A 97,041-nucleotide genomic window follows, 5' to 3' on the forward strand; every position below is an offset into this window, starting at 1 on the left:
ATCATCATTCGGTAATGCTATTTCTTGCTCATGTACACGTAAGGCTGCAAGGGTGTCGTTATTATCAACTTCACTCGGGCAAATAAATATGCCCATTTTACGTAATTTAACCCCTAAGCCTATGCTACTTGAATATCGTACAATTGGGGCTGCTAAGATCAATCCAACTAAAATCGGCGATAACCACCAAAAGAATACAGGCGTAAAGTAATAAGCAATACCGCCCCAAGCTAAGGCGATTAAGGTTGATAGTAATGTGTAACCTATCGCTTCTTGCCACGGAACCATGCGGCCTGAGCGAGGCTGGGCGTCCCACGTTACTTTTTTACCTAAAAATACACACACCACAAAGTAGCTATGAAAAACCATCATCAGCGGGGCGATAATAATGGCAAACACGGTTTCAATGATTGAGCCTAAAATTAATTTAAATGAGCCGCCAAATTGTTTATTACGATGGATCAGTGTGACAATAATCCCCATTAATTTCGGTAATAATAACAACACAATTGTGACAAAAAGCAACGAGTTAATTAATTCTGTTTTTGCTATTTGCCAAGTCGGAAATAATTGATATGCCTGATTAAAATAGACATTACTGTTTAGTGCGCGGGTGACCGCATCTATGGTACTTAGCACTAACATTGATAACCAAATTAATGATGAAATATATGCCGTTGCACCTAATAAAAAGTGCAGCTTGCTCATTATTTTTAAACCCGACGCAGGTAACAAACCTAAATGTTGAATGTTGCCTTGCACCCAACGCCTGTCGCGAATAGCGTAATCTAAAATATTACTCGGTACTTCTTCGTAGCTACCTTGTATATCACTGAGTAATAATACATCCCAGCCAGAACGATGCAGTAATGATGCTTCGACAAAGTCATGACTTAAAATTTCGCCGCCGAAAGGGGCATTACCTTTGAGCACCGGTAAACCGCAGCAATCAATAAACGCTTTAACCCGAATGACGGCATTGTGGCCCCAGTAATTAGCGTGATTAGTCTGCCAAAAAGCTGAACCGGTTGCTAGCATTGGACTATAAAGTACTGACGCAAACTGTAGAAAGCGACCAAAGAAGGTATCTTGCCTAACAGGGATCGGAATCGTTTGAATAAGCCCAGCTTGTGGATTGTTGATCATGCTGCTGGTGAGCTCAAGCATACACTGACCCGTCATGATGCTATCTGCATCAAGTACAATCATGTGCTCGTATTTACTGCCCCAACGCTCGCAAAAGTCAGTTAAGTTACCTACTTTACGGTGTTTGTTATCTTCACGGCGGCGGTAAAAAGTTTGTTTGGCAAAATCACCTAGGCGTTCGGTCAAGGCATGCCACGCTTTTAGCTCATTGTTAGCTATTTCTTTATCTTGTGTATCACTTAATAAGTAGAAATCAAAATGCGCAAATTGGCCTGTTTTTATCAGTGAACGTAAGCTCACTTCAAAACCTGCGATAACTCGCTGCGTATCTTCATTGTAGATAGGCATAACGACAGCAGTTCTGGTTTTACTCAATGCTTGCTGATCAATTTCGATTGCTTTTTGGCGCGTCAGTGTCAGCGGGTCAATTCTAAATAATTGTAAAATAAATCCCATACAGCCACTGCAAAATGCGGTCACAATCCAAGTGAAGGTAATTGAAAACAGCGCAAGTAATGCATACTCAAGCGGGGTCATGCCATTTGAATTTAAAATATCAAACATGATCCACATACCATAAGCTGAGATGGCTAACACTAACAGTGAAAAAAGCCATACACGAGTCTTTTTAAAAGGCATTGTACTGTTACTCGACGTCATTTGGATACCAGACATAACTCCATACCTCGCTAACTTCTTTGTCACGTAGTGTTAATGATAAGCGCATGTCTACAGGCTTACCGCCCTCTGGCGCGACTTTAAAAGCAACACGCCATCCTTCATTATTTGGTAATTGTTGAACTGTTTTATCGCTTATTTCACCTGAATTTAGGGTCAAATTAGCAAGCAATTTTAGTTTGGCTGACAAGTTGTTAATATTGTCACCAGTGAAGTCAACCGTAAATTGGCGATGACTTTTTGGTGGTGGATTTTCTTCACCGGGTAATGCAGCACTTCCAATGCGAGTGCGTAAAACTCGGGCTTTATCTTGGCTTGCAAGCGCCGCGTTAAATGTTGACAATTTATAACTAAAACTAAGTGTTTCACCTGCTTTAAGTGGTTGCTCTGGTACCCAATAGCTAACGATATTGTCATTGGTCTCGGTATCAGTCGGTATTTCTACTAACTCAACTCGACCATTTCCCCATTGTCCTTGTGGTTCAATCCACAGGCTTGGGCGGGCATGATAATGTGCCTCAGTATCGAGATAGTTATTAAACTCACGGTCGCGCTGTGCTAGTCCAAAACCTTTTGGATTGTCATAACCAAATGACGTTACACTAAGCTGTTTAGGGTTATTTAGCGGACGCCACACCCATTTATTGTCTTGTGATTGCATTAGTAAACCATCAGAGTCATGTACTTCTGGTCGGTAATCATCAAAGAATTTAGTGCTATTTTCGCCGTGGTAAAACATGCTTGTAAGCGGTGCTATACCTAGTTTTTTGATATCTTTTCGGGCGAATATTTGCATTTTAGTTGTTACTTCAGTTGCTGTTGATGGACTGATCTCAAAACGATATGCGCCAGTAACAGAAGGACTATCAAGTAATGCATATAGCACAATATGTGTGTCTTCAGGTTTTGGCTTAACTAACCAAAACTCTTTAAATACTGGAAACTCTTCACCAGAGCTGAGTGCTGTATCAATCGCTAGGCCACGTGCTGAAATACCATACACTTGATCAGGGCCCACTATGCGAAAATATGAAGCGCCTTGAAATACAGCAACTTCATCTTTGTAGTCGTTATTGTTTAGAGGAAAGTGTAATCTAAAACCGGCATGCCCCAACTGAGTGGTGCCTAAAGCCGCGGTAATTTCCTGCTCAAGTGGTGCTGCGGTGCCATCATAGCGGTAGTAATCAGTTTTAAATGGTAGATTTTTTACCTTTGCATCAGCATCAACTGTGTTAATCGCGATAGGGTTTTTATAGAGAAAACCTGGATGGAATAACTGTACCTCATATAAACTTTCATCTTTCCAGATCGCATGATCTTGACGAAAACGAATCGCTCGATAGTCCTGATAATTAATATTATTTAACGCATCAACAGCAATTACGGGAGCTGCTACGTAGTCTTTGGCAGCCAGTTGTTTGGCTCTAGCTGTTACCACCGCAAATAATTTTTCAGAAGGGATTGTAAGCAAAGTTGGCTGTGTAGTTGGTACAGCATCAGCAGTATCCGCATCAGATTTTGTTATTGGTTGTTCTGCCGCACTGACATTACATGCACACAAGGCTAATAATGCACCTAATAATACCCTCGTTTTAAATGATGGATACAGAGCTGCCCGCGTTATCGTTTCCATGAGGTTTTTTCCTTTAGCCGTTATCTGGTTAATTTTAAAATGCTTTAGTTAGTTGAATTCAAGTTTGCAAAAAACGAACCTAAAATAAACTTATATATTTCAATGACTTTATATTTACTAGTATCGTAGAGGGTGTACTTTCTTTGTATAAACTGAAAATAATTACACGCAATGTATGACTACTTATTACTAATGTCAGTAGATATTACTAGAGTAAACCTTGCTATAAGGTGAATGGCAGAAAAATCACGATGGTTGGATGTAGAAAGTTTGCCTAAAGTAGGCGCTGGGAGGGAGGAAACTTGCCAATCATGATAATTGGCAAGTTAACATTAGTTATTGCACATTACCTAATGCTTGGGCATTTGCTTTGCATTGGTTATAGGCTTCAATACATTTAGTATTACATACTTTATATACCATGCCTTCGCCGGTGCTTTGCTGTTCGCAGTTCACTTCACATTGATAATTCTGTTGTGCGCATTGCTGCATTTCTGGATTTTCTATTTGGTTTTGACACCCAGCTAATATGCCTATACACAGCGAAATGCTTGATAATTTTAATAATGAATTCATGCTTATCCCAATTATTGTTATGTAATATCAACGAGCAGATTGTCTATTAGCCTTACTGGCCCTAAGAAGGCTGCCGCCAAAATCACTAGTTGACTATCATTGAGTGTAGCTTTTTTTAAGGTATCGCGCTGAGCTATTTCAAAGTAGTCAATTTTGAGCCCTGCTTGCTCTAGTTGCTGCTTTGCTTGTCGGCATATGTCGTCAAAATCACGCAGCCCCGAGTTTAACTGTTCTGCGCTCCAATTAAGGGTTTTAAATAGCACTGTCGCTGTTTCTTTTTGAGCTTCTGATAAGTAGCCATTGCGAGAGCTCATAGCTAACCCAGACACTTCACGGCTGGTTGCAACGCCAATAATTTCTACTGGAATTGACAGGTCATGAGCCATGGTTTTAATCACTTGCAACTGTTGATAGTCTTTTTCACCAAAGCACGCATAGTCAGGTTGTACTAAGTTAAATAATTTAGTAACCACCGTTGCTACACCGCGAAAATGACCTGGACGTGATCCGCCGCAATAACCCATTGATATATTTGGCACATCGACAAAGCTTTGCGCATCTAAACCGTTAGGGTAAATGGCTTCCACACTTGGGGTAAATACAATATCAGTACCAAGCTCTGCCAGTCCTTGTTTATCCGCAATGAGGGTGCGCGGGTAGTTATCAAGATCTTCGTTGACACCAAATTGCATTGGGTTTACAAAAATACTAACCACGACTTTATCAGCCATGTTTTTGGCTTTCTCAACGAGTGAAAAATGCCCTTGATGTAGATTACCCATAGTTGGCACTAGTGCTACACTAAGCCCTGCTTGGCGCCATGCTTTAATTTGACTACGTAATGATTTTATTTCAGTGATCGACTGCATTATTTAAACTCATGTTCCGTGCTTGGAAAAGCACCACTTTTAACGTCGCTACAATATTTTTTAACCGCATCCGGCATATTGCCTGTTTCGAGTAAAAAGTTTTTAGAAAATTTAGGGATGTAACCTGCTGAAATGCCAACTAAGTCATGCATGACTAGAATTTGGCCATCAGTTTGATTACCTGCACCAATACCAATGGTAGGAATATTAACCGCGTCAGTAATTAATTTGGCAAGTTCAGATGGAATACATTCAAGAACCAGCATTTGTGCGCCTGCCGCGGCAAGCGCCTGAGCATCGCTAATCATTTTTTGTGCTTGTTGTTCACTACGGCCTTGGATTTTAAAACCACCAAACACATGTACTGATTGCGGTGTTAAGCCTAAATGTCCACATACCGGTATACCTTGTTGAGTCAGCGCAACAACTGAGTCATACAGCCATTCGCCCCCCTCAAGTTTGACCATGTTAGCGCCAGCTCGCATTAATTCTGCTGCATTTTTACAGCTCTCGGCTGGGTTTGAGTAGGTCATAAATGGCATATCTGCAATGACGAATAAATCACGGCTCCCGGCGCGTACGCTGCGAGTATGATATGCAATATCTTGATTGGTGACAGCCAGTGTATCGTCGCCACCTTGTAACACCATGCCTAACGAATCACCGACTAAAATAACGTCTACGCCGTTATCATGAAATAACTTTGCAAAGCTGGCATCGTAGGCCGTTAATGCCGTGATTTTTTGTTGGTCTGCTTTCATTTTATTAAGCGTAGAAACGGTTATTTTAGACATAGTATCCTCGTAGGCAACGGCCTGAAATTAATTACAGAGGTAATTGTTGTAATTCGTTTAGTGCCAAATTAGTGCTAATACTGTGAAGTAATATACCATTTGGCAGCGTAATATTTGGGGCTATTTCAAGTAGCGGGTAAACCACAAACTCGCGTTCAGTTAGACCATAATGTGGCACAATTAAACGCTCGCTATTAATGACTTGATCACCAAATAATAAAATATCAATATCTAAGGTGCGCGGCCCCCAGCGCTGTGCTTTTCGTACTCGACCGTGTTCAAGTTCTATCTGTTGTGTTAAATCAAGCAACTGCTCAGGTAATAGCGTGGTTTTTAGCGCCGCAACAGCGTTAACGTAGTCAGGTTGATCTTGCGGGCCCATCGGTTTACTAGCGTAATAATGCGATACACCAATAAACTCGCAATCAGCCAATGCACGCAGTGCTGCAACAGCATGATCTAGCTGAGTACGAGGGGCGTTTAAATTAGCCCCTAAACCAAGGTAGACGGTTTCCATGATCATTCAGCCGCTGGTTTTGGGCTGCGGCGGCGAGTACGACGACGGCCTTTTGTTGCGCCTTGCGTACCTAACGCTTTAACTAGCTCTTTTTGACCATTGATGTCTTGTTTTAAATAGTCAGTCCACCAGTTAACTAATTGCTGATGCTGTTTTTCACCGGCCTGTACGCGCAAAAGTAAAAAGTCATACGCAGCTTTAAAGCGTGGTTGCTGTGTCAGGCGATATGCACGTTGTCCTGAGCGTTTATCTAAGCGGTGTTGAATATGCCAGATATCACGAGCGCCAAGGGTAAAGCGTTTTGGTACGGCGATATGTTGGGCATTATCACTGAGTACTTTGTTCATACCTTGAGCGAAAGCATCGTATTCAGATAGTTGCTCTTGTTCTTGCAGTGCTTTAGTGATCTGCAATAATGGGAACCATAACAATGCAGCAAAAATAAATGCTGGAGTTACTTTTTTCTCCGCATTAATACGCTCATCTGTATTACGGAACATCTGTTGAATTAAAGCGAATTCTAAGCCATCAGGATTACTATCTAAAATACTATCAAGGGCTGGAAATAATGATTTGTAAAGGCCATATTTACGTAGCATTAAAAAGTTTGCTTCGGCCTTGCCATTTAAAAACAGTTTCAGTGTTTCTTCAAATAACCGCGCTGCAGGTATATTATCTAACAGGCTTGCTAATTCATTTAATGGTTGCTCGGTTGCCGGTGCAATCGACATATCGAGTTTGGTTGCAAAGCGAACTGCGCGCAGCATACGTACAGGATCTTCGCGGTAACGGGTTGCTGGATCACCAATCATCTCGATTTGTCGAGCGTTAATAGCTGCTAAGCCATTAGCATAATCATGGATTGAAAAATCATTAATTGAATAATATAACGCATTGATTGAAAAATCGCGGCGTTCAGCATCTTCTTCAATACTACCAAAAACATTATCGCGCAGCAGTTGTCCTTGGTCACTCGATTGGCTAATTTGGTTTTTATCTTCAGGCGCTTCGTGATGACCACGCATGGTGGCCACTTCGATTATTTCACGACCAAAAACAATGTGTGCTAAACGAAAGCGACGGCCAATTAAGCGGCAATTACGAAATAGCTTTTTAACCTGATCAGGAGTGGCATTGGTGACCACATCAAAATCTTTTGGTTGTTGACCTAACAAAATATCACGAATGCAACCACCAACAAGGTAGGCATCAAAGCCTCCGTCTTTCAGGCGATATAATACCTTGATTGCATTTGGGCTAAATTGTTTGCGAGAAATACCATGCTCATTGCGTCCAACTATTAAAGGCTGCGCAGAGACTTGTGTATGTTCGGCTGTTACAGAGGCGGTTGGGCCAATAATTTGCCGACAAAATTGAAAAAGCTTGGAAATAATAATCTGTCTCCTACAGAATTCGGTTATTTGATGGACGCCATCAAAATCAAACCAAGTATAGCTTCACTTTGCTATTAACTGCACATGTGTTGCGTTTACTTGGTAATACCTATGGTATTAGAGTCTTGTTCATTCTAGTCAGTTAAACAGTCATTGCTAGGGTTAAAATTTTCTAGCATAACGATGCTGGAAATTATTATCCTGTTATTGAGCTACTTGACTGTTGCTATAATAGTGTACAACCTTAACGCAATTGGTATTAATTAAATGAATTGCACATTTAAGGTGGGCTATCATATACCAGCACAGCTTAAAAATTAAGTTGAAGGCCTTAAAATTAGCCCTTTTTAGTGAATTTTTATTTGTTTAAATGCGTAAAGGCGGTTGTATGACTGTGCGGGTTTTGCGAAATTTGAATTTGTGTCATTTTAGGGACGTTTTGCAAGCTGTAATTGTCGACTCCCCAAGCTAGCATTTGCTCGATATTTAGTTCAAGTAATTCATCTTTGGGCGCCAACCCTAAAAATTCGAATGCACTCAGCAAAGCCGGTTTGGGGTTACTTTTGCTAATAGCTGGGGCATAGTTTTGTTTTGATAATTTAAACCCAGGTTTAGCGACTGCTAATGGTAAATGTGCGTAATGGGGGGCCGTGGCAGCTAATTGTTTAAATAAACTCAATTGGCGTGCGGTTGGTTCAAGCAAGTCTGCGCCGCGTACGACATGAGTGATACCTTGGGCAATATCGTCTGCGACCACCACTAGTTGATAAGCAAATAGCCCATCACTGCGCTTTATTAAGTAATCTTCGTGGGCGAGATCATGAGCTACATTTATCTCACCTTGAATGAGATCATGGTATTGGCATGTAGCATGTTGCTGAATTAAACGCAGTGCGCTGCTGTTCTGACTATGCTTTAAATGACGACAATGGCCTTGATAAATACCGCCAAGCGCTTTAATTTCTTTGCGCGAGCAGTGGCAAGCATAAATTAGGTGCTGGTTATTTAGATTATTAATGGTATGCGCATACAAGTCATGGCGTTGAGTTTGATAGGCTACGTCTTCATCCCAGTACAAACCATAGGCTTCTAAGGTATTGAGAATATCTTTAGCGGCGCCGTCTACAACACGTGTGGTGTCGATATCTTCAATACGGACTAACCAAGTGCCTTGGTTGCTTTTCGCGTCAAGGTAGCTGCCCACAGCCGCCACAAGAGAACCAAAATGAAGTGGTCCAGAAGGTGACGGCGCAAAGCGACCGCGATAGTTGCGCATAGGCGCAGTAACGGCTGTGGTAGACATTGATTAATTACTAGTAATTAACCACGTCCAGATTGTTTTTCTTTGATTTCCGCAAGCGTTTTACAGTCTACACACAAGTCAGCTGTAGGACGTGCTTCTAAACGGCGGATACCAATTTCAATCCCGCACGAATCGCAAAAACCAAAATCATCTTCTTTGATTAATTGGATCGTTTTTTCAATTTTTTTGATCAGTTTACGTTCACGGTCACGAGTACGAAGTTCTAAAGAGAACTCTTCTTCTTGTGCTGCGCGGTCAACTGGATCAGGGAAGTTAGCAGCTTCGTCTTGCATATGCGATTTAGTTCGGTCAACTTCATTGCGTAAATCGTTGCGCCATGCTTCCAAAATAGTTTTGAAATGAGTGCGTTGTGCATCATTCATATACTCTTCGCCCGGCTTTTCCTGGTATGGTTCTAATCCGGCCTGAGCCAATAACCCTAATTTTTTTTGGTCTGGCATAACTTTCTCCTAAATCCTTAATATAATGCCCAGCATGAGCCGGCGGCTATAAATAACAGAATCCTATGGCCTAGGCAAATTTATTTTTCATTAATTAGTCCTACTTAAACCGCATCAATAAAATTAAAAAAGGTACGATAAGTGGTTTTTACACCCATTACTTATAGATAAGTGCTTAAAAACTTGCCTTGTTATATGGGCGAAAACCTTAAAAACAAGTCGCTTTTAATTAAAAGTGAGCTTTTCTATTAGTGTAATTTCAGCGCTCGAAATATCTGCTTTATAAGCAACTACTTCTACACCTTTAGTAATTGCCAAATCAACTAGTTGGGCGTACTTTTCGTCAATATGGCGCGCCGCACTAACTTGCTTAATCCCTTGATGTAATACTGCAAACAGCAGCACTGCACGATGGCCTTGTGCAACCATTTCAATTAATTCACGAATATGCTTTTGACCGCGAAGAGTTTCGGCATCAGGGAAGTAACCTTGGCCACTTTGTGGGGCATTTTGACTGAGTAAAGTGACAGATTTTACTTCTACATAGCAGTCTGGGCGTTGGGGAGCTGTAAGTAAAAAATCGATACGGCTATTTTCATCACCATATTTAACCTCTGGCTGTATTTTAGTGTAGCCGTTAAGCTCGCTGATTAGCGCTGCATGAAGTGCTTCTGCAACGATTTTATTCGCGATTGCCGTATTTACACAGATCAGATGGCCAAACTGGTTTTGCGTCAATTCTAATGAGTGAGGATATTTTCTTTTTTGATTGCTACTGGTGGAATAAAAGGCTGCAAAGTCAGGCTCCGCGCAACCAGTCATTTTACCTGTGTTGGCACAATGGGCGGTAAACTCTGAGCCATCGCTAAGGCGTAAATCGGCTAAAAAACGTTTGTAGCGTTTGATTAAAGTAGCGTGTTGGAGTGGCGTTGTATATTTCATTATTTTAGTTATTTGGTCTCAAGCAGTTGGGAAGTTGTTGTGGCTATAGTAAACTCATTGTCACTATTTTAGCGCAAAGAGTATTCTAACATGTCTGAAAAATTTGTTGTTCAATTAAGCGAGCAGGGTGCTGCATCGCATTGGGGCGAAACCGCCACGTTATCTTTTAATGAGCACGGTGCAACGGTTCATTTATCTGAACAAGAAACATTAGTAAATGTACAAAAAGCCGCGCGCAGTATTGCCAATCAAGGCGTTAAAAATGTCGTGCTAGCTGGTGATTGCTGGTGTACAGAAACACAGTGGGCTTTTTATCAAGGGTTTGTATCGCCTAAGTCATTACACGGTGTTGAATTTGCTGAAAATGCTAAAACAGATAGCCAAGAGCTTGCTTCATTACTTCGTTCTGCTACTTGGGCGCGTGAAATGATCAATGGCACGGCGGATGATATCTTCCCTGAAAGTTTAGCTGGTAAAGCTGCTGAATTTATTCAATCACTAGCTCCTGAACACGTGAGCTATCAAATCATCAAAGGTGATGCGCTACTTGAGCAGCAGTGGATTGGTATCCATGCTGTTGGTCGCGGTAGTGAGCGCCCGCCTGTATTACTTGCACTTGATTACAATCCAACTGGCGATGAAAATGCGCCTGTAGATGCAGCGCTTGTTGGTAAGGGGATTACTTTTGACTCTGGCGGTTATTCAATTAAAGCCAGCGAAGGTATGTTAGGTATGAAGTGCGACATGGGCGGTGCTGCAACGGTTACCGCAGGTTTGGCATTGGCTATTAGTCGCGGTATTAATAAACGAATTAAACTGTTTTTATGCTGTGCTGAGAACCTTATTTCAGGCCATGCATATAAGCTGGGTGATATCCTTACCTATAAAAACGGCACGACAGTTGAGATTGTTAACACTGACGCTGAAGGACGCTTAGTACTTGCTGATGGCTTAATGGCTGCAGCTGAAACCGGTGCACCTTTAATTATTGATGCGGCGACACTAACAGGCGCTGCGCTAGTTGCTGTTGGTCAAGAGTACAATGCCTTATTTGGACTTGATAAAGAGTTTGTACGTGAAGTTGAAGGCTTTGCTGGGCAAGAAATGGAAGGCGCGTGGCCACTTCCACTTGAAAAGTGGCATCAACAAAACTGTCCTTCACCATACGCTGATACAGCTAACAGCCGTGCCCAAAAAGGCGGTGGTTATGGTGGCGCATCAAATGCTGCTGGTTTCTTGTCACGTTTTGTACCAAACGACGGCAAAGGCTGGGTGCATATGGATTTAGCGGCAGCGTTTAATATGGGTAGCACGAGTCAATGGGCTGCGGGCGCGACAACAGTCGGGATGCGCACGGTTGCACGTACTTTACTAGAAAAAGCGTAATCTTAAATATGTTTAAAAAAGCGCCGTTTTAGGCGCTTTTTTGTTGGCTATAAAAATGTAATTACAAACAGAAACAAGCTTTTTTAGTTTATTTGCGCTAAAATCTCGCCCCACTTTTGCATTTCAAGTGATTAAGGTTTGAAGTTATATTTCTTATATTAAAAGCGCTGCTTTTATTTAAGTCGTATTCATAAACTATACTTGAATGATCAACTCACACTGGGAATTCTAATTATGTCAGATAAGTGCTACATCACAGCGCAACAATTGCTTGAAGATTCATTTCGCGTTGCGGCGCAAGTATACCAAGATGGTTTTCGTCCTGATTTTATTATTGGTATTTGGCGTGGGGGTGCCCCAATTGGGATTGCAGTGCAAGAGTATTATGATTATAAGGGCATAGAGACAGATCATATCGCGGTGCGAACTTCATCGTATTACGGTATTAATAAGCAATCTAAAGAAATTAAAGTACATGGCCTACACTACATTATTGAAAATGCTAACGCAGGTGACTCGTTATTGATTGTTGATGATGTATTTGATTCAGGGCGTAGTATTTTTGCGCTGAAAGAAAAGCTTTCGGAATTGATGCGTTTAAACTTACCTAAAGATATCCGCATTGCATGCCCGTATTACAAACCAAAAAATTCTAAAGTTGATATGAAGCCTGACTACTACATTCATGAATCAGAAGAGTGGTTAGTATTCCCGCATGAACTATCGGGTTTAACACCTGATGAGATCATCGCTGGTAAAACAGATTTAGTAAAAATACACGATATTTTATTAGCAAAATAAATCTATTGAGTAAAAATAAAAAAGGCCTTAATTAGGGTCTGTTGACCTTTGTGGATTGAAATTTGTTCAATCTAGGGGCGATTTAATCGCGGCGCGAGATTTGTAACCTAGTGGGCTAAGTAAAAATCGAGCAAAGCTTCCGCGTCCTGCTCACGCCCCTTACTTACATCCATGTAAGTAACAAAGAGTTAATCGTCCCTAGGCCTTTTTATCTTTTATAATCAGAAGATATTGCAGTGATGCTAAATTGCTTAAATTAGCAACTATAGCTGCGAAAAACTATCCACGTAATCGCTAAGTTTATCTAAATCAACCGCTTTGAGTCCATCATTTGAGCGTGCAACTAAACCTCTTTCTACCAGTTCCGATACTACGCGGCGATAGGCTCGCTCTGTGGTGGCAAAACGCTCAGCTTCAGCATTTACCGTTGGGTATGCGCGCAGCAGGGTTGGGTTATTATTTTCGGCACGTAATAAACAGTCTTTGGCGATATTGTAACCCAATGGCAACAATAGTTTATCTAAATTAATTTTTTGGTTTTCTTGAAACTTAGCGGCAATAGTTTGTGCTGTGTATAAGCTCAGCTCTGGCTTTTCAAGTAACAGGGCACGCCAGTGCTTTAGTTCTATTAGGTTGTAGCTAACGTCACTGAAGCAGGTGACTGTATAAATGCAGGGGTTATTGTTTAGCGCTTCAATTTCACCAATTAAGGTGTTGTTGCAATCAAGTTGGCCCAGCAGTAAGCGGCGGCCATTACCGACATCATAACTAAACGATACGGTGCCGCTTCTGACTAACACTAATTTTGTAAGAGGTTGATCTTGGTGGATCAGTACTTCTTTTTTAGATTGTTGATAACGGCTGCCAGCAAAGGTTAGTAGCTGGTCGACGAGATAACTAGAAAAATGATATTGAAACATCAACAATGCCCTTCGGACAATTGTCCTATTTATTACATCTTAATGACGTTAGCATTAAGATTCTAAGAATTTACGCTAACTTACTAGCTTAGTTAACTCGGTTAATTAAGCTTAATACCTGATATCCCGTGTAATGATTATTAAAGTGTGCTTTTAGCAGCTTTGGGTTTTTAGTAAGTTAGCTTTTTTATACTATTGCTATATTGTGGAATAACTTTGCCTAAACTACAACATTTGCAATGCTAACCTAAAGTACCGGAGAGAACAAATGAGTTGGGAATATTTGGGGTATTTTGCCTCAGCTTTACTTATTGCCTCTTTAACTATGAGTGATGTGAGCAAACTTCGTTGGTTTAACCTTGCCGGTTGTATTGCTTTCACAGCCTACGGTATTGCGATTGCTGCATGGCCTGTGGCTATCACTAATGGTTTGCTAACCTTCGTAAATATTTATCATTTAATTAAGCTCAAACGTCAACAACAAAAACCGCAATAATAGCGTGGTTTATTGCGCCTTACTCTGGTTATCAATTTGCGCTTTTTGGTAGCGTAATTCACCGCCAATCCATGTTTGATTTACGACAATGGTAAAAATTTCTTGTACTGGCACTTTAAAATAGTCTTTGTCGATTAAAATAAAGTCAGCCCACTTTCCTTGCTCTAAACTACCTAATTTAAATTCTTGATGTGCGGCATACGCAGCACCTAACGTGAATGCTCTGAGTGCATCTTCTCTGCTCAGTGCTTCAGTGACTCGCCAGCCATTAGCGGGTAATTGATTGTGATCTTGGCGAGTAATTGCTGAATACAAACCGTCAAAGGGGTTGGCCAGTTCAACTGGATAATCTGAGCCTGCAGCTACTACTGAGCCTTGCTTTAAAAACGTTTGCCATGCATATGCACCTTGTAATTGTGTATCGCTAAGGCGCTGCTCTGCCATATGCATATCAGAAGTTGCATGCACCGGTTGCATTGATGGAATGATTTTAAGTGCTTTGAAGCGAGGAATATCTGCTGGATCAACTATCTGTGCGTGCTCTATTCGGTTACGTAGTAAAATCCCGCCGGTTTTTTTAAATACATTTTGATAGGCATCTAACACAATATGATTTGCTTTATCACCGATGGCATGGGTATTGGCGCTAAAACCATGGTTAAAGCTCAATGTGTACAGCTGCTCTAATTTTTGTTGAGTTTCGAGCATTAAACCTTGGTGATTCTTTCTATCTGCATAATCGGCCAGTAGTGCGGCGCCACGGCTTCCTAACGCACCATCAGCATATATTTTTACACTACGAATAGACATGAAATCGTTAAGATCTTTATAGCGACCGGCTCTGAGCATATCTTCAAGGGACGGATCTGTTGCACTTAGCATTGCAACAATGCGCAGCGGTAAGGTGCCTTGTTCAGCTCTTTGCTTGTAAACTTGCCATGTTTGTTTATCAATCCCAGCATCGTGGGTTGAGGTTATACCTAAGCTGAGCAGATGTTGACCAGCTTGATTTAAGGCATTATTTACGTCTTGATCAGATGGCGTTGGAATATGTGCAGTAATTAAACTTTCGGCTTTATCGACAAAAATACCGCTAGGTTGACCTGCTTGGTTGCGAATAATTTCCCCACCTACTGGTGACTGTACTGTGGGTGTTAATTTGGCTAACTCCATCGCTTTGCTATTAACCCAAATCGCGTGGCTATCGACACGAGAAAGCACCACCGGAACATCTTTGACAACTTTATCTAAGTCAGCAGCAGTAGGAAATTGCTTATCAGGCCACAGTTCTTGATTCCAACCGCGGCCAATAATCCAGCCCTGGTTATTTTTAGCAAATACAGCAAGCTTTTTTTGTATTTCTGCAATCGACGTACTGCCACGTAAATCGAGTTGCGCTAAATTATTACCAAGTCCTATCACATGACCGTGGGCGTCAATTAAACCAGGTAATAAGGTTTGTTGCTCGGCATCAAATACTGCAGCATTAGGGAAACTCGCTTTTAGTTTATCGTCTCCTACTTTTACTACTTTGCCATCTTTAATAACCAGTGTAGAAAATTGCTGTAATTGGCCACTGTAAGTTGGAGTGTAACCGTTAGCATTGTAGATCACCGTGGTATCAGCTAGCACAGGTAAAGATAAAGTGATTAAACAGGCGAGTAAGCATTTCATTGTTAGAATTCTTTTTCTGCTTTTGTTAGTTAAACAGTAACAGAGAATACTGAGTCTGCAAATTAAATATAATAAATTATTTATCGTTGTGCATTTCAACTATGCTGATGAATTAGCTATTCATTTATTCGCATATAGAGTAAATTCAGACAGTGATAATCTACCATCTTTATCGCTGTCATAGTTTTTAAAGCGAGACCACAGGGCAGGATCTTTTGCTGACTCTGAACGCGTGATAAAACCGTCGTTATCGCGGTCTAAGTTTTTGAATTGTTCTGCTATATTATCAGTTGTTGCAAAACTGCAACAGCTACTGACAAATAACCAACTTAGTCCCAGTTGTGTACAAAATTTCATTGGGGAAACTCGTTAATCTAGGTTATTAGTTAAAAAACGCTTAAATTCAGATAGGGAAATTTTATTGTCTTGGTTTTTGTCCCAGCGTTGAAAGTTACTCAACAATTGTGGTTGTGGTTCAAGCTCATTATGCGTTAAATAGCCATCTTTATTGCTATCTAAATGATCAAAACGTTGTTTTACATCCAGTGCCATTGCGCTAAAACTGGTGGCTAGCGACACACTTAATATTATTAATATGCTTTTCATTATTTACATCCTACCAATAAAAAGAATAAAGCATTTGCCATAATTTAAATCCCAACATTAAATCCGTTTACACATTCCCTCCGGGATTATGGCAAATACTTTAAAGCCTTTTAAAATTTAAACTTTGCGAACTCTTGCTCAGATAATTGCTCGTCGTTATTATCATCAAGATCAGTAAACTGCTTTAATAGCGTGTTGTTTTGCTTGGCTTCAAGCAATGAAATTTGTCCGTCAGAGTCGGTATCTAATTGCGCAAACTTAACGTTTAATTGTGATGCTAAAACAGTGGCGCTAATGACTAAAAACATCAGTGAAAAAGCGGTGATAAGTTGTTTCATAGCAGTGTTTCCTTTGGGAAATTTATTGCAAAAATTGTTTAAACTCAGCAAATGAAATTTGACCATTTTGATCTTTGTCAATTTGCTCAAAACTTTCGTGTAATACCGCATCTTCAGATGCTTCTGCTTCACTCAATGTGCCATTACTGTCTTTATCAAGTTCTGCGAAGGTGGCCTCGACATCAATGGCAAAGCTGTTAAAGCTAAGCAGTAGGCTGATGCATAAGCACAGCGGTGTTAATATTTTCATATTATTTCCTTATAAACAGTCGTTGATACGGATATTACAAGAACGATGCCAATTTTTTTATTGTATAAATATCAGTGGTTTAATTTTTTGGCATTATAATAAGTGGGAAAAAATGACCGAGCAGTGTGTCTTTTTTGCAACAACTTTTAACGGGTATTCATTAAGTTTTAAAAAAAACAGTTGGTTAAGTTGTTTCAATTTAGCGTCAGTCGCTTTATATAGCGCTACACAGTTCGCCTTATTCATTATTCTTATTGATTCAGCTAGTGTATAAGTAACACCTTCCATAATCAGACTTTTAACTAAAGGAGTGGCGATAGTGGCCTCATTCGCTAAAAAGTACAGTGCATTACTTAGTTGGCGACCCAATTTAATAGGCCAGTTTTTGTTTAGTACTTTGTTATCGCTGCTGCCATTATCACTGGTAGTGATTGTATTTTTAAATGCGCTGAATAAACAGCTAGCAGTAACTCAACAAATCGTCAGTGAAAATTATCAAATTACCAAGTCATTTAATAATCTTAAGCAAGACCTCAATAGCTTAGAGCGCGCAACGCGACAAAACTGGGTGCTGAAAAGCGAATCACTCGATGAATTGATTGTTGATAAGTGGCAATCATCACTACAAAGCATTGATGAACTAACTTTTATAAGTTCTACGGGGGAGTATATTAAGCAATGGCAGCAACTCGCACAGGTATTGCAATTAGCGCATACTCAACTCGTTACTGAAGGACAACAAGATGCGCAATTGTTTATTCCTGTGAGTGAATTAATTGCGCGTCAAACGGTGTGGCTAAGAGATCAAAATGAGCTGCAAATAACTAAAAATCAGCAACAGTTAAAAGCTTTGCAAAGCTCATTTATCAATTGGTTAATAGCACTTATCCCATTAACTTTACTAGTAGGTGGTGGTTTTTTATGGCGTATAAGTGGTCGCTTAAAAGGATTAACGTCGGTTATTGATAAGCTTGGGCAAGGTCATTGGCAACAAAAAATAGCTGTACAAGGCTCTGCTGAGTTGGTTGAACTAGGAAATAAATTACAATGGGTGCAAGAGCAGTTGCATCAATTAGAGCAACAAAAAGATACTTTTTTACGCCATGTTACCCATGAATTGAAAACTCCATTAGCGTCAATGGTTGAGGGCACTGACTTACTTGCCGATGAAATCGTTGGGCCAATTAACAAAGAGCAGCAAGCGGTGTTGGCGTTAATTACCCAGAGCATGGTGCGTTTGCGCGCTATGATCGATAGTTTACTTAGTTACAATGCGATTCGCAGCAGCAAAGAAGACTTAAGTGAGCTGGAATTCTCGCAATTAATAACCAAGATAAACAGCCATTTTGAACATCGTTTAGTGGCGCGTAAGCAAAGCTTATGTTGGCATTGTGAGTTACCCGAGCAACCACTGGAAATTGCTGCAGAGCTTGTTGAAATGATCTTAATTCAGTTGATCTCTAATGGCTTAAAGTTTTCACCAGCAGGACAGGCGGTCAATATTGCTCTGTCATTAGCTGGTCGTACTTTGACTATGAGCGTGAGCGATCAAGGCACCGGTATTAAAGAGCAAGAGAAATCACATATATTCAGTGCCTTTTATCAAGGTAAGAATGCTAAAGATGTAACCGCTCAAGGTAGTGGTTTAGGGCTTACCATTGTAAAAGAGTCTGTTGAGCAATTGATGGGTACTTTACACGTTGAGCATAATGAGCCACAAGGCTGTCGTTTTATAATTCAAATCCCAATCATCCCTCAAACCAATAAAAACCAAGGAGTTAATTAGCATGGGCGTGCGTTTAAATGCCATTTTAGTGGTTTGCATTACAACCTTAGGGCTCGCAGGGTGTGAGTTAACTGAGCAGCCAGTAAATAAAAGCAACCCTGAAGCTGAACAAGCGGGTAAGGTGACTACGCCACAAGGGGATAGTTTACCGAATCCGAAACCTAGGCCGAAAACCGATCCTATGTATGCACCTGCCGAAACGGTCATTGGTTGGCATGCAAAGTCGTGCGGTGGTTTTCAAGTGGCAGCGAGTAAAACGGTTTATATTGGTGCTAAAGAGCTTCAGAATTATTTTGATTTTAGTTGCAAAAATAATGTATTAGCACCGGAAAAAGTATTAACGCAGCTGCTAAAACTGGATCAAGCTTATTATTGGCCAGATGATATAAAACAGTATTTATGGCTGCAAAAACAACAAATAAAACAGCAGATCAACGCTAAAAAACAGCAGCAAGCGCTGAATAATAAAATGCAAGAAACCCTGTCATCACTGGCAGCCATCGAGCAGCAACTATTACTACGCGAAGAAACTAAGGAGCAGTAATTATGTCAACAGAGCAAAACCAAGGCGCGCGAATTTTACTGGTCGATGATGATGCAAGTTTATTAAAACTATTGGCTATTCGCATAGAATCTAAAGGCTATCAAGTGACTACCTGCGAAAGCGGTATCGCTGCGCTTCAGTTATTAAAAAATAATGTATTTGATGCTGTGGTTACAGACTTACGCATGGATGAAATGGATGGTATGGCATTACACCGTCAGTTACAAAATCGCTACCCAGCGCTGCCAGTGTTGATGATGACAGCTCATGGGTCTATTCCTGATGCTGTTGAAGCGACGAAGCAAGGTATTTTTGCCTTTATTACTAAACCGGTAGATAAAGATGAGTTATTTGATAGTTTAGCAAAAGCGATTGAAATTCATGGTCTCAGTGCCGATGAAAGCGCATCAAACAGCAATATCGTGACCCGCAGTGGTGCTATGCTGCATTTACTTGAGCAAGTTAAATTATTAGGTCCGACTCAGGTCAATGTGCTGATCTCGGGGGCCAGTGGTACAGGTAAAGAGTTACTAGCTAATGCTATTCATCAACATAGCCATGTTAGTGAAGGTCCGTTTGTCGCAATAAACTGTGGTGCGGTACCGGGTGAATTACTCGAATCAGAACTATTTGGTCACAAAAAAGGGGCTTTTACGGGCGCGATTAAAGACCACCAAGGGTTATTTCAGCAAGCGCAAGGCGGTACTTTATTTTTAGATGAAATCGGTGATATGCCACTTAATTTACAAGTTAAGTTACTGCGCGTATTACAAGAAAAAACTATTCGCCCTGTGGGCTTTGAAGAAGAAATTCCAATTGATGTGCGGATTGTATCAGCAACTCATAAAAACTTGCCTGATGCGATTGCTAATCAGCAATTTCGCGAAGATTTATACTATCGCTTAAATGTTGTGAATCTTAAATTACCACCACTGTGTGAGCGCAGAGAAGACGTTAGTTTATTAGCGCAGTATTTTAGCGCTACCATTGCTAAACGTATGGATCAAAAAGAAAAGCGTTTCGCCAATGATGCAATGCATGCATTAGTACGTCACGATTGGCCGGGTAATATTCGCCAGTTACAAAATGTAGTAGAGCAGGTTGTCGCACTTACCCCAGGTGAAGTAATATCAGCACAGCTGGTTGAAAGTGCGCTTAATAGTAATACCAACAATGTTGAGCCGCTTTCACTTAACGATGCTAAAAAAGAATTTGAGCGAGATTATGTGATTAATGCTTTAAAGATGGCTGGCGGTAACGTGGCTGAAGGGGCAAAACTAGCTAAGCGTAATCGCTCAGATTTTTATAAGTTGATCAAAAAACACAACATTGACGTTGATACTATTTGTTAGGAGAGAAAATGCAGTTATTTATGGTGTATTTAGGTGGGCGTATTCAGGGCTGCCATATTGAAATGCATGATGTTCGTTTTGTTGTTGGGGAATCGATTGAACAAACTTACTCAAAATTAAAAGCGCAGTGGGTCGGTGATAAAAGTAGCGTGCACATGGACAGCTATATGGCGGTAAATCACATTGATGGCTTTGCAGTAACCGTGGTTGATGAACCCGTGGCCCAATCGCAGCAGTTATACTTTGTAAATTTAGGAGCGTATCGTGCTGATAGCTTAGCTGAGCAGCATGACTTTGCGTTATATGTAGCAAGTAGTAGCGACGAAGCTAAACAAAGAGCAAAAGAGGATTTACTAGCAGGTTTAAGTCATATTCATAAAGATGACTTACATGATGTAGATGATTGCTTTGCAATTGACTTGCTCGACAGTCAATTACATATCAAGCTAACCCCGAGCGAGCAATCTCAAGCGATTAAGCCCGATTGGTTTGGTTACCATTTATTATAAATAATCAAGAGAGTGTGTGGTACAAGCGTTAGCCGTTATCACTTTGTTCTGCACGCTCTTTGTCTTCACTGTTACTGGCAATTTTAAAAGCGATAATCACTAAGCCAAACATAGCAAAAGGTAACGCAGCAAGCATATACTCGGTAACATTGCTATCTTGGAAGCTGGCTTGTAGTAAAAAATGCCCAGCAATACACAGTAAAATAACAATTAGTAAGATCGGTAATAAAATAAGTTCTTTTTTAGCAGAATGAGTTTTCATTATTAGGCAGTACTTTTACAAGGTGCGCCATTGTAATGAGCAAACCGCTTTTAGGTCAAACAACTAGGCTGATAAATTACTTTTGATTGTGTTATGTCATGTTTTTCAGTATCAGAGTTAGGTTCGCTACTGTTTAACTCATCACTATCTTCATAGCTGTATAAATCAAAAATAAAATCAATTTCTTCACGTTTCAGTATCGCTTGCATATTGCCTCCTATCTTATCAACTTAGTTAAGTAGTAAGCATATGTCTGCGCGACTGAATTGTAAGTGAACATTAACCGTACAAAATGTGTATAAATGTAATCCTTAATTATTATTAATAGGTAGTCGAACGGTAAAAGTCACACCATCGGCTTGTTGATTATTAGCCGCGCTAACTGTGCCTTTATGGTATTCACACACCAAACGTACTATATAAAGCCCTAAACCCAAGTGTGGTTGCTGCTGCAGTTGTTGACTACGTACCGACACCATTGAATCAAAAATATGCTCTGTTAATCCCTCGGGTAAAAGTGGACCTAGATTACTGACACATAACAGGGCTTCATTATCATGTTGATCAAGGCTGACACTTATAGCGCTATCTTCAACACTAAACTCTAAGGCATTATTGATCAGTTTATCTAGCAACTGAGCAATAAACTCAGGCGCGCCGCTAAGTAGTAATGGTTGCGGACAAATATTAAGGCTAAATTGTTGCTGTGCATAGGTTAGCTGGTAGCCTTGCATACAACCATTGATCACATTTCGCAAATCAAATGGTTCAGCTTCAGCGCTTTGAATACTTTGCTCAAGGCGAGTTGCTTCGCTCATGGTGGTGATTATTTTACCTAAACGCTCGACCCCTTCACTGGCACGATCAAGGTATTTTTGGCTCAGCTCACTTTGTGGCTGCATTTGTAAGTTTTCAAGGGAACTACGTACGACCGCAACGGGTGTTCTGAGTTCGTGAGATAATCGCGACGACATGGTTTCTAAATAGTTAGTGTAACCACCTAAGCGACTTACAATATTTGCAAAACTGCGAGATAAATCGCCAATTTCATCGTTTGAATCGCTGTAATTAATAGTGCCAGTTACTCGCCCTTGAGCATCAATGGCTTGCTCTGCGGTATCTCTTAAGCGACGAATACGACTGGAGATCCTTGATGCAAAAAAGAATAACGTTACTGTGCCTATTAGCATCACTGCTAAAATCACATTAAATAGTTTCTCTAACGATTTGTTGCGTAATGTGCGAACACCATTGGTAGTCTCTTCGGCCACTACAGCACCAATGACCTTATCTTGGATCCAAATAGGATATGCGGCTGATAAAATAACCGCTTTGTTATCTGGAGTGAGTCGCCAAGACGATGCTGGTGTGCCACTGAGTGCTTTACCTATATGTGTGCCTTGCATCGCTGCGACATCGTGCAATGTATCTAAAAATTCATTTTCAGGGCGGGTAAGTACTTTATAGTAAAGTGGATGTAAGTAGTTTTTCTCAAATCGTTGCCACCAGGTTTTTGCTGGCTGGTCATTAAGTCCATCAGCCCAAACACCGTCGGCATGATGAATTGATCCCGACTGCGCTAACACGCGGTGATGATTATCAACCACCCAAATTCGGCTGCCGCTGTGACCCATACCTTTTAATATACGATTTATTTCAGGAGAGGGCACCAGCACTGAGCCAATATCATTGGGGTTTTGTAAGTTTGAAGTCGACATAGTCTGTGGCTCAGGCTTGCCTTGATCCCAATCTTCAATTGCAAAGCCGAGCTTATTGCCAAGCATCGTTAGCGGAAACCGCAACTCTATGTTGTAGCCAGTCTCTGTACTGACAAAATAGCCTTGAATTTTTGTTATTGGGGTTTTGCTTTGTGCGTCAAATGCGTTGATCCAGCCATCTTGGCGAGCGGCAACAATATAGTGCTTAAATTCTCCTTGTGGGGTTTTTAACATGATCTGTAAGTGATCATTACGGGTTAAACTTAGGGTGTTTTTAGCGCGATAAACCACCGAGTCATCGGTAACTTTAAATACTGCATATAAAAAGTTTTCATATTTACCAACCATATGCTCAAACGATAAGTCCTCAAGCTGATGGTCTGGTTTATTAGTTTGTAAATAGCGCTCGTCGTAATGCCAAAAAAGACTTTGATAAGGCTGCCAGTCCGACAGTTTGCCATCAAGTTGAATGGGGTTACTAAGGTTATAGGCGTAGAGATCACGGCCTTTTATAACCTGATCTAAAAAATTGGTTTGCGAGTCAAATAATGCTGGGCGCTCATGCAGGGCCGTGGCGAGTGCTCGGGTAGTGCCGACTAAGGTTTTTTCTTGACCTTGGCGCAGAAATTTTTCCATTTCCCACACGTATTCATAGCCAAGCCAAGGCAGTAAAAATAAAAAACACGACAGCAATATAAATTTACTGCGCAAACCAAAACGCAGCATTACACTTGCTCCCAGCGATAACCCATACCGTACACGGTATCTATACAATCAAAGTCAGTATCTAAAGCGATAAATTTTTTGCGAATACGTTTAACATGAGAAGTGATAGTGCTGTCATCAACGTAAATCTTTGCATCACTCATTAGTTCGTTACGGCTTTTTACATGCCCAGGGCGCTGTGCCAGTGAATGCAGCATCCAAAATTCAGTTACGGTTAAATCGACTATTTGCTGCTGCCAAAATACTTGCATGCGTTTAGTATCAAGCGTGAGCGGGCCGCGATTGAGTAAAGCATTTTGATCAGCGGGTTGCTCGAGTGCTTCCATACGTCGAAACAGTGCACCGATACGAGCCGCCAAATGCGCCATGCTGATATCTTTAGTGAGATAGTCATCAGCGCCCATGCGTAGGCCACACACAGTATCTATTTCGCTGTCGCGGGCGGTTAAAAAAATAATCGGCAAGGTTTTAGAAAGCGAACGCAGAGTTTGGCATAGTAAGAAACCGCCATCAATTTCATGACCTAAACCAATATCGACAATCGCTAAGTCTGGTAGTGTGTCATTAAAAGCATGCTCTGCACTTTGACGGTTGCTATAGCCGCTGACCAGATAACCCTGCGCGCTGAGCATTTCCATGTAATTTTCGCGGATCGCGGGTTCGTCTTCAATAATTGCAATCTTCTTCATTTACAGCACCTTCTTATATTCTAGTTGCACTATACCTAATTTTTTTGCTTTCGCACTGGCGAAAAAGCAATTGCCTTTTTTTTGCCACAATTGCTCAGCAGTTTGCCTTTTTTGCTCCCCTTTGTTGCCACTTGAGCTTGCTTTAATGGCGTTATACCAAATCGGGCAGCTACCAACCCATGAGTTGCCAACTATTAAGTAATTAAGCAAAAAAGGATTACACCATGAAAAAAATGATTATCGCTTGCACTGTCGCTACTATTTTTGCAGCACCTAACTTAGCCCACGCTGACACAGTTGCAGTTAAAGCAAAAGAAACTCATAAAGAAACGGTGATAGGTTTAAGTACGGGGGCAATTGTTGGCGGTATTGTTGGCGGCCCAATTGGTGCCTTTGTTGGTGCATTTGCCGGAGGCTTGATTGGCGAGCAAGAAGTGGCAGAAGATAAAATTGCCGAGCAACAACGAGCTTTAGTTGTGCTGCAAGATAAAACCGATGATTACCAGCATGTACTTGCTCAAAATACGCAAATGAGTGAGCAGCTCGATAAGCTTGAGAGTAATAACGAACACCTTGCATTAGCCAAAATGCATAACCTAATGGCAATGACCATTCAATTTAAAACCGGTTCAAGTGAGATTGCCCCGCACTTTGCCAGCCAACTTGATCAACTAGTGAATTTACTTCAAAGCCAGCCAGACTTGCAGCTGGATTTAAATGGCTTTGCCGATCAACGTGGTGATGAGCTCGCTAACTTAGCGCTTTCAAAACAGCGAGTCGCAAATGTACAAAGCTACTTAATAAAGCAAGGTATTAGCCATACCCGCTTAACGACTACCGCATTTGGTGAGCAACAAACTGTGGCAGATAGCGATAATTATGAAGAAAACATGTTTGACCGCCGTGTAACGTTAACAACTCGTCCAAGCACGCAGCCGTATAACCAAACCGCGAGTAACTAATCGCCATTTTGCCAAGTAGCCGCCAAGGGAGTGATTTTTATGTTGAGTAAACCAAGCAAAGTGCTTCCCCGTAGCCATTTATGGTTACGGGGAAGCCTTTTTACCTTCATCGCGTTTGTTAGCTGTGCGAGTAACGCCAGCACATCGCCAGAACTAACTATGTTCGACAGCAATGGTGCAAAGGCAGCGCCTGGCGTTATCTTAAAAAGTGATGCCACCATGACAGTCACCGGATTGATAAACCATGTCGTGGTAACTCAACATTATCGCAATGAAAACCTGTTTGCTGTTAATGCACGTTATGTCTTTCCGCTACCCGATGAAAGTGCGGTGCATGCTATGACTATGCACATTGGTGAGCGAGTGATCAAAGGTGAAATTGATAAAAAAGCACAAGCCGAGCTGCGTTTTCAACAGGCACAACAAGCGGGTAAACAAGCCGCTTTAGTGCGCCAGCAGCGTGCAAACATGTTTGTCACTAATGTGGCAAACATCGGCCCCGGCGAAGAAGTGCAAATAGAGCTGCAATATCAAGAAGTGATTGATTATCGCAGTGGTACATTTGCACTACGATTTCCAACCACGATAACGCCGCGTTACCATCCGATTAATGGGGTATTAAATGAAACAGCAGAGGATATGATTGACTCGCAGAGTAATGAGTTACCATCAGCGAGTATTGCTGCCACCGGTTGGATAGCACCGATTTACATGGCCACTAAAAATACCGGCTCGGTTCAAGGCGAGTTTAATCTAACGGTTAATATTGATGTTGGCCTAGAGCTGGTGGATATTCAGTCTAAATATCATCGTATTAATACCGAAAATCTGGCATTTGGTCAGTATCAAGTTACTTTAAATGAACAACGTGCCGTGAATCGTGATTTTTTACTGGAGTTTAAACCGCTGCAAAAAGAGCAAGCGCAAGCCGCATTTTTTACTGAGCAGCTCAGTAATGGTGAACGTTATGGATTATTAATGTTGCTGCCGCCGGATGATCATTTTACGCAGACTCAGCGTCTAGCAAGAGAAATGATTTTTGTAGTCGACACTTCCGGCTCTATGCACGGACAGTCAATGGAGCAAGCCAAAAGTGCACTTCATTATGCGTTATCGTTACTTGATAGTAACGACAGCTTTAATATTGTCGGCTTTGACGATCAAATTATGCCTATGAGCGATAAACCTTTGCCGGCTAATGATTTTAATTTACGCCGTGCTGAGCGCTTTGTATATAATTTACAAGCTGATGGCGGCACAGATATTAAAGGGGCATTAGATGGTGTACTAGATGCTCGTGAGCATCTAGGGTATGTGCGTCAAGTGGTATTTTTAACCGATGGCTGTGTCAGTAATGAAGATGCATTGTTTAAACATACTAGTGCGCAACTAGGTGATAGTCGTTTGTTTACGATTGGTATCGGTAGTGCGCCTAATAGTTACTTTATGCGTCGAGCTGCAGATGTTGGACGCGGAACGTTTACTTATATTGGCAGCAGTAGTGACGTGCAACCAAAAATGCAGCAACTATTTGATAAGTTAGCTCATCCTGCAATTACTCAACTTGCGCTTAGCAGTGATTTGGCAAATCAAGCTCTTGAATATTGGCCATCGCCGTTACCCGACCTGTACTTTTCAGAGCCGGTGATGGTTGCTATAAAGCTTGATAATAATGCCGGCGTTACTTTAGCGGGGCAAACGGCGCAAGGACCGTTGTCGATAAAGTTAAATACACAACAAGGGCGACCGGCTCATGGAATTGCAAGGTTGTGGGCACGGCAAAAAATTAAATCATTATTACTTTATAACGAGCAAGAGCATGTTAAAGCACAGGTTGAGAGTCTAGCGCTTGAACATCAATTACTTAGTCCGTTTACCGCCTTTGTAGCGATTGAACAGACACCATCGAGCACTGTTGCTGAGCAGAATGTGCAAGTGGTTAATCAACGACCTCAGGGTCTAGCAATGAGTTTGCCACAAACTGATGGGCAAAGCAGACTACATATTTTACTCGGTTGCATGCTGTTGGCTGGATTTGCAGTGTTGAGACTGAAAAAATGAAAGCAGTGATTGGCGCTATATTGTTGATTGTTGGCTTGGCGTTGCTTGGTCATGGTAGTTATATGCAAGCTAAAGCGTGGCTGGCACAACGCCTTATAGAGCAGGCTTGGCAAGTGGCACTGACAACGCCAGAGCAACAAGTTAAACCCTGGTTCTATGCTGATAGTTATGTAACTGCACAACTGAATTGGCCAAGCCAAAAGCAAACCTTAACAATATTAGCAGGAGCCAGTGGCCGTAACTTAGCGTTTGCCCCGAGTCACTTTTTAGCTAGTGCAGAGCTAGGCTCTGAGCAAGCAGGCGTGTTAATTGCTGGACATAATGACACTCACTTTGCTTTCTTACAAAAAGTGAATGTGGGTGAGCAATTTAGCTTACAAACGCAAAATGGCCAAATTGATCGCTATCGAGTGCGTGGGATTGCGGTTATTCATCAGTCCCAGTACGATTTTTTAGCGCATAAAGGCTTGTATTTATTAACCTGTTATCCGTTTGATTCTTTAGCCTCCGGGACTGAATTACGATTATTAGTCTCTGCCGATAAATTGCCATCACCTGCATCGGTGTTATCTATGTCTACTACCAATTCTTGATGACGCTGACTTATCATTACACCTACAAATACCACGCCAATGCTGAGCCATTGGCTAAGAGAAAGCACTTCTCCCAAGATAATTGCTGATAATATTAGGGTGAAAATCGGTATTAAATTTGAATAGGCTGCGGCAGTGAGCACCGACACCTTACTAATTGCGTAATTATACAAACCATAGCCGCCTAAGGTGACGCAAGAGCCTAAATATAAAATACTTAATAATGCGCCAAGGTCGTGTTGATTTTCACTGGGGAAATCAATAAACAGTAAAAATGGCGCAAAGAACAGACTACCGCTAAAACCTTGCAGTGCAATTAAGGTTAATGGTGAGTAGCGAGCAACTAAATGTTTAACTGAAATAGTATAAAATGCAGCGCAGACCATTGCCATTAACTCCAAAAAGTTACCCAGCAATGGATTGGGAGCCTGCTCTGAGCTTGGCGACATTAAAGTTAATAAGATACTGCCGCCAATACAAAAAGTGAAACCAATAACAATGGCCTTACTAATGTACTCTTTGAGCATAAAAAACGCTAAAAGTGCTACGATAATCGGTAAGCACGATACAATAACCCCCGCTTGAGAAGCTGAAGTATATTCCATCGCATGGCCTTCAAATAAAAAATACAAACAGGGCTCAGCCAGCGACATCCCCACCAGATATTTCCAGTCACCTTGATGATATTTAAAGCGAATAACGTAACGCCATAAGCACAATGCCATGACTAAGGTGGTTAACATGCGTAAAAAAATCACCAGTGCAGGGTCATAAATGGCGATCGCGTATTTTAGCGCGATAAAAGAACTGCCCCATAAAAAGGTGGCGATTATTAAACATAAACTGGCTGGCATGAAGGTCGCTTTAAAGTGAATTAAAACACGATCCTAGCACGTCAGCACCGTGATTGAATATTTTTAACTTGTTCAAAAATCGATAACTGGTATAAATAAATCCTTCAATATTTTTGTGTAGTAAAAAGCATGCAAAGGGCACAGGTAATAGTGGTTAAGCTGGGAACGAGTGTACTCACTGGTGGAACCGATAAACTCGACAAAGCACACATGGTTGAATTAGTTCGCCAATGTTGTGAATTAAAAAAGCAAGGTCATCAAGTTGTGCTGGTATCAAGTGGCGCGGTGGCTGCTGGCCGAGAGCAACTATTAAAACCCTGCGGTCGTTCTTTGATTGATAAACAGATGCTTGCCGCGATTGGTCAAGGTCAGCTTATCCACATTTGGCAAAGCTTATTTGCTTTATATGGCGTCAATGTAGGGCAAATGCTACTGACTCGCGCTGACGTTGATGACCGAGAACGCTACCTCAATGCCCGCGATACTTTAACTGCATTATTAAGTTATGACGTGGTGCCAATCATTAATGAAAATGATGCGGTCGCAACTGCTGAAATTAAAGTAGGTGATAACGACAACCTCTCAGCACTGGTCGCTATATTAGCTAATGCCGACAAATTATTATTACTAACCGACCAAGAAGGTTTATTTACCAGTGATCCACGTACTGATGTTAATGCGCAATTAATTGACGAAGTGGCACATATTGATGATGAGTTACGCCAGCTTGCTGGTGGCAGTGGAACTAGTCTAGGCACGGGTGGTATGGCAACGAAATTGCAAGCCGCTGATATCGCTCGTCGAGCCGGGGTGGAAGTGATTATAGCCAAAGGTGCTGGTAAAAATGTGATCCTTAATTGTATGAGCGAACAGTTACCAGGAACACGCTTTGTAAAGCTAACAGCGCCAAGAGATGGCCGTAAAAAATGGCTGTTAGCTGGACCTAAAAGTAGTGGCCAAATAGTGATTGATGATGGCGCAGTAAATGCTTTACAGCAACAAGGCGCTAGTTTATTAGCCAAAGGCGTACGCGGTGTGCGCGGGCAGTTTGAACGTGGCGATTTGATTGATTTAGTCACCAGTGATCAACAATTAGTGGCCCGTGGGTTAGTACGTTTTAGTAAAGCTGAAACCGATACTATTAAAGGTTGTCATTCAAGTGAAATTACAAAGTTGCTAGCTTTTGATTGCGGTAGTGAAGTGATCCATCGAGATGACTTGGTGTTGTTCTAAACTAATAATTTAGTAAAACTGTAAAGCTAACCTAAACTAAATGTTATGTATTTGTTTAGGTTGGTTTAGATGATAGCAAACCCTTGTGGACATGAATGGATTGTATTCTTAACGCAACAAACCGAAGAGCAGGCTTTAGATGCCGCGCTTATTACAGCTATTTCTGGACTGTCTGAGGTCAAAGTATTTGCGCTATATATTAATAAACATTTCAACCCGCAACTTCCTCCTACCTTATTGAATGTTGATAGCAAAATAGATCCGCTTAGATCCGATGAACTGATGCTTTTATTAGATAAAGTAAGCAAAAATAAAGTGCGTGTAAGCAGTGCATTTGAAAGTGTTACAATGTATGTGCCGATGTCTTATTTAGGCACTGTCATTGGCCTATTAATGGTTAAATCGAAAGACAAATTACCCGAAGGCATTGGCGTGTTGGCACTACATATTTTAAATGTTTATGCTAATCAATTAGCCTTGATCCATAAATCACGATTAGACCCTTTAACAGAATTACTTAATCGGCAAACGTTTGATAAAAAAGTCATTGAAATACTCTCAGAAGAAGACTTTTTGGCCAAAGATGAGGCATTCGCAGTAAGTAAAAGTTGGTATTTAGCGATTGTCGATATTGATCACTTTAAACGGGTCAATGATAATTTTGGTCATGTAATTGGTGATGAAGTTATTTTATTAGTATCGCGATTACTGAAAAATAATTTTCGCTTGGAAGATTATGTATTTCGCTATGGCGGTGAGGAATTTGCCGTATTATTTCAAAGCTTCGATAAAGCAGCAGCTCGAGGTACGTTAAATCGATTACGAGCGAATATTGCTGAATATCCTTTTCCACAAATAGGTAATTTAACCGTCAGTGCGGGTTTTTTGGAACTTAGCCATGTTGATATGGTTGCATCTTTAGTACATAAAGCGGATTTAGCATTGTATGAATCGAAAAATAATGGGCGTAACCGAGTTACTGCTTATAGCGATCTAAACTTAGTGGATGATATTGCTAGTGATGATGGTATAGAGCTTTTTTGAATCTTTTGCAGTTGCTTTAACTGTGCTAAAATCTGTGCCCTTAAATTGTTGTAAACAGGGCCCAGTTGATGAAATTAGTTCGTTGGTTATTAGGTAGTTTGATCTTATTTTTTGATTTTGTTTTTACACCACGTAGTAAAAAACGTCCTGCGGGAGAGCAAGCTCAGCTTGATCAACTCACTGCACAATTTAAACTATATCAATTCAAAGCTTGCCCATTCTGCGTAAAAGTGCGCCGTGCAATTAAACGTGAAGGGTTAAAAGTTGAAACGCGCGACGCGAAAAGTAATGAACAGTATCGTCAAGAATTGCTCGAACAAGGCGGAAAAATAAAAGTACCGTGTCTACGTATCGAAAAAGATAACCAAGTCACTTGGTTATATGAATCAAACGATATCATTGCTTACTTAAATAAAGCTGCAGCTTAATATTCATTTTTCAAGCGCATTTGCTGTGTTAGCATTTAGCGCATATTTTATTGTCCATTGAAAGAGAACATAACCATGACAATTCGTACACGTGTTGCGCCGTCACCAACCGGTGATCCGCATCTTGGTACCGCTTATATCGCCTTATTTAATTACTGTTTTGCTAAGCAGCAAGGTGGCGAATTTGTACTTCGTATTGAAGACACAGACCAAGTACGTAGCACTTCAGAATCAGAACAAGCGATTATGGATAGTCTTCGTTGGTTAGGGCTTGAATGGGATCATGGTCCTGATGTCGGTGGTGAGTTTGGTCCTTATCGTCAATCAGAGCGTAGCGATTTATATAAAAAATATGCACATCAGTTAGTTGATGATGGCAAAGCATTTTATTGTTTTGCAACTAGCGAAGAGCTGGACCAAATGCGTGAAGAGCAAATGGCTGAAGGCCTGCGTCCTAAATACGATGGCCGTGGTTTAAACCTTACTGATGACGAAATTAAAGCCAACTTAGCTGCCGGTAAGCCTTACGTTATACGTATGAATATTCCAAGCGAAGGTACCTTTAAATTTAACGATTACTTACGTGGTGAAATTGAGATCCCGTGGGAAAACGTTGATATGCAAGTGTTACTTAAAGCCGATGGTTTCCCAACTTACTTTTTAGCTAACGTGGTTGATGACCACCATATGGAAATTAGCCATATTTTCCGTGGTGAGGAGTGGATCAACTCTGCGCCTAAGCTGCTAAAATTATATGAAGATTTTGGTTGGCAAGCGCCGGTGCTTGGTCACTTACCACTATTACGTAATCCAGATAAGTCAAAGCTATCTAAGCGTAAAAATCCAACTTCTATTAATTACTATAAAGAAATGGGGTACTTACCTGAAGCGGTACTTAACTACCTTGGACGCATGGGCTGGTCAATGCCGGATGAGCGTGAAAAGTTCACGCTTGCTGAAATGATTGAACATTTTGATATGAAGCGTGTATCTCTCGGTGGCCCAGTATTTGACGTTGATAAACTAAGCTGGTTAAACGGCATGTGGATCCGCGAAAACTTCAGCAACGAAGAGCTAATTCAGCGCTTTGTAGATTGGAAGTTTAATGGGGCAATGCTTGCTAAAGTATTACCAGAGGCGAAAGCCCGCATTAATACCCTATCAGATATGGTTGATTTAGCCGGTCATTTTGTCGGTGGTATTCCAACTTACGACCCTGCGTTACTGACCGCTGGTAAAGCCGATGAAGATGTAATTCGCCAAGCTTTACAGTTCTTTATCTGGGAGCTTGAGGGCTTACGAAGCTGGGAGAAATCAGCAATATTTGCTATAGCTAAAGCGGTGTCTACTTTCCATGAGCTGAAGATTAAAGACTTTTTAGAGCCGATATTTGTCGCTATTACTGGCAAAACGTCTTCAACATCAGTACTTGATGCAATGGAAATATTAGGCTCAGATCTATCTCGCGCACGTTTACGTGTAGCACTTGCGCATTTAGGTATCTCTAAAAAGCAAGCGAAGAATATTGAGCGTGCGTATCGCGAGTATCCTGCTGCATAGGTAAAGTAATCTAGCTAAGCTTGATGATCATTAAAAGCCGAACTTTATTAACGTGGAGTTCGGCTTTTTTGTGGAAAAATAATGGAGTATTGCCAACAAGCAAAGCTAGTTTGTGGACGATGAAATAATAATAATTGGCTGTTCTCACGCAATTTGTTAGCTCAGCAGTGAGAAGTGGGATATCGGTGGTTTATTTTTTTCGAAAAAAAAGCCGTGTTTTAAATCAACACGGCTTTGTTGTTTTAATTAGCTTTACCCTAGACTTTGAACTCATCTACAGATAAGCGTAACTCTTCAGCAAGTTTAGCGACCTCAGAGCTTGATATATTAGTCTGATTAGCCCCCTCTGCGGTTTGTTCTGCAATGGCTACAATAGACTCAAGGCGCTCGCTAATCTCTTGTGAGACTTGTTGTTGCTCTTGTGCTGCTGTCGATATTTCTTCACTCACATCATGTGCTAAAGCAACCGCTGAGGTGATTGAATCCAGTGCTGCGTTGGCTAGGTCTGATTGTTCAACACAAGAATCAGCTTGTTGCTTGCCTTTAGACATTGCAGTCACGGCTGCTTCCGCGCCTGTTTGCAATGATTCTATCATGGCTTGAATTTCTTGAGTCGAGGCTTGTGTTTTACTAGCCAATGAACGAACCTCATCAGCAACAACGGCAAAACCACGACCTTGTTCACCGGCACGTGCTGCTTCAATAGCTGCATTAAGTGCTAGTAAGTTAGTTTGATCCGCAATACCACGAATAACATCAAGAATACTACCAATTGAGGCGCTATCTTGATGAAGCTTATTAATGACTAGTGAGGCTGATTCAACTTCACGAGCTAGCTGCTCAATGGTCGATTTATTCTGGCTAGAAATACCCTTAACACGCTCAGCTTCTTTATCGGCATTTTTGATTTCTTTAAGTGCCTGTTGTGCGCTATTGCTTACTGTTTGTGAGGTACTGCTCATTTCCGTTGTCGCTGTTGCAGCTTGTTCTACCTGTGCTTGTTGATTACGAATTGCTTGACTTGATTCACCGGTGATAGCAGACGTTTCTTCTGAGGCCGCAGCAAGTTGTGTGGAACGAGATATAATACCTTGGATCAAGCTGCGTAAGCTGGCTATAAGTGTATTACAGCTACGCGATAGTTCACCAAATTCATCTTTAGCTGTATCGTCTAGACGTTGTGTCATGTCGCCACTAGCAACAATATCAAGAATGCGGTTTACTTCTGCAAGCGGTTTAGTAATGCGGTTAACCGTTATATAAGCTACGATTATGGCTAACAAAGTTGCGCTGATCATACCAACCCAGGTCCATAAATTAGCTGAATCTACGTCGGTCCTAACTTCTTTTTGCAATTCAAAAGCAACATTACTAGCTTGAGAAACTAATTCATTAAGTTGTTTTATTGCAGTTGCCGTAGCTTGCTCTGCCTCTGTAAGTTCCTTTTCAGTCATTGCGATTACATCAATTAAACGCTTTTTGTTAGCTGAAATACTATTGTTGCCGAGAATGTTATCGCGAAGAGAGACGAAGTAATTGTTTAGATCGTTATATAAACCAGGCTCTGCTGCTTCAACAACCGGTTTTAGTAGCTTTAAGCTACGCTCAATCTCCTCTAAATAATAAAGCTGCTCATTTTTGACGATATCTAAGGTATTTTGGGTTTTAACTGTCAGCATGTCAGTGCTGTTGGTGACTAAAGACAAAAAGTTATTTTCTAATTTATTAGCCGCTTGATAGGCTCTGCTATCACTGCTTTCTAAACCATCAATATCGATAATATCCAAAACCACAGAATTAGCATCTTCCGCTGCAAGCTCTATCGTTTCTAATTGTGCTCGTAATGATTTATTGAGTTCTAATTGGGTTTTTTTATCTTTTAATAAATCTTCTACTAATTTAATAAAGCTTTTGTAAGTTCGCTCAACGTTTTGACTATTTTGATTTAGTTGATCGTTGTCACGTACAACGAGTTTTAACTGTGAATAAGCTTTATCAAAGCGTTGTTTTTGTTCGAACACCAACTTTTCAATTGGCGCAAGCTCTGCTGCTGAAGAGGTATAAAAACTAGCTTGGGCGGCTTTACTCATCAGGATAAACTCAACCTGTAGTTCTGAGCTTTGTTCTAATGCCGGCAATGATAATTGATTTACTTGCTGTGCTGAATTATTAATATTTGCGATTCTGAACAGTGAATTACCCCCAATTAAAAGAAGTAATAAGGTGATACAAATAAAACCACCCCAAATACGTTGGCTGACAGTTAAGTTCATATAAAAATTCCATAAAGAGAGTAGCAATTAGACTTTATCGGCTTTATTGCGGATAAGTTAAGTAATTAAATTCAATTACTTTTAACATTCGTTACTATAAATCTAACAGAAGATGATTAATTTTTCAGTTAAATTAGATGAAATCAGTAGAATTAGCGCTAAAGTATTGCTTATTTTTTAACTCCATCAAGCTCAGCTTCCCACCCCATACACAGCCTGTATCCAAAGCATGGATATTTGCATGATGAGTTACGCCCTCAAGAGCAGCCCAATGTCCAAATACAATGTGCTGTTTAAAAGTTGTAAATTTTGGGTGCTCAAACCAAGGCATCATTGCAGTAGCGTTAGTAATACTACCTTTATAGCTTAACTCTAATTGTTCATCAAGGGTTAAAAATCGCATTCTGGTAAAGTAGTTAACAATATAACGAAATCGCTCAAACTCATTGAGTTGCTCACTCCAAAGGCCTGGGTGCTGCTCATACATATGTTTGAAAAAATCGCGCGCATTCTCACCTTGATAGCAGGATTCAGCAAATTGAGCATGTTGCAGAGCCTGCTCAATGGACCATGCGGGGTTGAGGCCGGCGTGGCTAATAAATACCTGTTCTGTTTCAAGCCATAGAGCCAATGGTTGCTGCTTTAGCATGGCTATATAAGCAGGTAGCTTTGCTGAACCAAGCAGGGCGGTGAGCTTGTCTTTTGGATTAGCGGGTTTATCTAACATATAATTGGCAATCAGGTGTAAGTCATGATTACCTAAGGTAACGGTGATACTATCTTGATGTGTATATAAATAATCTAGGCAGGCAAGAGAGTCGGGGCCGCGGGCGACAATGTCGCCCACTAAATAAAGGTGATCTTTACTTGGGTTGAAGTCAACTTGCAGCAACAAAGCTTGAAATTCTTTATAACAACCTTGTAGATCACCTATCGCATAATTTGCCATTATTTAACCTAAATTCGGGATAATAAATCTATCTCCTGTGGCTATTTTCAACGCTAACTGCGTTGAATCTACTTGCAATAGGCCAGCTATTGACGCGTAAATTCGCCTTGTTATCTCTGAAAATCTCCGACAGGACAGCTTAAAGGCTAGTTATATCATTAAATCAATGCGTTAATAAATATCTTAACCCGATTTCAGGTTATTTAATGTAAAATATTAGGCAGTGATAAACGAAAAACATTAATTGGTGCATCGAACTCTGTACCGAACTCATTCTTCAAGGTGTAATAACCTTGCATCGTTCCTACGGGAGTATCTAGCACTGCACCACTGGTATATTTATAGCTTTCACCAGGACCAATAGTTGGTTTTTCACCGACTACGCCTTCACCTTGTACTTCGATTTCTTTACCATTTGCATCAGTGATCAACCAATAGCGGCTAATTAACTTTGCGCTGCATAGACTGTGATTTTTAATGGTAACGGAATAAGCAAATACATATTTATCAAGTTCAGGTTGTGATTGACCCTCAACATAAAATGTTTCTACCGATACTTTGATGGGTGAGCCCAAATTACTGCTTGTTGTCATAAATCCAATTAGCTATATCAATAAATTGTTGTAACGAAAGGCTTTCAGCACGCAACGTGATATCTATACCAATGCTAGTTAATTCATCTGCGGTGAGTAAATTAGCTAAGCTGTTGCGCAGTGTTTTGCGGCGCTGATTAAAGGCCTCTAAACACACAGTGTTAAGAATTTTAGTACTTTTTGCTGTACGTTGCTCTGGCTTTTTCGGTATTAAACGAATAACGGCAGAATCAACTTTCGGTGCTGGTTTAAAACACTCTGGTGGTACTTCGATGACAGGCATTGCATTACAGTAATACTGTGTCATTACGCTCAAGCGACCAAATGTTTTACTACCAGGTCCTGCTACCATGCGTTTCACCACTTCTTTTTGTAGCATAAAGTGCATATGCTCAATGTTGTCGGCAAACTCAAATAAATGGAACAGCAATGGTGTTGAAATATTGTATGGTAAATTACCAAACACTTTTAGTTTGTTGCGGTCAGCTTTGATCAAACTTGAAAAATCAAATTTCATCGCATCACCTTGATGCACAGTAAGCTTAGGCCCTAAAAATGGGTGCTCAGTTAAGCGCTGGGCTAAATCTTTATCTAGTTCAACAACCGTTAAGTGGCCACTTAGCTCACTTACCGGTTCAGTGATAGCACCTAGACCAGGACCGATTTCAACTAAATTATCTTCAGGTTTAGGATCAATCGCGGTGACGATTTTATCGATGATCATCTCATCACATAAAAAGTTTTGCCCAAAACGTTTGCGGGCGCGGTGTCCTAAATGTACTTTATCTGTCATTGATTTTGTGCTTTTTCATGGGCGAGCTTAATTGCTTCGCGGATCGCTAATTCAAAACTACCTACATCAGCATCACCAGTACCTGCTAAATCGAGCGCCGTACCGTGATCAACTGAGGTGCGTATAAACGGCAAACCAAGGGTGATATTAACTGATTTGCCAAAACCTTTGTATTTTAGCACAGGTAAACCTTGATCGTGATACATTGCCAGCACTGCATCAGCTTGTGATAGATATTTGTCTTGGAACAAGGTGTCAGCAGGCAATGGCCCGATTAAATTCATACCTTCACTATTTAGCTGTTCAATGGTTGGGGTGATGGTGTCAATCTCTTCACGCCCTAAATGGCCATCTTCACCCGCATGAGGGTTAAGCCCACAGACTAAAATACGTGGTTTTTCGATACCAAATTTAGTTTGTAAATCATGGTTTAAAATACCTGCAACTTTACTTAAACGCTCACTTGTAATAGCACGTGATACATAAGCCAGTGGGATGTGCGTGGTCACTAGTGCAACTCTTAAGCCTTCAGTAGCTAATAACATCACCACATCAGGGGTGTTTGATTGCTGGGCAAAGTATTCGGTATGGCCACTAAATGAAATGCCAGCTTTATTGATAATACCTTTATTAACAGGACCAGTTACAACGGCTGCAAACGTACCATTCATATTCTTTTCGCACGCGATACGCAAGGTATCGAGTACGTATTGACCGTTGGCATCATTTAACACACCCATCTCAACGTCGGCACCTAAATCAACTTGGTGCAGATAGACACTCCCTGCAGGGGCGATTACAGCTGGTGCATTTTCATCAAATGGAATTAAATTGATTGTTAAACCAAGCTGTTTGGCTCGCTGTTGTAATAATTGCTTATCAGCAATCACAACCAGCTGCGCAGGCCAATCATGCTGTGCAAGTTGCAACAGTAAATCTGGGCCGATCCCGGCAGGTTCGCCGGGAGTAATTGCAATACGTAGGATCATTGGTTATTCATCAATTGGGAAAATTTCAACATGGGCTTGCTCACGCATTTCTTGCTGCCAGTTAAAGCTTTCTTCTTTAAATTTACGATTAAAGAGCATGCCGTGAGCACGGTTACGTTTAGCTAGTTCGGTTTTATCAGCTATACGTTTGTCTAATAGCTGCACTATATGCCAACCAAATGTGGTTCTAAACGGGTCACTGATCTCATTTTTATCAAGTGATAGTAGGGCATCTCTAAACTGTGGCGCATAGGTCGTAGGATCTGTCCAATCGTACTCTCCACCTTTAAGTGCAGAGCCTGGATCTTCTGAATACTCTTTAGCAAGCTCACCAAAGTCAGCAGTCCCAGCACGTAAATCTTTAGCAAAGCCATTAAGCATATTGCGGGCTTTTTCTTCGCTTAAGATGATTGACGGCTTGATTAAGATATGGCGAGAGCGCACTTCGGTTGTTTCAACAACCTGGCGACCACGAATGTCTTGAACTTTAATAATATGAAAACCAGCGCCTGAACGAAGCGGGCCTATAATTGCATCTTTTTTGGTGCCCTTAACTGCTTCAGCAAAGAGTGATGGCATTTCATTAATGCTCATCCAGCCTAATTGACCACCTTCAAGTGCTTTTGAACCACTTGATGATGAAATGGCGATACGTTTAAATTCTTTCCCGTCTTGTAAAAACTCAATAACTTTATCTGCGCGAGTTTTTGCGCTAGCAATTTCATCCGCAGTGGCATTATTTGGAATATCAACGAGGATATGGCCAATGTCATACTCTTCCGTATTTTGACCTTGGCTTTCCATTATTTTTAAGAGATTATCAACTTCTTGTGGGCTAATATAAATACGACGGTCTACGTTTGCGCGCATTACTTGTTGAGTTGTGATCTCTTTACGAATTTCTTCACGATAAGATTGGAAACTCTCGCCTGATGATTCAATAGTGCGGCGTAGGTCTGCGATTGTTCCGCCTTGCTCTTTCGCCATACCAACCAAAGTTTGGTCCAGTTGGCTATCAGAGATTTCTAACCCCATACGCTCAGCTAATTGCATCATCAACGCTTGATTTACTAAACGCTCCATTGCTTGAATACGTAGCGTATCATCCGAAGGTAATTCTTGTCCTTGCTCTTTGGCTTGGGTTTTTACGCGGTTAACAATAGTGTTTACTTCACTTTGTAAAATAACCCCTTGGTTTACAATACCAACCACCTTGTCTATTTCAACAGGGGCTGCGAAAGCGCTTTGGCATAAACCAAGCGTCAAAAATGCTGATGCTAATAATTTTTTTAAATTCATACTTTTTCTAATACTCTTGCTAATAGTACGGTGATACTAGTTATTAAGAAAATACGGTCTACGATAGCCAAAAATACCTTGTTGTAATAATTTTTGTGCATCATAACGGCTTTTACTACCTAACCCTTTTAAGACAATATTAAATCCAATACTTGAATCAAAAGTGGCTTGTTCTTGGCCTATCGCTTGATTTAAATCAGTTGCGATTTGGCGACGGGCGGTAACTTGAAAGGCCCAACAGCATGATTCATATTGCAATCCGCTGAACACCTCGACACTACGACCGTTTTCTAAATCACGGTGATAGCTACTTACAAACTGCCATTGATCACTGAGCGGAATGCTAGTAAAAAAGCCAACTTGTTCGATTGTATTGCCTGAGACATCATTTGCATAGCGATGGTTCAATTGAACGAGTTGATTATCGTCACCTTTATAATCTAAGGTCACATTTGACTGGATAATCTGTTTACCATCGGTGTCATATTGAATTCCGCCTGATAAATACCAGCGGCGGTGCCAATGTAACATGGTTTGTGCGGCAAACAAGGCATTATAGTTGGTATCTGAGTTTAACCCTTGCGATGTTGGCTTGGCTGAGTCACTTAAATAAAATATTTGACCAGCACTAAAATTAAACAACTCTTCACTTTTATTATTAAATAAACGCGTGGTTGCACCTAATGTAAATTGATTTGCTGCGGCTATACGATCCACACTTGAAAAACGACTATCACGGAATAAACCAAAAAAATCATCTTGTAATTTTGTTGTATCGTATAAACCTATATTGGATTGATCTTTATTCGGTGTATACAAATACTGCAGTTGTGGCTCTAAGGTTTGAATACCATCATCAGCGAAGATAGTGGTTTCACGCTCAAAGTTTAATTGGCTGTATAAACGCACTTTAGGCAAAGTACGCGATACTGATTTAGCATAATCAGTATTTGCCAAATCACCTTCTTGCTTATAGTTAGTGTGCAATACGCTAAATTCAGATAAAAACGACCATGCATGCTCTTGGTAGCCGTAGCTTGCTTTTGGTTCGATGTGTAAACGAGTTGCCTTTTCAATAACTTGAGTGTCATTTGTAAAGTGGCTCAGTTCACCGTCTAGGGTAAGTTCAATATCCTGAAAACTAAATGGTGCTGTTTGCGAAAAGCTAATTTGTGGCCACGCCGCATACGATTCAACATGATCACCGAGCACTTCAAAGTTTTGTACTTTTATATCTGTACGCCAAGTATCACCTAAGTGTGATAACGAGCCAGTACGGTACAGTTGGGTGTCAGTACGTGTTGCGTAATTAGAACCCAAATCAGTGAGATAGTTATCATCGCTGACGTTGGTTATATCAACATTAGCACGCCAATTTTCGGCAAAATAACTTTGTTGTTGCCAGTGAAATAGAAAGCGCTCTTTGAGTTCTGGTTCGGAGTCGTCTTTGTCAAGGTATTCAAGTGCTACTAGACCTTCATTGCTATCACTCAAATAACGAAATTCGGTTTGCAGCTGCAAGCCTTTTTTAGACATATAGCGTGGTGTAATCGTGGCATCAAAGTTTGGTGCAATATTCCAATAATATGGAGTAACTGTTTCTACGCCGTAGCGATCTGAACTGGAAATATTGGGTGTTAATAAGCCCGACTTTCTGCGATTATCAATTGGGAAAGTGAAATAGGGTAAATAAAGTACAGGCGTATCCATAATACGCAATACCATATCATGGGTTTCGCCCCAGCCTTCATCACTGGATAATAAAATTTGTTCAGCTTGAATTGCCCACACGGGCGTATCGCTTGGACAGGTAGTAAAGCTTGCGTTCAGCAGATCTAAGCCAGACTTATTAATAGTGAGCTTTTCCGCTCCGCCGTGTGCTTGTTGATCCGTCAGCTTATAATCGGCACCAAGTAGGCTGATTTCAGAACTATTTAAATCAGCATTAAGACCTGAGCTATTTACTTCACTGATAGTGTCACGGTAAGTAATAGGGCCAGTTGCATTAAGTAACCCACGCTGTTTGTCAATTAGCGCACTTTGTGCGGACAAACTCATAGTAAGGGTGTTAATATCAACATTACCGGTAAATTCTGCGCTTTGGGTGCCAAGCAGTTCAATATCATCTGAACGGATATCGATCATGCCTAAGTCAAGGCCAGCAAGCGGTTGCCAAGCTCTGGTTTGCATTGAATTGCCACAAAAGTTGTGTGTCAGTTCAGTTTCGGCGAACGATGGTGCGCTGATCACACTTAGCATCATCATGCCCCAGGTTTTGCTCATTTATTAACCTTAATATGCTGTCGTTGGATGTAAGAATGACATAATAAAGGAAAACAATGGCAAATACAGTAATTGACTTAGTGAAAAATAGATATCTTGTAAAATGAATCGTTATAAAAGTTTACAGCAGTTTTTAAATCCGCACTTCGAAGATGAAGTATACCAGCTAGCTGCGATCACCGGAGACGCCAGCTTTCGTCGTTATTTCCGTCTAAATCGCGGTCAAGATAGCTATATAGTTATGGACTCAGATCCAGCTAAGCTCGATAACACTCCTTATATAGAACTCAACAAAGTTTTTTCTGAGCATGGTTTCAAACTACCAAAAATATTACATGCTGATGAAAAGCAAGGGTTCTTCTTATTAAGCGATTTAGGCAACACACATCTTGCTGATATGCTAGATGATAAAGAACGTATTAATCACTATAAACACCTTATAAAACTTAGTGCACAATGGGCAAAAATGCCGCCTGTTGAGCACATGAAAGATTTTGATCGGGCATTTTTAGAATTAGAACTAAGTATTTTTTTAGAATGGTTGGTAGAGGGATTTTTAGAGCTAGAAGTTACTGCTGCAGAACGTACTTTATGGCAAACGAGCTGTGAGTTATTAATTGAAAATATACTCGCGCAACCTAGCGTCACCGTACACCGTGATTTTCATAGCCGTAATATTATGCACAGTGAACAGCAATGGGCAATTATTGACTATCAAGATGCCGTGCAAGGCCCGGTATGCTATGACCTGGTATCGTTACTGCGTGATTGTTATTTTAAACTTCCTCACGATGAACTTGAATACTTACTTGAGCATGCATTTGCTGAGTTTGAGCAACAGGGCTTGCTCAGTAACATCAGCTTTGCAACCTTTAAACAATGGTTTGATTTAACCGGTATTCAACGCCATTTAAAAGCGGCGGGTATTTTTTGCCGGTTAAATTTACGCGATGGTAAACTCGGTTATATGGATAATGTATTACCGACACTGCGCTACATTAGTGATGTGGCGCAAGATCATTCATCGTTGGTGGAGCTGGGTAAATGGATCAACAGTAAGATTATTCCTGCTACCTTAGTCGCACTTAATAAAGTGCCAACTAAATAATGAAAGCGATGATTTTAGCCGCGGGTCGCGGTCAGCGAATGATGCCACTTACCGCAGAATTACCTAAACCTATGTTAAAGGTGCAAGGAAAACCATTAATCGAGCATCATATTGAGCGACTAAAAACAGCAGGGATCACTGATTTTATTATTAACCTTGCTTGGCAAGGAGATAAGATCCGTGCTTACTTTGGCGATGGTAGCCGGCTTGGTGTACATATTGAGTATAGCCAAGAGCCTGAGCAGGGATTAGAAACTGCAGGTGGTATTATTCAAGCCTTACCTTTGCTTGGTGAGCAATTTATTGTTATTAATGGCGATATATTTACCGACTATGATGTTAGTTCATTACTGCATATTCACTTAGATGCGGGCGAGGCACATATTGTGTTGGTTGAAAATCCAGCCCACAACCCAAATGGTGACTTTACGTTGCGTCATCTAAGCGCAGATAGCCCCAAGTATACATTTTCTGGTATCAGTCGCTTTCATCAGCAATTTTTTGCAGGAATTACAGCGGGTACTCATCGCTTAGGGCCATTATTAAAAAGTAAATTGGCTGAGCATGTTGTCTCTACGGAGCTGTACATAGGTAACTGGGACGATATCGGAACTCCAGAACGATTAGCTCAATTGAATGAGTTGTTGATAGAGCAACAAAAAACTCATTAAGTAATTCACATATAATAGGAGCGCCTCATGTGGGGTAAAATTTTAGGTGCCTGCTTTGGCTTTATGTTTGGGCGTATTATAGGCTTATTTATAGGCTTATACCTGGGCCATATGTTTGACAAGAGTTTAAAGCAGAACTTTGATAAAGCCGGCGGCTTTTCAAGCTTATTTAAAGGCGATGATGATATTAATCAGCGCCAAGCGTTATTTTTTACCAGCTGTTTTGGAGTAATGGGGCACATTGCTAAGTCAAATGGCCGCGTAAGCGAAACCCACATCCGTGCTGCCAGTTTATTTATGGATGAAATGGGACTCACTGGTGATGATCGCAAAGAGGCACAAGATGCATTTAAAGCGGGAAAAGACGCTGATTTTTCATTAAAAGAAACTGTTTTCGATTTTAAAGAGCGTTTTGCTCGTCGCCATGATTTATTACAACTGTTTTTAGAAATTCAAATCCAAATGGCGTTTTCTGATGGGGTGTTAGCTGCGCAAGAAAAGGAGCTACTCCAAGAGGTAAGTAAGTTATTAGGGATCTCTAAAACTCACTTTGCATTTGTACTTAAACGTTACCAAGCTGAATTTTCATTTCGTCAGCAACAACAACGCTATCAACAGCAGCAACAACGTCAACAAGGGCAAAGCAGTAGTTATCGTGAAGGCTCAGGGCATCATGTACCGCCAAATAGTGGCATGAGCCGTACTCAAGCTCTGGCTTTGCTGGGGTTAAATAATGAGGCGAGTGAACGAGAAGTAAAAGTAGCGTACCGTAAATTAATGGCGCAGCACCATCCTGATAAATTAGTTTCTCAAGGTTTACCTAAACATATGATGGAACTGGCAGTCAAGAAAAGCCAAGATATTCAAGCCGCTTACGAATATTTAAAAAAGGCGGCGTAAAAACCCGTCTACTTCTTTGGTCAAGCGCTCATGTTGCTCAGGCTCAGAGCGCAAACCAAACAGCTCACGTTGGCGGTAATCATATTTACTGTGACGTTTAACCCAGCGTTTTCTATCCGCCACACTCAGCAGTAAGTCTGGGTTATCTATGTTGTAGTAAATATCCAATAACGGCGGGCTAATAGTCGATATAATCGCGTTAAGTTGTTGGTTACGTTTACTGTTTGGTAAATAACTGCTAAGGCTGACAAATGCATCTATGTTGGTATTTGGATATTCGCCATAGTGTTCGAGCAATACTCCAGCAGAGGCACCTTGTGCAATAACAACAATTTTCCCATCTTCATCCAATGCACTTTGATACAACGCATTAAAGCGTGCAATTAAGTTGAGTTTATAATTATCTATTATCGCATTGCTTATATGAGCGATAGCATCAACATGTACAACAGGAGTAGCTGTGTCAGCTGATGGTTCGCCATTGTCTAAACTTGTAGTTTGCTTAGCCGCTGCAGGTTCAGTTGTTTCACTTGCATCCGCAGGTGGCACTGCTTGCCAATCAATATCGGGTACCGTCATAGCAATTGTGGCATAGCCTAAATCGTTAAGTTGCGTGCGTAAAAAGTTGAGCCCGTTGTTATTGGTAGGTAAGTGTTGCCAATCAGGGATAATCAACACCACACCGCGCTGCTGGGCACTCATGTGTTGGCGATATAAACTTAAAAACTCAGTATCACCGGCAAGTAGCGGTTTTAGTTCATCTTGCGGCATTAAGCGTGATAAATCATTACTGCTGATTGTTGACCATGGTGTGGGTGCAATAAAGTCGGCTGCTTGGGCTTGCATGGCCAAGAAAGTCGCGTAAACCAAACTAATTAATTGCCATACTTTAAACTGTTTGCCGATAGCCATATAAACCACCACGATGAATCAATAAGTTGTTATCGGCGTGTACAGCAAAAAGTTTAGTGTGATTTTAAGCTCGTAATTAAAACTCTGGCTCAGCTTCAAAAGTCATAATTTGTGCTGTTCCCGGGTGAGTGAGCTGTAGCATTTGTGCGTGCAATTGCAAGCGCGGGGCAGCAGCCAGGGCATCAGGGTGAGCATAGAGCCTATCGCCTAAAATAGGGTGCCCCAATGACAACATATGCACACGTAATTGATGTGAGCGTCCGGTAATAGGGGTAAGTTCCACACGAGTGGCGTGCAACTCATGCTCCAATACAGTGTAATGAGTTAAAGAGGGCTTCCCCTTGTCATGATCAACCATTTGCTTAGGGCGGTTTGGCCAATCACAGATCAGTGGCAAATTGACTGATCCCGTTAATGGCTCTAATTTACCGTACACTCGTGCAATATAGCGCTTTGCAGTTTGGCGTTCTTGAAACTGCATACTTAAATGACGATGAGCCGATTTATGCATTGCTAAACAAATAATTCCAGAGGTTGCCATATCTAAGCGGTGAACTATTTTTGCCGTAGGAAAAACACGGTTAACGCGAGCTATCAAACAATCGGCGTGTTTAGGATCTTTTCCCGGCACAGTCAAAAGTTCACTGGGCTTGTTGACGATCAGTAAATCATCATCTTGAAATAAAATGGTTAAATACGGATCTAATGGAGGATTGTAGTTAATTAACACGGCCGACCTCAATGATTTATGAGCGCGCTATTTTAGAGAAGTCATCGCTTATACACAATCAATAAAGTATTAGATTAGACGCGAGAGTATTAATGAGCGAGTTAATTGACAAGTAGTCGTTAAGCAAAGAGTATTTTTGGGCAAAAGAAAAGCGCGAACTATCGCTAGTCGCGCTTGCGGAATCTTCTAATTTTCTGCATCCTGCAATTGAACTTAATCAACTCCTAAACTTTACTAATCCATGTGATCACACTGTTACTTATTCGTTCTGCGTGATATAGGCTATCCGTGCCTCTGTCCTATGTGCTTCCTTTTGATCCTTTTTGGTAATCTCTATTACCGGTCCTTTACGCATCGTCCTGATGCTATCCCTTAGTTAACAGTTCCATTGTGATACCCTTTAGGGCCTGTCCATCTGTCCGCTTTTATAACATCCTGTCTAACAACTCTCTTGCGAGCCCTGTTGTTATTCCTTTTCGCATCATCTTGACGCTGTCCGTGTATTTACTATCCTTAGTGCTACTCATCCTGAGCCTGTCCGTGAATCCATTTTTTCCTAACGTAACCTTTAATTCGAGGTTTATGAGTAATCATTCCTTGTCCGTTTACTCATTTAAGCGTCACTGTTTAACCGATGAAGTAAGTATAGAGAGTATCTGCAAACAAAATAGGCTAAAAACAGTAACGAAAATACAGTCATTATTTTGAAATTTTATAATAGTTATTATATTTCATGTGGTTAGTTTGTTTTTAGACTTTTTTTATGATGTTTTATACTCAATAGCTGTCATAACCGTGAGATATATCGCACAAGTGATTTCCATTATGGGCATGGTCATCATTGATTAAGATTTAATAAGTGCACTTTTTCAAGGAGCAAGTTATCATTACATGATAATAGTTATTATTTAGTTGGAAGCGATTTATGAAAAAGACATTAGCAGCTTTAGTTGGCTTAGTGTTAACAACCCCTGTGTTTGCAGATGAAGCAGTAAATATTTACTCTTTTCGACAACCGTTTTTAATTCAGCCAATATTAGATGATTTTACTAAGCAAACAGGCATTAAAACAAATGTGGTGTTTGCTAAAAAAGGATTAATAGAGCGTGTTAAGCGTGAAGGAAAGCATAGCCAAGCTGATTTAGTCTTAACCTCTAATTTTAGTGATTTAGTGCAGCTAGATGAATTAGATTTAACCCAAACAATTAATAGTGAAACCGTTAATAGTAATGTACCGGCTAAGTTTCGTGATGTTGAAGGACAATGGGTTGCATTAACTAAGCGGGTGCGTAACGTTTATTCATCAAAAGAGCGCATAGGTGCATTAGCGCATTTAAGCTATGAAGAATTAGCCGATCCTAAATACAAAGGCAAAATTTGCACCCGTTCGGGTAAGCACCCATATAATTTAGGCTTGGTCGCTTCAATGATTGCACACCATGGTGAAGCAGAAACTAAAAAATGGCTTGAAGGTGTGAAAGCAAATTTAGTTCGTAAACCTCAAGGTAATGACCGCGGGCAAGTAAAGGCAGTAAAAGAAGGCTTATGTGATTTAGCGATCGGTAATAGTTATTACTTTGGTAAGATGATGGAAGATCCCGAGCAAAAACCATGGGCTGATGCCGTACATATTAACTTTCCGAATCAAGATAACAGAGGCTCACATATTAACGTATCTGGTGTAGTTATGACCAAGTACGCTAAAAATCCTGAAAATGCCTTGAAACTAATCGAGTTTATGACCGACAATAAGGCGCAAAATATGTACGCTTCGGTCAATATGGAATATCCAGTAAGACTGGGCGTTGAATTATCAAGCTTAGTAGCATCATGGGGTAGCTTTAAGGAAGATAGCTTAGCGCTTGATGAAATTAGCAAATATCGTCCTTTAGCACTTAAGCTAATTGATGAGGTGAAGTTCGACCTTTAATGAGTTTAAAATTTTCACTGTCGCGATGGCAGTTATTCGCGTGGGTTATTGGCATAGTGTTGATAACCCCATTGTGTTTTTTATTGTTCGAATCACTACAAGGCGATTCTGACGTATTTAGCCACCTCTGGGATACCGTGCTATGGGATTATACCCGCAATACACTGTTACTTATTTTGGGTGTTGGCGTTGTCAGTTGTATTATTGCCCTTCCGCTTGGCTGGTTAATCGCTTATTGTGATTTTCCCGGCCGTAAACAGTTTGAGTGGGCGCTTATGCTGCCCCTTGCGATGCCGACCTATATTATTGCTTACGTTTACACTGATCTGTTTGATTATGCCGGTCCGGTGCAAATAGGGTTACGCGAATGGTTTGGTTGGCAATCACCTAATGATTATTGGTTTTTTGATATTCGTACTTTATCTGGTGCGATTATTATGATTGCCTTAGTGCTTTATCCTTATTTGTATTTGATTTTTAAAACTGCATTACGCGAACAGTCATTTAAATTGGTGCAGGCGAGTCAGTTGATGGGATTATCACCTAAGCAGAGCTTTTTCAAAGTTAGTTTACCACTTGCTCGAGGGGCGATTGTGGCTGGACTGACGCTGATCAGTATGGAAGCAATGGCTGACTTTGCAACCGTTAATTATTTTGCGGTAAGTACTTTAACTACAGCGGTTTATGATACTTGGTTAGGGTATTATTCGTTAACAGCTGCGGCTAAAATTTCAGGTATTATGTTACTTATATTGTTTTTAGCGTTAACGATGGAGCGTTTTAGTCGTCGTAATCAAGCTGTATTTGAGCGCCAACCAAGCGTCAACAGTGATGCGCTATATAACTTAACGGGCAAAAGTGCATGGCTGGCAACTATCTTTTGTATTGCAGTGTTATTTTTTGCCTTTATATTACCTGTCGCTGTGTTAATGGGTTATGCCATTTCATATTTCGGACAAGCATGGAATAGCGTATTTTTTCTCTATGCATGGCAAAGCTTTAAAGTCGCGGCCATCGTGAGCATTATCACCATTATTTTGAGTCTGTTAGTGGTATTTTATCAGCGCATTGCTAAGCAGCAATATCCACTTGTACCTGGGCGATTAGCCAGTACAGGTTATGCGTTACCTGGAACAGTACTCGCTATTGCAGTGTTGTTACCATTGACCTTGTTAGACGATAAATTAAATACTTGGTTAGAGCCAATAGGTATTACACCGGGGCTATTATTGAGCGGTACTTTGTTTGCAATTATATTTGCATATGTGGTGCGCTTTTACGCTATAGCTCATGGTGCAATTGAAGCTAGTTTTATGCGGATAAGCCCATCGCTTGATATGGCGAGTCAATCAATGGGGAAAAGCCAAGGCCAAACTCTACGCAAAGTACATATCCCGTTATTACGTCGTGGTATTTTAACCGCAGGATTGTTGGTATTCATTGAATGCATGAAAGAATTACCTACCGCATTGTTATTAAGGCCATTTAATTTTGAAACCTTAGCGACTCATGTGTTTCAGTATGTCAGTGATGAGCAGTTAGAGCTGGCGTCTATTTCAGCGTTAGCAATTGTTTTGGTGGGGTTAATTCCTTTATACTTTATTAATCGCTCGATGGAGCAACGCAGTTAATGAGCAGTTTAGTATTAGAAAATTTATCGTATCAATACAACGGCACATCCGTGATTGAGCACTTAGATTTAACTGTCGCACAAGATGAAATAGTGTGTTTACTCGGTGCTAGTGGCTGTGGAAAAACCACCACATTAAAAGCTATTGCTGGGCTGATTGAAGCAAAGCAAGGAAAAGTATTTATTGATGGTAAGTTAGTCAGTGATGAGCATACTTTTTTAGCGCCAGAGTATCGAAATATTGGCATGATGTTTCAAGATTATGCGCTATTTCCACATTTAACTGTGGCTGATAATATTGCCTTTGGCTTAACCAATATGACAAAAGCGGATAAGTTAAAGCGCGTTGCTGAAATGCTTGAGTTAGTGCATTTAATTAATTGTGCAGAACGTTTCCCGCATCAGTTATCTGGGGGTCAGCAGCAGCGAGTGGCAATTGCTAGGGCACTGGCTTATAAACCTAGTTTATTGTTATTAGATGAACCGTTTTCCAATATTGATACGCAAGTACGGTTTGAGTTAATTGCAGATATTCGTCGTATTATTAAAACCCAGCAAGTATCAGCTGTATTTGTTACTCATTCAAAAGAAGAGGCATTTGCGTTTGCTGATACATTAGCGGTAATGCACTGTGGGAAAATTGCTCAACAAGGTACGTCTGAGCAGCTATTTAGTGCTCCAAGCTCAAAGGTAGTTGCAGAATTTCTTGGTCAGGGCATATACTTAGATGCAGAAGTATTAACAGCAACTGAATATCATACTGCTTTCGGATGTGTTGAGTCATTAGTTACGCATCGTCATGTTAAGCAAGTTGGGAAACTTTATGTTCGCCCACACCATCTTGAGTTAATACCTTTTCAATCACAAGGCTGTAGTGCAAATACGGTGACTATTTTAAACAGTCGTTTTGTTGGTTCGCATTTTGTGTATAAGGTTATGGTTGATGGACAAGAAATTGAAGTTGCTGCTCAGTTGGGCCACTCATTTTTAGCAAATGAACAGGTGACAATAAAAATAACACCACACACGGTTAACTTTTTCGCAGATTAAGTGCTTTAGTATTTTTAATTTCATTAAAAACGCCGTGTATGAGATTTTGAGTTAAGGAAATACCATGGCGCAAGCGCAATCTGGAATTTGTGCTGAGGCAAACTTGCACGGTTTACATTTGTTTTTTAATGTATTTGATGGCCACGATGAGTCATTACGCAAAAAGTTAAAATACGTTAGCGCTATCCAAGATGAGTTTTCAGATCAGTTTTCTGAATCGATGCTCTCCAGCCTAGTTGCAGTGGGGGCACAGTACTGGCCGCACATTCTGCCTGAATTTCTGCCTAGTGAATTACAGAGCTTTCCTAATATTACTCATAATGATCATATTATGGGGGCTCAGCCTTTTGATTTATTTGTCCAAATTCGTTCCGATAGGGAAGATGTAAACCATTTATTTGCTTTGCAAATTCTTAAGTTATTTGCCCCCGATGTTGAATTGGTTGAGCAAGTGCGAAACTTTCGATTTTTAGATGGTCGCGATTTTAATGGTTTTATACTCGGTGGTGACACTCCTCATGGTCGCCAAAAGCGCATCACAGCGTTAATCAATAAACCCAACCATTTTGAAGATCAAGGCAGTTACGTACATATACAGCGCTATAAGCATGACTTAAGTGTGTGGCAAAATTTACCTCTGAGTGAGCAAGAGCAAATAATGGGACGCACTCGCTTAGATAATACCTTGATTATGCCTGCGACTGAGAATAGTCATGCTGTACGCACTGAGTTAAAAGATGAGCAAGGGCAACCACTGCAATTAAATCAAAACATGCCTTATGGTGACGTTTACGAACAGGGTATATTAGCGATTAGTTATGCAGCACAGGGAAATGCATTTGAGCAAGTATTACGAAGTCGATTAGGTGATGCCGATTGCTACGATCATTGGCTTGATTTTACTCAAGCCGATATGGGTTCTGCGTTTTTTGCCCCATCAATTAACTTTTTAAAGCAGCTGTAAAAAGTTTGAATCGGTAGATTTATACCGTATCAAATAAAATACGCACACGTTCAAGAGTTACATCAATTTCAGATACTTTAGCTGGAGCGATAAAAATAGTATCGTCACCAGCAATGGTACCTAGTACGCCATCTGCTTTACCTAATGAATCTAATAGTCGAGCAATTAATTGTGCAGCTCCTGGGCTGGTTCGAATAATGATCATCATTTCGTTATGCATTATATCAATCACTAACTGACGTAATGGGCTTTTCGCTGTAGGTACGCCCATTTCAGCAGGCAAACAATAGACCATTTCTTGTTTGGCATTACGAGTGCGTACCGCGCCAAACTTGCTTAACATCCGCGACACCTTACTTTGACTAATATTATCAAAGCCTTGCTCTTTTAGGGCGTCAACAATCTCACCTTGTGAACCAAAGTTTTCTTCTTTTAAAAGTGCCTTAAAGGCCTTTACTAATGCTTCTTGTTTATCTTGTGGTTGCATATTATAGGTTCTTATTCATAAGTGATGCGCTAATTGTACACAATGTTGCATACTTATGCAGTAGTTGTTTGCTTTTGCGATGGATTTTAGTGCTGTAAACCAGCAAGTTTACAACTATGGTCTAAATTATATGTGAAATAAGCAGGATAAATTTGTCTTTAGTCGTTAATTTCATTATCTTTAGAGCCACAAATATTTCCTACCTCAAATTACGGAGAATTCCAATGAAAGTTGCTGTATTAGGTGCTGCTGGCGGTATCGGCCAAGCGTTGTCTTTATTATTAAAAACAGGCTTACCAGCTGGTTCTGAATTATCACTTTATGATGTTGCTCCAGTTGTTCCTGGTGTTGCTGTTGATCTTTCTCATATCCCAACTGACGTTAAAGTTGCAGGCTTTGGTGTTGATGCACTAGATCAAGCGTTAACTGGTTGTGATATCGTTCTTATCCCTGCTGGTATGCCACGTAAGCCTGGTATGGACCGCGCTGATTTATTTAATGTTAATGCTGGTATTATCAAAACATTAGCAGAAGGTATTGTTGCTAACTGTCCAAAAGCATTAGTGGGTATTATCACTAACCCAGTAAATGGCACTGTGCCAATTGTTGCGGAAGTATTCAAAAAAGCAGGTACTTACGACGCGAAACGTGTTTTCGGTATTACCACTCTTGATGTGATCCGTTCAGAAGCATTTGTAGCTGAGCTTAAAGGTGTTGACGTTGCAACTGTGAAAGTACCAGTAATTGGTGGTCACTCAGGCACAACAATCCTTCCGTTACTATCTCAAGTTGAAGGCGTTACTTTCACTGATGAAGAAGTTGCTGCACTTACTCCACGTATCCAAAATGCAGGTACTGAAGTAGTAAATGCAAAAGCGGGCGGTGGTTCTGCAACATTATCAATGGGCGCTGCTGCTGCACGTTTTTGTATGTCTTTAGTTAAAGGCTTACAAGGTGAAGACGTTGTAGATTACGCTTACGTTGCTGTTGAAAATGGCGATGCTGCATACTTTGCACACCCAGTACGTTTAGGTAAAAACGGCGTAGAAGAAATTCTTTCTTACGGTGAACTAAGCGCATTTGAAGAGCAAGCTAAAAACGACATGCTTGATACGCTGAAAAAAGACATCCAAGAAGGTGTTGATTTCATCAACGCTTAATTGCTAAGTCGATTGATACAAAAAAGCCTGCATTTGCAGGCTTTTTTATGCTCGAAGGATTTTTATACATTAGGTGTTTATTAGTGATTACGATCAACGGCAATACGAGCCAAGCTAACGAGTGCTTCTTTATACGGTGATTCATCTAATACAGATAAACATGCAATCGCTTTATCGGCTTCTTCGTTGGCTTTATTCATCGTAAACTCAAGTGCTTTGGTTTCATTGAGGGCACTTAGAATAGCTTCTAAGTGGTCCATACCATTACTGTGCTCAATGGCATCACGGATCAACTGTACTTGCTCAGCATTACCGTGGCGCATAGCATAAAGTAGTGGCAGGGTAGGTTTGCCTTCGGCCAGATCATCACCGATGTTTTTACCTAACTGCTCAGCATCAGCATTGTAATCAAGTACGTCATCCACCAATTGAAAAGCGGTTCCTAAATGCATACCATAAAGATTAAGCGCTTGCAGCGTAGAGTCGTCTTTTTCGGTAATAATCGCAGCAAGGCCTGTTGCAGCTTCAAATAATTTAGCTGTTTTAGAATAAATTACCTGCATGTAGCTATCTTCGGTGGTATCAGGGTCGTTACAGTTCATTAATTGCAGCACTTCACCTTCGGCAATCACGTTGGTTGCATCAGCGAGTATTTGCATAACTTGCATTTTACCAATACCAACCATCAGCTGAAATGAGCGGGTGTAGATAAAGTCACCAACAAGTACGCTGGCTGCATTACCAAACTCAGCATTTGCTGTCGGTGTTCCTCTGCGTAAATTTGATTCATCAACGACATCATCATGCAGTAATGTAGCTGTGTGAATAAATTCAACAATAGTTGCTAAAGTAACATGATCTTTGCCTTCATAGCCAAGTGCTTTAGCCGCTAAAATAGCCAACATAGGGCGAACACGCTTGCCGCCGCTGTTTACTATATATAAGCCTAGTTGATTGACTAATGCTACATCAGAGCGCATTTGCGCGTAAATTAGTTGATTGACGTCATTCATATCGTTTTCGATTAACGCCTGGATAGCTTTTATATCCATTGATCTCCGAGCCAATTTTAATGGGTATACGGGGCTGATTGTACAACAAAAAACAGCTTTGCTCGACAGTTTGTGACGATTCGCTGAAAAAACACGGTTAAGCAGCTTAATTTAGCCTTAATTTGGAAAGATAACTTTTTTATTTGAGAAAATTTACGTTAATTCAACATGGTTGTTTTTTATTCTTAGTGCGTGTTTGTTCGTGGTGTAATTTATTTGTCATGAAACGCTAAAAAGGCTTGGCATAATGCCAATTTAATATAAAATGGGTGAAAATATTGAATCGCCTTCAATGCAGCTATTTTTTATTCATTTAATTAATAAAACAGGCTTGCTAGTTTTTGCACATTAGCGTAAACTTCGCGCCCTATTGAATAATATTTTAGTTGCGTCGATTTGAGGGCGCACAGACGGAGTTAATTATGTACGCGGTTTTCCAAAGTGGTGGTAAACAGCACCGTGTGACTGAAGGTCAAACAATTCGTCTTGAGAAATTAGACGTTGAGACTGGTGCAGCAGTTGAATTTGATTCAGTACTTTTAGTTGCTGATGGTGAGAAAATCGAGATCGGTGTACCGTTCGTAAACGGTGGTAAAATAACAGCTGAGGTTGTTTCACATGGTCGCGGTGAGAAGATTAAGGTTGTTAAATTTAGACGCCGTAAGCATTCTCGTAAGCAAATGGGCCATCGTCAATGGTTCACAGAAGTTAAAATCACTGGCATTAGCGCTTAATTAGAGGTACTTAGAAATGGCACATAAAAAAGCAGCTGGTAGTACTCGTAACGGTCGCGATTCAGAAAGCAAACGCCTTGGTGTTAAGCGTTTTGGTGGCGAATCAGTTCTAGCGGGTAGCATCATTGTTCGTCAACGTGGAACTAAATTCCATGCTGGCACAAACGTAGGTATCGGTAAAGACCACACTATCTTCGCAAAAGCAGATGGTAAAGTTCAGTTTGAACAAAAAGGTCCTTTAAACCGTAAATACGTAAGCATCGTATCTGAGTAATCAGAATCGGTTCTTAAAAAACCCCGCCTTTGCGGGGTTTTTTGTTTTGAAAATAAATATATACCTAAGCCAAGCCTGCAATCAGCTTGGCTTAGGTATATAATAGTGAAATTAACAAGCCAATCCCTAAAGTGAGTAATCATGAAGTTTGTAGATGAAGTAGAAATTCGCGCAGAAGCTGGAGACGGTGGCAGCGGCATCGTATCTTTCCGTCGTGAAAAATATGTCCCAGATGGTGGACCAGACGGCGGTGACGGTGGAGATGGTGGTAGTGTTTATCTACAAGCTGATGAAAACTTAAATACCCTAATCGATTATCAGTTTGAGCGTTTTCATAGAGCTGAACGTGGTACTAATGGCCGCAGTCGTAACTGTACCGGTAAAAAGGCTGATGACTTATATGTGATGGTGCCTGTAGGTACTCGGATCATGGATGTTGATACCCAAGAAGGTCTTGGTGATTTAACTCAACATGGTCAAAGAATTTTGGTTGCAAAAGGCGGTTTCCACGGCTTGGGGAATGCGCGTTTTAAATCAAGTACTAACCGAGCGCCTCGTCAAAAAACATTAGGCACACCGGGTGAAGTACGTAACCTTAAACTAGAGCTATTATTATTAGCTGATGTTGGTTTATTAGGTTTGCCAAATGCAGGTAAGTCTACTTTTATTCGTAGTGTATCGGCAGCGAAACCAAAAGTAGCTGATTACCCATTTACTACGCTGATTCCAAATTTAGGTGTGGTACGTCCAGAAGCAAATAAATCATTTGTTATTGCAGATATTCCAGGGTTAATTGAAGGTGCCTCTGATGGCGCTGGCTTGGGTATTCGCTTCTTGAAACATTTAGAGCGTTGCCGTGTATTACTGCATATTATCGATGTTATGCCTGCCGATGGTTCAAACCCAGTAGATAATGCATTTGCGATCATTAATGAGTTGCATCAGTACAGCCCGAAGCTGGCTGAAAAACCACGTTGGTTAGTCTTTAATAAAATAGACTTATTGCCTGAAGATGAAGCTCAGGAGCTATGTGAGCAAATCGCTGAAGAGTTAGGCGAGACTGAAAATATTTATCATATTTCTGCAATTAATAAGCTAAATACTCAGCCATTAATTCATAACATCATGACGCTACTTGATAGCATGCCAAAAGAAAAGTTTGTACCAGTTGAAGATGAAGAAGTTGAATTCAAATGGGATACTTATCATAAAGATGCCACTAAGAAGAATGATGACGACGACTGGGATAGTTGGGATGATGACGATTATGACGTTGAAGTTGTCTATGAGCGTTAGACTAAAGTAAAATATTTTAAAAGGAGCTGGTGCTCCTTTTTCTTTTTATAATAAAAAAGTATTGGGTTTTAATGTGAAAATTTCAATGATTGCAGCTATGGCTAAAAATAGAGTGATTGGCCAAGATAATGATATGCCATGGCATTTACCTGCTGATTTACAGCATTTTAAAGCGGTTACAATGAATAAGCCCGTGCTCATGGGACGTAAAACATTTGAGTCAATTGGTCGCCCTTTACCTGGTCGACGCAACATCGTTATTAGCCGAAATACAGACTATACTGCAGTTGGGGTTGATGTAGTAACATCTCCTGAAGCCGCAATTTCATTGCTGTGTGAGTCTGATGAGGTAATGGTGATTGGTGGCGGGAATATATATCAACAATTTTTAAAAAGTGCCGATACACTTTATTTAACGTTTATTGACCTTGATGTTGCAGGGGATACTCAGTTCCCTGATTATGAACAATCAGCAAACTGGCAAGTTGTAGAAGAGCTGTATAATCAACCTGACGATAAAAACATTTATGGTTATAAATTCGTCACATTGGATAAAGTTAAGTAACATTATTGCGGTTAAGCTTATAGGTTGATACAATATTAAACAACTAAGGTAGTTATAAAGTATTACACAAGGGTATAAAATGATTAAATTATCAACACTCGTTATTGCTGCAGCTGTTATTTCTGGTTCTGTTGCTTTTAGCGCGCCAGTTAAAGCGGATGATCAGTTAGCTGTTTCAATCTGTGAATACATAGCTGCGGATGATAAAAACCGTCTACGTGATAAATTAAAAAGCTCACGTGTGAAAATTCGTAATATTTATGATGCAGTACAATGCAATGGTCTTAACTTGCTACGCCATGCGGTTGCCAGTAATGCAGTTGATACTGGTGAATACATTGTGAAAAACTTATCTAAAAGCTCTTTAGAAGATGGAGCTGACATAGCATGGGCCGAAGCAAATGGTCATGGCGGTTCTGCATTAATACCAGCTATTAAAGAACGTGCTGGTTTATAAGTTATAATAAATCATTAAAAAAGCCGCGATATCGCGGCTTTTTTGTATCTGAAACAAAAGTTTAACAGATTCGACCTCTATTGTAATTTTATCTGGTAGAATAGGCAGGTTATAAGCAGTTTAAGCAGTGAACAACTATGTTAAGTCCTTTTTATCAGCAACATGCTGACTATGTCTCTATTTCTCGTGAACAAGGGTGTCGTTTCGCAAAGTGCGTTGCTGATGATTACAATCCACTTCATGATAAAGATGCAAAACGTTTTTGTGTGCCTGGAGATTTATTATTTTCATTGGTATTAAGTCGTTATGGCATCAGTGAAAAAATGGAATTTACCTTTGCCGGCATGGTTGATGAGAATACCAAACTCAACTTCCCTGAGGGGGCAGATGAGTTTGATATTACCAGTGGCGATAAAGTCATGCTGAAGGTTAAGCGCGAAGGTAAAACTAGCCAGTGCCAAACACTCACAGATAGTCTAATAAAAAATTACGTTGAGTTTTCAGGTACAACTTTTCCGCATGTTATTATTCCACTTATGGGCAAGCAAGATGTCATGATCAATCCAGCTCGCCCTATGGTTATCTATGAGTCAATGTTGATTAATCTCGATACATTAGAGATCCATGCACCTACGTTAGAATACGCAGAGCCGAGTTTTGAATATACAGGCAAGCGTGGAAAAATCACATTGCGTTTTAACTTGTTAGAAAATGGCGTAAAAGTCGGCTGTGGTGAAAAGCACATGTTGGTATCAGGTATTCAACAATATTGCCAAGATACGGTGGATGATCTAATTACGTTCTATAACCAACGAAAAGAAACCCTCAAACCAGCTTGAACATTTAGCAAGCTTAGAAAGGCGCTGCAAAGCGCCTTTTTTGTTATTCGCTTTGGGCGTACAATAGCGCCATTATTTGTTACACAAAGCTAAACTTATGTCTGCGACTACTTTCTCTGAGTTAAAACTCGATCCTGTACTGCTTAATGCACTTGAACAAAATGAATATCATACCCCTACGGCGATACAGCTAAAAACTATTCCGCTGATTTTAGCTGGTCATGATGTTATGGGGAGTGCACAAACAGGAACAGGTAAAACAGCTGCTTTTGTATTACCTCTGTTACATAAATTACTTAATACACCAAGTAAAGATGAGCCGGGTACTGCTAGAGTACTTATTTTGACACCAACTCGAGAGCTTGCTCAGCAAGTCTTCGCTAGCTTTGAGAAATACGCACAAGGTACTGATATTAAAGGTGCACTCGCTTATGGTGGTGCCAGTATTGGCCCGCAAATTAAAGCCATGAAAGATGCACAAGTTGTAGTGGCAACGCCAGGGCGATTACTTGATCATATAATCAAAGGCAGCATTAAGCTATCAAGTGTTGATTCACTGGTGTTTGATGAAGCCGATCGCATGCTTGATATGGGCTTTATTGACGAAATTAAACGTATATTGCGCCATGTTCCCAGTGATCGTCAGACCTTACTATTTTCAGCGACCTTTGACGATAGTGTATTTGAGCTCAGTAAAAAGTTATTAAAAGATCCAAAACTTGTTGAAGTCAATAAACGTAATTCTGCGGCTGTAGAAGTTGAGCAAATCATTTACGCGGTTGATGAAGACCGTAAACGTGAGCTTGTCTCGCACATGATTGGCATGAAAAACTGGCGCCAAGTACTGATCTTTACTCGCACAAAGCAAATGGCCGATCAACTCGCCAAAGAAATGTGTAAAGATGGCTTAAAAACACAGTCAATTCATGGTGATAAATCTCAAGGTGCACGTGATAGAGCACTGCAAGATTTTAAAGAAGGTACCACTCGTGTGCTAGTGGCAACCGATGTTGCAGCTCGAGGTCTAGACATAGTCTCGTTAAAGTATGTGATTAATTTTGAATTACCTTATATAGCTGAAGATTATGTCCACCGTATTGGCCGCACAGGGCGCGCTGGCGAGCAAGGCTTAGCGATGTCATTAGTCAGCCTTGACGAGCAGTGGTTACTTGAAGAAATTGAAGTGTTGCTTGATACTCGTCTAACGCCGCAGTGGTTAGCTGGCTATGAACCTGATCCAAATAAAAAGCCAAAAGACAACCGTAAAAACACCAATAAATCACGTAAAGAGCGCGACAAAAAACGTATTACAGGGCAAAAAACACCAAACAGAAGACGCAAATAATCGTTCTCAGTCGTGACTTATTAATTCATTGCATAGTATAGTATTTATTATCAAGCTCAAAATAAGCAAACGGATATGCTTACTTTGAGTGATAAATTATAAAAACGGATACTTACGCAATTTGTTTTTCAGCTAAGTTTAATTCCATCGTCGCTTTTAATAAGCGGTAAAGATTAATAGATGCATCAATTTCTTCTTTACGGTTGGTTAAACTTTCAATATTTAACCCCAGTGGCACGTCTAAATGCGCGCAACTTCTTAGTATTAAATCTAAGTTTTCACGGCAAATACGTACAGATTCACTCAGTGGGTTTTGCGAATCAAGCATCCGCCATTTAGTTGCATCAGGTACGGAAATTCCTAGCCATTGCATAAACTCTAAGGTTTTTTCACTGCCGCAGGGTGTAAAGGTTAGAATAATACGTTTAGGTTCGATACCTTGAGCTTTACAGCTGCGCGCATAACTGGTGATCAAATCCACGGTTGCTTGCGCGTTATACACAGCTTGTGAGATAAAAAATTTACAGCCTTGCGTGGTTTTTTCAAGTAAGCGTTCATGTTCATTACGTTTACTTGCGTGGCGCTCGGCAATGGTAACGCCTCCTAAAAAGAAGTCTTGAGGCTGTTCGCTTAAGACTTTATAAGCATCAGGCAGGCTTAATTTAATATCCCCGTCAGATGATGGACTACCGACTAATACTAGGTTTTTTAAATTAAACTGGTTTTTAGTTTCGCTTAACCACTGTTTAAATTCGGCCACACCGCGCTGTGCAACACTTTTATAAGTGATCACTTCTTGATGCGATAAATTACGTAGTAAGTTACTGTATTCTCGAGGATCTACTGTTTGCTTGAACGGAAAAGGGCGAGGCATCTCAGTGCGACTACTTTCATCTTGAATGTCATAAATAATCACGCCATCGTATTCAATTTCATGCAAACGAGCTAAGAGCTTTTGGGCGATAATTTCAAGCTGCGCTTTATCAGTACCAATACGTGGTGGGGTGGTACCAATTAAGTACACACCCTGATTGGTGTCTTCAATTTTCTCTTGTAGTGATAAAGCCATAATCCTCATTCCAGCTAAGTTAGTGTCTATGGCAAATAATATAGCAGCCATTTAGACGTCTAGATAGATTTTTTTAGTGAAACTTTTTCAACGAAGGTGAGTTTTATTCATGTTGCTCTGAATGAAGAGTTCTCTGATACACAACTGTTTACATAATTTATTACCTCAGGGGTCTTATATTGACTTGCTTTGTTGCATAATCGGATGACTAAAAACAAGAAATTTATTCAACTAACAAGGGATAGCAATGAAATTTAAATTATTAGCAACGAGCCTTGCGGTAACGCTTGCACTGAGCGGCTGTGCAAATAACAGCGGCTCAAACATGGTCAAAGAGGTTGAGATTGAACAGTCAACGGTTGCCAGTAGTAATGATCGGGTGTTCTCACAAGATTATTTATTAGAAGAGCTTGATAACGGTTTACGCGTTATGGTGGTGAAAACTGATTACCCTGATGTGGTATCACTACAAATTCCAGTGTCTGTCGGTTCTCGTAATGAAGTCGAAGCAGGTAAAACCGGTTTTGCACACTTTTTTGAACACATGATGTTTAAAGGCTCTGAAAAATATCCGCAAGATGTGTATTCTGATATTCTAAAAAATTCTGGGGTTGATAATCGCGCTTATACAACCAATGATTACACTAACTATCACTTAAACTTTTCAAAGCAACATCTTGATAAAGTACTTGAAATTGAAGCGGATATTTTTCAAAACCTGACTTATTCAGAAGAGCAATTTCGTACCGAAGCATTAACAGTTAAAGGCGAATACCTTAAAAATAATGCCAGCCCGGTTCGTAAGTTACTTTCTGCAGTACGTAATGAAGCATTCGAAAAACATACTTATAAACATACCACCATGGGCTTTTTTGAAGATATTGAAGCCATGCCGGATCAAATGGCATACGGTAAAGAGTTTTTTGCTAAGTTTTATAAACCTGAATATGTGTCATTAGTGATTGTAGGCGATGTTGATCCAGCTGAAACTATGGCTATGGTTAAAAAACACTGGGGCCAATGGCAAAAAGGCGATTTCGTTGCTGATATTCCAACCGAACCAAAACAGCAAGCGGCGAAATATATACATGAGCAAAACGAAGGCTTACCAGGGCATTGGTTATTAGTATCTTATAAAGGCACAGTCTGGCAGCCAAAACAAAAAGACAGAGCCGCGCTTGATTTACTGTCACAGCTTTATTTTTCAACCAACTCAGAGCTTTACCAAGAGTTAGTGGTTGATAAACAAATTGCTAGCCAAATGTTTAGCTATAATCCTGATACCAAAGATCCCGGCTTATTACATGTTTTTGTGAAAGTTGAAAATGAGGCTGATTTAGCGGTTGCTCGTGATGCAATTAATAGCACCTACGCAAAAGCTCGCACTGAGTTGGTTGATAGCCAAAAGCTAGCTGATTTAAAATCCAATCTTAAATACAGCTTTATTAACGGCCTAGACTCATCACAAGCTATAGGTTCAACCCTTGCCAGTTATATGCATTTTGAGCGCGATCCAGAAGTCGTCAATCAGTTATATGCAACGGCAGATAGCATCACCGCGCAAGATATTAAAGACATTGCTAATAAGTATTTTGTAGACAGTGGTCGTACTACTGTGACTATGTCTGCACTGGATAAAGTGGCTGGCTTTGAACAAGAAGTGGACTTAAACACTCTCGTTGCTAGCAAGCAAACTGTGCAACAGCGTCATTTTAAAGTGCTAGATAAAACCAATAGTTCGCCATTGATTGATATTAACTGGTTATTCCATACCGGTGCTGCGGCTGATCCTAAAGGTCAAAAAGGCGTAGCTGCACTCACTGCGGCCATGCTTGCTCAAGGTGGTTCACAGGCGAAGAGCTACAACGACATTAAACAGGCACTTTATCCATTGGCAGGTAGCTTTGGTTATCAGATAGATAAAGAAATGATTTCGCTACAAGGGCGTGTCCATAAAGATAACGCTGCACAATGGTATGCACTGGTTAGTGAGCAGTTACTAAATCCTGGCTTTAGAGAAGATGACTTTAAACGCCTAAAGAAAGAGCTCATCAACGGTATAAAATCTGGCCTAAAAGCCTCAAATGACGAAGAGCTAGGTAAAGAAGTACTTTATCATAAGCTGTATCAAGGTCACCCATATGAGAGCTATAACTACGGTGATCTATCTGATTTAGAAGCATTAACACTTGATGACGTGAAAGCGTTTTATGCGAAAGAATTTACTCAAGCTAAACTGACTGTCGGTTTAATTGGCGCAGTACCTGAATCACTTAAAGCAACCATGTTTAGCGATTTAAGTGCTTTGCCTAAAGGTCAGCAAAGTCGTTTATCGATTCCTGATGCACCAGCGCTAAAAGGTCATCACGCTACAATTGTAGAAAAATCAGCGCAATCGACTGCGGTATCGTTTGGCTTCCCAATTGATACCATTCGTAGTAGTGAAGACTGGACGGCACTGTGGTTAGTTCGCTCATACTTTGGCGAGCACCGCAGTTCAAACTCATATCTTTATGAGCGCATTCGTCAAACCCGCGGTATGAACTACGGCGATTACGCGTATATTGAGTATTTCCCACGAGGTATGTTCCAGACTAAGCCTGATGCAAACTTAGGCCGCTCTGAGCAAATATTTCAAGTATGGCTTCGCCCGCTGCGCTCGAACAATGACGCTCATTTTGCAACGCGTACCGCTTTATTTGAACTTGATAAGCTAATCAAAAATGGCATGACAGAAAAAGACTTTGACGCAACGCGTAACTTCTTAATTAACTTTGTGCCGCAAATGGTAGCAAGCCAAAACCGTCAATTAGGGTATGCGCTAGATAGTGAGTTTTACAACACCGATACTTTCGTAAAATATGTAACGAGCAAGCTTGAAAAACTGACAGTAGCTGATGTAAATCGTGTCATAAAAGAGAACTTACAAACGGATGATATTCAGTATGTGTTTATCACCGGCGACGGAAAAGATATGCAAAAGCGCCTAGCGTCAGAGCAAACATCCCCTATGGTATATAATGCAGAGAAACCAGCTGAATTAGTTGCTGAGGATAAAGTAATCGCTAATTACAAACTGGCAATACCAGCGAAAAATATTGAAGTACTTGCTGTAGATAAGGTGTTTGAATAACGAGCATTTAAATAACTAAGAAGCTTAATTTAGATGCCCCAAATTTGGGGCATTTTTATAACATTGCGCCAATTTTTACACCTAATCCAAAAAGTATAATTGCACTGACGATAAGCACTAAGGTGATGTGTCCTCGCGATTCCTTTGACATAATTTAAATCTCCTTATTTCATAATTAAAAACACGGTGATCATGCCAAGCGCAAAGCTGGCAATGGACGACAGCGCTAAAATTGTTGTGATACTTTGCGTATTTAAAGTATGTGTCTGAGCAACTGAAACTGTATTTTCCTCAAGTTTTATTAACTCACCTTGACGTACTTCTAACACTGCACACAAGGCCATGGTGGTTTCTTTAGACGCTGCACCTTCTTTTTCTATCCGTTGAATAGTTCGTAAACTTACGTCACAGGCATCTGCAAGCTGTTGTTGAGTCCAATCAAGCTTTTGCCTTAATGCTTTTATAGTTTTGGGGTTTAATTGCATGATTATTTCCCCAAAGCCAATGTTGAAATAATATACCCAACAGTAAAACCAACAACAAAACACCCAGCAATAAAAAGAGCTGATTTTTTAGGGTTACTAAATAAAGTTGTTTGCTCTAAGCTTTTAACTAACTTTTTATTTTTAAACAGTGAGCACTCAAGCCTACCAGTTAAAATATTGTGCATTTCAAACTTAACATTAAAAGTATTACCTGATAGTTCAAATTGGTGTTTACTTGTGACATTAATACTTCGCTTTTCACTAACTAGCTCATCATTAATATAGACTTCTTCCTTACCGGTGAAGTAACTGCCAAAGCAGGCTATTTGATCGTCGCCATCTTGAAAGTAAAATTTATAGCCTAGTTTCTTTGTATTTAGTATGTCATTGTTCATCATCGTATTCCTTATTAAGTTGATGATGCTAATTTAGCGTTTATTATTATTTTTTACGCCGTCAGCTTTACGCCAGTTGTTATTTTGTCATATGACAGTATAACTGTCATTGATGTTTAGTTATTGAATTTTAAAGTTTTATATTTTTTATGGCTACACGTTAATTTTATCTACTGTCGTAACTCATTATGTAAAACTATAATGAGATTATTAAAGAATGATTTTGAAATTTAGTTATATCTAATAACTAGAACAAATAACCGCAGCGTTAACACATCTGACTTGAAATCCGTTAAACTGCATAAAAGCTTATCTTCGTATTAATCTAAGGCCGTCCTATGCGTCATGAAATTTGGCAACAGCTCCGCACCGAAGCAAAAGAAGTCGTTACCCGTGAACCTCTATTAGCAAGTCATGTGTATTCATGCATTTTAAATCATGAGTGTTTAGGGTCTGCGTTGAGTTTTATCGTTGCCAATAAGTTATCTGATGCTGTGGTATCTGCATTTACTATCCGGGAGTTATTTGATCAGGCTTTTGTTGAATGTGATCGAATGCTTACTCATGTTGCCCATGATATAAAAGCCGTTAAAGATCGTGATCCCGCTGCCGATACATATTTAACTGTGATATTAAATTTAAAAGGTTTCCATGCAATTCAAGCACATCGACTCGCCCATTGCTTATGGTTACAAAACCGTAAAGAGCTCGCTCGCTTTATTCAAAGCCGTACCTCAGAAGTATTTGGCGTTGATATCCATCCTGCTTGTAAAGTCGGCCATGGTATTATGTTTGACCATGCAACTGGTATAGTGATTGGTGAAACTGCTGTTATTGAAGATAACGTCTCTATTTTACAATCAGTTACTCTAGGTGGTACTGGTAATGAAAAAGGCGATCGTCATCCGAAAATTCGCGCCGGTGTTTTAATTGGTGCTGGGGCTAAAGTGCTCGGCAATATTGAGGTCGGCGAGGGCGCCCGAATTGGCGCAGGCTCAGTGGTACTGAGCGCCGTACCACCACACACCACGGTTGTAGGCGTACCAGCTAAAATTGTTGGTAAACCAAATTGCCCCTGTCCAGCGAAAAGTATGAATCAGAATTTTTTAGAGGTTGATGAGCCGCAAAACGAATCACACACCAGTGCAATGCTCTAAGTAAAAAACTTAAAAGGAATTAAGTATGAGTAAAAATGATCCATTTTCGCTGTTGTTAGCATTTATCACAGGTGTTGTTCTAACGTGGAGTTATTTTGCGTTGAGCTCTGACGAAGCAGCTCCTGTGACTACAACACAAACACAGGTAATTGAACAAGAAGTCAAAATAATGCCTGCCAGTACCGTAGCTGCAGAGCTAGATACAGTATCCCAGTCTCAACAAGTGACTGATATTACCTCGTCTGCCCAAGATACATCAGCGCAAACAACGGATGAACAAACGCTTGAGCAACAAGTGCAACAGCTCAAGCGTGAGTTACTGCAACAGCAAAAATTAGTAAAAGCTTACGAACAACAATTACAAGCACCGTCCGATTTTGAACAAGCTTTGCTAGACAAGTTTACTGAGCAAAGTCGCAATGAAGAGTGGGCTTATCGTACCGAGACTGCTATGAAAGACTTTTTACAGATTGCTGACCTTGGCATCACCCCTGAATTAGTTAGTGCGCAGTGTAAAAGTTCGGTATGTAAATTTGAACTTGCAGCGCCAAAGGATGTAGATGATTTTGATCATACCCAATGGCGCGAACTCAACGATAAGTTGGTACAACAAGACTTTTGGCAGCAATTTAAAGTCAGTACTTCAAAATCAAGCGATCGCGATTTTTCATTATTATTAAGTACTGAGTCAGAATAACGAGCCTCAGCTGACAAGAGCTTGAATCACGCCATCAGCAAGCTCGGTTACAATTAAATCACCTTGAGTTACTTGCTTAATAGACTTAATCACTTGCCCTTGCTCATTTTTAGTGATGCTATAACCACGAGCGAGTACATTGAGCGGACTTACCGATTCTAATCGGCTAGCCTGCATTGCGAGGGTATTTTGGGCACTGTGTAATTGTTGCTGCATGGTTTGTGTTAAACGCCCTTGCAGTTGCTGTAATTGATGACTTGCCTGAGTAATTTTGCGATCTGGTGAGCGCTGCATTAGTCGCGGCGTTAGATTATTTAAGCGGCGCTCATATTGATAGAGCCGATTTTGTATCGCCTGCTGTAATGCTACTGTCAATTCATCTAAACGTTGCGCTTGTTGATTTAACTGATTACGCGGATGACATAATGTTAAACGGTGCTCAAGTGCTGTTGCAACGCTTTGCTTTGCAGATAACTGATGTTTAAACGCATTGGCTAAGCGATTTAATTGTTGTTGGATTTGATTATAAAGTTCGCTGCTATTGGGGCTAACAAGCTCTGCAGCCGCGCTTGGCGTTGCGGCGCGCACATCGGCAACATAATCGCTAATGGTGGTATCAATTTCATGACCGACAGCACTGATAATTGGTAGGTTACTGGCAAAAATAGCGCGTGCCAGTAGCTCATGGTTAAAGCACCATAAATCTTCTAGTGATCCACCACCGCGGCCTAAAATAATTACATCAACTTCATTGCGGGCATTAGCAATATTGATTTTATCAATTAATTGTAGGTGCGCGTCTTTACCTTGCACCATAGCAGGGTAGATCACGACTTCAAGTTGTGGCGCTCGACGCTTAAGTACCGTTAAAATATCTTTGATAGCCGCCCCTGTGGCTGATGTAATAACACCAACACGATGCACAACCCCAGGCAATGGTTGTTTATGGGCGGAGCTAAATAAACCTTCGGCGGCTAAGCGCATTTTTAATTCATCAAACTGTTGCTTTAGTTGCCCTTCGCCAGCAGCTTCCATGTGTTCAACAATCAGCTGATAGTCACCACGCGGTTCATACAGCGATACTCGGGCTCGAACTGTCACTTGTGCGCCATTTTCAGGGCGATAGCGTTGGCCTCGATTGTTGCCTCGCCACATCGCCGCTTTTACTTGAGCGCGATCATCTTTGAGCGTGAAATACCAATGACCAGAGGCTGGTGTAATGAAATTTGATATTTCGCCGGTTAAATTTAACGATGCGAATCCTTGTTCGAGTACGGTTCTGATTTCTCTATTTAACCTAGAAACGGTATAAATCGTTTGCTGCTGGGATGTTACGGCCATAAAGCGACTCTAAAAAGCGATGATGGGGGTATTTTATCATAAATAATTGTGAAATCTTATTTACTCGTGCCCACAACGCTGATAAAATTTGGCCGCAATTCCTTAAACAAGATCCACATGTGAGAAGTTGCCAAAATGCTTAGAATTGCTAAAGAAGCTCTTACCTTTGATGACGTACTTTTAGTACCCGGTCATTCTACTGTTTTGCCACACACGGCAAACATTTCAACTCGCTTAACGCGTGGTATCAAACTTAACTTGCCGCTAGTTTCAGCATCTATGGATACTGTTACCGAAGCACGCTTAGCGATTGCGCTAGCGCAAGAGGGCGGTTTAGGTTTTATCCACAAAAACATGACAATTGAAGAACAAGCCAAAAACGTACGTAAAGTTAAAACGTATGAAGCGGGTATTGTTTCTTTCCCTGTTACTGTGACAGCGGATTTAACCATTGCAGATGCAATTGTACTTGCTGAAGAAAAAGGCTTTTCAGGTTTTCCGGTAACGGACGCTGAAAACGGCCTTGTTGGTATTGTTACCAGCCGCGATATGCGTTTCGAAACCAAGCTTGAGCAACCGGTTTCAACAGTGATGACTAAAAAAGAAAAGTTAGTCACTGTAAAAGAAGGTGCTGCGCGTGATGAAATCTTAGGATTAATGCACGAACACCGTATCGAAAAAATCCTTGTTGTTGATGATGCGTTTAAATTAAAAGGCATGATCACAGTAAAAGATTATCAAAAAGCACAAGACAAACCACATGCATGTAAAGATGAACAAGGTCGTTTACGTGTAGGTGCTGCCGTTGGTGTAGGTCCAGGTACTGATGAGCGTATTGCTGCATTAGTCGAAGCGGGCGTTGATGTATTACTAATTGATACCTCACATGGTCATTCTCAAGGTGTTATCGACCGTGTTGCACAAACTCGTCAAACTTACCCTGAACTACAAATTGTAGCTGGCAATGTGGCAACAGCTGAAGGTGCGATTGCGCTTGCCGACGCCGGTGTTGATGCAGTTAAAGTAGGAATTGGCCCAGGTTCAATCTGTACTACGCGTATTGTTACTGGTTGTGGTGTACCACAAATCACAGCTATCTCTGATGCTGTTGATGGCCTAAAAGGTCGTGACATTCCAGTGATTGCTGATGGTGGTATTCGTTTCTCAGGTGATATTGTAAAAGCACTTGTTGCTGGTGCATCATGTGTGATGGTTGGCTCAATGCTAGCGGGTACTGAAGAAGCGCCTGGTGAAGTCGAGCTTTACCAAGGCCGTTACTACAAGTCATACCGTGGTATGGGCTCGCTTGGTGCGATGAACCAAAAAGAAGGTTCATCAGATCGCTATTTCCAAAAATCAAATCAAGCAGACAAGCTTGTGCCAGAAGGGATTGAAGGTCGTGTGGCTTATAAAGGTCCAATCGCGACAATCATTCACCAACAAGTTGGCGGCCTGCGCAGCGCAATGGGTTTAACCGGTTGTGCCACGATTGAAGAATTAAACACTAAACCTCAGTTTGTACGTGTTACTTCAGCAGGTATGGGTGAGTCACATGTTCATGATGTGCAAATCACCAAAGAAGCACCTAACTACCGCTTAGGTTAATAGCTTCAAATCTATTAAAATTACTGGGCTAGCTTCGCTAGCCCTTATTTATTATAGTCATTCAGGTAACCTGAGTGCTAGTTCTTGACTAACGAGACCCTCAATGAGCAAAGACATTCACGATTCACGAATTCTTATTTTAGACTTTGGTTCGCAATACACGCAATTGATCGCCCGCCGTGTGCGAGAAATTGGTGTTTACTGTGAACTGTGGGCATGGGACGTAACGGAAGAGCAGATCCGTGAGTTCAATCCACAAGGTATCATTCTATCTGGTGGCCCTGAGTCAACAACCTTAGAAAACAGCCCGCGTGCCCCTGAGTATGTATTCAATGCAGGCGTACCTGTACTTGGTATTTGTTACGGCATGCAAACAATGGCTACTCAGCTTGGCGGTAGCGTTCATAGCTCTGATAAGAAAGAGTTTGGTTACGCGCAAGTTGAAAAAGTCGGTAACTGTGCATTATTTGATGCCATTGAAGACAGCATTACCGATGGCGGTGAAGGCATTTTAGACGTGTGGATGAGCCATGGTGATAAAGTAATGGAAATTCCAGATACTTTCAAAACTACTGCTAAAACATCTACTTGCCCACATGCGGCAATGTCTAACGAAGAAAAGCGTTTTTACGGCGTACAATTCCACCCAGAAGTAACCCACACCCATCAAGGCCAACGTTTACTAGAACGCTTTGCGATTGATATTTGTGGTTGTGAAAAACTGTGGACTGCAGCAAAAATCATTGATGACGCCATAGAGCGCATTAAAGATACTGTGGGTGATGACGAAGTAATCTTAGGTTTATCTGGTGGTGTTGATTCATCAGTGGTGGCTATGCTTATTCACCGCGCGATTGGCGACCGTTTAACCTGTGTATTTGTTGATAACGGTTTACTGCGTTTAAACGAAGGTCAGCAAGTAATGGATATGTTTGGCAATAAGTTTGGCCTAAACATTATCAAAGTGGATGCCGAAGAATTATTCTTAGCGGATCTTGCTGGTAAATCAGACCCAGAAGACAAGCGTAAAGCGATTGGCCATACATTTATTAAGGTATTTGATAGCGAATCTAAAAAGCTTAAAAATGCAAAATGGTTAGGTCAAGGTACTATCTATCCAGATGTTATCGAGTCAGCAGCGTCTGCAACTGGTAAAGCGCATGTGATCAAGTCTCACCATAATGTGGGCGGCTTACCAGATGACATGGAAATGGGCTTAGTTGAGCCACTGCGTGAATTATTTAAAGATGAAGTACGTAAAATTGGTTTAGAGCTCGGTTTACCGTACGACATGCTTTATCGTCACCCGTTCCCTGGGCCTGGTCTAGGTGTGCGTGTACTTGGCGAAATCAAAAAAGAGTACTGTGACTTATTACGCCGTGCTGACGCTATCTTCATTGAAGAGCTTCACAAAGCAGAGCTTTACCATAAAGTAAGCCAAGCGTTCACGGTATTCTTACCGGTTAAGTCGGTAGGGGTTATGGGTGATGCACGTAAGTACGATTGGGTTGTTTCACTTCGTTGTGTAGAAACTATCGACTTTATGACTGCACGTTGGTCACATTTACCGTATGAGTTCTTAGGTCTGGTTTCAAACCGCATCATTAATGAAATCGACGGTATCTCACGCGTTGTTTACGATATTTCAGGAAAACCACCTGCGACAATCGAGTGGGAATAATTTTTAGGCCTGAAACGTCTGGCACTAACAGGCATTAAATCTTAATTAAGTCCGCGTAATTGCGGACTTTTTTTGTTCGGAACATCACTGCAAAAATGCTGTGACACTTTGTTCTATAAGTCAAAATATGGCCCAGCCTTGATTCTGCGTTACCAATTCACAAATCAAATAATAACTGTCTAAATCCCAATGATCTGGGCTTAGGGCATTTTCGCGGTTCTCTCCTGAGCGGTTACAGAGTACGAACTGACGACATTGTTGTAGTTGCGAAAGAGTCAATATATCTTCTTTAGCGAGAGGGTGCTTTTTACCGATATACGTTACTTTACGTTGTCAAAAGCTAAAACCAAGCTATCGGTCAAACAACTTGATAAGACCATCGCCATTCGTATCGTGCAATTAGGGTCGTCAAACTTAGTGATGTTTATCTACTTCAGCTTCGTCATGGCGTTCCATAACATGCAATTTATGGCCTACGGAGACACCACGCAGTTAGCCGCATTTGCGATTGTTGGCTACTTAGCGAGCTGTTACTACTTCTTCGCTGAAGGCTTAGTCAGCGGCTTGCAGCCACCAGTGAGTCACTACTTAGGCGCCAAGCAATACAAACGCATTAGCGAAACCGTAAAACTGGCTTTTTCTGTTACCGTTGGGTCCGGTATAGCTTTGGTAATACTGTTTAACATTTTTCCAGAAATCTTTATCGGCATCTTTACTACAGGCAATGATGCATTACTTGAAGCAAGCAAAAACGGTATTCGTTTACACTTAATGGCATTGTTTTTAGATGGCTTCTTATTCATGGCGTCCATCTACTTCGTCGCCGTTGGTAAAAGCGGACAAGCCCTGTTTGTTTCCGTCGGCAATATGTTGATACAGTTTCCTTTCCTATTCATCTTGCCGAAATATCTAGGTATCGATGATGTTTGGTTAGCCGTCCCTTTATCTAACATTGCCTTCGCATTGATCGTACTGCCGATGCTATTAAGCAAACTGAAAGGTTTTATGTACATGCACAAACAACAAAGTTTCGCTTAAAAAACAATAAGAAAAAAATAGTAAGGATATTTTTATATCGACGAGCGTTAAATAACTTTGGGGCAAAAGCGAGTTATGAGTTTTAACAACAGAGTCTGCATCACTTAGTATGACTTGATATGCAGCTGGTCGCTCATGTTTTGATACGCTTTAAAAATGGACAACAAGTTGCGTATAAAAAGTGAATAGAATTGAACTTAACCGCGCTTACTACTGAAAAGAAGCACGGGCTTCGTTGTGATATGGCCGAATCCTCAGTCTGGGCCAAAGCTGAACTAAAACGTCTGCGAGTAACAAAAAGTAAAAAATGCTGAGCATGGATATATATGAAGGCTTATCCTAGTTTAGGTAAGTAATTATAAAAACGGCGAATTAGTTGGCTAATTCGCCGTTTTGTTTATTTAAAAAGCAGTTAAACTAAAAGAGTGATTTTTTTCTTTACCTTTAGCGAAACTTCTCTATAATTCGTCGTCATTGCAGGGGCGTAGTTCCAATTGGTAGAACAGCGGTCTCCAAAACCGATGGTTGGGAGTTCGAGTCTCTCCGCCCCTGCCACTTCTTCTTTACATAGCCTTGATTACTTCTTATATTGTTCCAGTGTTTAAATCTACTGAGTTTTTATGCATCCACGATACGCAGCTATTTTTGGTATAGAAAACCTCGAACTAAATCAGCATTTCCGATTACAGCCTGTCGCTGAACAACGTTCTGATGCACCAAGTGCAGCGCCGCAGGTAAATATAGAGCTAAGTACAACGCTATTGGCTGATTTAAATCGCGCTATTGCCCCATTAAAAATTAGCCAAGTAGTGCAAAGCGATAAGCTTGCATGGCATGATGGTCAATTGAGCTTACCAACCCAGCAGCTTAATGCTGATAATAAACGCGCGCTATGGGCGCTGATGAGCACACACCTTGATAACCTTTGAATCTGTTACTGAATTATCCATTGATGCGCTGATGCGTGTTGAGAACGCGTGTCACACTCATCCGTGGACAGTAAACACTATGCAATCATGTCTCGCTGGGCGTTACTTTAATCTAGCTGCGTTTAATGAGCAGCAAATTATTGGTTTTTATATCGGTGAAAAAGCAGGGCCTGACTTTACTTTAATGGATATCTGCGTGGCACCTGATTTTCAGGGGCAGGGGATTGCCAAACAATTGCTTGCAGCGTTTATTGAATACGGCGAAAAGCATCACGCTGAAAACTTATTTTTAGAAGTACGTGAAACCAATACTCGTGCCATCGCCTTATATGAGCAGGCAGGCTTTAGTGAAATGTCGGTACGTAAAAATTACTACCCAAGTAGTGACCCATCAAAAAATGGCCATGAAGATGCTATCTTAATGGGAATGACATTACTTTTTGGTTAATGACTGTTCTTGTTGCAAGGTATATTTTATCGCTTCAATTAAGCTCAGTGCCAAATAATCACGGCGGTTGTGATCACGGCCACGTAAATTATCTTCAAGTGTGGCCGCCGCATGGTGAATATTACTAAAACCAAAACAACCAGCACTGCCTTTTAAACTATGGGCCAGTGCTCTGAGCTGCTCCCACTCACCATTATTGTATAGCTGCGTAACGTCGGTTAAATAACCTGGCAGCTTTAAGCGATAGTTGTCGTTGATCTGTTGAAATTTATCGCTGTTTAGCAAGCTATCCCATTTATTTTGGCTGTCTTTTTCAATATTTAAATAGCTAACAAGCACACTTTCTAAGGCATCTTTATCGATAGGCTTAGCCAGTGCTTCGTCGCAACCGGCTTGCAAATAGGTGTTTACGTCATCTTTCATTACATTCGCGGTAAGTGCAATGATCGGCCCATCGTAGGCTGCATGGCGGAGCATTTGTGTGGCTTCTAAGCCGCCCATTACCGGCATTTGCATGTCCATAATGATTAATTGATAGTCATTCACCAGCGCCATTTCAACAGCTTCTGCACCATTGTTGGCTATATCAGGCTCAAGCCCCCATGTTTGCAGTAATAACTTGATTAGTACTTGGTTGTCAGGGTTATCCTCGGCGACTAATATATTGGCATCAAAGCTATTTTCTGCGAATGAAAGCTGTAAGTCCTTAGCGGGAGTTAATTGGCTTAACTCAGTCAGCATTGGCACTGTTTGTTGTTTATCAGCAGGTAAGTTACAGGCAATTTGCACGCAGAAACAGCTTCCTTGGCCTGGCGTGCTTGTTACATAAACATCACCACCGAGCAATTGTGCTAAATTTTTAGAAATACATAAGCCTAAGCCAGTGCCGCCAAAGCGTCGTGTTGTTGTTGTATCAGCTTGTTCAAAAGGCTTGAATACCCGCTCAACTTCTCGCTCTGACATGCCAATACCGCTATCTTTAATGGCAAATTCTATGAGTTGTAAATCACTGTTATAGGTAATATCTAATTCAATTAAACCTTGCTCGGTAAACTTCACTGCATTGCTGGCAATATTAATGAGAATTTGCTTTAAACGAGTGCTATCACTATTAATTATGCGCGGTAATGGTAAGTGAAAATTGATATTGCAGTTAAGTTTTTTCTCTTGTGATAAAGGACGAATAATCGAATCAATATCATGAACTAACTGCACAATATCTAGCGGTTCTTTTTCAACTGCTAATTTTTCGGCTTCGATTTTCGACAAGTCTAAAATATTATTGATGAGTTCAAGTAAGTGTTTAGAGTTACGTAATATAGTATTTAGGTGCCAAGCGTCGCCGGTTGTATTTTGGCTGTGTAATAGCTGCTCAGTAAAGCCCATGATAGCGGTTAGTGGTGTACGTATCTCATGACTCATATTGGCTAAAAAGCGGCTTTTTAATTGGTTCGCTTGTTCCGCTTGGGCAATGGCCACCTCGAGTTGACTATTCATGGTTTCAAGTGCTTTGGTACGGCTTTCGACTTTATCTTCTAAGTGATGTTTATATTCTTCAAGTTCGTCTTGATAATGACGAATTTGGTTCACCATGTGATTAAAATCATTAAATAATACCCCCACCTCATCATTATTATGGGCAGGCAAATATACCGACAAATCGCCGTCTCCTACTCGATGGCTGGCTGCCCCAAGTAACTCAATTGGGTTAAGTAGTAAATTACGTACCACAATAAAAATCAGCATCGGCAGGGTGATCACTGAAATAATTACAATCAAGGCGGTGATCAAACTGATCGCTTTGCCGGATTGATAAAGCAAGGCTTTGGGGATGGTCGAGACATAATAATAACCGCCGCTCATTTGGATGGCGTAAATCATCCGTTCAACCTTATCAATACTCGATAACTCTATGGTTGAGAGCTTACCTAGATCGGCTAAGTCGTGAATTTGTTGCAGCTCATATTCGCTAATATATTGACCGCGCTTATTGTAGTCTGAGCTAAATAATATTTTGCCATTGCTGGTCAGTAATAAATTTAAGGTATTGTTATAGGGCGCTTCTAAAATGCTGGTATTTAAAATCGATGGCTCAACATGCAACACAATAAACCCTAATTGTTGCGGACGTTTAAGGTAGTAATCAGCACTGTAAATACGTTGAATAAAATACAAACTGGTAGTGCCATCTTGTTTTTGCACCATAAACTGTTGTTGGCGTAAGTTACTTTGTAAAACTTGTGAGAAAAATGGATAGCTGGTTGGTGCGGTATTTAAATTACTGGAGTAATAGGCGTCGCTTTGACCATCCGGAGAAACTAAATTTACGCTAACAATATCGGGGTAAGCTTCTGAATAGCTTGCAAATACATCCATTAGTGCGCCTAGACGACGGGTGTAATTGCCGTTATCGCGTAAGTCATCTGCTAAAAAGTCACTTAGTACAGGGGAGGCCGAGAGTAACTTTGTAGTAGAGTGGAATGAATCGATGTAATTGAACATTTTTTGTTGTTGCTGTTCAACAAAACGGCTAACAATGAGCTCGGCTTGTTTTTGTGTGGAGCTGGTAACGTTGGTGAGAGTAAAGCCACCTAAAAACAATAACGGTAAAATCACCAAAGGCGTGATATACCATAATAATCTTATACTTAACTTACTTGTTCTCATACCCAAACAAAATATCCTCCATGTAATCTATCAATAGTATGCGTTAGCGTAAAATTACACAAGTTTAGTGCGTTCGCTGCAGCAAACGGGTTGAGCTGATTTTAAACCAAGTTATCGGCTAATTACTTGCAATCGTTGCTTTTTTGGCTAAGACAAACAAGGTATAATGTGACTAATTCTATTTTATATTTACAGTGCGTAGCGAAGACCTGTGCTTAGGTTTGTTTTTGGTTGCGCCTTGTTATGACTTAAAGCGGCTTACATGTCTAATTTATTAAACGAAATCAATACGCGACGCACGTTCGCGATCATCTCGCATCCGGATGCTGGTAAAACTACCATCACCGAAAAAGTACTGTTGTTCGGACAAGCTATTCAAAAAGCGGGTACCGTTAAAGGCCGTGGCTCTAATCAACATGCCAAGTCTGACTGGATGGAAATGGAAAAAGAGCGTGGTATCTCGGTCACGACCTCTGTTATGCAATTCCCATACAATAAAGCGCTAGTAAACTTACTTGATACCCCTGGACATGAAGATTTCTCTGAAGATACTTATCGTACCTTAACTGCGGTCGATTCATGTTTGATGGTGATCGATGCGGCTAAAGGTGTTGAAGATCGTACTCGTAAATTAATGGAAGTAACGCGCTTACGTACCACGCCAATTGTCACATTTATGAATAAATGTGACCGCGATATTCGTGATCCGATGGAGTTGTTAGACGAAGTTGAAACAGAGCTAAATATAGCTTGTGCACCGATCACATGGCCAATTGGCTGTGGTAAAGAGTTTAAAGGTGTTTATCATATTCACCGCGGCGAGACCTTGTTATACAAAACCGGCCAAGGTCATACTATTCAAGAAGTACGCAGCATTAAAGGGCTTGATAATCCTGAGCTTGATGCAGCGATTGGCGATGAGCTTGCTGGGCAACTGCGTGAAGAGTTAGAACTTGTTATTGGTGCATCGCACGAATTTGATTTAGAGCTATTTTTAGCGGGTGAGTTATCACCAGTGTACTTTGGTACTGCGCTTGGTAACTTTGGTGTTGATCATGTGCTTGATGGCCTAACTGAGTGGGCACCAACGCCATTACCGCGTGAAACAGAAGACCGTACTGTTGTTGCAACAGAAGAGAACTTCACTGGCTTCGTATTTAAAATTCAAGCGAATATGGACCCTAAGCACCGTGACCGTATTGCGTTTATGCGTATTGTGTCGGGTAAATACAGCCAAGGCATGAAAATGAACCATGTGCGTATAGGTAAACAAGTCAGTATTTCTGATGCGGTAACCTTTATGGCGGGTGATCGTGAGCGTGCAGGTGATGCTTTTGCAGGTGATATTATTGGTTTACATAACCACGGTACGATCCAGATAGGTGATACCTTCACACAAGGTGAAAAGCTTAAATTTACTGGTATTCCAAACTTTGCGCCGGAATTATTCCGCCGCATTCGTCTGCGTGATCCACTTAAGCAAAAGCAATTATTAAAAGGCTTGGTGCAGCTATCTGAAGAAGGGGCAGTACAAGTATTTAGACCGCTTATTAATAACGACTTAATTGTAGGCGCGGTTGGTATATTGCAGTTTGACGTGGTTGTAGCGCGTTTGAAAGCAGAATATAACGTAGATGCTTTATACGAAAGCGTAAATGTAAATACCGCACGTTGGGTAAGTTCGACTGACGTTAAAAAGTTTGAAGATTTTAAACGTAAGTGCGAAAGCAACTTAGCGCTTGATGGCGGCGATAACTTAACTTACATAGCGCCGAGTCGTGTAAATCTTAACTTATCAATTGAGCGCTATCCGGAAGTGACATTTAACCACACGCGTGAAAATTAGACTCAAATTTTAATTTAAAGCCCGCTAACGCGGGCTGGTAAAGGTAATAAATTACATGAATATTCGTACCCTACTAATTGAAAGAGCCATCGCAGCCATGACTGGCGCTGGCTTACCAGCAGATACTAACCCTGCGGTAACACAGAGTACCCGCCCACAATTTGGTGACTACCAAATTAATGGTGCAATGGGCGCTGCTAAAAAAATGAAAAGCAACCCGCGAGAGCTTGCACAACAAATTATTGATCACTTAGATGTAAGTGATATCGCAGATAAAACAGAAATTGCCGGCCCTGGTTTTATCAATATTCACCTAAAACCTGAGTTTTTAGCGCAAAGCTTAAAAGCGGCAAACCAAGATGCAAAGCTGGCTGTTGCTGAGCATGCACAACCGCAAAAAGTAGTGGTTGATTACTCATCACCTAATCTTGCTAAAGAAATGCACGTTGGGCATTTACGTTCAACGATCATTGGCGATGCAGTAGTACGCGCACTGGAGTTTCGTGGCGACACGGTTATTCGTCAAAACCACATGGGCGATTGGGGCACGCAATTTGGTATGCTGATTGCGCATCTGGAAGATCAAATCAGCCAAGGTGTTGATTTAGATTCTGTGGCACTTGCTGATCTAGAAACCTTCTACCGCGACGCTAAAAAGCGTTTTGATGATGAAGAAGGTTTTGCAGATAAAGCGCGTGATTACGTAGTAAAACTACAAGGTGGCGACGCGCATTGTGAAAAACTATGGAAGTTGTTTATCGCAACCTCGGTAAAGCATTCTGAAGAAGTATACAAACGCTTAAATGTAACGCTTACACCAGACGACATCATGGCTGAAAGTGCTTATAACAGTGACCTGAACAATATCATTAAGTTATTACAAGATAAGAATATTGCCGTTGAGTCACAAGGCGCACAGGTGGTGTTTTTAGATGAGCTGGCAAATAAAGATGGTGAGCCATCAGTGTTTATCGTGCAAAAGTCAGGTGGCGGTTTCTTATACGCAACCACCGATTTAGCCGCCTGTGATTACCGTTCAAACAAGTTAGGCGCAGCCCGCATTTTAATTTTTGTTGATGCGCGTCAAAGCCTACACTTCAATCAAGTAGAGCTTACTGCACGTAAAGCCGGTTTACTACGCGATGAAACTAGCTACGAATTTTGCCCATTTGGCACCATGATGGGTGAAGACGGCAAACCATTTAAAACGCGTACAGGTGGCACGGTAAAACTTGCTGATTTACTTGAAGAGTCAATCACTCGAGCTGCTGCTAAGCTTGCTGAGCGTGAGTCTGACTTAACTGATGAAGAGCGCAGTGAAATTGCCCGTAAAGTAGGTATTGGCGCAGTTAAATATGCAGACCTTTCTAAGCACCGAACCAGTGATTACATTTTCAACTGGGACAGTATGCTTAGCTTTGAAGGGGCAACAGCACCTTACTTACAATATGCTTATACTCGTGTACGCAGTATTTTCCGTAAATCAGGCGTAGACGCAGCAAGTTTAAACGCAGATGTCGCTATTGTTGAGCCGCAAGAAAAAACCCTTGCGCTTAAACTACTGCAATTAGAAGAAGTACTTGATCAAATGATCAGTGAGGCAACACCGCACGTATTATGTAGTTACCTATACGAGCTTGCCAGCCTATACATGACCTTCTACGAAGCTTGCCCAGTACTTAAAGAAGGCGTAGAGCCAAGTGTACGCGATAGCCGTTTAGTGCTGTGTAATTTGGTAGCGGATACACTGAAAACGGGCCTAGATCTTTTAGGCATTGAAGTCATGGAGCAAATGTAATCACCGTCGTATTTTAATCTAATACTGCGTTGTCCACTCGACTGACCCTAATCACATACAACTACGTATGCTCATAGGGATAAGTCGAGTGTCCGCCTTATCTTAGACTAAACTACTTAGGTGAACGTCTGCTGTGTGTAGTTCGCTTTAGCTGCGTTAATGAGTTTATTTAGCCTAAGTCACATACAAAATACGTATGCTCCTTGGCGGCATAAATAAACTCACTGCCTTGCTAGCGCTCCTACACTTGCAGATAATTTTAGGTGCTAGGTGCTAGGTGCTAGGTGTAGCTTAACACTGAGCTGCAATTGTTTAATTTTGTAGCTTACAGCTGATAAAGAAGGATTTGATATGAAACTTGAAGATATCCGTCGTGAGTATTTGCAAGATGCTCTGAGCGAAGAGAATTTACTTGATGATCCATTCAAGCAATTTGAAACCTGGCTTGAGCACGCGGTAGCAAGTAAACTGCCAGATCCAACGGCGATGGTGGTGGCAACGGTTGATGAAACCGGTCAGCCTTCGCAACGTATTGTGTTGTTAAAGCATCTTGATGATAACGGGTTTGTGTTTTTTACCAATACCGGCTCGCGTAAAGCACAAGAGCTTAAAGGCAATAATAAAATCTCTTTGCATTTTCCGTGGCACCATATGGAGCGCCAAGTGATTGTTTATGGTGAAGCACAACCGCTGCCAACTTCAGCGGTTGCCAAGTACTTTTTGTCACGTCCCAAAGAAAGCCAGTTAGCTGCATGGGCTTCAAAGCAAAGCCGTCCTGTATCATCGCGTAAAGTGTTGATGGAAACTTTTGCTAATATGAAAACCAAGTTTGCTAAAGGCGAAATACCATTGCCAGATTTTTGGGGGGGATACTGTGTTGTGCCAACAAAAATTGAGTTTTGGCAAGGTGGTGCACACCGCCTGCATGACCGTTTTATATATCAGCGTCAAGCTGATAACAGCTGGCAAATTACACGTTTAAACCCATAGTTTATTATGGCGTTTATTGATTCCCACTGCCATTTAGATTTTACTGAATTTGATGCCACCCGCACCAAGCTAATTCAGCAATGTCAGCAGCTGGGGATCGAAAAATTGATCGTGCCGGGGATCACTTTGGCACAATCTCTTTCTTTATGCGCTTTTGCTAAACAGCATTCTGCAGTGCGCATCGGTGCAGGTTTACATCCTTACTTTTTAGCAGAATATCACCACAGTCATTTAGCCAAACTGACTGAGTTTACTGTGCAACATCGCCAGCAATTGGTCGCTATTGGCGAGTGTGGTATTGACCGCAGTATTGACGATATTGTTTTGCAAACTCAGATATTTGAGCACCATATTGATCTTGCTAATCAGCTTGAATTGCCATTGATTGTGCATCATCGACAAAGCCATAACCTTATTGCACAGTCATTTAAGCGCTGTAAGCCAAAATATGGTGGTGTTATACATGCTTTTTCAGGCTCATTACAACAAGCACAGTATTATATTAAACAGGGTTTTAAAATCGGGGTGGGCGGGGTGATCACTTATCAGCGAGCACAAAAAACACGTTCCGTTGTTGCTCACATAGCACCTGAACACTTACTACTTGAAACAGATGCACCTGCAATGCCGTTAGCGGGCTTTCAAGGGCAAATAAACACGCCGTTACAGTTACCCCTGGTGTTTGAGCAGTTATGTCAATTAAAGCAGATCACAACAGCTTATAAGGCTGGTTTTCAAAAGCAGCTTTATGATTCGTGCTCAGAACTTTTTCGGATATAACGATTTACTTGCCAGCGCTTTAAACCACGGCCTAATTGCCAAGTAAAAATGCAGGTTATCACTAGCATTAGTAATACTTGGCGGCCTAAGTCATGAAAGCTGCTATGACTGGTTGCTACTGCTGAGCGGGTCAAGTAAGTTATTGCAACAAATCCTAGTGGGCGATCGTCATCACTGATTATCGGTTCAACAAACGGGGTTTTAAGTTTACTAATACCTGGAGTGGAGTTGGGCAGCTTACCTAAAATATGGTGAGCTTGCCAATTATCACTACTGGCGATAAGTATGCCTTGCTGATCATAAATCGTTGCAGCCAGTACAAACTCATCTTTGCTTATGCTGTTACATAAGGCTGTTAATTCAGGTTTGTTTTTTTCAAGTAGCGGCGTTTTGGCATTGAGAGCCATAAAACGAGTTAAGCTTTTTGCTGTGCTGTCGGCACTATCATAAAGCAACTGGTGGCTTTGAAAACTACCATTAACAGCAACCCAAGTCAGCAATACAAAGCATGCCGCAGCAATACTTAATCGCACTAGGCGTTGCCTAAGAGATGCTGAAATAGGGTTTTTAAGATGGTTATTTTTCATAGTCACCGTTTACGCTGCTGACAGCTTTTGTTTTTGATGTTACAACTAAGCGTAACTATAACCTTAAATCCCCCTTTATGGCGAATTAATACCAATCGACTTAAATATTTAGTCTTTCTAGCGTGCTAAATAAAGCGCTAACGGCGTTATAAGTTTTTTATGTAGAACAACTACATATAAAATTTATGCCTTGTTATCACTCTATTTATCCGTCGCTATAAATGACCAATAACCTAACACGATTGGTATAATTGTTATTTTACAGGGGAGACATTAGTATCATTTTTGGAGTTATCATGACATTGGAGCGCTTTGCGAGCCTTTCATCAGAGCAGTTATCGGCACAGTTGTCGTTAGGTATGTGGTATCACTATCAAGATGCTTTATTAGTACCAACAAGCTTACCAACTGATCCGCAAGGAATGTTTAGTATTGCTTTTGCAGGGGACTTTAGCGGCCAACAACTAGCTAATATAATTAACTTTTTAGCTCAGCAGCAGTTTATTGTCAGTGCATTTTGTCGTTATCAACCAGAGCCAAACTTAAGCCCCGCACTGTGTTTTTACAGCGAGACACTAAGTCCAAGCATTAATCCTTTGGTACTGAATGAATTTGCCCATCCATTGGGATTTCAACTTGTACAAGTTAGTAAGCCACCGATTTTAACTAAGCCTGGTTTATTAGTAATGGATATGGACTCAACCGCCATTACGATTGAATGTATTGACGAAATCGCAAGGCTTGCTGATGTATATGATGATGTCGCAGCGGTAACCGCACAAGCGATGGCTGGTAAGTTAGATTTTAGTGAAAGCTTACATCAACGAGTCGCTAAACTTGGGGGTATTGAGCAAAGCTTAATTGATGAACTAAAAAATAGTTTACCATTAATGCCAGGGATCAAAGCGCTATGCCAAGTGCTAAAGCAGCATAATTGGTATTTAGCCATTGCCTCAGGTGGCTTTGTGCCATTTGCTGAACAAGTGCAAAAACTGCTTGAACTAGACGAAGTACATGCCAATGTTTTGGAATTTAAAGATAATAAGTTAACAGGTAAAGTGCTAGGCACGATTGTTGATGCGCAGCAAAAAGCCGTGGTGTTGAGCCAATTACAGCAACGATTAAATTTACCTACGCAACAAACAGTAGCGATTGGTGATGGTGCGAATGATTTGACCATGATGGCTGCGGCAGGACTCGGTGTTGCCGTACACGGTAAACCTAAAGTTGTTGAACAAGCCCAAGCTGCAATTTGCCAAGGCTCGCTATTACAACTGTTATATTTATTAACTATTCCTGTTATTAAGTAACGGAGTTAAGTTAGCCGTTTAAGCCAAGTCTGCTTGCGCTTATTCATTTGGTCTACCAGCTCTGCGGTAAAGTCCAAATGACTAAGCGTTTCATCTGTTACATCAACCATGTCACCAACACCTGTTACTGCCCACAGTGCCTCTTCAAGATCTTTTGCTTTGTGCAATGCATATTGGCTTACGTATTTTAACTCGTTAGATAAGTAATCTGTATCAGGGCGGCCAGTGCGTGAAATATAAATACGCATTATAAAGATCAACTCAGATTTGAGACCTTTCTTTAAAAAGAGTAACTGTGGGGCATAATCCTCGCCTGCACTGCACTTGCTTTTTATAGCGTCTTTAATGGTCGGTTTTTTAGGATCAAAACGAATAAATAAAGTGAAAGGTAGAGGAGGATCTTGACGACTGCGATCTTTTATAAGCGGTGTGATCACGCCATTGAGCTGCTCTGGCGATAAAAAAGCATCAATGCTGGTGGTATTATTAAGCAAGCCATAGTTTTGCAAAATAATATGCAATGGGCTCGGGTACAAGCCTTGACCAATTGCTCCTGTTTTAAAATGTGCAGCTTCTTTATGTAAATAAAACGGAAATTGGCAGACACTTTTAGTTACCATATTTCGCAGCGCTGTCGATAATCCTGGCACCTTTGGCGCTTCTTCAGATACTTTTAGTTTATCTTTATTATTTTCAATTAACTGCGTAAAAAATTTCACCCCTTCGTGTGGGTTATCAACAATACGTAAGGCTTTTAAGTTGATAGTGGTGAACGATTTACTGACCGCCATCACTTCGTACTTTAATTTACTCAGCGTGTGCTTTTTGGTTATTTTTTGCAGCTCAGGTAAGCTTAATTCAACAACTTCACCTTTTTGAAAAGTAACCGGTTGGTCACACTCAATTTGCAACCCCATCACCGAGAAATCACGACTATGAGCGGTATGTGTTTGCTCATCCTGAGTTGTTAATACTACATCGGTTTTATACAAATAGCGTTTGTGAGAGCGTAGGTTTACATACTCTAAATCCACGGTTTCAAGCTTTGGTGGGGTTTTATGTTTGCCATGGCCAAAGTGCTTGAGCTGATTAACTATACTTTTATCGTAACTAAAACTTTGATAATGCGCTCGTTCAACGTCTGTTCCGACTGCTGTTAAAATCACAAGATATTTTACGTCTTTGATCATTCCTTGTACGCGAGGCGTTGGTGGCTTGTTTAATTTTTCAATATCTTTGCCAGCGGTATTTGGTAAGCTTAATGGAATAAATGAATCTTCTGGATGGCTTGGCATTAACTGTACTTTAAAACATTGCCAGCTTTCTTTTTGGCTACCAAAACCAAAAAATAATGCGCTTAATTGCGGCTCTGCAGTCAACTCCGTGCGTGTTGCTGAGTAATAATATACTTTTCCAGCAACCACGTGCGTAAAGGTGTATAAATACTCTTCTTTAACTGGGGCTGGGTTACTTAGTAACTGACTTAAACGTTGCTGATTTAAAATAGTGTATAAACATGACAGCTTTCGCTCATCGCAAAAATAACGCTGAATAAAAATATTGTTTTCAGTGGTCAGCACTAAACTTGGGTAGAGTTTATCGTTTTGCAAACTAAAAAAAGTAAATAACGAAGTCACCCGGGGAATATAGTACTGCTCATAGCCTTTTGAGACGACGGCATCTAAAGTATTATCTAAATTTACTTTATAGCGACGCTTATTGCCGTGAATAAAGCTTTCTAAAAACTCATCAAATTTTGCGTTATTTTCTATAAAAGTACGTTTTAAGCGAATATGATTAAATTCCGCAGAGATTTTCTCAACTGCAACAACTTCATATTGAATGCCGTTTTTTAAACCTAATTCAAAATCTTGCTCAAGACCGACTAAACGCAGTCCTAATAACTGCCCTTTTTTGACTTGATAGCGCGGTGAGAGCTTTATTTTTGCGCCACTTAAAGATATATCTGAGGTGGTTGCTGCAATGGTGTTGTCTTTGTTGAGTTCTACAGTGATTTTGATTGAATAGTTCATCCGTTCTTCACGGCGACTTTCATAAGAGGCAAATTTAATAACCTGGCAATCTAATTTTTGTTCATTCTGTAACTCAGGTTGCTTAGCTTGTTCAGCGGCTTTTTTTTGCATTACACGATGGTTATTATCGGTGTTCATTACAGCTTCGTAAACAGCAAGGGTATAACCACCATGGCGTTCTATGGCTTGTTCAAATACCGCAATAGCGGTTTCATCCATAAAGTGTTGTTTGCCTTCATACTCATAAGGTTTAACTTGGCCTGTTACTTGGCCGCGTAAATCAATAAAACGGGCGATAGGTTGCGACAAGCGCGACATTTCCATCTTGATCAAGAACTGCTCAGGTTTTGTTAAACCCGCTGTCTTCGATTTAAAGATCGTGTCAAATTTGGCATTACCTAAATATGATTTAAGCTCATCAACTAAACTTTCATATTTAAGCAGAGTGTCTTCAGTCATTTATAAAACCATCACCGTCTATTCTAAAAAGTTGGTATACTGCACATGTATTTACACACTCACTTGGTTGCTGGTTTGCAGCATGTGCGGTGTAATGAGTTACCATCTTTAATTTTTATTATTATGAGATTGCCAAATAAATGGCTCATTACTTTAGTTTATTAATCAAAAAAGCCCAAGCTAAAAAGATTAAGCAAAAAATATGCCCTAAAGTAAAAGTGATAAACCTTGCTTTTTTATATATCTCGATTGTGGCGTTGAATTGCCTTATTGGCAAGGTCAATATTCAGCGCACGATAACGTAACAATAAATTAAAGATCATCCTAGTATGGACATAAATGATTTCAAAATGACGAAGGTAGGCAAAAGTTAATGGCAAAAGCGGCAAAAATAGAGTTTGTTTGCACCGAATGCGGAATGAACTACCAACGCTGGCAAGGACAGTGTCGCTGCGGCGCATGGAATACCTTAGCCGAATTTAAGCCCTCAGCAGGGCAAACTAAAAAAGCAGCAACGCGCAGCGTTGTTGGCGGCTATGCTGGTGGCGTTGGCGGTGGCTCGAAAAAAATTAATGACATCGCAACCACCGAAGCCGAAAAGCAACTAACCGGTATTGGTGAACTTGACCGAGTATTATCAGGTGGCGTAACCACAGGTTCTGTGAATATTATTTCAGGCGATCCCGGAGCAGGTAAAACGACTTTATTATCGGATTTAGTCGCGCGCATGTCACAGCGTATGCCATCACTTTACTGCACCGCAGAAGAGTCGTTATCGCAATTTAAAAATCGTGTTAATCGCTTAAAACTCGATTACAACCCAGACGAACTGTATTTGTTATCAGAAACCAGTGTTGAAACCATTATCGACGAGCTTGAAAAAAATAACATCAAGTTTGCAGTAATCGATTCTATTCAAGCGGTTGTTACTGATACCGCAAACGGCAGCCCAGGTTCACCGTCACAAGTTAAAAGTGCCGCGCAAGCGCTTACACAGTACTGTAAGCAAAACGACGTCACTATGTTTATTATTGCCCACGTAAATAAAAATAATGAAATAGCGGGGCCGCAAACCTTAGTGCATATTGTTGATGCGTTATTACATATCGACACTAACGATGGGCAAATACGTACCTTGCGCGCCAATAAAAACCGCTTTGGTGACATTGATACTGTGGGCATTTTTAGAATGTGCGAACGCGGTATGCTAAGTGTTGATAACCCCAGTGAAATATTCTTATCGGGATCAAGTACCGACTCACCCGGTTCAACCATTACTTGCATTCGAAAGGGCAACCGCAACTTGTTGCTCGAAATACAATGTTTAACCACCGAAACCGAGGCGGAGTTTCCACAGCGAGTGTGCGTAGGTTTAAATATGAACCGAATAAAAATGCTCACTGGTATTTTACGCAAGCACACTAAAACCAAAATCTTTCATGATACGTTTTTTAATATTGTTGGCGGGCTGAGAATTGATGAAACCGAAACTTGTATCGATTTAGCCTTAGTGACTGCCTTACTCAGTAGCTTAAATGAGTTTGTTGTACCGCGTACCACCTGCATAATGGGGGAGCTGAGTTTAAACGGTGACGTACGGCCAATCGACAGTGGCGTGCCACGCGTTAAAGAAGCTGCCCAACATGGTTTTACCGAAATATTTATTCCATTTCGTAATTACCATAAATCAATGGAAGGGCTGGGCGCTAAAATAACCCCAGTTAAAACAGTGCATGAACTGCTAAGTTTAATTAATTAGCCACGCTCAAAAAAGTGCAAATCAATTTGCACTTACTTATGCTAGGCCTTATCAAAGGTATTATTGAATGATACGCTTAGCAAAATCTTAAGTCTAAAGCCGTTAGAGACTAAGCTAAATAACAACGGTGATAATAGAAATCGTAATAAGGAAATAGAATGAAAAAACTCGCAATTGTTGCTGTTGTTGTCGTTGCGGCTATCGGTGGTGTTAGCTATGCAAATCATGCACTGACTCAAGAAGTTAAAGTAGAGGTTGATCGTCAGCTTGCATTAATGAGCCAGCAAATGGGTGTAACAGCCAGTTATGAAGATATTTCGGCCAGCGTGCTTGGGCAAAGTGTTGAAATATCAAATATGCAAATCACTGGGTTTGATCAGCAGCTAGTTGCTAATATTGCGAGCATTGAAGTGGCGGGATATGAAGTAGATAAAATTGCTCCTCGTACCGAGTTGAGCATAAAAAACTTTACCTTCAGTGAGCATTTTTTAGCGCAGTTACCACCAGACGCTAACAATAAACTCGCTGCTGCTAGCTATGATCTCCATACATTGATGAACTATGATGAAAAATCAGGTGATAGTGATATCGACTTTGCGCTTAATGCTAAAAATATTGTAGGCCTTAATTTTAACCTCGGTCTAGCAAAATCAACCGCATTGATGAATGCTTCATTGGCGCTGAGCAAAATGCAGCAACAACTAGGTAGTCAACAGCCGACTTTAGAGCAGCAATTACAGCAACAAACCTTACTAATGGAGGCGCTTGCAGAGCTTGAACCACGCAGCATCGAAATTGCCCTCAATAACGAAGGTGAATTTAAAGCACTCGTTGAACAAACGCTTGAAAAGCAAGGTATGACGCTGGAGCAAATGCAGCAAATGGTCAATATGCAGCTACAACAAGCGCCAGTCAGCGAGGAACTGAGTGAAGCGATTAAAAACTTCACGCAGGGCTTAAGCTCATTAACCGTGTCAGCAAGCTTGCCAGAAGGGCAAACCATGACCGAAATTAACCAACAGATCTTCACCCTAATGGGGCAACCAGAAGAACTGGCAGAGTTTATAAATTTAAAAGCGAAGGGCGAATAGCTCGTAGAGCTATAAGTTGTAAGCCTTAAGCGGTAAGTTTAAGACAAAATACAGTTTTGAGTTATTTTAAAGCGCGAGTTAATCTCGCGCTTTTTTATTGGCGATTCGGGTGAGGGACTAGGATTTAGGCGCTAGGAACTAGGAAAAACCAAAGCAGGTCGGCGTAAAATTTATTATCGTAGGTTGTGGTTCAGAGCAACGAAACCCAACGGTGAAAATTAAAGTTTAGAGATTGTTTCAAGTGGGAAACTGACGTTGATATAGATTTAGGATAATAACTCATTGAATAATCAAGCTGTTGTTTGCTCCCATATTCAGGAAAATGAGCGACACGCGTATCTTTATCTGCTTTATTTTCCTGTATTCATAAACAGTTTTGAGTTTTTTTAACAACTCGCGGGTTTATTTCTTGTGATTTACAATAACAAAATAACAACAAAGATAAATCCCTTGATTTACATTTAGATACAGAGTTAGACTGAAAGTATTAAAAAACTCAAAGGATTTTCTGTCTGCAACTTGTGGGTTTAGATCCTTTGAATAAGCTGTTAGGTGTCTATGAAAGTTGTCTACATTTACGGTTTTCAAGGGATGTTTGTTGGAAACTCAGAATATGACTATGTTGAGCCTGAAATTGGTGTTGTTCATAAATGTATGGTGTTCATAGCTCAAGATATTGATGAGTTAAATTTTGATCGGGCATTAATTGAAGTTAAAAAATATGGCTTCGACCAAGTGATAAATTTAACAGGTAACACCTTGAAGGTAGAGGTGCTTAATACCGACACTTATAAAGGTTTTACTGGTTTTTATACAGAAGCACTTGAAGAAGGAAGTTCACTTGTTTACTACCCAAACACCTAACAAACTGCTCAAGTTCGCAGCAAAATACGCTGCGGGACAGTTACTCGCTGGCTTCGCCAACAACACTCGCAACTGCCCCTTAGCAGGGCGTTAGGCATACAAGGAGAGTTCAGTGAAAAAATTAACTTTAGTATTTATATCCCTTATTTTATCTTTTTCAAGTTTAGCAAAGGACAAATTTACGACAGATCAGTTAATCGAAAAAGCCAAGACATTTGTATCAGCCAAAAATGCTCGCCAACAACCAAATACAACCACCAAAGAAATAGATCATTATATATCGCTATTGTCTGATAATTTCATTGATGAACATGTTAAATTTAAGTTTACGTATACTGAGAAATCGAAACTCCGTTCTGACATGGTTGGTAAACTAAAAGATGAAGTTATAAACAGTAATATTGAGATAAACGAAATTATGGTAGGGGCTAATGTTGTTTTTATAAAAATGACTGAAATGGGTAAAGTTAAGCCTGCACATTTAGATAAAACCATTGAATATAGTAAAACTAATATTGTCTCATTAGAATTTAACGAATCAGGTTTAATAAAGCATATCCGCCGACACCACGGTTAATGTATGCCTAACAAGCTGTTAAACAAGGACAAAAAACAGTTGGTTTTTGCTCCTTCGTCGCTTATTTTAACCAACTGTTTTATTGCCTGTTAACAGGGCGTTAGGCATACAAGATGAACACTGAGTTTCATACTGAATTCATTGGACGTGATGAGATGATTAAAGAGATGACTTTTATCGTCGACTACTTCAACCCTAAAGAGAGCCATTGTAAAATTTGGTTTGGCTTCGCTTGGGGCGTTCAATATTATGATTCGAATGAATGGTGTCCTGAGCAAATATTAATTACTGATGTTTTAGGGAAAGTCAGGCTTTTGGAAAGTCAAAATTTGGGTTTGATTGGAAAGGATGACTGCATTATTTCTTTTCAAAATCTAGATGTTAAATTCTGTAACGATGGTGATCTTCATATCATATTTAGCGAAGCTACAGATGAGTCTGAATATTTGTTGAATCGTTGGGAAAGTATAGGTTTTGGTCCGGTGCAAAAGTATGCCTAACAAAAACATCATGGTGGGAATTTTACTCGCTGAAACAGCGCTCCTAAAATCCCCATATGTTAAGCGTTATACCCCAAAGTAATTATGAATATAAATCAATACTATGACAGTGCTAAAGAAATTGGAGAAAAGACAAATGAGCTAAACTCATCTGTCTTAAGCGCCCTCAATTATGATTCTGAAAATGATCACCCTTCCCAATGGGTGCCAGAAGTGCAAAAGTCATTGATTTCTTTCTATAGAGAGCATCCAAATTCAGAAAGCGCGGAAAAGATTCTAAAGTTGTATGTTCAAGGCGAAATCCTTGAAGATAGATCTGAACGAAATTTAGTAGTAAAAGTGGGTTTTAGTTGCTTATTTATTGGCTTAATCGCTGGTTGGTACATTTGGGGTAATGGTGTATAACAAAAACATTATGGTGGGAATTTTACTCGCTGAAAAAGCGCTCCTAAAATCCCCATATGTTAAGCGTTATATACCTCAAAGAATAAACTTCTTCGCAAGTCTAATAAAAACATAAATAGGGAAATTAAATGAAAGTCATTCAATATATATACTTAGCCTGCATACTAATATTTTCCTTCGATAGTTTGGCGATAGTCGTTCGCCATGATGTTCAAGCTAGCAAGTATGAATTAGAAAAAACACCATCGTTTTTCGTCGATATGCCAGATGGCGGGCATGGTGCTTTGATAGCTCCTAATTGGGTCGTGACGGTAGCACACCTTTTACCACCAAATATTATTGATAAAACACTACAAATCGGCGAATACGAAGTTGAAGTTGAAAAGGTAATCATCCATCCCGGTATAACGGATATTCCTGAGAGCATGTTAAGTGGGGACGCTTCTGATTTAATGGACTTTATGATGACTGCCCACGATATTGCTTTAGTAAAGTTAAGTTCTGACTTACCAGATAGCGCCCCCATTGACATATATTCTGAAAACAAAGAGCTCAACCAAGTAATAACAGGGTATGGCAGAGGGACAACGGGAAATGGTATAACTGGTTCTATTCAAGGAACTCAGGGGAAATTTAGACTTCTGCAAAATAGAATTGAAGAAGCCCATACTAATTGGTTATCAATCACTTTTGACTCCGGTGAAAAAGCTCTTGACCTTGAAGGGATTGACGGTTCCGGTGATAGCGGTGGCCCTTTGATTATGGCCGTTGAAGGAAAAAACTATTTAGTTGCCTTGTTTAGCTGGGACTATATTGAGGGAAATTTAGAAGAGTTTGCGGCTGGTCATTACGGAAAAAAGTCTTACCAGGTCAGAATTTCTACTTATAGTGATTGGATCAGAAAAACCATGTCCGAAAACTAAATAACGGTATATAACAATTTACTCAAAAGGACGTAAAACGCTTGGCTTGCGCTCCTTCGTCGCTAAGTTTAGCCAAGCATTTTACGCCCATTAGTAATGCGTTAGCAGCCAAGTGGATAAAACTTTAGGAATTCAATTATTTTAGAACCGACAATCAGCACCTATTACGTCAGCAACATAGAGGGGCTAAACTCAGAACCCCTGTTTCTGGTTGGTTATATAATCGCCTCTGTAGTTTTGTTTGTCGCGTTAAAATATACTCCTTTTATAAGTGCAATATCACAAGTCACAAAAGTTAAAGGCAAATACATCTTCCTATTTATTTCTCTGGTATTTGTGTTTGGATTAATATCCACTTCTCTCAATTACATCTATTTATATACTGTTAAACTCGCTGTAAAAAATAATGAAGTTCAAAAAATTAAGGGTTGTATTGCTAATTATGAAGTCAATCAAAGTAATAGCCGTTTAGAGTCATTTTCTATTTCAGGTATTGCGTTTAAGTACAATGATTATGGCACTGAGAAGTATTTTTTTGCTAATAGGCAACACGATAGCTTTATAAAAAATGGTCGTTGTGTTGTTATTGCATTCATACCAAGCAGTTCAAATAACATTATAAAAATCGATAAGGTTTAAATATGCAGTTGGCTGCTAACAAACCAATCAATCCGACCTCAACTCGCTGTGCTCATTTCGTCGGCTTATCGGGGCGTTATGCATCTAGGTAGATTGAGCAATGGAAGCGAGACCTAACAAATCTGAAGAGTTATTCCTCAGTCTTGGATACAACCGGTTTTACGACTTGTACGATGAGATCATGGAGGATAATTTCTGGGAAAAAGAAAATAGCTATAGGTTTGGCAAGGTATCGAGTATCTTTGCAGTTTACTCGGAGCTTTTATCCTACGAACCATTCAAGCATGTGCTTGAAGCGATAAAGATACAGCGACCTCCGATGGAATCCGAGATTGGAGGCCCACTGTTTAAGTTCGTACGTAACATACTCGCTCATTTCCCCGTATTTGAAACGTGGGATGAGGTGTGGGTAAGTAAAGAGCTAGTTAATTGGCAGAAAGAAGGCCTGACGATTGACCGCTTCCTAAAGAAGTATGCAGGTCACGGTGAAGTGAAGTATCGCTTTTGGGAAGAAGATAAAAAACGCATGACTTATATGAACATTCGTTTTCCTGAAGAATACGGTAATAACAAAATACATCTTAAAGATATGATCGAAGAAAAAGACGGGGTGAAATTTTCACTCATTATGATGCGCCAAATACTTAATACACAAGTAGAGTCAGTTGGTGAAAATGCATAACAAACAAAGGCAGCCGGATTCGTTCCTCGCTCGCTGCTTTGGGCGTTATGCACAAAAATTATGAATAAACTTTACGATCATCCTGACGCTTTTGAAGCGGAAATTACCATTTTTACCGAACAAGAAGGTGGACGAAAAACTCCACCAAAAAATGGTATAAGATGGGATTTAACTTATGCAGAGAATAACCCCGAAGGCCGAATGTTTATGATTTGGCCAGAGTTCATTGACGAAAACGGTGATTCTATTGATACCGGCGTTCCGTTAACCGGTAAACTGAAAGCTAGAATGCATATCGTGGCCAAGGAAATGATGGAGTTTCATTCTGTTCGAATTTCAGTGGGGACTAAATTTTTCAGCATGGAAGGGCCGAAAAAAGTTGCAAAAGGTGTGGTCACAAAAGTTACGGGGCTTAGCAAAATCAATGAAGCATAACCAGCGGCTCAAACGGACAAATATTCGCTGTAACCTTTTATGCAAAGAAACGCATAAAAGCCGGCATCAAACATTTGCGCGGTTAGCCGGGCGTTAGTTTGCAAGGAAGTATTATGCACATCGAATACATGAGAGATAAAAGCAAGGAAATGCCAATCTTTGAGAATCCACTTGAGATCAAGTCTATGACTATCTGGCACTGCAATTATTTATCATTTTCCCAAATATCAAAATGCACCTATCTTGAACAACTCAATATAGCTAATTTGCTAGAAAGTGATTTTTGCTTTCTTTCAAAGTGCAGCAGTTTAAAATTTCTTTCAATTACGCACTTACCAAACATTACAAGCTTCGACGCACTTTCAGGTTTACTTGAGCTAGAAACACTCTCTTTATCAACATTACCAAGCTGGGATTCATCGGGTAAAAAAACGATAGTTGATTCGTTACTCCCTTTGGCAAAGTTGCCTAATTTAAAGCACATTGAATTATTTGGTGTAATCCCAGAAATTGTGTCTCTCGAAACCCTTAGCATTTTTAGTGGATTGAGTAGTGCTCGCTTCTCCAAGTATCCTAAAAAAATTACCAATGCATTTTACAAGCAAACAGGCATAAGTGATGATTGGGCACCGGAGTTTAAAATTGCAAACTAACAAGCCAAGCCATCGGAAAACCGCTCACTGGCTGCGCCAAAACGTTTGCGTTTTCAGCTGCTTGGGGCGTTAGCTGCTTAGGTAGGCTCCTGAATAATTTAAAGTGTTACATTAAAGATGAATAACGCAATTAAACTAATTTTCTATTTCACATTCGCTGTGCTTATATCTGGCTGCACTTCAATTGGAAGCTACATTATATCAAATCCTGATGTTTATTTATCAGAGACCGAATTTATCAAAGCTGAGCCTGAAGAAATCGGTTTCATAAAACACGAATTTTGCTCAATTAATAAAAAAGAGTGCATTCCATATATAACCGCTCCTGCTTACCTAGCGGAGGATTTCCCAACGGGGAACTCTGTATATTACAACCTTCATGCAATAGGCAATGGAGTAGAAAATACGATATCTTACAAAATGACGCCTGATACATTTGATCGTTTCAAGGGAACTGCTGTATTGCTGCATGGATATGGAGGCAATAAAGAAGTTATGATAGCTACTGCTATCTATTTCAGAGCTCTTGGTATGAACGTGGTCATCCCTGATCTATTTGGTCATGGCGAATCAAGAGAAAAGTTCGCTTTTGGTTCGCAGGAACATCAGATACTTTCACAACTTCTACATCAATTAATAACTAAAAAAGATAATCAAGAATTTACGATAGTTGTCGGTCATTCCATGGGAACTTTAACCGCAAGTAATCTACTTTTATCTGAACATGTAGATGCAGCTATTTTACTTGCCCCAATGATGAGATTCGACCTAGCTGCAAAAGAATTCTTACCGTATAAAGCTCCTATGTTAAGCCGTTTTTTGTCCGAACACGTGGATGATATTGTTACGAAAACAATGGAAGATGCATCAGTTACATTGGAAGAAACTGACTTATTAATTAATTTAAATGAAAGCAGTAAACCAATATTGTTAGTAAACTCAAATATTGATTCGGTTTCACCACCTAATTACTTTTTGTCAGTTAAAAATAAACAGGTAAAAAAACTTATATTTGAAAATCGAGCTCATTCAAGTTTGATGGTTTTCAATAAAGAAGATTCCAGTAAAATTGAGAAGTGGTTATTTGAATTGTAATGTGTTGAAGCAGCTAATAAGCCAATTAAGCGGGACTAAAAACAGTTTGCTGGTTTCGCTTCGCTACACATTTTAGCAAATAATTTTTAGCCCCTTATTGGGGCGTTGGTATGACTCCCACTGTCAAGTTAAACACACTGATCCTTGCCTAACTTTTTAAGCCATAATTACTTCAGCTCGAATTAGAGCGAGTTAATACATAGGATGAAGCAAGTAATTTCGTCGGTTATCTTGCTGATATGACTACAGGCGTCCTGCCTTTCGTGAATCAGCTGCGCTGTTCAAAATTGTTCCTGACAATTTTGTCGTTGGTTATTACTATTTCTAGTAACAGAGCAGATCTTACTTAGTTCGTCGTGGCACCTGTCTTCAGTCCTATGTTCGTGGTTCAATGCAGCGTTAGCTGCATTGCCATCCTAAAGCTTCCGCGTCCTGCTCACGCCCCTTACCTACATCCATGTCATAGGTAGGTACTTAAGAAAAATATTAAGTACAGCCTTAAAAATTTGGCTCTACCCCATACTGAAATACTCCTGTTTTTCGATCGCGTTTGGGGTGCGCCCTAGCTGCATTTTTCCTCAG

The 97,041-nt window shown here is 40.5% G+C and carries 93 protein-coding genes and 1 tRNA gene (1 of these 94 running past the window's edge); 55 read left to right on the forward strand and 39 right to left on the reverse strand.

Going from position 1 to position 97,041, the window contains the following annotated elements; all coding sequences use genetic code 11:
* From mdoH to sfsA, 10 genes are all read right to left on the reverse strand, one after another.
* A protein-coding gene (gene mdoH, locus H5182_RS05860) for a glucans biosynthesis glucosyltransferase MdoH (RefSeq protein WP_182759696.1) crosses the window boundary here: on the reverse strand, positions 1-1,821 show its 5' portion. 141 nt of this gene lie to the left of the window's left edge; the window shows 1,821 of its 1,962 coding nt (coding positions 1-1,821); it begins with the start codon at positions 1,819-1,821; its stop codon lies off the left edge, out of view.
* A complete protein-coding gene (locus tag H5182_RS05865) occupies positions 1,793-3,457 on the reverse strand; it encodes a glucan biosynthesis protein (protein ID WP_257325401.1) in 1,665 nt (554 codons plus the stop codon). The genes mdoH and H5182_RS05865 overlap by 29 nt, the downstream gene beginning before the upstream one ends.
* Positions 3,458-3,793: 336 nt before the next feature.
* Positions 3,794-4,033 carry a hypothetical protein gene (locus H5182_RS05870; protein WP_145235371.1) on the reverse strand — a complete coding sequence of 80 codons (240 nt, stop codon included), beginning with the start codon at positions 4,031-4,033 and terminating at the stop codon, positions 3,794-3,796.
* Positions 4,034-4,050: 17 nt separating this feature from the next.
* The gene (panC, locus tag H5182_RS05875; protein WP_145235373.1) at positions 4,051-4,902 is read right to left on the reverse strand and encodes a pantoate--beta-alanine ligase; all 852 of its coding nucleotides are present in this window, start codon (positions 4,900-4,902) and stop codon (positions 4,051-4,053) included.
* On the reverse strand, positions 4,902-5,696 hold the full coding sequence (panB, locus tag H5182_RS05880; protein WP_145235375.1) for a 3-methyl-2-oxobutanoate hydroxymethyltransferase: 795 nt from the start codon (positions 5,694-5,696) through the stop codon (positions 4,902-4,904). Before panB ends, panC begins: the two co-directional genes overlap by 1 nt.
* Before the next feature lie 31 nt (positions 5,697-5,727).
* Positions 5,728-6,213 carry a 2-amino-4-hydroxy-6-hydroxymethyldihydropteridine diphosphokinase gene (gene folK, locus H5182_RS05885; protein ID WP_145235378.1) on the reverse strand — a complete coding sequence of 162 codons (486 nt, stop codon included), beginning with the start codon at positions 6,211-6,213 and terminating at the stop codon, positions 5,728-5,730.
* A 2-nt stretch (positions 6,214-6,215) separates the two neighbouring features.
* The gene (gene pcnB / locus H5182_RS05890; RefSeq protein ID WP_310741275.1) at positions 6,216-7,574 is read right to left on the reverse strand and encodes a polynucleotide adenylyltransferase PcnB; all 1,359 of its coding nucleotides are present in this window, start codon (positions 7,572-7,574) and stop codon (positions 6,216-6,218) included.
* 391 nt (positions 7,575-7,965) lie between these two features.
* On the reverse strand, positions 7,966-8,910 hold the full coding sequence (gene gluQRS / locus H5182_RS05895) for a tRNA glutamyl-Q(34) synthetase GluQRS (protein ID WP_182759697.1): 945 nt from the start codon (positions 8,908-8,910) through the stop codon (positions 7,966-7,968).
* 17 nt (positions 8,911-8,927) lie between these two features.
* Positions 8,928-9,371 (reverse strand): RNA polymerase-binding protein DksA, encoded by a 444-nt coding sequence (gene dksA, locus H5182_RS05900; RefSeq protein ID WP_145235383.1) that lies wholly within the window; start codon positions 9,369-9,371, stop codon positions 8,928-8,930.
* A gap of 225 nt (positions 9,372-9,596) precedes the next feature.
* A complete protein-coding gene (gene sfsA / locus H5182_RS05905) occupies positions 9,597-10,313 on the reverse strand; it encodes a DNA/RNA nuclease SfsA (RefSeq protein ID WP_182717171.1) in 717 nt (238 codons plus the stop codon).
* Positions 10,314-10,403: 90 nt separating this feature from the next.
* Here sfsA and pepB point away from each other — a divergent pair, with 90 nt between their 5' ends.
* Both pepB and H5182_RS05915 read left to right on the forward strand, forming a co-directional pair.
* Entirely contained in the window at positions 10,404-11,699 is a 1,296-nt protein-coding gene (gene pepB / locus H5182_RS05910; protein ID WP_145235388.1) for an aminopeptidase PepB, read from the forward strand.
* Positions 11,700-11,933: 234 nt separating this feature from the next.
* The gene (locus H5182_RS05915) at positions 11,934-12,500 is read left to right on the forward strand and encodes a phosphoribosyltransferase (RefSeq protein ID WP_145235390.1); all 567 of its coding nucleotides are present in this window, start codon (positions 11,934-11,936) and stop codon (positions 12,498-12,500) included.
* 263 nt (positions 12,501-12,763) lie between these two features.
* On the opposite strand, the gene H5182_RS05920 is transcribed toward H5182_RS05915, so the two are convergent.
* The gene (locus tag H5182_RS05920) at positions 12,764-13,420 is read right to left on the reverse strand and encodes a Crp/Fnr family transcriptional regulator (protein ID WP_145235393.1); all 657 of its coding nucleotides are present in this window, start codon (positions 13,418-13,420) and stop codon (positions 12,764-12,766) included.
* A gap of 268 nt (positions 13,421-13,688) precedes the next feature.
* Between H5182_RS05920 and H5182_RS05925 the strand changes: the two genes are divergently transcribed.
* Positions 13,689-13,916, forward strand: a complete 228-nt coding sequence (locus H5182_RS05925) for a YgjV family protein (protein ID WP_145235395.1) — start codon at positions 13,689-13,691, stop codon at positions 13,914-13,916.
* 9 nt (positions 13,917-13,925) lie between these two features.
* Here the strand turns inward: H5182_RS05925 and H5182_RS05930 are convergent, their stop codons facing one another.
* From H5182_RS05930 to H5182_RS05950, 5 genes are all read right to left on the reverse strand, one after another.
* Positions 13,926-15,590, reverse strand: coding sequence for an amidohydrolase (locus H5182_RS05930; RefSeq protein ID WP_182759698.1), 1,665 nt, complete (start codon positions 15,588-15,590; stop codon positions 13,926-13,928).
* 120 nt (positions 15,591-15,710) lie between these two features.
* Entirely contained in the window at positions 15,711-15,947 is a 237-nt protein-coding gene (locus tag H5182_RS05935) for an EF-hand domain-containing protein (protein ID WP_182759699.1), read from the reverse strand.
* Between the two features lie 12 nt (positions 15,948-15,959).
* The gene (locus tag H5182_RS05940; protein WP_182731798.1) at positions 15,960-16,196 is read right to left on the reverse strand and encodes an EF-hand domain-containing protein; all 237 of its coding nucleotides are present in this window, start codon (positions 16,194-16,196) and stop codon (positions 15,960-15,962) included.
* A gap of 110 nt (positions 16,197-16,306) precedes the next feature.
* Positions 16,307-16,534 carry a hypothetical protein gene (locus H5182_RS05945; RefSeq protein WP_182731797.1) on the reverse strand — a complete coding sequence of 76 codons (228 nt, stop codon included), beginning with the start codon at positions 16,532-16,534 and terminating at the stop codon, positions 16,307-16,309.
* Between the two features lie 22 nt (positions 16,535-16,556).
* Positions 16,557-16,784 carry an EF-hand domain-containing protein gene (locus tag H5182_RS05950; RefSeq protein ID WP_145235406.1) on the reverse strand — a complete coding sequence of 76 codons (228 nt, stop codon included), beginning with the start codon at positions 16,782-16,784 and terminating at the stop codon, positions 16,557-16,559.
* Between the two features lie 316 nt (positions 16,785-17,100).
* On the opposite strand from H5182_RS05950, the gene H5182_RS05955 reads away from it, so the two are divergent.
* Genes H5182_RS05955 through H5182_RS05970 form a run of 4 tightly spaced genes read left to right on the forward strand, consistent with a single transcriptional unit; the run spans position 17,101 to position 20,975 of the window.
* Positions 17,101-18,570 (forward strand): HAMP domain-containing sensor histidine kinase, encoded by a 1,470-nt coding sequence (locus H5182_RS05955; RefSeq protein WP_182759728.1) that lies wholly within the window; start codon positions 17,101-17,103, stop codon positions 18,568-18,570.
* A gap of 1 nt (position 18,571) precedes the next feature.
* Positions 18,572-19,114, forward strand: a complete 543-nt coding sequence (locus H5182_RS05960; protein WP_145235408.1) for a hypothetical protein — start codon at positions 18,572-18,574, stop codon at positions 19,112-19,114.
* 2 nt (positions 19,115-19,116) lie between these two features.
* Complete coding sequence (locus tag H5182_RS05965) at positions 19,117-20,466, forward strand: sigma 54-interacting transcriptional regulator (RefSeq protein WP_145235410.1); 1,350 nt, start codon at positions 19,117-19,119, stop codon at positions 20,464-20,466.
* Between the two features lie 8 nt (positions 20,467-20,474).
* Positions 20,475-20,975, forward strand: coding sequence for a DUF1543 domain-containing protein (locus H5182_RS05970; protein ID WP_182759700.1), 501 nt, complete (start codon positions 20,475-20,477; stop codon positions 20,973-20,975).
* A 28-nt stretch (positions 20,976-21,003) separates the two neighbouring features.
* Here the strand turns inward: H5182_RS05970 and H5182_RS05975 are convergent, their stop codons facing one another.
* The 4 genes from H5182_RS05975 to pdsR form a co-directional block, all read right to left on the reverse strand.
* A complete protein-coding gene (locus H5182_RS05975; RefSeq protein WP_145235415.1) occupies positions 21,004-21,237 on the reverse strand; it encodes a hypothetical protein in 234 nt (77 codons plus the stop codon).
* A 50-nt stretch (positions 21,238-21,287) separates the two neighbouring features.
* Positions 21,288-21,446, reverse strand: coding sequence for a hypothetical protein (locus H5182_RS05980; RefSeq protein ID WP_179959192.1), 159 nt, complete (start codon positions 21,444-21,446; stop codon positions 21,288-21,290).
* A gap of 102 nt (positions 21,447-21,548) precedes the next feature.
* Complete coding sequence (gene pdsS / locus H5182_RS05985) at positions 21,549-23,681, reverse strand: proteobacterial dedicated sortase system histidine kinase (protein WP_182759701.1); 2,133 nt, start codon at positions 23,679-23,681, stop codon at positions 21,549-21,551.
* Positions 23,681-24,370 (reverse strand): proteobacterial dedicated sortase system response regulator, encoded by a 690-nt coding sequence (gene pdsR, locus H5182_RS05990; protein WP_182759702.1) that lies wholly within the window; start codon positions 24,368-24,370, stop codon positions 23,681-23,683. The genes pdsS and pdsR overlap by 1 nt, the downstream gene beginning before the upstream one ends.
* Positions 24,371-24,594: 224 nt before the next feature.
* On the opposite strand from pdsR, the gene pdsO reads away from it, so the two are divergent.
* Genes pdsO through H5182_RS06005 form a run of 3 tightly spaced genes read left to right on the forward strand, consistent with a single transcriptional unit; the run spans position 24,595 to position 27,986 of the window.
* Positions 24,595-25,332, forward strand: coding sequence for a sortase-associated OmpA-like protein PdsO (gene pdsO / locus H5182_RS05995; protein ID WP_182759703.1), 738 nt, complete (start codon positions 24,595-24,597; stop codon positions 25,330-25,332).
* Positions 25,333-25,371: 39 nt separating this feature from the next.
* Positions 25,372-27,393 carry a marine proteobacterial sortase target protein gene (locus tag H5182_RS06000; protein ID WP_182759704.1) on the forward strand — a complete coding sequence of 674 codons (2,022 nt, stop codon included), beginning with the start codon at positions 25,372-25,374 and terminating at the stop codon, positions 27,391-27,393.
* Positions 27,390-27,986 carry a class GN sortase gene (locus H5182_RS06005; protein ID WP_182731794.1) on the forward strand — a complete coding sequence of 199 codons (597 nt, stop codon included), beginning with the start codon at positions 27,390-27,392 and terminating at the stop codon, positions 27,984-27,986. Before H5182_RS06000 ends, H5182_RS06005 begins: the two co-directional genes overlap by 4 nt.
* On the opposite strand, the gene H5182_RS06010 is transcribed toward H5182_RS06005, so the two are convergent.
* A complete protein-coding gene (locus tag H5182_RS06010) occupies positions 27,878-28,840 on the reverse strand; it encodes a DMT family transporter (RefSeq protein ID WP_182759705.1) in 963 nt (320 codons plus the stop codon). The two genes, H5182_RS06005 and H5182_RS06010, sit on opposite strands and share 109 nt — an antisense overlap.
* Before the next feature lie 129 nt (positions 28,841-28,969).
* Here H5182_RS06010 and proB point away from each other — a divergent pair, with 129 nt between their 5' ends.
* From proB to gltX, 4 genes are all read left to right on the forward strand, one after another.
* On the forward strand, positions 28,970-30,073 hold the full coding sequence (gene proB / locus H5182_RS06015; protein WP_145235430.1) for a glutamate 5-kinase: 1,104 nt from the start codon (positions 28,970-28,972) through the stop codon (positions 30,071-30,073).
* A 69-nt stretch (positions 30,074-30,142) separates the two neighbouring features.
* Positions 30,143-31,117 carry a GGDEF domain-containing protein gene (locus tag H5182_RS06020; RefSeq protein ID WP_182759706.1) on the forward strand — a complete coding sequence of 325 codons (975 nt, stop codon included), beginning with the start codon at positions 30,143-30,145 and terminating at the stop codon, positions 31,115-31,117.
* Positions 31,118-31,185: 68 nt separating this feature from the next.
* Positions 31,186-31,545 (forward strand): glutathione S-transferase N-terminal domain-containing protein, encoded by a 360-nt coding sequence (locus H5182_RS06025; RefSeq protein ID WP_145235432.1) that lies wholly within the window; start codon positions 31,186-31,188, stop codon positions 31,543-31,545.
* 75 nt (positions 31,546-31,620) lie between these two features.
* Positions 31,621-33,105: a glutamate--tRNA ligase gene (gene gltX, locus H5182_RS06030; RefSeq protein ID WP_182717159.1), complete on the forward strand. Its 1,485-nt coding sequence runs from the start codon at positions 31,621-31,623 to the stop codon at positions 33,103-33,105.
* A 257-nt stretch (positions 33,106-33,362) separates the two neighbouring features.
* Here gltX and H5182_RS06035 read toward each other — a convergent pair whose 3' ends face one another.
* The 7 genes from H5182_RS06035 to lptD form a co-directional block, all read right to left on the reverse strand.
* On the reverse strand, positions 33,363-35,378 hold the full coding sequence (locus H5182_RS06035) for a methyl-accepting chemotaxis protein (protein ID WP_182734710.1): 2,016 nt from the start codon (positions 35,376-35,378) through the stop codon (positions 33,363-33,365).
* Positions 35,379-35,511: 133 nt separating this feature from the next.
* A complete protein-coding gene (locus H5182_RS06040) occupies positions 35,512-36,327 on the reverse strand; it encodes a symmetrical bis(5'-nucleosyl)-tetraphosphatase (RefSeq protein ID WP_182731790.1) in 816 nt (271 codons plus the stop codon).
* A gap of 203 nt (positions 36,328-36,530) precedes the next feature.
* Positions 36,531-36,920, reverse strand: coding sequence for a Co2+/Mg2+ efflux protein ApaG (gene apaG / locus H5182_RS06045; protein WP_145235442.1), 390 nt, complete (start codon positions 36,918-36,920; stop codon positions 36,531-36,533).
* Positions 36,904-37,713, reverse strand: a complete 810-nt coding sequence (gene rsmA / locus H5182_RS06050; RefSeq protein ID WP_145235444.1) for a 16S rRNA (adenine(1518)-N(6)/adenine(1519)-N(6))-dimethyltransferase RsmA — start codon at positions 37,711-37,713, stop codon at positions 36,904-36,906. The genes apaG and rsmA overlap by 17 nt, the downstream gene beginning before the upstream one ends.
* Positions 37,710-38,702: a 4-hydroxythreonine-4-phosphate dehydrogenase PdxA gene (gene pdxA, locus H5182_RS06055; RefSeq protein ID WP_145235446.1), complete on the reverse strand. Its 993-nt coding sequence runs from the start codon at positions 38,700-38,702 to the stop codon at positions 37,710-37,712. The genes rsmA and pdxA overlap by 4 nt, the downstream gene beginning before the upstream one ends.
* A gap of 3 nt (positions 38,703-38,705) precedes the next feature.
* The gene (surA, locus tag H5182_RS06060; RefSeq protein ID WP_145235448.1) at positions 38,706-40,001 is read right to left on the reverse strand and encodes a peptidylprolyl isomerase SurA; all 1,296 of its coding nucleotides are present in this window, start codon (positions 39,999-40,001) and stop codon (positions 38,706-38,708) included.
* 36 nt (positions 40,002-40,037) lie between these two features.
* The gene (gene lptD / locus H5182_RS06065; RefSeq protein WP_145235450.1) at positions 40,038-42,284 is read right to left on the reverse strand and encodes an LPS assembly protein LptD; all 2,247 of its coding nucleotides are present in this window, start codon (positions 42,282-42,284) and stop codon (positions 40,038-40,040) included.
* 103 nt (positions 42,285-42,387) lie between these two features.
* Between lptD and H5182_RS06070 the strand changes: the two genes are divergently transcribed.
* Genes H5182_RS06070 through djlA form a run of 3 tightly spaced genes read left to right on the forward strand, consistent with a single transcriptional unit; the run spans position 42,388 to position 44,963 of the window.
* Positions 42,388-43,392, forward strand: coding sequence for an aminoglycoside phosphotransferase family protein (locus H5182_RS06070; protein ID WP_145235452.1), 1,005 nt, complete (start codon positions 42,388-42,390; stop codon positions 43,390-43,392).
* Entirely contained in the window at positions 43,392-44,063 is a 672-nt protein-coding gene (gene murU / locus H5182_RS06075; protein WP_145235454.1) for an N-acetylmuramate alpha-1-phosphate uridylyltransferase MurU, read from the forward strand. Before H5182_RS06070 ends, murU begins: the two co-directional genes overlap by 1 nt.
* A 27-nt stretch (positions 44,064-44,090) precedes the next feature.
* Positions 44,091-44,963 (forward strand): co-chaperone DjlA, encoded by an 873-nt coding sequence (gene djlA, locus H5182_RS06080; RefSeq protein ID WP_149982088.1) that lies wholly within the window; start codon positions 44,091-44,093, stop codon positions 44,961-44,963.
* Here djlA and H5182_RS06085 read toward each other — a convergent pair.
* Together H5182_RS06085 and rluA are read right to left on the reverse strand one after the other, a co-directional pair.
* Positions 44,946-45,875, reverse strand: a complete 930-nt coding sequence (locus H5182_RS06085) for a DUF3530 family protein (RefSeq protein WP_182759707.1) — start codon at positions 45,873-45,875, stop codon at positions 44,946-44,948. The two genes, djlA and H5182_RS06085, sit on opposite strands and share 18 nt — an antisense overlap.
* Before the next feature lie 76 nt (positions 45,876-45,951).
* Positions 45,952-46,605 (reverse strand): bifunctional tRNA pseudouridine(32) synthase/23S rRNA pseudouridine(746) synthase RluA, encoded by a 654-nt coding sequence (gene rluA / locus H5182_RS06090; RefSeq protein ID WP_145235460.1) that lies wholly within the window; start codon positions 46,603-46,605, stop codon positions 45,952-45,954.
* A 925-nt stretch (positions 46,606-47,530) separates the two neighbouring features.
* Between rluA and H5182_RS06095 the strand changes: the two genes are divergently transcribed.
* The 4 genes from H5182_RS06095 to H5182_RS06110 all read left to right on the forward strand — a co-directional run bounded on the left by H5182_RS06095 (position 47,531) and on the right by H5182_RS06110 (position 52,179).
* Positions 47,531-48,535 carry a Fe(3+) ABC transporter substrate-binding protein gene (locus H5182_RS06095; RefSeq protein ID WP_145235462.1) on the forward strand — a complete coding sequence of 335 codons (1,005 nt, stop codon included), beginning with the start codon at positions 47,531-47,533 and terminating at the stop codon, positions 48,533-48,535.
* On the forward strand, positions 48,535-50,166 hold the full coding sequence (locus H5182_RS06100; RefSeq protein WP_182759708.1) for an iron ABC transporter permease: 1,632 nt from the start codon (positions 48,535-48,537) through the stop codon (positions 50,164-50,166). Before H5182_RS06095 ends, H5182_RS06100 begins: the two co-directional genes overlap by 1 nt.
* Entirely contained in the window at positions 50,166-51,215 is a 1,050-nt protein-coding gene (locus H5182_RS06105) for an ABC transporter ATP-binding protein (RefSeq protein WP_145235466.1), read from the forward strand. The genes H5182_RS06100 and H5182_RS06105 overlap by 1 nt, the downstream gene beginning before the upstream one ends.
* A gap of 64 nt (positions 51,216-51,279) precedes the next feature.
* Complete coding sequence (locus tag H5182_RS06110) at positions 51,280-52,179, forward strand: Dyp-type peroxidase (protein ID WP_182731784.1); 900 nt, start codon at positions 51,280-51,282, stop codon at positions 52,177-52,179.
* A gap of 19 nt (positions 52,180-52,198) precedes the next feature.
* Here the strand turns inward: H5182_RS06110 and argR are convergent, their stop codons facing one another.
* Entirely contained in the window at positions 52,199-52,666 is a 468-nt protein-coding gene (gene argR, locus H5182_RS06115) for a transcriptional regulator ArgR (RefSeq protein ID WP_145235470.1), read from the reverse strand.
* Between the two features lie 224 nt (positions 52,667-52,890).
* On the opposite strand from argR, the gene mdh reads away from it, so the two are divergent.
* Positions 52,891-53,826 carry a malate dehydrogenase gene (gene mdh, locus H5182_RS06120; protein WP_145235472.1) on the forward strand — a complete coding sequence of 312 codons (936 nt, stop codon included), beginning with the start codon at positions 52,891-52,893 and terminating at the stop codon, positions 53,824-53,826.
* Positions 53,827-53,906: 80 nt separating this feature from the next.
* Here mdh and ispB read toward each other — a convergent pair whose 3' ends face one another.
* A complete protein-coding gene (gene ispB, locus H5182_RS06125; protein ID WP_145235474.1) occupies positions 53,907-54,878 on the reverse strand; it encodes an octaprenyl diphosphate synthase in 972 nt (323 codons plus the stop codon).
* Between the two features lie 422 nt (positions 54,879-55,300).
* On the opposite strand from ispB, the gene rplU reads away from it, so the two are divergent.
* The 7 genes from rplU (at position 55,301) to H5182_RS06160 (ending at position 60,388) form a co-directional block, all read left to right on the forward strand.
* Entirely contained in the window at positions 55,301-55,612 is a 312-nt protein-coding gene (gene rplU, locus H5182_RS06130) for a 50S ribosomal protein L21 (protein WP_006794538.1), read from the forward strand.
* A 16-nt stretch (positions 55,613-55,628) separates the two neighbouring features.
* Positions 55,629-55,886 (forward strand): 50S ribosomal protein L27, encoded by a 258-nt coding sequence (rpmA, locus tag H5182_RS06135; protein ID WP_064665557.1) that lies wholly within the window; start codon positions 55,629-55,631, stop codon positions 55,884-55,886.
* Positions 55,887-56,027: 141 nt separating this feature from the next.
* Entirely contained in the window at positions 56,028-57,182 is a 1,155-nt protein-coding gene (gene cgtA, locus H5182_RS06140) for an Obg family GTPase CgtA (RefSeq protein WP_145235477.1), read from the forward strand.
* 73 nt (positions 57,183-57,255) lie between these two features.
* Positions 57,256-57,747 carry a type 3 dihydrofolate reductase gene (gene folA, locus H5182_RS06145; RefSeq protein WP_182759709.1) on the forward strand — a complete coding sequence of 164 codons (492 nt, stop codon included), beginning with the start codon at positions 57,256-57,258 and terminating at the stop codon, positions 57,745-57,747.
* 79 nt (positions 57,748-57,826) lie between these two features.
* A complete protein-coding gene (locus H5182_RS06150; protein ID WP_145235479.1) occupies positions 57,827-58,204 on the forward strand; it encodes a DUF3718 domain-containing protein in 378 nt (125 codons plus the stop codon).
* 137 nt (positions 58,205-58,341) lie between these two features.
* Entirely contained in the window at positions 58,342-59,043 is a 702-nt protein-coding gene (locus H5182_RS06155; protein WP_145235481.1) for a DUF3581 domain-containing protein, read from the forward strand.
* Positions 59,044-59,140: 97 nt separating this feature from the next.
* The gene (locus H5182_RS06160) at positions 59,141-60,388 is read left to right on the forward strand and encodes a DEAD/DEAH box helicase (RefSeq protein WP_182731781.1); all 1,248 of its coding nucleotides are present in this window, start codon (positions 59,141-59,143) and stop codon (positions 60,386-60,388) included.
* Between the two features lie 112 nt (positions 60,389-60,500).
* Here the strand turns inward: H5182_RS06160 and H5182_RS06165 are convergent, their stop codons facing one another.
* Positions 60,501-61,457, reverse strand: a complete 957-nt coding sequence (locus H5182_RS06165; protein WP_145235486.1) for a methylenetetrahydrofolate reductase — start codon at positions 61,455-61,457, stop codon at positions 60,501-60,503.
* Positions 61,458-61,704: 247 nt separating this feature from the next.
* Between H5182_RS06165 and H5182_RS06170 the strand changes: the two genes are divergently transcribed.
* Entirely contained in the window at positions 61,705-64,590 is a 2,886-nt protein-coding gene (locus H5182_RS06170; protein WP_182759710.1) for a pitrilysin family protein, read from the forward strand.
* 164 nt (positions 64,591-64,754) lie between these two features.
* Here H5182_RS06170 and H5182_RS06175 read toward each other — a convergent pair whose 3' ends face one another.
* Positions 64,755-65,075 carry a helix-turn-helix domain-containing protein gene (locus H5182_RS06175; RefSeq protein ID WP_182759711.1) on the reverse strand — a complete coding sequence of 107 codons (321 nt, stop codon included), beginning with the start codon at positions 65,073-65,075 and terminating at the stop codon, positions 64,755-64,757.
* A 2-nt stretch (positions 65,076-65,077) separates the two neighbouring features.
* On the reverse strand, positions 65,078-65,470 hold the full coding sequence (locus H5182_RS06180) for a hypothetical protein (RefSeq protein WP_182717228.1): 393 nt from the start codon (positions 65,468-65,470) through the stop codon (positions 65,078-65,080).
* A gap of 338 nt (positions 65,471-65,808) precedes the next feature.
* Between H5182_RS06180 and cysE the strand changes: the two genes are divergently transcribed.
* Complete coding sequence (gene cysE / locus H5182_RS06185) at positions 65,809-66,627, forward strand: serine O-acetyltransferase (protein WP_145235490.1); 819 nt, start codon at positions 65,809-65,811, stop codon at positions 66,625-66,627.
* Positions 66,628-66,652: 25 nt separating this feature from the next.
* A complete protein-coding gene (locus H5182_RS06190) occupies positions 66,653-67,324 on the forward strand; it encodes a hypothetical protein (protein WP_182759712.1) in 672 nt (223 codons plus the stop codon).
* A 6-nt stretch (positions 67,325-67,330) separates the two neighbouring features.
* Here H5182_RS06190 and xseA read toward each other — a convergent pair whose 3' ends face one another.
* Positions 67,331-68,665 (reverse strand): exodeoxyribonuclease VII large subunit, encoded by a 1,335-nt coding sequence (xseA, locus tag H5182_RS06195; RefSeq protein ID WP_182759713.1) that lies wholly within the window; start codon positions 68,663-68,665, stop codon positions 67,331-67,333.
* 135 nt (positions 68,666-68,800) lie between these two features.
* Between xseA and guaB the strand changes: the two genes are divergently transcribed.
* From guaB to rimI, 6 genes are all read left to right on the forward strand, one after another.
* Positions 68,801-70,270 carry an IMP dehydrogenase gene (guaB, locus tag H5182_RS06200; protein ID WP_149982073.1) on the forward strand — a complete coding sequence of 490 codons (1,470 nt, stop codon included), beginning with the start codon at positions 68,801-68,803 and terminating at the stop codon, positions 70,268-70,270.
* Between the two features lie 103 nt (positions 70,271-70,373).
* A complete protein-coding gene (gene guaA, locus H5182_RS06205) occupies positions 70,374-71,951 on the forward strand; it encodes a glutamine-hydrolyzing GMP synthase (RefSeq protein ID WP_145235498.1) in 1,578 nt (525 codons plus the stop codon).
* A 300-nt stretch (positions 71,952-72,251) separates the two neighbouring features.
* Complete coding sequence (locus tag H5182_RS06210) at positions 72,252-72,989, forward strand: MATE family efflux transporter (RefSeq protein ID WP_310741274.1); 738 nt, start codon at positions 72,252-72,254, stop codon at positions 72,987-72,989.
* Positions 72,990-73,467: 478 nt separating this feature from the next.
* Positions 73,468-73,544, forward strand: a tRNA-Trp gene (locus H5182_RS06215).
* Between the two features lie 65 nt (positions 73,545-73,609).
* Positions 73,610-73,918: a hypothetical protein gene (locus H5182_RS06220; protein ID WP_145235500.1), complete on the forward strand. Its 309-nt coding sequence runs from the start codon at positions 73,610-73,612 to the stop codon at positions 73,916-73,918.
* Positions 73,905-74,366, forward strand: a complete 462-nt coding sequence (gene rimI, locus H5182_RS06225; RefSeq protein WP_182717138.1) for a ribosomal protein S18-alanine N-acetyltransferase — start codon at positions 73,905-73,907, stop codon at positions 74,364-74,366. The genes H5182_RS06220 and rimI overlap by 14 nt, the downstream gene beginning before the upstream one ends.
* Here the strand turns inward: rimI and H5182_RS06230 are convergent.
* Complete coding sequence (locus tag H5182_RS06230; protein WP_182739807.1) at positions 74,352-77,033, reverse strand: hybrid sensor histidine kinase/response regulator; 2,682 nt, start codon at positions 77,031-77,033, stop codon at positions 74,352-74,354. The two genes, rimI and H5182_RS06230, sit on opposite strands and share 15 nt — an antisense overlap.
* 262 nt (positions 77,034-77,295) lie before the next feature.
* Between H5182_RS06230 and prfC the strand changes: the two genes are divergently transcribed.
* The 4 genes from prfC (at position 77,296) to H5182_RS06250 (ending at position 82,447) form a co-directional block, all read left to right on the forward strand.
* Complete coding sequence (gene prfC, locus H5182_RS06235) at positions 77,296-78,879, forward strand: peptide chain release factor 3 (protein ID WP_145235504.1); 1,584 nt, start codon at positions 77,296-77,298, stop codon at positions 78,877-78,879.
* Positions 78,880-78,934: 55 nt separating this feature from the next.
* A complete protein-coding gene (gene argS / locus H5182_RS06240) occupies positions 78,935-80,677 on the forward strand; it encodes an arginine--tRNA ligase (RefSeq protein ID WP_182759714.1) in 1,743 nt (580 codons plus the stop codon).
* A gap of 351 nt (positions 80,678-81,028) precedes the next feature.
* Positions 81,029-81,667 carry a pyridoxamine 5'-phosphate oxidase gene (gene pdxH / locus H5182_RS06245; RefSeq protein ID WP_145235507.1) on the forward strand — a complete coding sequence of 213 codons (639 nt, stop codon included), beginning with the start codon at positions 81,029-81,031 and terminating at the stop codon, positions 81,665-81,667.
* Between the two features lie 6 nt (positions 81,668-81,673).
* Positions 81,674-82,447, forward strand: a complete 774-nt coding sequence (locus H5182_RS06250) for a TatD family hydrolase (RefSeq protein WP_182759715.1) — start codon at positions 81,674-81,676, stop codon at positions 82,445-82,447.
* Here the strand turns inward: H5182_RS06250 and H5182_RS06255 are convergent.
* Complete coding sequence (locus tag H5182_RS06255; RefSeq protein WP_145235511.1) at positions 82,414-83,034, reverse strand: AhpA/YtjB family protein; 621 nt, start codon at positions 83,032-83,034, stop codon at positions 82,414-82,416. The two genes, H5182_RS06250 and H5182_RS06255, sit on opposite strands and share 34 nt — an antisense overlap.
* A 296-nt stretch (positions 83,035-83,330) precedes the next feature.
* Between H5182_RS06255 and serB the strand changes: the two genes are divergently transcribed.
* Positions 83,331-84,344: a phosphoserine phosphatase SerB gene (serB, locus tag H5182_RS06260; RefSeq protein WP_182759716.1), complete on the forward strand. Its 1,014-nt coding sequence runs from the start codon at positions 83,331-83,333 to the stop codon at positions 84,342-84,344.
* Positions 84,345-84,349: 5 nt separating this feature from the next.
* On the opposite strand, the gene H5182_RS06265 is transcribed toward serB, so the two are convergent.
* A complete protein-coding gene (locus H5182_RS06265; RefSeq protein ID WP_145235513.1) occupies positions 84,350-86,836 on the reverse strand; it encodes a PilZ domain-containing protein in 2,487 nt (828 codons plus the stop codon).
* A 373-nt stretch (positions 86,837-87,209) separates the two neighbouring features.
* On the opposite strand from H5182_RS06265, the gene radA reads away from it, so the two are divergent.
* The 12 genes from radA to H5182_RS06325 all read left to right on the forward strand — a co-directional run bounded on the left by radA (position 87,210) and on the right by H5182_RS06325 (position 96,459).
* Positions 87,210-88,595 carry a DNA repair protein RadA gene (radA, locus tag H5182_RS06270; protein ID WP_182719606.1) on the forward strand — a complete coding sequence of 462 codons (1,386 nt, stop codon included), beginning with the start codon at positions 87,210-87,212 and terminating at the stop codon, positions 88,593-88,595.
* 158 nt (positions 88,596-88,753) lie between these two features.
* Complete coding sequence (locus tag H5182_RS06275; RefSeq protein ID WP_182734701.1) at positions 88,754-89,686, forward strand: hypothetical protein; 933 nt, start codon at positions 88,754-88,756, stop codon at positions 89,684-89,686.
* A 558-nt stretch (positions 89,687-90,244) separates the two neighbouring features.
* The gene (locus H5182_RS06280; protein ID WP_145240751.1) at positions 90,245-90,550 is read left to right on the forward strand and encodes a hypothetical protein; all 306 of its coding nucleotides are present in this window, start codon (positions 90,245-90,247) and stop codon (positions 90,548-90,550) included.
* A gap of 112 nt (positions 90,551-90,662) precedes the next feature.
* Positions 90,663-91,127 carry a nuclear transport factor 2 family protein gene (locus tag H5182_RS06285; protein ID WP_182759717.1) on the forward strand — a complete coding sequence of 155 codons (465 nt, stop codon included), beginning with the start codon at positions 90,663-90,665 and terminating at the stop codon, positions 91,125-91,127.
* Between the two features lie 113 nt (positions 91,128-91,240).
* The gene (locus H5182_RS06290; RefSeq protein WP_182759718.1) at positions 91,241-91,627 is read left to right on the forward strand and encodes a hypothetical protein; all 387 of its coding nucleotides are present in this window, start codon (positions 91,241-91,243) and stop codon (positions 91,625-91,627) included.
* Between the two features lie 84 nt (positions 91,628-91,711).
* Entirely contained in the window at positions 91,712-92,032 is a 321-nt protein-coding gene (locus H5182_RS06295; RefSeq protein ID WP_182759719.1) for a hypothetical protein, read from the forward strand.
* A 128-nt stretch (positions 92,033-92,160) separates the two neighbouring features.
* The gene (locus H5182_RS06300) at positions 92,161-92,955 is read left to right on the forward strand and encodes a trypsin-like serine protease (RefSeq protein WP_182759720.1); all 795 of its coding nucleotides are present in this window, start codon (positions 92,161-92,163) and stop codon (positions 92,953-92,955) included.
* Positions 92,956-93,291: 336 nt separating this feature from the next.
* Positions 93,292-93,594, forward strand: a complete 303-nt coding sequence (locus tag H5182_RS06305) for a hypothetical protein (RefSeq protein ID WP_182759721.1) — start codon at positions 93,292-93,294, stop codon at positions 93,592-93,594.
* 319 nt (positions 93,595-93,913) lie between these two features.
* Complete coding sequence (locus tag H5182_RS22285; protein WP_259398242.1) at positions 93,914-94,276, forward strand: hypothetical protein; 363 nt, start codon at positions 93,914-93,916, stop codon at positions 94,274-94,276.
* A 60-nt stretch (positions 94,277-94,336) separates the two neighbouring features.
* Entirely contained in the window at positions 94,337-94,711 is a 375-nt protein-coding gene (locus tag H5182_RS06315) for a hypothetical protein (protein WP_182194570.1), read from the forward strand.
* Between the two features lie 98 nt (positions 94,712-94,809).
* A complete protein-coding gene (locus H5182_RS06320; protein WP_182759723.1) occupies positions 94,810-95,364 on the forward strand; it encodes a hypothetical protein in 555 nt (184 codons plus the stop codon).
* Between the two features lie 117 nt (positions 95,365-95,481).
* On the forward strand, positions 95,482-96,459 hold the full coding sequence (locus tag H5182_RS06325; RefSeq protein WP_182759724.1) for an alpha/beta hydrolase: 978 nt from the start codon (positions 95,482-95,484) through the stop codon (positions 96,457-96,459).
* Positions 96,460-97,041 lie beyond the last annotated feature (582 nt).

It is taken from the genome of Pseudoalteromonas sp. SG44-17, assembly GCF_014164235.1.
In the GTDB taxonomy this organism is placed as follows: Bacteria; Pseudomonadota; Gammaproteobacteria; order Enterobacterales; family Alteromonadaceae; genus Pseudoalteromonas; species Pseudoalteromonas rhizosphaerae.

Coding starts and splice junctions, on each gene's coding strand:
- pepB (WP_145235388.1), top strand. CDS start 10,404: ATGTCTGAAAAATTTGTTGTTCAATTAAGCGAGCAGGGTGCTGCATCG.
- H5182_RS06175 (WP_182759711.1), bottom strand. CDS start 65,075: ATGCAATTAAACCCCAAAACTATAAAAGCATTAAGGCAAAAGCTTGAT.
- H5182_RS06095 (WP_145235462.1), top strand. CDS start 47,531: ATGAAAAAGACATTAGCAGCTTTAGTTGGCTTAGTGTTAACAACCCCT.
- H5182_RS06180 (WP_182717228.1), bottom strand. CDS start 65,470: ATGAACAATGACATACTAAATACAAAGAAACTAGGCTATAAATTTTAC.
- H5182_RS05925 (WP_145235395.1), top strand. CDS start 13,689: ATGAGTTGGGAATATTTGGGGTATTTTGCCTCAGCTTTACTTATTGCC.
- H5182_RS05870 (WP_145235371.1), bottom strand. CDS start 4,033: ATGAATTCATTATTAAAATTATCAAGCATTTCGCTGTGTATAGGCATA.
- argS (WP_182759714.1), top strand. CDS start 78,935: ATGAATATTCGTACCCTACTAATTGAAAGAGCCATCGCAGCCATGACT.
- prfC (WP_145235504.1), top strand. CDS start 77,296: ATGTCTAATTTATTAAACGAAATCAATACGCGACGCACGTTCGCGATC.
- H5182_RS06300 (WP_182759720.1), top strand. CDS start 92,161: ATGAAAGTCATTCAATATATATACTTAGCCTGCATACTAATATTTTCC.
- H5182_RS05915 (WP_145235390.1), top strand. CDS start 11,934: ATGTCAGATAAGTGCTACATCACAGCGCAACAATTGCTTGAAGATTCA.
- murU (WP_145235454.1), top strand. CDS start 43,392: ATGAAAGCGATGATTTTAGCCGCGGGTCGCGGTCAGCGAATGATGCCA.
- H5182_RS06160 (WP_182731781.1), top strand. CDS start 59,141: ATGTCTGCGACTACTTTCTCTGAGTTAAAACTCGATCCTGTACTGCTT.
- H5182_RS06165 (WP_145235486.1), bottom strand. CDS start 61,457: ATGGCTTTATCACTACAAGAGAAAATTGAAGACACCAATCAGGGTGTG.
- H5182_RS05940 (WP_182731798.1), bottom strand. CDS start 16,196: ATGAAAAGCATATTAATAATATTAAGTGTGTCGCTAGCCACCAGTTTT.
- H5182_RS06170 (WP_182759710.1), top strand. CDS start 61,705: ATGAAATTTAAATTATTAGCAACGAGCCTTGCGGTAACGCTTGCACTG.
- H5182_RS06250 (WP_182759715.1), top strand. CDS start 81,674: ATGGCGTTTATTGATTCCCACTGCCATTTAGATTTTACTGAATTTGAT.
- panB (WP_145235375.1), bottom strand. CDS start 5,696: ATGTCTAAAATAACCGTTTCTACGCTTAATAAAATGAAAGCAGACCAA.
- H5182_RS06265 (WP_145235513.1), bottom strand. CDS start 86,836: ATGACTGAAGACACTCTGCTTAAATATGAAAGTTTAGTTGATGAGCTT.
- guaB (WP_149982073.1), top strand. CDS start 68,801: ATGCTTAGAATTGCTAAAGAAGCTCTTACCTTTGATGACGTACTTTTA.
- serB (WP_182759716.1), top strand. CDS start 83,331: ATGACATTGGAGCGCTTTGCGAGCCTTTCATCAGAGCAGTTATCGGCA.
- djlA (WP_149982088.1), top strand. CDS start 44,091: ATGTGGGGTAAAATTTTAGGTGCCTGCTTTGGCTTTATGTTTGGGCGT.
- ispB (WP_145235474.1), bottom strand. CDS start 54,878: ATGGATATAAAAGCTATCCAGGCGTTAATCGAAAACGATATGAATGAC.
- pdsS (WP_182759701.1), bottom strand. CDS start 23,681: ATGCTGCGTTTTGGTTTGCGCAGTAAATTTATATTGCTGTCGTGTTTT.
- H5182_RS06085 (WP_182759707.1), bottom strand. CDS start 45,875: ATGGCTATCGGCAAACAGTTTAAAGTATGGCAATTAATTAGTTTGGTT.
- H5182_RS06025 (WP_145235432.1), top strand. CDS start 31,186: ATGAAATTAGTTCGTTGGTTATTAGGTAGTTTGATCTTATTTTTTGAT.
- rplU (WP_006794538.1), top strand. CDS start 55,301: ATGTACGCGGTTTTCCAAAGTGGTGGTAAACAGCACCGTGTGACTGAA.
- H5182_RS06000 (WP_182759704.1), top strand. CDS start 25,372: ATGTTGAGTAAACCAAGCAAAGTGCTTCCCCGTAGCCATTTATGGTTA.
- pdxH (WP_145235507.1), top strand. CDS start 81,029: ATGAAACTTGAAGATATCCGTCGTGAGTATTTGCAAGATGCTCTGAGC.
- H5182_RS06325 (WP_182759724.1), top strand. CDS start 95,482: ATGAATAACGCAATTAAACTAATTTTCTATTTCACATTCGCTGTGCTT.
- H5182_RS22285 (WP_259398242.1), top strand. CDS start 93,914: ATGGAATCCGAGATTGGAGGCCCACTGTTTAAGTTCGTACGTAACATA.
- H5182_RS05965 (WP_145235410.1), top strand. CDS start 19,117: ATGTCAACAGAGCAAAACCAAGGCGCGCGAATTTTACTGGTCGATGAT.
- argR (WP_145235470.1), bottom strand. CDS start 52,666: ATGCAACCACAAGATAAACAAGAAGCATTAGTAAAGGCCTTTAAGGCA.
- H5182_RS05970 (WP_182759700.1), top strand. CDS start 20,475: ATGCAGTTATTTATGGTGTATTTAGGTGGGCGTATTCAGGGCTGCCAT.
- pdsO (WP_182759703.1), top strand. CDS start 24,595: ATGAAAAAAATGATTATCGCTTGCACTGTCGCTACTATTTTTGCAGCA.
- apaG (WP_145235442.1), bottom strand. CDS start 36,920: ATGACAACAAGCAGTAATTTGGGCTCACCCATCAAAGTATCGGTAGAA.
- guaA (WP_145235498.1), top strand. CDS start 70,374: ATGAGCAAAGACATTCACGATTCACGAATTCTTATTTTAGACTTTGGT.
- H5182_RS06005 (WP_182731794.1), top strand. CDS start 27,390: ATGAAAGCAGTGATTGGCGCTATATTGTTGATTGTTGGCTTGGCGTTG.
- H5182_RS06105 (WP_145235466.1), top strand. CDS start 50,166: ATGAGCAGTTTAGTATTAGAAAATTTATCGTATCAATACAACGGCACA.
- H5182_RS05960 (WP_145235408.1), top strand. CDS start 18,572: ATGGGCGTGCGTTTAAATGCCATTTTAGTGGTTTGCATTACAACCTTA.
- dksA (WP_145235383.1), bottom strand. CDS start 9,371: ATGCCAGACCAAAAAAAATTAGGGTTATTGGCTCAGGCCGGATTAGAA.
- pdxA (WP_145235446.1), bottom strand. CDS start 38,702: ATGATCCTACGTATTGCAATTACTCCCGGCGAACCTGCCGGGATCGGC.
- H5182_RS06010 (WP_182759705.1), bottom strand. CDS start 28,840: ATGCCAGCCAGTTTATGTTTAATAATCGCCACCTTTTTATGGGGCAGT.
- H5182_RS06040 (WP_182731790.1), bottom strand. CDS start 36,327: ATGGCAAATTATGCGATAGGTGATCTACAAGGTTGTTATAAAGAATTT.
- lptD (WP_145235450.1), bottom strand. CDS start 42,284: ATGAGCAAAACCTGGGGCATGATGATGCTAAGTGTGATCAGCGCACCA.
- gluQRS (WP_182759697.1), bottom strand. CDS start 8,910: ATGTCTACCACAGCCGTTACTGCGCCTATGCGCAACTATCGCGGTCGC.
- H5182_RS05950 (WP_145235406.1), bottom strand. CDS start 16,784: ATGAAAATATTAACACCGCTGTGCTTATGCATCAGCCTACTGCTTAGC.
- H5182_RS06020 (WP_182759706.1), top strand. CDS start 30,143: ATGATAGCAAACCCTTGTGGACATGAATGGATTGTATTCTTAACGCAA.
- pdsR (WP_182759702.1), bottom strand. CDS start 24,370: ATGAAGAAGATTGCAATTATTGAAGACGAACCCGCGATCCGCGAAAAT.
- H5182_RS06290 (WP_182759718.1), top strand. CDS start 91,241: ATGAACACTGAGTTTCATACTGAATTCATTGGACGTGATGAGATGATT.
- H5182_RS05975 (WP_145235415.1), bottom strand. CDS start 21,237: ATGAAAACTCATTCTGCTAAAAAAGAACTTATTTTATTACCGATCTTA.
- H5182_RS06155 (WP_145235481.1), top strand. CDS start 58,342: ATGTTAAGTCCTTTTTATCAGCAACATGCTGACTATGTCTCTATTTCT.
- mdh (WP_145235472.1), top strand. CDS start 52,891: ATGAAAGTTGCTGTATTAGGTGCTGCTGGCGGTATCGGCCAAGCGTTG.
- proB (WP_145235430.1), top strand. CDS start 28,970: ATGCAAAGGGCACAGGTAATAGTGGTTAAGCTGGGAACGAGTGTACTC.
- H5182_RS05930 (WP_182759698.1), bottom strand. CDS start 15,590: ATGAAATGCTTACTCGCCTGTTTAATCACTTTATCTTTACCTGTGCTA.
- H5182_RS06100 (WP_182759708.1), top strand. CDS start 48,535: ATGAGTTTAAAATTTTCACTGTCGCGATGGCAGTTATTCGCGTGGGTT.
- rpmA (WP_064665557.1), top strand. CDS start 55,629: ATGGCACATAAAAAAGCAGCTGGTAGTACTCGTAACGGTCGCGATTCA.
- rsmA (WP_145235444.1), bottom strand. CDS start 37,713: ATGACAGATAAAGTACATTTAGGACACCGCGCCCGCAAACGTTTTGGG.
- H5182_RS06035 (WP_182734710.1), bottom strand. CDS start 35,378: ATGAACTTAACTGTCAGCCAACGTATTTGGGGTGGTTTTATTTGTATC.
- H5182_RS06110 (WP_182731784.1), top strand. CDS start 51,280: ATGGCGCAAGCGCAATCTGGAATTTGTGCTGAGGCAAACTTGCACGGT.
- H5182_RS05865 (WP_257325401.1), bottom strand. CDS start 3,457: ATGGAAACGATAACGCGGGCAGCTCTGTATCCATCATTTAAAACGAGG.
- H5182_RS06315 (WP_182194570.1), top strand. CDS start 94,337: ATGAATAAACTTTACGATCATCCTGACGCTTTTGAAGCGGAAATTACC.
- H5182_RS06280 (WP_145240751.1), top strand. CDS start 90,245: ATGAAAGTTGTCTACATTTACGGTTTTCAAGGGATGTTTGTTGGAAAC.
- H5182_RS05945 (WP_182731797.1), bottom strand. CDS start 16,534: ATGAAACAACTTATCACCGCTTTTTCACTGATGTTTTTAGTCATTAGC.
- panC (WP_145235373.1), bottom strand. CDS start 4,902: ATGCAGTCGATCACTGAAATAAAATCATTACGTAGTCAAATTAAAGCA.
- H5182_RS06190 (WP_182759712.1), top strand. CDS start 66,653: ATGAGTAAAAATGATCCATTTTCGCTGTTGTTAGCATTTATCACAGGT.
- H5182_RS06255 (WP_145235511.1), bottom strand. CDS start 83,034: ATGAAAAATAACCATCTTAAAAACCCTATTTCAGCATCTCTTAGGCAA.
- surA (WP_145235448.1), bottom strand. CDS start 40,001: ATGAATTTAAAAAAATTATTAGCATCAGCATTTTTGACGCTTGGTTTA.
- gltX (WP_182717159.1), top strand. CDS start 31,621: ATGACAATTCGTACACGTGTTGCGCCGTCACCAACCGGTGATCCGCAT.
- sfsA (WP_182717171.1), bottom strand. CDS start 10,313: ATGAAATATACAACGCCACTCCAACACGCTACTTTAATCAAACGCTAC.
- H5182_RS05920 (WP_145235393.1), bottom strand. CDS start 13,420: ATGTTTCAATATCATTTTTCTAGTTATCTCGTCGACCAGCTACTAACC.
- H5182_RS05980 (WP_179959192.1), bottom strand. CDS start 21,446: ATGCAAGCGATACTGAAACGTGAAGAAATTGATTTTATTTTTGATTTA.
- folK (WP_145235378.1), bottom strand. CDS start 6,213: ATGGAAACCGTCTACCTTGGTTTAGGGGCTAATTTAAACGCCCCTCGT.
- cysE (WP_145235490.1), top strand. CDS start 65,809: ATGCGTCATGAAATTTGGCAACAGCTCCGCACCGAAGCAAAAGAAGTC.
- cgtA (WP_145235477.1), top strand. CDS start 56,028: ATGAAGTTTGTAGATGAAGTAGAAATTCGCGCAGAAGCTGGAGACGGT.
- H5182_RS06295 (WP_182759719.1), top strand. CDS start 91,712: ATGAATATAAATCAATACTATGACAGTGCTAAAGAAATTGGAGAAAAG.
- H5182_RS05935 (WP_182759699.1), bottom strand. CDS start 15,947: ATGAAATTTTGTACACAACTGGGACTAAGTTGGTTATTTGTCAGTAGC.
- H5182_RS06220 (WP_145235500.1), top strand. CDS start 73,610: ATGCATCCACGATACGCAGCTATTTTTGGTATAGAAAACCTCGAACTA.
- H5182_RS06150 (WP_145235479.1), top strand. CDS start 57,827: ATGATTAAATTATCAACACTCGTTATTGCTGCAGCTGTTATTTCTGGT.
- H5182_RS06275 (WP_182734701.1), top strand. CDS start 88,754: ATGAAAAAACTCGCAATTGTTGCTGTTGTTGTCGTTGCGGCTATCGGT.
- radA (WP_182719606.1), top strand. CDS start 87,210: ATGGCAAAAGCGGCAAAAATAGAGTTTGTTTGCACCGAATGCGGAATG.
- H5182_RS06070 (WP_145235452.1), top strand. CDS start 42,388: ATGAATCGTTATAAAAGTTTACAGCAGTTTTTAAATCCGCACTTCGAA.
- H5182_RS06230 (WP_182739807.1), bottom strand. CDS start 77,033: ATGAGAACAAGTAAGTTAAGTATAAGATTATTATGGTATATCACGCCT.
- xseA (WP_182759713.1), bottom strand. CDS start 68,665: ATGGCCGTAACATCCCAGCAGCAAACGATTTATACCGTTTCTAGGTTA.